Here is a 112,944-nt window from a genome sequence, read left to right as displayed (position 1 = left end):
ACGTTCTCCAGCGAGCTCTGGATGCGCAGCGCACCCAGCGTGGTCGCGGCGACCACCGGTAGCGCGAGCAGCGACACCAGACGAGTGCTGATGCGCCAGTTGCGCATGGCTATTCGGGAGCCGTGTTTGGGGCCTGAGCGCACACCGCTCTCCGGCGTGGCGCTGCTCTCCGCGCCCGCGGTTCCGGCGTCTGCGGTGTCATCCCGGCGGGCGGGGCCGGTGTCGGCCCCACCGCGCTGCTCCGGGTCGCCTGCAGCGCCGCCATCCCTCTTGAAACGTCCCTGCACTAGCGTCGCAACCTCTGGACCAGGCGTCCCCCGCGCGGGCGGCAGGACGGTGTCGAGTTTGTGGAGTCCCGCCCCCCGGCAGGTACCCGTTAGCCGCCGCCGCCCGGCGGTCGCACGCTCCCCCCTGCGCGCCGGCATCTGTTGATACGGCGGTCCGGGGAATTCCAGCACAGTGCCGGACCTCCAACAAGGCCCGTCGGATATCGAGTGGAATACGTGACTCAGCGCACCGGGCGTGTCACGCGGTGTCCGGCCGCATTCGGGCGGGGGTGGTCAATTCGGGCGCCTTCAGGGGCTCATGGGGCTCTGCCTGCGCCTGTCGGCTGCCGGCCGCCGGGTGCAAATGGTGTGGATCATCCGGGATGTCGGGATCGCAGGCATCGGTCGGCCGCCCGATTCGCCCTTCTTGTCGTCCAGTTGGTGAGCAAAATCACAGGGGAGCGCCCGTGTCGCTCACCCGGAAAGGGGAATGCCCGCCAGATAGATTGACGTTTGACACGACGGTGTACTACGTCAACCCGCGCCCGGCAGGGTGCCCTGACTCCACGAGGTTCTGACCGCCCCATGAAGACGACCATGATCATGCGACCCATAGCCAATCCGCGCCGCACCACCCTCGCGCACCTCACCGACGCCGAGGACACGCGGGCCGCGGAGGTCGCACCGGCCGTCGAGGGCGAGGCCCCCGCCGTCATCCTGCCGCGGCAGACCGCCAACCCGCGCCGCACCATCCTGAACGACCTGAAGGAACAGCCCACGGACTGAGGCCCCGGCTCGCCGGACGGGAGAGGGCGGCACCCCCGGGATAACCTGGGGCGTCAGTCTCCGGCCAGTGAGGTGAGCTGCTTCCCGTGCGCATCGCCAGGTTCTCCATCGACGGCAATGTCGCCTTCGGCGTCGTCGAGGGCGACGAGTCCGTCCCGGACGGACTCGTCCTCGACATCATCAAGGGCATCCCGTTCGCCGAGTACGAGCGCTCCGGCACGAAGGTGCCGCTGAGCAAGGTGCGGCTGCTGCCGCCCGTGCTGCCCAGCAAGGTCGTCGGCATCGGCCGCAACTACGCCGAGCACGCCGCCGAGCTGGGCAACGAGGTCCCGGAGGTGCCGGTCGCCTTCTTCAAGCCGTCCACCTCGGTGATCGGCCCCGGCGACCCGATCGCCTACCCCTCCTTCTCGCACGAGGTGCACCACGAGGCCGAGCTCGCCGTGGTGATCGGCCGGCTGTGCCGCGAGGTCCCCCGCGAACGGGTCCAGGACGTGATCCTCGGCTACACCTGCGCCAACGACGTCACCGCCCGCGACGCCCAGAAGGCCGAGAAGCAGTGGGCCCGCGCCAAGGGCTTCGACTCCTCGTGCCCCATCGGCCCCTGGATCGAGACCGGTCTGGACCTCGCGGCCGCCGGCGACCTGGCGGTGACCGCGACCGTCAACGGCGAGCTGCGCCAGGCCGGACGGACCAGCCAGATGATCCGCTCCATCGAGGACCTGATCGTCCACATCTCCGAGGCGATGACCCTGCTCCCCGGCGACGTCATCCTCACCGGCACCCCGGCCGGCGTCGGACCGCTCCATGTCGGCGACGAGGTCGCCGTCACCATCGAAGGCATCGGCACTCTCACCAACAAGGTGATCAAGCGTGACTAGCGCAGCACCCGTACGCGTACGTTTCTGCCCGTCGCCGACCGGCAACCCCCACGTGGGCCTGGTCCGCACCGCCCTGTTCAACTGGGCGTTCGCCCGCCACCACCAGGGCACCCTCGTCTTCCGTATCGAGGACACCGACGCCGCCCGCGACTCCGAGGAGTCGTACCAGCAGCTGCTGGAGGCCATGCGCTGGCTCGGCTTCGACTGGGACGAGGGCCCCGAGGTCGGCGGCCCGCACGCGCCGTACCGCCAGTCACAGCGCATGGACGTCTACAAGGACGTCGCCGCCAGGCTGCTGGAGTCCGGCCACGCCTACAAGTGCTACTGCACCACCGAGGAGCTCGACGAGCGCCGCGACGCCGCCCGCGCCGCCGGCCGCCCCTCCGGCTACGACGGCCACTGCCGCGCCCTGTCCGCCGAGCAGGTCGAGGCGTACGAGCGCGAGGGCCGCGAGCCGATCGTCCGCTTCCGCATGCCCGACGAGCCGATCACCTTCACCGACCTGGTGCGCGGCGAGCTGACCTTCACCCCGGACAACGTGCCCGACTACGGCATCGTCCGGGCCAACGGGGCTCCGCTCTACACCCTGGTCAACCCGGTCGACGACGCGCTCATGGAGATCACCCACGTGCTGCGCGGCGAGGACCTGCTGTCCTCCACCCCGCGGCAGATCGCCCTCTACAAGGCGCTGGCCGAACTCGGCGTCGGCAACGGCACGACCCCGCACTTCGGCCACCTGCCGTACGTCATGGGCGAGGGCAACAAGAAGCTCTCCAAGCGCGACCCGCAGTCCTCCCTCAACCTGTACCGGGAGCGCGGCTTCCTCCCCGAGGGCCTGCTGAACTACCTGTCGCTGCTCGGCTGGTCGCTCTCCGCCGACCGCGACGTCTTCTCCGTCGAGGAGATGGTGGCCGCCTTCGACATCGACGCCGTCAACGCCAACCCGGCGCGCTTCGACCTGAAGAAGGCCGAGGCGATCAACGCCGACCACATCCGCCTGCTGGACGTGAAGACGTTCGCCGAGGCCTGCGGTCCGTGGCTGAAGGCCCCGCACGCCCCCTGGGCGCCCGAGGCGTTCGACCAGGCGGCCTTCGAGGCGATCGCACCGCACGCCCAGACGCGGCTGACCGTGCTCTCCGAGATCACCGAGAACGTCGACTTCCTCTTCCTCGACGCCCCGGTGACGGACGAGGCGTCCTGGGACAAGGCGATGAAGGACCCCGCGGCCGCCGCCGCGCTCCTCACCACCGCCCGGGAGAACCTCGCCGCCGCCGACTGGAACGCCGAGGCCCTCAAGGCCGCCGTCCTGGCCGCCGGTGAGACCCACGGGCTCAAGCTCGGCAAGGCCCAGGCGCCGGTCCGGGTCGCCGTCACCGGCCGTACCGTCGGCCTGCCGCTCTTCGAGTCCCTCGAAGTGCTCGGCCGCGACCGGACCCTGGCCCGTGTCGACGCCGCGCTGACGAAGCTCGCCGGCTGACGAAGGCACGCGCGACCGCCCCGGGTTCCCCGCGGACCCGGGGCGGCGCGCTTCCGGGAGCACCGATGCGACGCAGGCCCAAGCCCCCGCCCTCCCCGCTGCCCCAGCGCCACGGGGTCGACGCGGTGCGCCTGCGGCTGCCGGCGGAGGGGCCCTGGACGTCGGTCCGTGATCACCTGGTGGAACGGCTGACGGCCGTGCCGGCGGAGCATGTCGAGGCGATGCTGACGGCCGGGGAGGTCCACGGCACCGACGGGCCCCTGCCCCCGGACGCGCCGTACCGGCCGGGCGCCTTCCTCTGGTTCCACCGGGACTTCGCGCCGGAGGTCCCCGTGCCCTTCGCCGTCGAGGTGCTGCACCGGGACGACGCGCTGCTGGTCGTGGACAAGCCGCACTTCCTCGCCACCACCCCGCGCGGCAGCCACGTCACCGAGACCGCCCTCACCCGCCTGCGCCGCGACCTCGGACTGCCCGCGCTCAGCCCGGCCCACCGCCTCGACCGGCTGACGGCCGGAGTGGTGATGTTCGTGATCCGCCCCGAACTTCGCGGCGCCTATCAGACCGTCTTCCGTGACCGCCGGATGCGCAAGGAGTACGAGGCCCTGGCGGGGTACGACCCGGGGCTGGAGCTGCCGCGCACCGTGGAGAGCCGGATGGAGAAGGAGCGCGGCGTCATCGCCGCGCGGGAGGTCCCCGGGCCGCCCAACGCCCGCAGCCGTGTGGAACTCCTGGCCCGCGACGGCGCCCTGGCCCGCTACCGGCTGCACCCCGAGACCGGCCGCACCCACCAGTTGCGCGTCCACATGAACAGCCTCGGCCTGCCCATCCTCGGCGACCCCGTCTACCCCGACGTCCTTCCCGAGCCCGCCCCCGGCGACTTCGGCCGGCCCCTCCAGCTGCTCGCCCGGCTGCTGGAGTTCGACGACCCGGTGACCGGCGAGCACCGCCGCTTCGTCAGCCGCCGGACGCTGCGCCTCCCCCCGGAACCCGCGTAGAAGCGCACGGATAGAGTCCTGGCATGCCGATCCGCGCCGTGCTGTGGGACATCGACGACACGATCTTCGACTACTCGGCGGCCGAGCGCGCCGGCGTGCTCGGCCATCTGCGCGGCGAGGGCCTGCTCTCCGCCTTCGAGGACGAGGACCGGGCCGCCGCCCGCTGGCGCGAGGTGATGGACCTGCACTACGGGCGCTTCCTCGCGGGCGAGATCACCTGGGCGGAGCAGCGCAGGGAGCGGGTCCGCGCCTTCGTGGGCCCGGCTGTGACGGACGAGGCGGCCGACGCGTGGTTCGCGGCCTACTACGTCCACTTCGAGGCCGCCTGGGCCGCCTTCCCCGACGTCCTCCCCGCCCTCGACGCGCTCACGCCCGGCTACCGTCACGGGCTGCTCTCCAACTCCGCCACCGCCCACCAGGAACGCAAGCTCGCCCGGCTGGGCCTGCGGGACCGCTTCGAGTTCCTGCTCTGTTCACAGGAACTGGGGTACGCAAAGCCCGCGCCGGAGGCCTTCCTCGCCGCGTGCGAGGCGCTGGGTCTGCCACCGGCCGAGGTGGCGTACGTGGGGGACAAGGCGGACACCGACGCGCGCGGGGCGAACGCCGCAGGTCTTCACGGTGTGTGGCTGGACCGAACGGGTACCGTCACCGCCTCCGACCTGCGGCGGATCACCGGACTGGCACAGCTGCCGGCCCTCCTGGCGGCGGATACCCGTTTTGGAGCCCCGTCTTCGATCGGGTAATGTTCTTCCTGCGCCGCCGGGCGGGCCGAAAAGCCGGTCCGGAGCGCACGCCGGACAACACCCCCTGCGGGGGGTTGTTTTTTGGTGGGGTATGGTGTAATTGGCAGCACGACTGATTCTGGTTCAGTTAGTCTAGGTTCGAGTCCTGGTACCCCAGCGCAGTTCTTCTGTAGAGCCCCCGTTGTGTAGCGGCCTAGCACGCTGCCCTCTCAAGGCAGTAGCGCCGGTTCGAATCCGGTCGGGGGTACTGATCTCTCTCGCAGGGATCGCTAGGGCCCCCGTTGTGTAGCGGCCTAGCACGCCGCCCTCTCAAGGCGGTAGCGCCGGTTCGAATCCGGTCGGGGGTACTTGACACACCATGGGGTATGGTGTAATTGGCAGCACGAGTGATTCTGGTTCATTTAGTCTAGGTTCGAGTCCTGGTACCCCAGCGTAGTTCTCTGACTTGCCCCCGTTGTGTAGCGGCCTAGCACGCCGCCCTCTCAAGGCGGTAGCGCCGGTTCGAATCCGGTCGGGGGTACATCGGGAAGAGGCCCCCCGCTTCGGCGGGGGGCCTCTTTCGTTCTTCCCGCAGGCTCCGCGTGCGGGCACTGGGTGCTGTGCCGGGTCACTCAACTCCGAAGCGCCGCAAGGACTCTTCGGCCTCGGCGAGCCGGCGAAGGCTCAGCAGCACGGGCTCGTAGAGCACGGTCAGCGTCACGGCAGCGGCGGCCTGTTCGAGCGGGGTGTCGTAGAGCTCGACCAGATCCAGGTCGTGGACGGCCTGTTGGGCGGCGAGGCGGGCGTAGGGCTCCAAGTGCCGTGCCTCGCTGGGGTATCCGAGCCGGGTGAGCGCGGCGACCGCCGCGACGAGCATCCGGTACGCGGGGGAGGGACCGTGCCGCTCGCCTCCGTGGCTCCAGCCGAGTCCGGACATCAAGTGGTCCACTTCCCGGCGGGCGGTGGCGGTCGCCGGGTCGTCCTCGTCGGGCTCCGGGCCGTGCGGCAGCGCGTACGTGGCGGCGCCCAGCCGCATGTGCTGGTTGAGTGATTCGTCCTCCACCGCGGCGAGCACCTCGCGGGCGGTGGCCACGGGCACCTTGCCGACCTGGATCAGGGCCCGCACGAAGCAGAGCCGGCGCAGATGCTCCTCGCCGTACTCGGCCTGGGTGGCCGTCACACGGCGGCCCGGTGGCAGCAGCCCCTCGCGCAGGTAGTACTTGATCGTCGGCGTCGGCACACCGCTGCGATCACTCAGTTCCGCCAGTCGCATTTGCTCTTGCGCCCTCCGTTGGATAGTGGCACTATCTAAGCATGGATAGTGCCACTATCCAACGGTTACCGCGTCGCGCGAGGACCGCGGGGCGAGGTGGAGGCCGTCACGGGTGAAGGGGGAGCCATGTCCGCACAGCTGATTCCGGGTCGCAACACCGCAGCCGCCGAGGGCGAGATCGTCGTCTTCCACATCGGGATGCGGATCAACCGCTGGTGGGCACTGCGCGACTGGCTGCCGGCTTTCATGGCGATGCCGCGCATGCTGCGCGAGCTGTCGCAGGACAAGAGCAGCGGGTTCCTCGGCTACCGCCTGCTGCTGAGCTCGCCCCGGCTCTTCTACGTCGTGCAGTACTGGTCGACGAAGGAGCAGCTCATCGCCTACGCCTCCCAGCAGGACAAGCAGCACCGGCCCGCCTGGGCGGCGTTCAACCGCCACGCGCGGGCCGGCAAGGGGCGGGTGGGCATATGGCACGAGACGTACGTCGTGCCGGCGGGTTCCTATGAATCGGTGTACGTCGACATGCCCGCCTTCGGGCTCGGTGCCGCGACCGGGGTGGTCCCGGTGGGCCGTCGCGGCGAGACGGCGGCCGAGCGGCTGCGGATCGCCAAGGGATAGCGGCCGATCCGCGGCCGCCGCCACGGTTCAGCCGGTGCGGCGCAGCGCCTCGGACAGCCTGCCCGCGGCGTCGACGACCGCCTGCGCGTGCATACGGCCGGGGTGCCGGGTGAGTCGCTCGATGGGGCCGGAGACCGACACGGCCGCCACGACACGGTTCGACGGACCGCGCACCGGCGCTGAGACGGAGGCCACACCCGGTTCGCGCTCGCCGATCGACTGCGCCCAGCCCCTGCGGCGCACGCCGGACAGCGCGGTGGCGGTGAACCGGGCTCCCTGCAAGCCGCGGTGCAGGCGCTCCGGCTCCTCCCAGGCCATCAGGATCTGGGCGGCGGAGCCCGCCTTCATCGGCAGGGTCGAGCCGACGGGCACGGTGTCCCGGAGTCCGGACAGCCGCTCGGCGGCCGCGACGCAGATGCGCATGTCGCCCTGGCGCCGGTAGAGCTGAGCGCTCTCGCCGGTCACGTCCCGTAGGTGCGTGAGCACCGGCCCGGCGGTGGCCAGCAGGCGGTCCTCGCCTGCCGCGGCGGCGAGTTCGGAGAGCCGGGGGCCCAGGATGAAGCGTCCCTGCATGTCGCGGGCGACCATGCGGTGGTGTTCCAGGGCGACGGCGAGACGGTGCGCGGTGGGGCGGGCGAGACCCGTGGCGCCCACGAGTCCGGCCAGGGTGGCCGGACCGGACTCCAGCGCGCTGAGCACCAGAGCCGCCTTGTCGAGAACGCCGACGCCACTACTGTTGTCCATGCAACGATACTCCCGTCTCACTCTGTGAAACGCAAGTTCAATTTTCCCGTGGACGCGGCACGCTGGAATGCACAAGGCCGGAGCCCCATCCCTCACGAGGGGGTGGAGAGGCACGGCAACGACGAACAGGCCGGCAGAGCGGCCGGTCGGAGGGAATGCGATGGCCAGGACACTCGCGGAAAAGGTCTGGGAGGATCACGTCGTGCGGCGCGCCGAGGGCGAGCCCGACCTCCTCTTCATCGACCTGCATCTGCTCCACGAGGTCACAAGCCCGCAGGCTTTCGACGGTCTGCGGATGAACGGCCGCCCGGTGCGCCGGCTGGACCTCACCATCGCGACCGAGGACCACAACACCCCGACCCTCGACATCGACAAGCCGATCGCCGACCCGGTCTCGCGTACGCAGCTGGAGACGCTGCGCAAGAACTGCGCCGAGTTCGGGGTGCGGCTGCACCCGCTGGGCGACGTCGAGCAGGGCGTGGTGCACGTGGTCGGCCCGCAGCTGGGCCTGACCCAGCCGGGCATGACCGTGGTCTGCGGAGACAGCCACACCTCCACCCATGGCGCTTTCGGGGCGCTGGCGTTCGGCATCGGCACCAGCCAGGTCGAGCACGTGCTGGCCACGCAGACGCTGCCGCTGGCCCCGTTCAAGACCATGGCGATCACCGTGGAGGGCGAACTGCCCGAGGGCGTCACGGCCAAGGACCTGATCCTGGCGATCATCACCAAGATCGGTACGGGTGGCGGCCAGGGCTATGTCATCGAGTACCGCGGCTCGGCCATCGAGAAGCTCTCGATGGAGGCCCGGATGACCATCTGCAACATGTCGATCGAAGCGGGCGCCCGGGCCGGCATGATCGCGCCGGACCGGACCACCTTCGACTATCTGCAGGGCCGTGCGCACGCCCCGCAGGGCGAGGACTGGGACGCGGCGGTCGCCTACTGGGAGACGCTGAGGACCGACGAGGACGGCGTCTTCGACCACGAGGTCGTCATCGACGCCGCCTCGCTCTCCCCGTTCGTCACCTGGGGCACCAACCCCGGCCAGGGCGCCCCGCTGAGCGCCTCCGTACCGGACCCGGCGTCCTTCGCCGACCCCAGCGACCGACTGGCGGCCGAGAAGGCACTGGAGTACATGGGGCTGGAGGCCGGCACGCCGCTGCGGCAGGTCGAGGTCGACACGGTCTTCGTCGGCTCCTGCACCAACGGCCGCATCGAGGACCTGCGCTCGGCCGCGTCGGTCGTCAAGGGCCGCAAGGTGGCCGACGGTGTGCGCATGCTGGTCGTGCCCGGCTCGGTCCGGGTCGCGTTGCAGGCCGTCGAGGAGGGCCTGGACAAGGTCTTCAAGGAGGCCGGCGCCGAATGGCGGCACGCCGGTTGCTCGATGTGCCTGGGTATGAACCCCGACCAACTGGCCCCCGGCGAGCGCTCCGCGTCCACGTCCAACCGCAACTTCGAGGGACGGCAGGGCAAGGGCGGCCGCACCCACCTGGTCTCCCCCCAGGTCGCCGCCGCCACCGCGGTCAACGGTCACCTCTCGTCCCCCGCCGATCTGCCCGGCGTCGCCGTCCTGGAGGCCTGAGAACCATGGAAGCTTTCACCACGCACACCGGCCGGGCGGTCCCGCTGCGCCGCAGCAACACCGACACCGACCAGATCATCCCGGCCCACTGGCTGAAGAAGGTCACCCGCAACGGCTTCGAGGACGGCCTGTTCGAGGCCTGGCGCAAGGACCCCGAGTTCGTGCTCAACCGGCCCGAGCGCCGGGGTGCCAGCGTCCTGGTCGCCGGCCCCGACTTCGGCACCGGCTCCTCCCGCGAGCACGCCGTGTGGGCGCTGCAGAACTACGGCTTCAAGGCTGTGATCTCCTCCCGCTTCGCCGACATCTTCCGCGGCAACTCGCTGAAGAACGGCCTGCTCACCGTGATCCTTCCGCAGGAGACGGTCGAGCGGCTGTGGGAGCTCACCGAGGCCGACCCGACCGCCGAGATCACCGTGGACCTCCAGACCCGCGAGGTCCGCGCCGAGGGGATCACCGCGCCCTTCGAGTTGGACGACAACGCCCGCTGGCGGCTGCTGAACGGCCTGGACGACATCAGCCTCACCCTGCAGAACGAGCCGGACATCGCCGCCTACGAGGCCGGACGCCCGTCCTTCAAGCCGCGGACCCTGCAGGTCTGAGCCCTTTCGGGCCCCCATTCCGGCCCACCCGCAGCGCCCCCCGCCCTCACCGGGCGGGGGGCGCTGCGGCGTGTTCGGCTCCACACCTCGTGACAACTCACCGCAGATGACACAATCGGCACATGGAACACGATGGCCAACTCGAGCTGTACGCGTTCCTCGCTGCCAGGTTGAAGCAGGCCCACACCCGTGTGGCGGGTCTGCAAGTGCCGGAGGAAGTCCGGGTGCAGTTGACCCGGAAACTCCTCGTCATCACCGCCGCCTCGAAGCACGATCTCGCAGGTGCGGCAAGGCGTCTGGAGGATCTGATGAAGGACCTCGACGAAGGCCGATTCCCCGATCAAGAGCCTTCCTGAGCCCGGAGTTCGTTGCGGCACAAGGGTGATTCGCCCGTTTCGTATTTGATTTGCGGTATATATCCGCCTAGCGTGCGAAAAAGGCCCGAACTCATCGCCGGGCAAGTTTCCGAAGGGGAAGACGTGAACAAGGCGCAGCTCGTTGAAGCGATTGCCGACAAGCTCGGCGGCCGTCAGCAGGCCGCGGAGGCGGTCGACGCGGTCCTGGACGCCATCGTCCGCGCGACCGTCAACGGCGACCGGGTCTCGGTGACCGGCTTCGGTTCGTTCGAGAGGGTGGAGCGTCCCGCCCGCTACGCCCGCAACCCGCAGACCGGGGAGCGGGTCCGGGTCAAGAAGACCTCCGTGCCGCGCTTCCGTGCCGGCCAGGGCTTCAAGGACCTGGTGAGCGGGACGAAGAAGCTCCCCAAGGCCGGCGAGGTCTCCGTCAAGAAGGCGCCCAAGGGCAGCCTGACCGGCGGCGTCACCGCAAAGGCCACCACGAAGAAGGCCGCCGCCAAGAAGACCACGGCGAAGAAGGCGGTCACCACCAAGGCGGCCGCCAAGAAGACCACGGCGGCCAAGACCACCGCGAAGAAGACCACGGCCGCCAAGACGACGGCCAAGAAGACGGCGGCCAAGAAGACCACCGCCAAGAAGGCCACCGCCAAGAAGACGGCGCCGGCGAAGAAGGCCCCCGCCAAGTCGGCGGCCCGCAAGACGGCCACCAAGCGCGCCGCGAAGCGGTAGCCGTCACCGACCCGACACAGCGACGGGCCGGGCACCCCCTCGGGGGCGCCCGGCCCGCTGCGTTGTTCCGGTATCCCCTGCCTCCCGGCGCCTCAGGCCCCGGGGTCGGCGAAGGTCTGCAGCGTCACGAAGACCACCCGGCGCGCCTCGCCGCTGCCCTCCGTGCGGATGCGCACCCGCTGGCCGGGCCGCAGCAGCCGCAACCCCCCTGCGTCGAACGCCGCCGCGTCGAAGGGCAGCGGCGTCCCGTCGTCCAGCAGCACGCTGCCGGCGCGGGTCTCGGGGTCGTAGGTGTACGCGGTCGCCTGCATGAGGGGCAGCCTATCCGGCCGTCCGCAGGCGGGCCCTGGGCCGGCCCGACCGGTCTCTTCACCCTGGTCACCCTGGAATCAGCCCGGCGCGGCCACCGGCTGGGCCCGCAGCAGTTCCCGGGTGCGCGGTCCGACGCCCAGGACCAGAGCCGCCCGCAGGTCCTCGCCCGTATCCACGTCCTGGCGCACGGAGTCCACGCCCGGCAGCGCGATCTCATGTGCGCCGGACGCCCGGTGACGGGCCCGGGAGGCGCCGCCGAAGGCCGGATCGAGCGGCGTCCCGGCCGTGGCCGCGAGCAACGTGGTGCCGATTCCGGCCGCATCGGCCAGAAATGCCCGTCCAGGGCGCCCGGCGGCCGCGTCGAGCACCGCGGCCAGCTCCAAGGGCCGCAAGGCCGGGAGATCGGCGTTGAGGGCCGCCACGGCGGCTTCCGGGCGCAGCCGGCGGACCTGGTCGGTGCCGTACGCCAGCGCGGCGTTGAGTCCCGCCGCGGGGAAGTCCGCCACCACCCGGGCGCCGAGCGCCGACAGCGCGGTCCCGGCGAGGGGATCGTCCGTGACGACCGTCACGTCCAGCACGGCGGGGCAGGCCAGCCCCGCCGCGACGGTGTCCTGGGCGAAGGCCAGTGCCAGCCCGGGCCGCACGGGCCCGGCGGCCGTCGCGAGCCGGCTCTTGGCCGCGGCCAAGGGCTTCAGCGGAACGACGAGCGACCATTTCGACGAGTTCACTGCTACCGACACCGAACTATTGTGCTCGGGGTTTCCCAAGGCCACCGCCACCGTGGCTCCACCCTGGCGTTACGGTGGCTTACCGGCGACACTTGTGCGGCTGCACCGGCCGTACGACGGTGCGCCGTCCCACAGCACGGCCGCGATCCGGTGATCCCGGGTCGGCGGCGGAACGAGGAGGAGTTCTGGTGTCCCGCCGCAGAATCGGCTTCTGGTACCGGCTCGCAGCAGTCATCGCGAAACCGCCGCTCGTCGTCCTGTTCAAGCGGGACTGGCAGGGAATGGAGCACATTCCGGCCGTCGGCGGATTCATCACCGCGGTCAACCACAACTCGTACCTCGACCCGCTGTCGTACGCGCATTTCCAGTACAACACCGGGCGCGTCCCACGCTTCCTGGCGAAGGCGCCGCTGTTCAAGCCGGCGTTCGTCGGGGCGATCCTGCGCGGCACCGGCCAGATCCCCGTGTACCGGGAGAGCACCGACGCCGCCAACGCCTTCCGGTCCGCGGTGGACGCCATCAACTCCGGCGAGTGCGTCGCCTTCTACCCCGAGGGCACGCTGACCCGCGACCCCGAGATGTGGCCGATGGTCGGCAAGACCGGCGTCGCCCGCGTCGCGCTGATGACCAAGGCGCCCGTCATCCCGGTCGCGCAGTGGGGCGCCAACGAGGCCGTCCCGCCGTACGCCAAGGAGAACAAGGTCAGCCTCTTCCCGCGCAAGACGCTCAAGGTGCTCGCCGGCCCGCCGGTGGACCTGTCCGCGTTTTACGGGCAGGAGCTCACCGCCGAGGTGCTCAAGGAGGCCACGGACGTCATCATGGCCTCGATCAGCGACCTGCTCGGAGAACTGCGCGGCGCGACCCCGCCGGCCGAGCGCTTCGACCCGCGCAAGCAGAGGGGAACCAGCAAGTGACGACGCGCTGCGCGGTCTACGGCACCGGCTCCTGGGGCACCGCCTTCGCGATGGTGCTCGCCGACGCCGGGGCCCGGGTGACCATGTGGGGGCGCAGCCCCGAGGTGGTCCAGGCCGTCAACAGCACTCACGCCAACCCGGACTACCTCCCCGGGGTCGAGCTGCCGCCGTCGATCACGGCGACCACCGACCCCGCGGAGGCCGCCCAGGACGCGGAGTTCGTGATCCTCGCCGTACCGTCGCAGACGTTGCGCGGCAACCTGGCCGCGTGGCAGTCGCTGCTGCCGTCCGACTCGGTGCTGGTCAGCCTCATGAAAGGCGTCGAACTCGGCACCGCCAAGCGGATGAGCGAGGTCATCGCGGAGGTCGCCGAGGCCGGCCCGGAGCGCGTCGCCGTGCTGTCCGGTCCCAACCTGGCCAAGGAGATCGCCGCCCGGCAGCCCGCCGCGTCGGTCGTCGCCTGCCGCGACGAAGCCGTCGCCAGGCGGCTGCAGGCCGCCAGCCACACCGCGTACTTCCGCCCGTACACCAACACCGACGTGGTCGGCTGCGAACTGGGCGGCGCCGTCAAGAACGTCATCGGCCTGGCCGTCGGAATCGCCGACGGGATGGGGCTGGGGGACAACACCAAGGGCTCGCTGATCACCCGCGGCCTGGCGGAGACCACCCGGCTCGGCATCGCGCTCGGCGCCGACCCGCTGACGTTCTCGGGTCTGGCGGGCCTGGGGGACCTGGTCGCCACCTGCTCCTCCCCGCTGTCCCGCAACCACACCTTCGGCTTCAACCTCGGCAAGGGCATGACGCTGGAGGAGACCATCTCGGTCACCCGGCGCACCGCCGAGGGCGTCAAGTCCTGTGAGTCGGTGCTCGACCTGGCCCGCCGGCACGGTGTCGACATGCCCATCACCGAGACCGTGGTCGACATCGTCCACAACGGCAAGCAGCCGGTCGTCGCGGTCAAGGAGCTGATGTCGCGTTCCGCCAAGTCGGAACGCTGACGTCCGGAACGGTAAGGTCAACGCGACATGAGCATTCAGCCTTCTTCACGCAAGCCACGCGTCGCGGTCGTCTTCGGTGGACGCAGCTCCGAGCACGCCATCTCGGTCGTCACCGCGGGCGCCGTGCTGAGCGCCATCGACCGCGACAAGTACGACGTGCTGCCGATCGGCATCACCACCGACGGACGTTGGGCGCTGACCGCCGACGACCCGTCGCGGATGGCGATCGCCGAACGCACGCTGCCGAGCGTCGCGCAGCTCGCCGAGTCCGGGGAGGGCTCGGTGGTCCTGCCGGTCGACCCGGCCAACCGCGAGGTCGTCTACAGCGAACCCGGTTCGGTGCCCAAGGCACTCGGCGACGTCGACGTCGTCTTCCCCATGCTGCACGGCCCGTACGGCGAGGACGGCACCCTCCAGGGGCTGCTGGAACTGTCCGGCGTGCCCTACGTCGGCTCGGGCGTGCTGGCCTCGGCCGTCGGCATGGACAAGGAGTACATGAAGCGCGTCTTCACCTCCTTCGGCCTGCCGGTCGGTCCCTACGTCGTGATCCGGCCGCGCGAGTGGGAGAACGATCCCGCGGCCGCCCGCCGCAAGGTCGTGGAGTTCGCCGCCGACCACGGGTGGCCGGTCTTCGTGAAGCCGGCCCGCGCCGGCTCCTCCATGGGCATCAGCAAGGTCGACGACCTCGCGGGCTTGGACGAGGCGATCGAGGAGGCCCGCCGCCACGACCCCAAGGTGCTCGTGGAGTCGCTGCTGCGGGGCCGTGAGATCGAATGCGGAGTCCTGGAGTTCGAGGACGGCCCGCGCGCCTCGGTCCCGGCCGAGATCCCGCCGGTCACCTCGCACGACTTCTACGACTTCGAGGCGAAGTACATCGACTCCGCCGAGGGTCTGGTGCCCGCGCCGCTCACCGCCGAGCAGACCGCCGAGGTCCAGCGGCTCGCCGTGGCCGCGTTCGAGGCGGCGTCGTGCGAGGGCCTGGTCCGCGCGGACTTCTTCCTGCTGGACAGCGGCGAGTTCGTGATCAACGAGATCAACACCATGCCGGGCTTCACGCCGATCTCCATGTACCCGCGCATGTGGCGGGAGAGCGGGGTCGCCTACCAGGAGCTCGTGGACCTGCTCATCCAGGCGGCCCTGCGCCGCCCCACCGGACTGCGCTGACCCGGGACCCCGGGACCCCGGGACCCCGGGACCCCGGGACCTCGGGGCTCCGGGACCTCAGAGTTCTGAGGGGATGGCCTTCTTGACGGCGTTCCCGAGGTCGGCCAGCGGGTTGACCTCGGGGGCGTACTTCGCGGGCACGCTCACCTCGACGAACGTGGCGCGCCCGGTGGTCGTGAAGCGGTAGCCGTCGCCGGTCTGCTCCATGAGCCAGCTGACGCCGTTGACGTCCACGGCGTCCGCGGTCGGGTTGTACGTCGTGCTGCCCGGCGTGAGTGTCGCGGGCCGGGGCACACCGCAGCGCAGTACCACCGTAGGATCCCCCCAACCGGCGGTGAGCGTGGAGACGGGCGACAACGACCGTACGGACAGCCCGTCCACCCGGTCCGGCAGCGCGTCGTGGAGGCGGTCGCACAGCGCGGCGGCCTTGGCGGAGGGCGACGGGACGGCGACCCCGCTCGCCGGCGCTCCGTCGGCCGACACGTAGACCGCCGCCGCGGAAAGGCACGCGACGGCGGACACGGAGACAAGCGCGACCCGGCGGCGGTACATCACCCGCCGAGCCTACAGGGGGGTTAGAGGTGGACGACCGGGCAGGTCAGCGTGCGGGTGATGCCTTCCACCTGCTGCACTCTCGCCACCACGAGACGACCGAGGTCGTCGACCGTCTCCGCCTGGGCACGCACGATCACGTCGTACGGCCCGGTGACGTCCTCGGCCTGGATCACCCCGGAAATCTTGGAGATCACCTCCGCTACTGCCGAGGCCTTCCCGACCTCGGTCTGGATCAGAATGTACGCCTGTACCACGGAACCTCCAGGGCGGCTACGAGGATCATGTGGGAGGGAACGTCACGGTACCGCGTCGCCGCACGCCGCGGGGAGACCCGCGCGGTACCGGACGCCCGAAAGCCGCCACGGAAGCGATGACGGAACAGAATCAGGACCGACCGGCCAGGTGAAGGGGACAGTGGGATGAAGGGCACCGTGGGCGAACTGGGGGAGTTCGGGCTCATCAGGGAGTTGACCTCGCGGCTCACCTCCAGCCCCGCCGTACGGCTCGGACCGGGTGACGACGCCGCCGTCGTCTCCGCGCCGGACCGGCGCGTCGTGGCCACCACCGACGCGCTCCTGGAGGGGCGGCACTTCCGCCGCGACTGGTCCACCGCCTACGACGTGGGCCGCAAGGCCGCCGCCCAGAACCTCGCGGACATCGCCGCGATGGGCGCGGTGCCGACCGCCGTGCTGCTCGCCCTCGTCGTCCCTGCCGATCTGCCGGTCACCTGGCCGCTGGAGCTGATGGACGGCATCCGCGACGAGTGCCAGGTGGCGGGTGCGGCCGTGGTCGGCGGCGACGTCGTGCGCGGCGACACGATCATGGTCTCCATCACCGCGCTGGGCGACCTGCGCAGCCGTGAACCCGTCACCCGGTCCGGGGCCAGGCCCGGTGACATCGTGGCCGTCACGGGCTGGCTCGGCTGGTCCGCGGCCGGACTCGCCGTGCTCGCCCGCGGCTTCCGTTCCCCACGCGCCTTCGTCGAGGCCCACCGCAGGCCCGAACCGCCGTACCAGGCGGGGCCTGCCGCTTCCGAACTCGGGGCGACCGCGATGACCGACGTAAGCGACGGACTCATCGCCGACCTCGGGCACATCGCGGCGGCGAGCGGCGTGACCATCGACCTGACGTCCGCCGACGTCGACGTCCCGGCGCAGATGGCCGACATCGGGCAGGCCGTCGGCGTCGACCCGCTGCACTGGGTGCTCACCGGCGGCGAGGACCACGCCCTTGTCGCCGCCTTCCCGCCGGACACCAAGCTGCCCGCCCGCTGGCGGGTGATCGGCCGCGTGGTGAAGGCCACCACCTCTCCGCAGGTCACCGTCGACGGCGCGCCCTGGGAGTCGGCGGGCGGCTGGGACCACTTCGGCGACGAGTGAGGGCGGCGGCTAGATTCGCCGTATGACGATCCCACCGCGTGTGCTCACCGTCGCCGGCTCCGACTCCGGCGGCGGCGCGGGCATCCAGGCCGACCTCAAGACGATGCTGGCCCTCGGGACGCACGGCATGAGCGTGATCACGGCCGTGACGGCGCAGAACTCGCTCGGTGTGCAGGGTGCCTGGGAACTTCCGGTGGACGCGGTGCGCGCCCAGTTCCACAGCGTCGTCGACGACATCGGCGTGCAGGCCGTCAAGACCGGCATGCTCTCCTCACCGGCCCTCGTCACGGCCGTCGCCGAACTGCTCGCCACGCTCGGCGTTCCGGTGGTCGTCGACCCGGTCGGCGTCTCCAAGCACGGCGATCCGCTGCTGGCCGCCGACGCCGTCGAGGTCGTCCGCACCCGGCTGCTGCCCCTGGCCACCGTCGCCACCCCGAACCTGGACGAGGTGCGGCAACTCACCGGCGTGGTGGTCGACGGCGAAGCAGGGCTGCGCGAGGCCGCCGCGGCGATCCTCGCCCTCGGCCCGCGCTGGGCGCTGATCAAGGGCGGCCACCTGGACGGCGATGCCGTGGACGTGCTGACCGACGGCTCCGAAGAGCACTGGCTGCGCGCCCCCCGCCATGACAACCGTCACACCCACGGCACCGGATGCACCCTGGCCGCCGCCGTGGCCTCCTACCTCGCCCGCGGACTGGACGTCCCGGACGCGGTCGGCGCCGCCAAGGAGTACGTCACCGGCGCCATCGCCGCCGGCTTCCCCCTGGGCGCGGGCATCGGGCCGGTCGACCACGCGTGGCGGCAGCGCGGCTGAACCGCCCCGCGGGAACCGGGGACACAGCAGAAAGCCGGTCCACCCTGAGGTGGACCGGCTTCGAGTAGCCGCAAGGCTGCGCTACGACGTCGAATGCGTCAGCGCGCGACCTTGCCGGCCTTGATGCACGAGGTGCAGACGTTGAGGCGCTTCGGCGTCCGCCCGACCACAGCACGCACCGTCTGGATGTTGGGGTTCCAACGACGGCGAGTACGGCGGTGCGAGTGCGAAATGTTGTTGCCGAAGCCCGGCCCCTTGCCGCAGACGTCGCAGTTGGCAGCCACGGGTCACTCCAAAGACTTCAGATGCACTAACGGATAGATCCCACCGGTGTCGGACGTCCGTTCAAAAACATTTGAAGGAAAACCGGTGGTACCGAGGGACGGCCCGGGACAGCCCCGGGCAACCGGAGCAGCATACTACGTCCGCTCCTGTCCCTCGAAACTACCATGGTCAGCGGGACGGCCCGGTCCCCGCCGGGTCCCGCGCCTCAGTACGCTGCGTGCGGAACCCTGCCTTCTCCCCAGGTCCCTGGCCGCCCCCCCCCGCAGGAGGAACACGTGCCGCCGACGCTCGACGCCCCCGCGGTGCGCGCATGGTGCCGGCTCGCCCTCCAGGCTCTCGGCCGGGCGCGCGAGGAGATCGACGCGATCAACGTCTATCCCGTCGCCGACGGGGACACGGGCACCAACATGTACCTCACCGTCGAATCCGCCGCCCAGGCCGTCGACGCGGTCTTCGACGGGCACGCCGCCTCCGGCACCGAGCCCGACCTCTCCTCGTGCCTGCACTCCATGGCACACGGCGCCCTCATCGGGGCCCGCGGCAACTCCGGCACGATCCTCGCCCAACTGCTGCGCGGCATGACCGAAGTACTCGCCTCCGGCTCCGGGGACCTGCGGCCCGCGCTGCGCCGCGCCGCGGAATCCGCGTACCAGGCGGTCGCCCACCCCGTCGAGGGCACCATGCTCACCGTGGCGGCCGCCGCGGCCGAGGCCGCCGCCGCCACGGCGGACGCGGCCGCTGACGCCTGGGCGGTGGCCCGGGCCGCGTACGAGGGCGCGCGCCGCGCGCTGGCGGCGACCCCGGCGCAGTTGGACGTCCTCGGGAACGCCGGCGTGGTCGACGCCGGCGGCCGGGGGCTGGTGGCCGTGCTGGGCGCCCTCGCAGACGCGGTCTCAGGACAGGCCCCCATGGGCCCGCTCGTCGACGCCCTGCCCAAGGGACCCGCCCTTCCCTTCGGCTGCGCGCCCGGCGGCGACGGGGACGACCCCCATGTCGTGCCCGGCGGACCCGGCTTCGAGGTGGTCTACCTCCTGGACGCACCCGACACGGCCGTCGGCGGTCTGCGCCGCAGACTCGACGGACTCGGCGACTCCCTGGTCGTCGTCGGCGGCGACGGCCTGTGGAACGTCCACGTGCACGTCGACGACGTCGGCGCCGCCATCGAGGCCGGGATCGAGGCCGGACGGCCGCACCGCATCAAGGTCACCCACTTCGGCGACCAGGCCCGCGGCCACGAGCGCGGCCGCCGCGGGCAGCGCGGCGAGCCCGCGCTGCGCGCCGTCGTCGCCGTCGTACGCGGCGACGGCCTCGCCGCGCTGTGCGCCGAGGCGGGGGCGGTGGTCATCGCCGTCCGGCCCGGGGAGCCGCCCGCCAGCGGCGAGATCGCGGAGGCCATCCGCCGCGCGTACGCCCGCGAGGTCGTGCTCCTCCCCAACGACGTCGAACTGCGGGACGCCGCGGGTGCCGCGGCGGAACAGGCCCGTACCGAGGGGGTCCGGGTCGCCCTCATCCCCACGCGGTCGGCGGTCCAGGGCATCGCCGCCCTCGCCGTCCACGAGCCCACCCGGCGGTTCGACGAGGACGTCGTCGCGATGACCTCGGCGGCGGGCGCCACGCGTTACGCCGAACTCGCCGTCGCGGAGACGCAGTCCTGGACCATGGCGGGCGTCTGCCAGGCCGGCGACGTCCTCGGGCTCATCGACGGCGACGTCGCCATCATCGGCGGCAACCTCGTGGAGACCGGGATCACGGTGCTCGACCGGATGCTGGCGGCGGGTGGGGAGATGGTCACCCTGGTGCTCGGAGCCGGCGCGCCGGCCGATCTGGCGGGGCGGCTCGAGGCCCATGTCCGGGAGGGGCACCTGGCGGTGGACACGGTGGTGTACGCGGGGGGGCAGGAGCGGTGCCCGCTCCTCATCGGGGTCGAGTAACCCCCACCGGCTGTCAGGCGCAGAGCCGACCCGGAGGAGCATGACGGCGGGATGTCCGCGGCGTGCGCAAAGATGGGTCCGATGTCTGCTGCCCTTGACGAACCCCTCGCGAAATCCGTCGGCGGCCGCACCGCAAAGGTGTTCGCCGACCACCTCGACCTGCACACGGTCGGGGACCTGCTGCATCACTACCCGCGCCGCTACGCCGAGCGCGGTGAGCTGACGCGCCTGTCGGACCTGCCGCTCGACGAGCACGTGACGGTCGTCGCGCGCGTGGCGAAGGCGACGAAGAAGACCTACGGCCCGGGGAAGGCACGCCTGGAGGTGGTCGTCACCGACGGCGGCGGCTCGTTGACGCTGGTGTTCTTCGGCCGGGGGGTGTTCAAGCCGGAGCAGGATCTCGTGCCGGGCCGGCGCGGCATGTTCGCGGGCAAGGTGTCGGTGTTCAACCGGACGCTGCAGCTGGCGCACCCGGAGTACCAGTTGCTGGACGCCGAGGACGGCGAGGCGGCCGTGGACGCCTTCGCGGGCCGGCTGATGCCGATCTATCCGGCGTGCAAGCAGGTCAATTCGTGGACGATCGCGAAGACCGTGGACACGGTGCTGACCTCGCTGGGGGCGACGCGGTGGGCCGGGACGGGGGAGCCGCTGCCGGGCGCGTTGCGCGAGGCGCGGGGGCTGGTCGCGTTGCCGGAGGCGTTGGAGAAGATCCACCGGCCGCGGACGAAGGCGGACATCGCCGTCGCCAAGGACCGCCTGAAGTGGGACGAGGCGTTCGTGCTGCAGGTGGCTCTCGCGCGGCGCCGGGCCGCGGAGTCGGCGTTGCCGGCCGTGCCGCGGGTGCCGGCGGAGGACGGGCTGCTGAAGGCGTTCGACGCGCGGCTGCCGTTCACGCTCACCGAGGGCCAGGAGGCCGTGTCGGCGGAGATCTTCGCGGACCTGGCGACGGATCATCCGATGCACCGCCTGCTCCAGGGCGAGGTCGGTTCGGGCAAGACGATGGTGGCGTTGCGCGCGATGCTCGGGGTCGTCGACGCGGGTGGCCAGGCCGCGATGCTGGCGCCGACGGAGGTGCTGGCGCAACAGCACCACCGGTCGATCACGGAGATGATGGGCGACCTCGCCGAGGCCGGTCTGCTGGGCGGTTCCGAGCTGGGCACGAAGGTGGTGCTGCTGACCGGTTCCATGGGGGCCGCCGCGCGCCGCCAGGCGCTGCTGGACCTGGTGACGGGAGAGGCCGGCGTCGTCGTGGGGACCCACGCGCTGATCGAGGACAAGGTGCAGTTCCACGACCTGGGCCTGGTCGTGGTGGACGAGCAGCACCGTTTCGGGGTCGAGCAGCGCGACGCGCTGCGGGGCAAGGCCAAGCAGCCGCCGCACCTGCTGGTGATGACGGCGACGCCGATCCCGCGCACGGTCGCGATGACGGTCTTCGGCGACCTGGAGACCTCCGTGCTGGACCAGTTGCCGGCCGGACGTTCGCCGATCGCGACGCATGTCGTGCCGGCCAAGGACAAACCGCACTTCCTGTCGCGCGCCTGGGAGCGGGTGCGCGAGGAGGTGGAGAACGGTCACCAGGCGTACGTGGTGTGCCCGCGCATCGGTGACGAGGAGCCCGATCCCAAGAAGAAGTCCGCGGAGGACGAGGCGGAGCGGCGGCCGCCGCTGGCGGTGCTGGAGATCGCCGAGCAGCTTCTGAAGGGTCCGCTCGCGGGCCTGCGGGTCGAGGTGCTGCACGGCAGGATGCATCCGGACGCCAAGGACGACGTGATGCGCCGCTTCTCCGCCGGCGAGGTGGACGTGCTCGTCGCGACCACCGTCATCGAGGTCGGCGTCAACGTCCCCAACGCGACCGGCATGGTGATCATGGATGCCGACCGCTTCGGCGTCTCGCAGCTGCACCAGTTGCGCGGCCGGGTCGGCCGCGGCTCCGCGCCGGGGCTGTGCCTCCTGGTGAGCGAGATGCCGGAGGCGAGTCCGGCCCGGGCCCGGCTGGACGCCGTGGCCGGGACGCTGGACGGCTTCGAGCTGTCCCGGATCGACCTGGAGCAGCGCCGGGAGGGCGACGTGCTCGGGCAGGCGCAGTCCGGGACCCGGTCCTCGCTGCGGATGCTCACCGTCATCGACGACGAGGACGTGATCGAGGCCGCCCGCGAGGAGGCCGTCGCGCTGGTCGCCGAGGACCCCGAACTGACCGGGCAGCCCGATCTGCGCAGCGCGCTGGAGAGCCTGGTCGACGCGGACCGGGAGCAGTACCTCGACAAGGGCTGACGACCCGTCAGTGTCAGACCCCCCTGGGAGAATGGACACAGTCCGCGCCGATCCGCTCGGGAATAGGCGTAGTTGGACCCTTGGGGGCTGAATTCATGTCGTTCCGTCATCTCAACGAACTGCCGCTCGGTGAGAAGGTCTTCCGGATCGAGCTCTCCAGCGACGACGACAGCACCGTGACCCTGTCCCTGGCCGGCTGGTCGGAGGACGATCCGGACACCCTCCTCGCCTCCGGCACGCTCGCCCTGCCGCTGGCCGACGTCCCGTCCCTGCGTATGGCCCTCAACCGCGCGCTGCGCGCGCTCGCCCTCGTGGCCGACGTGGCCGAGCCCATCCCGGACCGAGACGTGCTGCGGGAGCTGTTCCCTGGGCACGGCGCGCCCTGGGTGCCGCAGCACGAGGAGGAACTGGTCCGCCGGTTCCACGACGGCGACTCCGTCGCCCGGATAGCCGCCCGCTTCGGCCGCACTCCCGACTCCCTGCGGACGAAGCTGCGCGAACTCGGCCACGACCCGCGCCGCCCCGAGTACTGCCCGCCCGACGGCTGCCTGTCCTGGTCGCGCTACGCCTCGCCGGCGCTGGTGGGTTCGCCCTCGCCGGACGCCGGGGGCGAGCAGCGCCGGGACTGACCTACGTATCGTGGGGGAGCGGTGCCCAAGGGTGCCGCTCCGCCCGCCCACGAGACGAATGAGCCGCAGATGACTCGCGTGATCGCCGGAGCCGCCGGTGGCCGCCGCCTGGCCGTACCGCCGGGCAACGGCACCCGCCCCACCTCTGACCGGGCCAAGGAGGGGCTGTTCTCCACCTGGGAGTCGCTGCGCGGCACCCTGACGGGCGCGCGGGTGATCGACCTCTTCGGCGGTTCGGGCGCCGTCGGCCTGGAGGCGCTGTCCCGCGGGGCCGAACATGTGCTGCTCGTCGAGGCCGATCCGCGGGCCGCCCGCGTCATCCGGGACAACGTGCGCACCCTCGGAATGCCCGGGGCCGAGGTGCGGGCCGGCAAGGCCGAGAAGGTGATCGCCGGGCCGGCCCCGCAGGATCCGTACGACGTGGTCTTCCTGGACCCGCCGTACGCCGTCACCGACGACGAGCTGCGAGAGATTCTGCTCACACTCCGTACGCAGGGGTGGCTCGAAGCCGACGCGGTCGCCACCGTGGAACGAAGCACCCGAGGCGGGGAATTCCGCTGGCCCGAGGGCTTCGAAGGGCTGCGGGCCCGCCGCTACGGCGAAGGGACGCTTTGGTACGGTCGCGCCGCCGACGTCACTGAGGCGTCATGAACCCACCGCAGAGCCCGCAGAGCGAGGAGTCACCGTTGCGCCGCGCCGTCTGTCCGGGATCCTTCGATCCCGTCACCAATGGACACCTCGACATCATCGCCCGTGCCTCCCGTCTCTATGACGAGGTCTATGTGGCCGTGATGATCAACAAGTCCAAGAAGGGGCTGTTCTCGATCGAGGAGCGCATCGCCCTCATCGAGGAGGTCGCCGCCGACTACGGGAACATCCGTGTGGAGGCCTTCCACGGACTGCTGGTCGACTTCTGCAAGCAGCGCGACATCCCGGCCATCGTCAAGGGCCTGCGCGCGGTCAGCGACTTCGACTACGAGCTGCAGATGGCCCAGATGAACAACGGGCTGTCCGGTGTGGAGACGCTCTTCGTGCCCACCAACCCCACCTACAGCTTCCTGTCCTCCAGTCTCGTCAAGGAGGTGGCGCAATGGGGCGGTGACGTCGCCCACTTGCTGCCCCCCGTCGTGCTGGAGGCCCTCAAGAAGAAGCTCGCGCAGCAGTAGAGTCTGTGACGTGGACGTCCAGATGAAGCTCGATGAGATCGTGGCCGCCGTCGAGGCCGCCCGGTCCATGCCGATGTCGGCCTCCTGCGTGGTCAACCGTGCCGAGCTGCTCGCCATGCTCGAAGACGTGCGGGCCGCGCTGCCGGACTCGCTCTCCCAGGCCCAGCAGCTGCTGGGCGGCCGGGAGCAGATGGTCGAGGAGGCCCGCGCGGAGGCCGGCCGGATCCTCCAGGCCGCGCACGCCGAGCGCGGTTCGCTGATCTCCGACACCGAGATCGCCCGGCGGTCCCAGCAGGAGGCCGAGCGCATCGTCACCGAGGCGCAGCGCGAGGCCGCCGAGATCCGGGCCGAGGCCGACGACTACGTGGACAGCAAGCTGGCCAACTTCGAGGTCGTCCTCACCAAGACCATCGGCTCGGTCGACCGCGGCCGCGAGAAGCTGCTCGGCCACGGCCACGGCCCCGCGCTGGACGAGAACGGCTACCCGTACGAGGACGACGACGCGCCCGAGCGCAGCGCCGACCCCGAGACGCTGCGCCGCCGCGCCGACGACTACGTGGACGCCAAGCTGGGCGCCTTCGAGGCGGTGCTGAGCAAGACCCTGGACGCGGTCGGCCGCGGCCGTCTGAAGCTCACCGGCCACCGCCCGATCGACGAGCTGGGCGCCCACCTGGCGTCCCACGACGCCGGCGACTCCGAGGGCCACGACCCCGGCCAGTCGGACGCCGACTACCTGGCGGGCCTGGCCGCCCCCGCGGTACCCGGGGAGTACCAGTACGACGCGAACACGGGTCAGCAGCCCGCCTACGGCTACCAGCAGCCCGACCCGTACCAGCAGCAACAGCAACAGCAGCAGCCGGACCCGTACCAGCAGCAGGCCCAGTACGCCGACCCCTACGCGGCCCAGCCGCAGCAGCAGGCGTACTACGACCCGAACTACGGCTGGCAGCAGCCGCAGCAGCCCCAGGGCGGCTACGAGCAGCAGCAGTACATCCCGCAGCAACAGCACCAGCAGCCCCAGGGCGCGGCGCTGGACGAGACCAGCTTCTTCGACACCAGCATGATCGACCTGAACCGCCTGCGGGAGCTGGAGCAGGAGCGCGGTTTGGGCTGAGCCCGGGGGACCGGTATCCTGATCCCTCAGCCGTGTGATCCCCGGCGCTTTGGCGTGCCCGCCCGTCTCCCGGACGAACGGGCACCGAACCGATGAAAGCAGGAGCTCTGAACACCCGCCTCGACCACCGCAACCCGCTCGTGTTCGACACGCACGAGCTGGGCCGTTGTCCTGGTGCGATGAAGAAGGTCTCCCGCACGGTTCCGGCGCCGAAGGATCTCGGCATCGAGGTCATCGGCGTCCGCGAGGGCGCGGAGATCACGCTGGACCTCCGCCTGGAGTCGGTGATGGAGGGGGTGCTCGTCACGGGCACCGCCCACGCACCGCTCTCGGGGGAGTGCGTAAGGTGTCTGGAGCCGGTCGAGCGCGAGCTCGACACGGAATTCCAGGAGCTGTACTCCTACCCCGACGCCGACACCCGGACCGGTGGGCACCACGGTGCCGCCGACGCCGGTGACGACGCGGAGGAGGAGGACACTCACCTCCTCGAGGGCGACCTGTTCGACCTCGAGCCCGTGCTGCGGGACGCGGTGGTTCTCGAACTGCCGCTGCAGCCGGTGTGCCAGGACGACTGTCCCGGTCTGTGCTCCGAGTGCGGGGCACGGCTGGCGGACGACCCGGACCACCGTCACGAGGCCACCGACATCCGTTGGGCGGCCCTGCAGAACATTCAGCTGAGCGGTGCCGACGAGGGCGCCGACGAGAACCAGGAGAAGTAGCCGTGGCTGTTCCGAAGCGGAAGATGTCGCGCAGCAACACGCGCCACCGCCGTTCGCAGTGGAAGGCTGCGCCCGTGAGCCTGGTGGCGTGCGAGCGCTGCCACGAGCCGAAGCAGCAGCACATCGCGTGCCCGAGCTGCGGCACTTACAACCGTCGTCAGGTCCTCGAGGTCTGATCGGCGGGTGAGGGGCCTCATGTCGGACGGAACAACGTCGACAGACGCCGGTATGGCAGCCTCGTCCCCCGCGGTTCTGGAAGGGCGGCTCGGGTACACACTCGAACCCGCCCTTCTGGTACGTGCGCTGACCCACCGCTCGTACGCGTACGAGAACGGCGGTCTGCCCACCAACGAGCGGCTGGAGTTCCTCGGGGACTCCGTGCTCGGCCTGGTGGTCACCGACACCCTCTACCGCGGCCACCCGGATCTCCCGGAGGGCACGCTCGCGAAACTGCGGGCCGCGGTGGTCAACTCACGCGCGCTGGCCGACGTCGGCCGCGGCCTGGACCTGGGCAGCTTCGTCCGCCTGGGCCGGGGCGAGGAGGGCACGGGCGGCAGGGACAAGGCGTCGATTCTGGCGGACACGCTGGAAGCGGTGATCGGGGCGGTCTATCTGGACCAGGGTCTGGATGCCGCATCCGAGCTGGTCCACCGGCTCTTCGATCCACTGATCGAGAAGTCGTCCAACCTCGGTGCGGGCCTGGACTGGAAGACCAGCCTCCAGGAACTGACCGCGGGCGAGGGCCTCGGCGTCCCGGAGTACGTGGTCACCGAGACCGGACCCGACCACGAGAAGACCTTCACGGCTGCCGCCCGCGTCGGTGGTGTCGAGCACGGCACCGGCACCGGCCGCAGCAAGAAGGAAGCCGAGCAGCAGGCCGCCGAGGCCGCATGGCGTGCCATTCGCGCCAAGCGGGACGCCAACAAACCGGCCGCTTCCTCAACCCGGTCGCGCCCGCCCGCCCCGCCCCAGGCCGCCGGGGGGGGCCCTTCCGGTTCTTCCGGACGGGAGAACCGGACCCCGCTGAGAGGAGCCCACGCTGTGCCCGAGCTGCCCGAGGTCGAGGTGGTGCGGCGCGGTCTGGAGCGCTGGGTCAGCGGCCGCACCGTCGCCGACGCGGAGGTTCTGCACCCCCGCGCCGTCCGCCGCCACCTCGCCGGAGCCGAGGACTTCGCGGCCCGGCTGAAGGGCATGACACTCGGCCCGGCGCGGCGCCGCGGCAAGTACCTCTGGGTGCCGTTCCAGGACTCCTCGCTCACGCTCCTCGGCCACCTCGGCATGAGCGGGCAGCTGCTCGTCCAGCCGCAGGACGCGCCGGCCGAGACGCATCTGCGCATCCGCGTGGGCTTCGACGACACGCTCGGCACCGAACTGCGCTTCGTCGACCAGCGCACCTTCGGCGGCCTGTCACTCCACGAGGCGGTCCCCGGCGATCCGGAGGGGATCCCCGTGCCCCTGTCGCACATCGCCAGGGACCCGCTCGACGCCGCCTTCGACGACGCCGCCTTCCACACGGCGCTGCGCCGGCGCCGCACCACGATCAAACGCGCGCTGCTGGACCAGTCCCTGGTCAGCGGCGTCGGCAACATCTACGCCGACGAGGCGCTCTGGCGCACCAAACTGCACTACGAGCGCCCCACCGCCACTCTCACCCGGCCGCTGACCGACGAGCTGCTCACCCACATCCGCGAGGTGATGAGCGACGCCCTCGCGGCCGGCGGCACGAGTTTCGACAGCCTGTACGTCAATGTCAACGGCGAGTCCGGCTACTTCGACCGCTCCCTGGACGCGTACGGCCGCGAGGACGAGCCCTGCCGCCGCTGCGGCACACCGATCCGCCGCCGGCCGTGGATGAACCGATCGAGCTACTTCTGCCCCCGCTGCCAGCGCCCGCCGCGCCCCGTGCCCGCCCGCTCGTCGTAGCCGCGCCGCGCCACGCACTGAACCCCTGGTTCGCGCTTCCCGGGCGCAGCGCGAACGCCGCGCGTCCCGGACGCCTGACGGCGAGCGGCGCGGTGCTCAGTGGCCCCAGTTCCGAAGACTGAGGCTGCGGAACTGCCTCACCTGGGCGGACGCTGACCTGCAGCAGCGCGGTCTCGTCACCGCCGTTCCCCGTGGGTCCCCGTTCGGGGCCGCCTCACGCGGCACGGCTGTGGCACGCTCGATCCCCTCAATGCGGCAAGGCGCCGTGGCACTGTCACCACCCCATGCCCTTGGCGGCTTCCTCCTGCGTGCAGGGGTTGTCTGTGGCCCGTACTAGCGTGCCCGCAGAGTCCCGTCGATGTCTGTACGCCATGAGGAGCCACGATGCCCGGCGATACACCCGAGTTGCCCGCGAAGGATCTGCGTAGCCTGATACCGGAGTACGCGGAGCTTGCCAGGGAGACCGTTCTCCTCAACCCCGAGCCCGGCGACCCAGGCGTGCGGGAGAGTTCGCTGGGAGGCGAGTTGCTGTGGCCCGCGGACGAGCCGTGGCCGTACTGCGCACAGGAAGGTCACTGGACGTCCGGGTCCGGTTGGGGCAACAACCCTACCGACCCAGGCGCCGTGCCGATGGTGCCGATCCTCCAGCTGTTCGCCCGTGATGTCCCGGGATTGGAGTTCCCGGAGGGGAAGGATCTGCTCCAGCTGGTGTGGTGCGCGCTCATACACGAGCGGGATCCCGGGCCGGTGATGCCGCAGCTGTACTGGCGCAACGAGGCGGAGGTCGTGGCCGGAGGGCTGCTGTCCGAGCCCCCCGAGGTGAGCGAGGGGGAGTACGACGAGGACAACATGCCGGAACCGTCCACGCTGTCCCCGATGGTCGCGGAGGACTTTCCGAGGTGGCTTGATCTGCCCAAGGACATGGAGGAGACCTGGGAACGTCGTCTCCGGTTGTCGACGGGCGACGCCGAGTGGCCACCCGACTCCAACCTCATCGGAACGAAGGTCGGTGGCTGGCCCGCCTGGACGCAGCCTGCCGACTGGCCGGACTGCGAGAGCGGACACCGCATGGAGCACCTTCTGACCATCACCGACGACATACAGTTGGGCGACTGCGGCGGCGTCTACTTCTTCCATTGCCGCCAGTGCCCCGGTCTCCCCTGGGACTGGCGCTTCGACTGCCACTGACAGCTGAGGTCGGTGGAGCGGTTTGGCCGGTGGCCTGCCCGGGCTGGGGTCGAGCATGATTCGGGGGCCGAAAGCTTGCTGGCCACTCGGGCAGGCTCGTCCCCTGCCCGCAACGGGTCCGAGTGGCCCCCTGGTCTTGCCGATCGTGTCCGGGCGCGTCATGACGCCGGCGTTGGCGAAGCGGCCTTCCTCGGGGTACTCGACCTCGGTCCCGCCGGTGACGTCGAGCGGTTCGTAGGAGATGGACGACTGGATGGGCGACGGCCGCTGTCGATCGCGTATTCGGCTTCACGTCTGGGACCGACGACGGCCCGGTGACGGCCCAAGCCGTCTGACAGGTCTGTGACCTGCGGCTTTCTCAGTAGCCGAAGTCCTGGGTCCACCAGGGGCCGCCGTCGCCGAAGACCGCGCCGACGCCGAGGGTCTTGAAGTCGCAGTTGAGGATGTTGGCGCGGTGGCCGTCGCTGTTCATCCAGGCGGTCATGACCTCCTCAGCGGTGGCCTGGCCGCGGGCTATGTTCTCGCCGCCGAGGTCCTTCACGCCGGCCTGCGCGGCGCGGTCCCAGGGGTCGTCGCCGTCGGGGTCGGTGTGGTCGAAGAAGGCGCGGGCCGCCATGTCGGCGCTGAAGTCCGAGGCGAGCGCGTCGAGCTGCTCGTCGTCGGTGACCGGCTGGCAGCCCGCGGTGGCGCGCTGCTGGTTGACCAGGGCGAGGACGGCGGCCTCTGCTGCGCTCTCGGAGCCGGTCTCGGCGGCCGGGGGAGTGGCCGCCGGGGTGGTCGGCGCCACCGATGCGGGGGCCGAGGTCTGCGGGGCCGCGGGGGCGGTGGTGGTGGCCGTGCGGCTGGGCGTGGGGGCGGACGGCGTGGGCGACGCGCTGGTCGGGGGGGCGGACGGCGCCGTCGTTCTCGGCGGGGTCGCGCGGGCGTCGCCGCGGCTGGCCGGCTCGGAGGGACGGTCCGCGGGGATGGTGCCCACGTCCTGCGGGCTGCTGCTGTTCGGCACCCCGGCGGCCTGGATCTGACCGGGCCCGTTGTCGTGGTACGAGATCCCGCCCGAGCCGTCGGGCGACGGCAGCAGGCCGCTGGAGACGCCGATCGCGCCCACGGCGAGCGCCGCGGAGGAGGCCAGCAGGCCGGTGCGTACGGGGTTGCTCTTGCGTCGCCGTGCGTTGCTGCGGTGGCCGCGGGGGCGCGGCGCCTCTGCGACTGGCGCCGGCTCAAAGGCATTACGGCTGTGGCGGCCCATCCGGTGCAGTCCTTCACGTCGACGACGGCGTTCACCCGTTCGGGTGAGTCCTGTTGCGGCGTGACTGTACCGAAACATTGGCGGGGCAGGTGTGAACCCTGTGCAACTGGCGGGTTAGCGTGCTTCCGTGAACGAGACTGTCCGCCTCACCGCATGGGTCCGCGGCCGTGTTCACCAGGTCGGTTTCCGCTGGTGGACGCGGGCCAGCGCGCTGGAGATCGGCAACCTGGCCGGCTATGTGAGCAATCTCTCGGACGGCAGGGTCCAGGTCGTGGCCGAGGGGGACCGTATGCTGTGCGACCGATTGCTGCACTCGCTGCGCGAAGGCGACACGCCCGGACGCGTCGACGGCGTCACCGAGATCTGGGGAGAGCCGCGCGGCGGCTACGAGGGTTTCGCGATCCGCTGAGAACCCCCCGGTCCACGCGGCGCCCATCCCCGTCCGTCCTCGCAGGTGGGACGGATTCCAAAGATCAATGGCAATCGCACTTGGCAAGAGCGTCAAGGAGGTTGCCATTTCCCACAGTGCGTGGAAGGCTGCCGACATCGAGGATTCGGTGATCTTCCGGGAGCATTGTCCGGACCATTCCTCCACCCCACGCGGGACGCCTCCGGTGCCGGTACGCACCGTGAATTCTTAGGCGCACCCGACGGCCGGGCTGTGATCGTGTTGACCGTCAAACTATTTGGTGAGACGCTGGAAGCCCCGCGCACCGGGGCTGTATGCATGGCGAAGGGCAGTCTCGGCGCACACGGCGCGGGTGTCTCCAAACCCCTCACTCACGACCCACACCGCTCAACGGTCGGTCACTCAGCGTGGAGGACCATCCATCATGGCAAAGGCGCTTCTCGGTTACGTCGGCGGACCCGACCCGCGACTTCTCTCCGAGATGCGAAGGCTGCAGCAGCGCGTCCAGGACCTGGAAACCGAGCTTGTACGGATTCAGGCCGAGAACGACGCGCTTGCCAACGCTTCGCGCGAGCTCGTCGACGTACCTCACCCGGAGCCTGTTCTCGCTTGATCCGGCCTTTCGGCCGCTCAGTGGAAACGACCCCGATTGGGAATGTGCAAGGGACGCCCCGGCGTCCCTTCGTCGTTTTGCCGCCCCCTCACCCTCCATGATCTCCGCCCTCACGTTCCATGTGCCCCCGGCATTCCTCGGCGAAACCGGGACCGGGAGGTAGAGTCCCACGGCGTGCACCTCAAGAGCCTGACCCTGCGCGGGTTCAAGTCATTCGCCTCGGCGACGACCCTGCGGTTCGAACCCGGAATCACCTGTGTCGTCGGACCGAACGGTTCCGGCAAGTCCAATGTCGTGGACGCACTGTCCTGGGTCATGGGCGAACAGGGCGCGAAGTCACTGCGCGGCGGCAAGATGGAAGACGTGATCTTCGCCGGCACGACCGGCCGTCCGCCGCTCGGCCGTGCCGAGGTGTCGCTGACCATCGACAACAGCGACGGCGCCCTGCCGATCGACTACGCCGAGGTCACCATCACGCGGATCATGTTCCGCAACGGTGGCAGCGAATACCAGATCAACGGCGACACGTGCCGGCTGCTCGACATCCAGGAACTCCTCTCGGATTCCGGTATCGGCCGCGAAATGCACGTCATCGTCGGCCAGGGGCAGCTGGATTCGGTGCTGCACGCCGATCCGATGGGGCGCCGCGCCTTCATCGAGGAGGCCGCCGGAGTTCTGAAGCACCGTAAGCGCAAGGAAAAGGCGCTGCGCAAGCTGGACTCGATGCAGGCCAACCTCGCCCGGGTGCAGGACCTCACCGGGGAACTGCGCCGTCAGTTGAAGCCGCTGGGCCGGCAGGCCCAGGTGGCCCGGCGGGCCGCGGTCATCCAGGCCGACCTGCGTGACGCGCGTCTGCGCCTGCTCGCCGACGACCTCGTCACCCTCCGGGAGGCGCTGCGCACCGAGGTCGCCGACGAAGCGGCCCTCAAGGAGCGGCGCGACACCGTCGAGACGGAACTGGCCGCCGCGATCCAGCGGGAGACCCGGCTGGAGGAGCAGGTGCGGGCACTGGCCCCGCGCCTCGCCGACGCCCAGGCCACCTGGTACGGGCTGTCGCAGCTCGCCGAGCGGGTGCGCGGCACCATCGGTCTGGCCGAGCAACGGGTGCGCCACGCCACGGCGCAGCAGCCCGAGGAGCGGCGCGGCCGCGACCCGGAGGACATGGAACGCGAGGCCGCCCGCATCCGCGAGCAGGAGGCCGAACTCACCGAGGCCCTGGAGGCCGCGCAGCGCGCCCTGGACGACACCGTCCACCACCGGGCCGAACTCGAACGCCGCCTCGCCGAGGAGGACAAGGCCCTCAAGGCGGCCGCCCGGGCGATCGCCGACCGCCGCGAGGGACTGGCCCGGCTGCAGGGCCAGGTCAACGCCGCCCGCTCCAGGGCCGGCTCGGCCGAGGCCGAGATCGGGCGGCTGGCCGCCGCCCGCGACGAGGCCCGTGAGCGCGCGGAGTCCGCGCAGGAGGAGTACGAGGAACTCCGCGCCCGGGTCGAGGACCTGGACGCCGACGACACGGAACTGGACGAACGCCTGGACGCCGCGAAGGCCGAGCAGGCCGCCGCCGACGAGGCACACTCCGCCGCCCGCGAGGCCGCGACCGCCGCGGAACGTCAGCGGGCGGCCCTGGCGGCCCGTCATGACGCCCTGGCCATGGGGCTGCGGCGCAAGGACGGCACCGGCGCGCTGCTGGCCGCCGGCGACCGCCTGGCCGGCCTGCTCGGTCCCGCCGCCGAACTGCTCACTGTCGCCCCCGGGCACGAGGTCCCGGTCGCCGCCGCGCTGGGCGCCGCCGCGGACGCCGTCGCCGTCTCAGGCCCCTCGTCCGCCGCGGAGGCGCTGCGCCTGCTGCGCAAGGACGACGCCGGACGGGCGGCGCTGCTCGTGGCGGGCGACGCCGGGCCCGCGGCGGGCGCTCCCGACCTTCCCGCGGGGAGCCGTTCGGCGGCCTCGCTGGTCGCGGGGCCCGACTCGCTGCTGCCCGCCGTGCGGCGCCTGCTGCGGGACTACGTCGTCGTGGACACCCTCGCCGACGCCGAGACCCTGGTGTCCGGCCACCCCGCGCTGATCGCCGTCACCGGCGAAGGCGACGTCCTGGGCGCCCACTTCGCGCACGGCGGCTCGGCCGGCGCGCCGAGTCTGCTGGAGGTCCAGGCCGCCGTGGACGAGGCGGCGGCGGAGCTGGAGTCGCTCGCCGTGCGCTGCGCGGAACTCGCCGAGGCGCAGGGCCTGGCGAAGGAGCGCAGAAGCGCTGCCGCCCGTCTGGTCGACGAACTCACCCAGCGGCGCCGCGCGGCCGAGAAGGAGAAGTCCGCCGTCGCCCAGCAGTTGGGCCGGCTCGGCGGGCAGGCCCGGGCCGCGGCCGGGGAGGCGGAGCGTTCGGCCGCCGCGGTGGGACGCGCCGAGGAGTCGATGGCCGCCGCCATAGAGGAGTTCGAGGAGCTGTCGTTCCGTCTCAGCGAGGCGGAGGCCGCGCCCGCAGAGGAGGAGCCCGACACCTCGGTGCGCGACCGGCTCGCCGCCGACGGCGCCAACGCCCGGCAGACGGAGATGGAGGCGCGGCTCCAGGTCCGCACGCACGAGGAGCGCGTCAAGGGCCTCGCCGGCCGCGCCGACGGCCTGGACCGGGCCGCCCGCGCCGAGCGGGAGGCACGGGCGCGCGCGGAACGGCGGAAGGCGCGGCTGGCGTACGAGGCGCAGGTCGCGTCCGCGGTGCTGAAGGGCGCACACGGCCTGCTCGCGTACGTACAGGTCTCGCTCGCCCGCGCCGAGGCGGAGCGGGCGGCGGCCGAGCGGGCCAAGGCGGAGCGCGAGGCGGAGCTGGACACCGAACGCCGCACGGGGCGGGAGCTGAAGTCGGAGCTGGACCGGCTGACCGACTCCGTGCACAAGGGCGAGGTGCTGGGCGCCGAGAAGCGGATGCGCATCGAGCAGATGGAGGCCAAGGCGCTGGAGGAGCACGGCGTCGAGCCGGCCGGGCTGATCGCCGAGTACGGCCCCGACCAGCTCGTGCCGCCGTCGCCGCCCGCCGAGGGCGAGGTGCTGCCGGAGGACCCGGAGCATCCGCGCAACATGCCCCGCGCCTACCACCGAGGCGAGCAGGAGAAGCGCCTGAAGGCGGCGGAGCGCTCGTACCAGCAGCTGGGCAAGGTCAACCCGCTGGCGCTGGAGGAGTTCGCGGCGCTGGAGGAGCGGCACAAGTTCCTGTCCGAGCAGCTGGAGGACCTCCGCAAGACCCGCGCGGACCTGCTGCAGGTCGTCAAGGAGGTCGACGAGCGCGTCGAGCAGGTCTTCACCTCCGCCTACAACGACACGGCGCGCGAGTTCGAGGGCGTCTTCTCCCGGCTCTTCCCGGGCGGCGACGGCCGGCTGATCCTCACCGATCCGGAGAACATGCTGACCACGGGCGTGGATGTGGAGGCGCGGCCGCCGGGCAAGAAGGTCAAGCGCCTGTCGCTGCTGTCCGGTGGCGAGCGCTCGCTGACCGCTGTGGCGCTCCTGGTGTCGATCTTCAAGGCGCGGCCCAGCCCGTTCTACGTGATGGACGAGGTCGAGGCGGCCCTGGACGACACCAACCTCCAGCGGCTGATCCGCATCATGCGGGAGCTCCAGGAGAGCTCGCAGCTGATCGTGATCACACACCAGAAGCGCACCATGGAGGTGGCGGACGCGCTGTACGGCGTCTCCATGCAGGGCGACGGCGTCTCGAAGGTGATCAGCCAGCGCCTGAAGGCGTGAGGCCGTTTGGGTTCAACCTATGAATAATCGCAGGGCGCAGGAAGCTGTGGCCTTCCATTGTGCGGCAAAAATGTGTGTTTTGACTTTGAAGCTTGAATGATTAGGGTCGGCGATGTCGTCTTAGCGTTCGAGTGATGGTGACTCTGGGGGAGTCCCGGCACTCGTAGCTCATGCCCCCCACCTGTGGGCTCAACGCAGAGTCCGGGAGATTCACCAGTGACCACCACCACACACAAGGCCGGAGCGGCAGGCCATGCCGACCTCGGCCATGTCGTCTTCATCACCGCGGCCGCCGCGATGGGCGGCTTCCTCTTCGGTTACGACAGCTCCGTCATCAACGGCGCCGTCGAGGGCATCCGCGGGAAGTACGACATCGGCTCCGCCGCACTCGCCCAGGTCGTCGCGATCGCGCTGATCGGCTGCGCCATCGGCGCCGCCACCGCGGGCCGGATCGCCGACCGCATCGGCCGCATCCGCGTGATGCGGATCGCCGCGGCGCTCTTCACCGTCAGTGCCATCGGCTCCGCGCTGCCCTTCGCCCTGTGGGACCTGGCGGTCTGGCGGATCATCGGCGGCTTCGCCATCGGCATGGCCTCGGTCATCGGCCCCGCCTACATCGCGGAGGTCGCCCCCGCCGCCTACCGCGGCCGGCTCGGCTCGTTCCAGCAGGCCGCGATCGTCATCGGCATCGCGATCTCCCAGCTCGTCAACTGGGGCATCCTGCAGGCCGCCGACGGCGACCAGCGCGGCCACGTGCTGGGTGTCGAGGCCTGGCAGCTCATGCTCGGCGTCATGGTCGTGCCCGCCGTCCTGTACGGCGTGCTGTCCTTCGCGATCCCCGAGTCGCCCCGCTTCCTGATCTCCGCCGGCCGTCTCACGGACGCCAAGGAGGTGCTGCGCGACGTCGAGGGCGAGGGTGTCGACGCCGACGCCCGCGTCGCCGAGATCCGCTCCCACATGAGCAGCGAGCACCGGTCCACGTTCAAGGACCTGCTGGGCGGCCGCTTCGGCTTCGCCCCGATCGTGTGGATCGGCATCGGGCTGTCGGTGTTCCAGCAGCTCGTCGGCATCAACGTGATCTTCTACTACTCCGCCACCCTGTGGCAGTCCGTCGGCATCGACCCGAGCAGCTCGTTCCTGTACTCGTTCACCACGTCGATCATCAACATCATCGGCACCGTGATCGCGATGGTCTTCGTCGACCGGATCGGCCGCAAGCCGCTGGCGCTCATCGGCTCGGCGGGCATGGCGGTCTCCCTGGGCCTGGTGGCCTGGGCCTTCTCCCACAAGACCGGCAGCGGCGGCCACATCACCCTGCCGGGTGCCGAGGGCGCGGTGGCGCTGGTCGGCGCGCATGCCTTCGTGCTGTTCTTCGCCCTGTCGTGGGGCGTCGTGGTCTGGGTCTTCCTCGGCGAGATGTTCCCGAACCGCATCAGGGCCGCGGCCCTCGGAGTCGCCGCGTCGGCGCAGTGGATCGCCAACTGGGTGATCACCGCCAGCTTCCCGAGCCTGTCCGACTGGAACCTGTCGCTGACGTACGTGATCTACACGGCCTTCGCGCTCCTGTCGATCCCCTTCGTGCTCAAGTTCGTGCCCGAGACGAAGGGCAAGACCCTGGAGGAGATGGGGTAGTCCCCACAGCCCCCGCTGCCCTCGCTCCCGCGATGGCGCCGCCCCCCGGTCCGCTCCGGACCGGGGGCGGCGGCATAGGTTCACTGACAGGACGTCAGGTGAGCGGACTTGGGAACCCGCGCCCGGGTGGCTCCCTGGGGAGGCCGTCGCGTGACCGATACTGGACGGGTTATGGAAACCGTCATTCTTGCCGTAGTCATCGCCCTGGTCGTGATCCTCGCGGCCGGCGGGCTGGTGGTGGGCAGCCGCCGCAGGAAGCAGCTGCCCCCCACACCGCCCACCGAGACCCCGACGATCACCGCGCCTCCCGCCGAACCTCATGTCGGCGACGAGGCCGAGGAACCGCGGGACGAACCCCGCCGGACCATCGAAGAGGTCGAGCTCCCCGACGCGGACGAGCCCGCGGGCCCTGGCGTCCTCGTCGAGGAGCGCCCCGCCGCCGTCGAGATCGAGCTGCCCGAGCCGACCGCGGGCCGTCTGGTGCGTCTGCGCTCCCGGCTCTCCCGCTCGCAGAACGCGCTCGGCAAGGGGCTGCTCACGCTGCTCTCCCGTGAGCACCTGGACGAGGACACCTGGGAGGAGGTCGAGGACACCCTGCTCACCGCGGACGTCGGTGTCGCCCCCACCCAGGAGCTGGTCGAGCGGCTGCGCACCAGGGTGAAGGTGATCGGCACCCGGACCCCCGCCGAGCTGCGCGCCCTGCTGCGCGAGGAGTTGCTGCACCTCGTCGGCACGGACTTCGACCGCACCCTGCACACCGAGGGCAAGCCCAACGCGGACGGGGCGGACATGCCGGCCGTGCTGATGGTCGTCGGTGTCAACGGCACCGGCAAGACCACCACCACCGGCAAGCTCGCCCGGGTGCTGGTCGCCGACGGCCGCAGCGTCGTCCTCGGCGCCGCCGACACCTTCCGTGCCGCCGCCGCCGACCAGCTGCAGACCTGGGGCGAGCGGGTCGGCGCCCGCACGGTGCGCGGGCCCGAGGCGGGCGACCCCGCGTCGGTCGCCTTCGACGCGGTCAAGGAGGGCATCGCCGAGAGCGCGGACGTCGTGCTCATCGACACCGCCGGCCGCCTGCACACCAAGACCGGCCTCATGGACGAGCTGGGCAAGGTCAAGCGCGTCGTGGAGAAGCACGGCCCGGTGGACGAGGTACTCCTCGTGCTCGACGCGACCACCGGCCAGAACGGCCTGGTGCAGGCCCGCGTCTTCGCCGAGGTCGTCGACATCACCGGCATCGTGCTGACCAAGCTCGACGGCACCGCCAAGGGCGGCATCGTCGTGGCGGTCCAGCGTGAGCTGGGCGTGCCCGTCAAACTCATCGGCCTGGGCGAGGGCGCCGACGACCTGGCCCCCTTCGAGCCCGAGGCGTTCGTGGACGCGCTGATCGGTTCCTAGTCCCGGCACCCACAGGTGCATGAGTAAGGGGCGCACTCCTTGGAGTGCGCCCCTTACTCATGCCGTGCCGGTGACCGGCTCAGGCGTATGCGCGGTCGCGGTGGCAGACGTACGCCAGGGTGCCGAGCAGCAGACGCGCCTCCGGGGGCTGCTGGGCGGCGTCCAGCGCCGGCGGGCGCAGCCACCGGACGGGGCCCAGGCCGCCGAGGTCGGACGGGGGCGCGGTGATGTCGTCGCCGAGCCCGAGGCAGCGCAGGTCGAGGTCCGCGTCGTCCCAGCCCATGCGGTAGAGCAGGTGCGGCAGCTCCGCGGCGGCGCCCGGCGCGACGAAGAACTGCGCCCGGCCGTCCGGGGTGGCGACGACCGGTCCCAGGCGCAGTCCCATGCGCTCCAGGCGCACCAGGGCGCGTACGCCGGATCGTTCCGCCACTTCGATCACGTCGAAGGTGCGTCCCACGGGCAGCATGAGCGCCGCGCCCGGCACCCGCTCCCACGCGGCCACGGCCTCCTCCAGCGTCGCGCCGGCCGGCACCTCGCCGGCGAAGTCCAGCCGGTGCGCCCCCGGGGCCTTGCAGCCCGGGTCCCCGCAGGAGCACTGCCCGCCCCCGCGTGTGGCGCGCGCACCCGGCGCCACCGCCCAGCCGCACAACCCCGTGTACTCCGCCACGGTGGTGCACGCCGAGGCGTGTGTGCGGCGGCGCGCGCCGGAGCGGATGTGTCGCATCTCCCGCATGCTGCCGATCGTGAAGCCCATGACACCCCCAACGGGTCGCAGTTGCCGATGGTTACGCCCGTGCCTGATCGGCATGTGTCAAGTGAAGCGCGCCGGGTGCACATGTAGTTCATTCGAAGGGGTGGCGAATGGTGGCGTTTCCGCAAGGGGGTCGCCGGATGGGTGATCGTAGGATTACTTTCGGTTGGGAAGCCCCGGGGAGTGTGCGGGCCGGCGGGTATGCCGGAGGCAAGGCTCGTAGCACACTGAGTACTTGGGCGCCGAGCCAGGCAACAGGCCCACACCCCCTGCGGTGTCGGGCGACGGAATGGGGGCATGACGGTGGGCGGCACACAGGACAAGCAGCCCAACGCGCAGTTGACCTCATGGTTTGTGCGCAGCGGCTGGTCCAAGGGCGAACTCGCGCGTCAGGTGAACCGCAGGGCGCGGCAGATGGGCGCCCTGCACGTCAGCACGGACACCTCCCGGGTGCGCCGCTGGCTTGACGGCGAGCAGCCGCGTGAGCCCATTCCGCGCATCCTCTCGGAGCTGTTCTCCGAACGCTTCGGCTGCGTCGTCCCGGTGGAGGACCTGGGACTGCGCCCCGCCCACCAGCCGCCCGCCGCCACCGGGGTCGACCTGCCGTGGGCAGGCCCGCAGACCGTCCAGCTGATCAACGAGTTCTCGCGCAGCGACCTCATGCTGGGCCGCCGCGGATTCCTCGGCACCTCCCTGATGCTCTCCGCCGGCCCGTCCCTCGTGGAACCGATGCAGCGCTGGCTGGTCCCCGTCCCGGCGGCCGGCGGCACGGACCCCCGCACGCCCCCGCCCCGTGAGTCCGGCGACCGCCGGCCGAAGCTCTCCGGCCCCGAGCTGGAGCTGCTGGAAGCCACGACCGTGATGTTCCGCCAGTGGGACAACCAGTGCGGTGGCGGCCTGCGCCGCAAGGCCGTCGTCGGCCAGCTGCACGAGGTCACCGACCTGCTCCAGGAGCCGCACCCGCAGCCCGTCGCGCGCAGGCTCTACCGCGTCACCGCGGAACTGGCCGCGCTCGCCGGCTGGATGTCCTACGACGTCGGCCTGCACCCCACCGCCCAGAAGTACCTGGTCCTCGCACTGCACGCCGCCAAGGAGGCCGACGACCAGCCGCTGGGCGCGTTCATCCTGTCCAGCATGAGCCGTCAGATGATCCACCTGGACCGGCCCGACGACGCACTGGAACTCATCCATCTGGCGCAGTACGGCAGCCGCGGCACCGCGACCGCCACCACCCAGGCGATGCTGCACGCGGTGGAGGCCCGCGCCTACGCCACCATGGGCCAGGTCAACAAGTGCCACCGGGCCGTGCGCATGGCCGAGGACGCCTTCTCCGACTCCTGCGTCTCCGAGGACCCCGACTGGATCAGCTTCTTCAACGAGGCCGAACTCAACGCCGAGAACGCCCACTCCTACCGCGACCTGGCCTATGTGGCCGGCCGCAGCCCCGCGTACGCCTCGCTGGCGCGCCCGGTGATGCAGAAGGCCGTCGACCTGTTCGCCGGTGACAGCGTCCACCAGCGCGCCTACGCCCTCAACCTGATCGGCATGGCCACCGTGCACCTGCTGGAGAAGGAACCCGAGCAGGCGGCGCGCCTCACCGGGCAGGCCATCGACGTCGCCCGGCACGTGCGCTCCGAACGGGTCAACAACCGCATCCGGAAGACCGCCGACTCCGCCCTGCGCCACTACAGCCATGTGGCCGAGGTCGCCCAGCTCACCGAACGGCTCGCCGCCGCCCTCCCCGAGGCCGCGGAAACGGCCTGATCCAGCCAGCACCCCAGCACTCCGGCCGCGGCCGGCCATCCCGACAGCCCGACTCGGCTCCCCCATGCCAGGTCAACCGGGTGGCCGTCCGCGGCCGGTCCCGTATACAGCGTGTCGGCCCCGCTCATGGTCACGGAGTAGTCACGGCGGCTTACGCTGGGGCCACGGTTCATCGTGACGTAACACGTCCGACTTCTTCGTCACGGTCTCGAAACACCGGGTGGCGCCCACGGAAACCCGCCTGGGACAACCTCATGGCGAAAACCGGCCCACAGAGCCCACTTCCCGCACGGGCCGTCCGGATGACGAGGAGACGCCGATGGCAGCAGGCATTTTGACGCTTGCCGCAGATACGCCCAAGTTGGACAGCGGTAGCACGGCGTTCATGCTGCTGAGCGCCGCACTCGTGCTCGTGATGACCCCCGGCCTCGCCTTCTTCTACGGCGGCATGGTGCGGGTCAAGAGCGTGCTGAACATGCTGATGATGAGCTTCATCGCCATCGGCATCGTCACGGTGCTCTGGACGCTCTACGGCTTCACTCTCGCCTTCGACTCCGGCAACGCCTTCGTCGGTGGCCTCGACTGGGCCGGCATGCGCAACATCGGGATCTCCCAGCTCTGGGACGGCTACACCATCCCGATCTACGTCTTCGCCGTCTTCCAGCTGATGTTCGCGATCATCACCCCCGCCCTGATCAGCGGCGCGCTCGCGGACCGGGTGAAGTTCGTCGCCTGGTCGCTGTTCGTCGCGCTGTGGGTCACGATCGTGTACTTCCCGGTCGCCCACATGGTCTGGGCGTCCGACGGCTTCCTCTTCACCCGCGGCGTGATCGACTTCGCCGGTGGTACCGCGGTGCACATCAACGCCGGTGCGGCGGCGCTCGGCGTGATCCTGGTCATCCGCAAGCGCGTGGGCTTCAAGAAGGACCCGTTCCGGCCGCACAACCTGCCGCTGGTCATGCTCGGCGCCGGTCTGCTGTGGTTCGGCTGGTTCGGCTTCAACGCCGGCTCCTGGCTCGCCTCGGACGGCGTCGCCGCCGTGGCCTTCACCAACACGCAGGTCGCCACCGCCGCCGCCATGCTGGGCTGGCTCGCCTACGAGCGGATCAAGCACGGCTCCTTCACCACCCTGGGCGCGGCCTCCGGCGCGGTCTCCGGCCTGGTCGCCATCACCCCGGCCTGTGGCTCGGTCAGCCCGCTCGGCGCCATCGCGGTCGGTGTCATCGCGGGTGTGGCCTGTGCCGCCGCGGTCGGACTGAAGTACAAGTTCGGCTTCGACGACTCCCTCGACGTGGTCGGCGTCCACATGGTCGGCGGCATCGTCGGCTCCCTGCTCATCGGCTTCTTCGCCACCGGCGGCGTCGGCCAGACCGCCAAGGGCGTCTTCTACGACGGCGGCTTCGACCAGCTGTGGAAGCAGTTCCTCGGCGTCGGCGTGGTCCTCTTCTACTCCCTGATCGCGTCGGCGATCCTTGCCAAGCTGATCGATCTGGTGATCGGATTCACGGTGAGCGAGGACACCGAGGTCGCCGGCATCGACCAGGCCGAGCACGCGGAGACCGGCTACGACTTCGCGGGCGTGGCCGGTGCGGTCCGGTCCGCGATCTCCTCCCTGGACAGCAGCAGTGGCAAGGGCACCGAGGTGGCCGACACCCCGTCGAAGAAGGTGGACGCGTGAAGCTCATCACCGCAGTCGTCAAGCCGCACCGGCTGGACGAGATCAAGGAGGCACTGCAGGCTTTCGGCGTGCAGGGTCTGACGGTCACCGAGGCCAGCGGCTACGGCCGCCAGCGGGGCCACACCGAGGTCTACCGCGGTGCCGAGTACACCGTCGACCTCGTCCCGAAGATCCGGATCGAGGTGCTCGTCGAGGACAGTGACGCCGACGAGCTGATCGACGTCATCGTCAAGGCGGCCCGCACCGGCAAGATCGGTGACGGCAAGGTCTGGAGCCTGCCGGTCGACACGGCGGTCCGGGTCCGCACCGGCGAGCGCGGGCCGGACGCACTCTGATTCAGCGCGGGGCGCGGCCGGATTCCGGCCGCGCCCCTTTCGCACGGCGACGGGAGACAGTGTGACGGAGAGCGTCGAGGCCAAGGCCGGCGACAACACCCCGGAGGGCTATGCCGCCGCCCGGCTGGCGCTGCTGACCGACGACGGTCCCTCCGGGCCGTCGCGTCGCAAGGCGCTGGCCGACATCACCGACCGGTGGCTGGCGGCGCTCGCCCACAGCGCGGCCGCGCGCTCCGGGGCCGGCACCTGGGCCCTGGTCGCCGTCGGCGGCTACGGCCGGGCCGAGCTCTCCCCCCGCAGCGACCTCGACCTGCTGCTCCTGCACGACGGCTCCGGCAAGGCCGCCACCGTGGCGTCCCTCGCGGACGGCGTCTGGTACCCCGTGTGGGACCTGGGCGTCGCGCTCGACCACTCCGTCCGCACCCCCGCCGAGGCCCGCAAGACCGCCGCCGAGGATCTCAAGGTCCAGCTCGGCCTCCTCGACGCCCGTCACATCGCGGGCGACGCCGCCCTCACCGCGTCCCTGCGCACCGCCGTGCTCGCCGACTGGCGCAATCAGGCCCCCAAGCGGCTGCCCGCGCTCCACGAACTCTGCCTGGAGCGCGCCGAACGCCAGGGCGAGCTGTCCTACCTCCTCGAACCCGACCTCAAGGAGGCCCGCGGCGGTCTGCGCGACGCCACCGCGCTGCGTGCCGTGGCCGCCTCCTGGCTCGCCGACGCACCCCGCGAGGGCTTGGAGGACGCGCGCACCCGCCTGCTGGACGCCCGCGACGCCCTCCACCTCGTCACCGGCCGCGCCACCGACCGCCTCGCCCTGCAGGAGCAGGACCAGGTCGCCGCGGCGCTCGGCCTCCTCGACGCGGACAGCCTGCTCCGCCAGGTGTACGAGTCGGCCCGCACCGTCTCCTACGCCTTCGACGTCACCTGGCGCGAGGTCGGCCGGGTGCTGCGCTCCCGGCAGATGCGGCCCCGCAGGCGCGGCCTGCTCGGCCTCGGCCGCCCCGAGCAGAGCGGGGCCGGTGCCGAGCGCACCCCGCTCGCCGACGGCGTCGTGGAACACGAGGGCGAGGCCGTCCTCGCCCGTACGGTCCGGCCGGAGCGCGACCCGGCGCTGCCGCTGCGCGCCGCCGCGGCAGCCGCGCAGAACGGTCTGCCGCTGTCCCTGCACGCGGTCCGCAGGCTCGGCGTCGCCCAGGCGGTCCGCCCGCTGCCCGTGCCGTGGCCCGCCGAAGCCCGCGAGCAGCTGGTGACCCTGTTGGGGGCGGGGGAGTCCACCGTCCCGGTGTGGGAGGCGCTGGAGGCCGAGGGCATGATCACCCGGCTGATCCCGGACTGGGAGCGGGTCCGCTGCCGTCCGCAGCGCAACGCCGTACACGTCTGGACCGTCGACCGGCACCTCATCGAGTGCGCGGTGCGCGCCTCCCGGCTGACCCGCCGGGTCGGCCGCCCCGACCTGCTGCTCATCGCGGCCCTGCTGCACGACATCGGCAAGGGCTGGCCCGGCGACCACTCCCAGGCGGGCGAGGTCATCGCGCGCGACGTCGCGGCCCGCTTCGGCTTCGGCCGCACCGACGTCGAGACGCTGGCCCTGCTGGTCCGCCACCATCTGCTGCTGATCGACACCGCGACCCGCCGCGACCTGGACGACCCCGTCACCGTCCAGGGCGTCGCCGAGGCCGTGCGCGACACCGAGACCCTGGAACTGCTGCACGCGCTCACCGAGGCGGACGCGCTGGCCACCGGCCCGGCGGCCTGGAGCGCCTGGCGGGCCTCCCTGGTCGCCGACCTGGTCAAGCGGGTGGCCGCCGTACTGGCGAGCGGCGAGGTGCCCGAGCCCGCGGCTCCCGAGACCACCGCCGAGGAGGAGCGCCTGGCGGTCGAGGCCGCGCGTACCCGCGGCCCGGTGATCGCGCTGCACGCCCACGCCGAGCCCGGCCCGCAGGACGCCGACCGGGCCTCTGCGGACGACGAGCCGGAGCCGGTCGGCGTCGAGCTGCTGCTCGCCGTTCCGGACCGCCCCGGGCTGCTGGCCGCCGCCGCCGGCGTCCTCGCCCTGCACCGGCTCACCGTCCGGGCCGCCGACCTGCGCGCGGTCGACCCCATCGGCGACGGCCCGGTCACCCTGCTGCGCTGGCGGGTGGCCGCCGAGTACGGCTCCCTGCCCGAGGCGGCCCGGCTGCGCAACGACTTCGCCCGCGCCTTCGGGGGCTCGCTGGACATCGGGACCCGGCTCGCCGAGCGCGAGTCGGCGTATCCCCGGCGGCGCGGCGTGACCCCGCCCCCGCCACGGGTCACCGTCGCCCCCGGCACCTCCAAGGCGGCGACCGTCATCGAGGTCCGCGCCCACGACGCCCCGGGCCTGCTGCACCGGATCGGCGCCGCCCTGGAGAAGGCGGGCGTCAATGTGCGCTCCGCCCGGATCAGCACGCTCGGCTCCAACGCGGTGGACGCGTTCTACGTCACCGACGGCAACGGCGATCCGCTTCCCGACGTACGCGCGGCCGAGATCGCCGACCAGGTGGAGCGGGCTCTGCGCTGACGCCATGGAGACCTTTCACGGGCCGGGCGGATACCCTGGAGGGCGACCTACCTCCCGCCCCCGACCTGAGGATCCGCGACCGACGTGTTCGACACCCTTTCCGACCGCCTCGCAGCGACATTCAAGAACCTCCGGGGCAAGGGCCGCCTCTCCGAGGCCGACATCGACGCCACGGCGCGCGAGATCCGCATCGCGCTGCTGGAGGCGGACGTCGCCCTGCCGGTGGTCCGCGCGTTCATCAAGCAGGTCAAGGAGAGGGCCGCCGGCGCCGAGGTCTCACAGGCGCTGAACCCGGCCCAGCAGGTCATCAAGATCGTCAACGAGGAGCTGGTCGGCATCCTCGGTGGCGAGACCCGCCGCCTGCGTTTCGCCAAGCAGCCGCCGACCGTGATCATGCTCGCGGGTCTGCAGGGCGCCGGCAAGACCACGCTGGCCGGAAAGCTCGGCCGCTGGCTGAAGACCCAGGGCCACGCCCCGCTGCTCGTCGCGGCCGACCTCCAGCGTCCCAACGCCGTCAACCAGCTCCAGGTCGTCGGTGAGCGGGCCGGGGTCGCCGTCTTCGCCCCGGAGCCGGGCAACGGCGTGGGCGACCCGGTGCAGGTGGCCAAGGACTCCATCGAGCACGCCCGGGGCAAGCAGTACGACGTCGTCGTCGTCGACACCGCCGGCCGCCTCGGCATCGACGCCGAGATGATGCAGCAGGCCGCGGACATCCGCGACGCCGTGCAGCCCGACGAGATCCTCTTCGTCGTCGACGCGATGATCGGCCAGGACGCGGTCAACACCGCCGAGGCCTTCCGCGACGGCGTCGGCTTCGACGGCGTGGTGCTGTCCAAGCTCGACGGCGACGCGCGCGGTGGTGCCGCACTGTCGGTCGCGCACGTCACCGGCCGCCAGATCATGTTCGCCTCCAACGGCGAGCAGCTGGACGACTTCGACGCCTTCCACCCCGACCGGATGGCCTCGCGCATCCTCGGCATGGGTGACGTCCTCAGCCTGATCGAGAAGGCCGAGCAGACCTTCAGCCAGGCCGAGGCCCAGAAGATGGCCGAGAAGCTGGCCAAGGGTCCCAAGGAGTTCACCCTCGACGACTTCCTCCAGCAGATGGAGCAGGTCCGCAAGATGGGCTCGATCTCCAAGCTGCTCGGCATGCTCCCGGGCATGGCGCAGATCAAGGACCAGATCAACAACCTCGACGAGCGCGACGTGGACCGCACCGCCGCGATCATCAAGTCGATGACCCCGGGCGAGCGCCAGGACCCGATGATCATCAACGGCTCCCGCAGGGCCCGCATCGCCCGCGGTTCCGGCGTCGAGGTCAGCGCCGTGAAGGGCCTGGTCGAGCGGTTCTTCGAGGCCCGCAAGATGATGTCCCGGATGGCCCAGGGCGGTATCCCCGGGATGCCCGGCATGCCGGGCCTCGGCGGCGGCCGTCAGAAGAAGCAGCAGAAGAAGGCCAAGGGCAAGCGCCAGAGCGGCAACCCGCTGAAGCGCGCCGAGGAGGCCAAGGCCGAGGCCGCCCGCCGCGAGCAGCAGGCGGGCAGCGCCTTCGGTGCCCCGCAGGACCAGGGCAACCAGTTCGAACTGCCCGACGAGTTCAAGAAGTTCATGGGCTGAGTCCCGCACCCGTGCCGTGCCGGAGGCGCTCCCGCGTGACGGGGGCGCCTTCGTCGCACGGGCATGATGGACGCATGCGCGTTCACATCCGCCCACCGGAATCCGTCGACGCCCCCGCCTACCGTGAGGCGGTCCTCCGCTCGGCCGAGCATGTGGGCCGGTGGAATCCCGTCGAACCGGACGGGCTGTCCGACCTGCTGCGCCGCCAGGGGCCGGCGCTGCGGACCTTCCTGATCGTCGACGTGGAGACCGGTCTGATCGCCGGCAAGTGCAACGTGGCCAACATCTCCATGGGCCGCTTCCGCAACGCCTCGCTCGGCTACGACAGCTACGTGCCCTTCGTCGGCACGGGCCGGATGACCGAGGGCCTGCGCCTGGTGGTGGACCGCTGCTTCACCGCGGAGCCGCGCGGGCTGGGCCTGCACCGGCTGGAGATCAACGTCCAGCCGGAGAACGAGCGCTCGGTCGCGATGGCCAAGCGGCTCGGCTTCCGCCACGAGGGCTTCTCGCCCCGGATGCTCTACCTGAACGACGCCTGGCGGGACCACGAGCGCTTCGCGCTCACCGCCGAGGAGTGGCCCGGGGCCTGAGGGGGCGCGGTCGGGCGGCTGTCCGTATTGTGCCAATATGGCCAATTCGGTACCGCCCCGGAAAAACCCGGGCGACCCGTGGCGGGCGGAGGGAGCCCCGTCGTCGCCGCCCGCCCGGCGACGGCGCAGGATGGGCGGCTGGGGCGGGATGATCCTGGCCGCGGTCGCCGTGTTCCTGATCACCGACCTGGTGCTGTCGCTGGTCTCGGGTTCGCGCCCGACCACGATCTCGTACTCCGAGTTCGGCCGGCAGCTCGCCGCGAACAACATCTCGAAGATCTACTCCAAGGGCGACGCCATCGAGGGTCAGCTCAGAAAGGCCTCACCCGCGCCCAAGAGCTCGGGGGACAAGACGTACACCCAGTTCAAGACCCAGCGCCCGGTCTTCGCCAAGGACGACCTGTGGGGCACGCTGACGAAGAACGAGGTCACCGTCACCGCGGAGCCCGTCGTCCAGCAGCGCGGCATCCTGTACAACATCGCGCTGTCGCTGGCACCGGTGCTGCTGCTGGTCCTGCTGTGGCTCTTCGTCGCACGCCGCATGAGCCGGCTGACCGGCGGGGGAGGTCTCGGCGGGCTCGGCGGCTTCGGCCGCAAGACGCCCGTCCCGATCCGGCCCGAGGAGGGCCGGCGCACCACCTTCGAGGACGTCGCCGGCATCGACGAGGTCGAGGCCGAGCTCAACGAGGTCGTGGACTTCCTCAAACGGCCCGACGCCTACCGGGCGCTCGGTGCCCGCATGCCGCGCGGCGTCCTGCTCGCGGGACCGCCCGGCACCGGCAAGACGCTCCTGGCGCGGGCCGTCGCGGGCGAGGCCGACGTGCCGTTCTTCTCGGCCTCGGCGTCGGAGTTCATCGAGATGATCGTGGGCGTGGGCGCCGGCCGGGTGCGCGAGCTGTTCGCCGAGGCGCGCAAGGTCGCCCCCGCGATCATCTTCATCGACGAGATCGACACCATCGGCCGTGCCCGCGGCGCCGCCGGCGGACTCGGCGGCCACGACGAGCGCGAGCAGACGCTGAACCAGATCCTCACCGAGATGGACGGCTTCTCCGGCTCGGAAGGCGTCGTCGTCATCGCCGCGACCAACCGCCCCGACGTCCTCGACCCCGCCCTCACCCGGCCCGGCCGCTTCGACCGCACCGTGCACGTCAGCCCGCCCGACCGCACCGGCCGGGAGGCGATCCTCCGCATCCACCTGCGCGACGTCCCGCTCCAGGACGACATCGACCTCATGCGGATCGCCCGCGCGACCCCCGGCATGACGGGCGCGGAACTCGCCAACCTCGCCAACGAGGCCGCCCTGCTCGCGGTCAAGCGCGGCAAGAAGGCTGTCGGGCAGAGCGAGCTGTCCGACGCCCTGGAGAAGGTGCAGCTCGGCGCCGCGCGGCCGCTCGTGCTCTCCCCCGAGGAGCGCCGCCGCACGGCGTACCACGAGTCCGGCCACGCGCTGCTCGGCATGCTGCAGCCGGGCGCCGACCCGGTACGCAAGATCACCATCGTGCCGCGCGGCCGCGCCCTGGGCGTCACCCTGTCCACGCCGGACTCCGACCGCTACGCCTACAGCGAGGAGTACCTGCGGGGCCGCATCATCGGCGCCCTCGGCGGCATGGCCGCCGAGCACGTCGTCTTCGGGGTGATCACCACCGGTGCCGAGAACGACCTGGAGCAGGTCACCAACCTCGTGCGCGGCATGGTCGGCCGCTGGGGGATGAGCGACCGGGTCGGGCCGCTGTCCGCGATCCCGGCCGACGCCCAGCAGCCGTACGGGCTGTCCGCCGCCCCGGCCACCCTCGACGTGGTCGACGCGGAGATGCGCCGCATCGTCGACGAGTGCTACGGCACCGCCTGCCGCCTCCTGGACCAGCACCGCGAGCAACTGGACTCGCTGGCCGAACGCCTCCTGGAGTCGGAGACGCTGGAGGAGGGCGAGGCCTACGCGGCCGCCGGCATCCCCCGGCTGGAGAAGCCGTCCGGGAATTTCGCCTAGGGCCCGGACTGGCGGTGCGCGGCCCGGGCGCCCTGGGGGCGGGGTCTCTCGGGCAAGCCGTGTGGCGAGCGAGCCGAAGGGGCGCGCGGCTGTCGAAAGGGAGAACACGCGCAGGTCACGAGGAACGAGAGACCGAGCATGATCGACCGTCGACAGCCGCTGCAGGCGCCCCGGAGGTGAACCGAGCCCGAAGTGGGTCAGACCCGCGCCACCAGGTAGCGGAAGACGTTCTCCATCCGCACGGTGCCGTCCGCGCGCCGGTACGGGTGCAGTGCCTCCCGCAGTTCCTTGCGGACCTGGTCCACGTCCGTCGCGGCGGTCGCCGCGTCGAAGAGCCCGGTGGAGACCAGGCCGCGGACCGCGCTGTCCATGTCGGGGTAGCCGAAGGGGCAGGACACCCGGCCCGAGCCGTCCGGGCGGAGCCCCGCCCCGCGGGCCATGTCCTCCAGATCGTCCCGGCCGCTGAGACGGGTCTCGACGGCGGCGCCGCGCGGCTCGGCCAGGCGTGCGGCGACCCGCAGCACCCGTCCCGTCGCGCACCGCTCGGGCGGCCCCCAGCCGGCCAGGACGACCGGGCTGCCGCGCTCGGCGAGACCGGCCGCCGCGCGCAGCGCCGGCACCAGGGCCGACGGCAGCGCTGCCGGGTCGAACGCGGTGATCACCGTGAACGGCGACGCGCCGGGCGCGGCCGCCGCCTCGGGTCCGCCGGGCACGAGCCGGGTGCGGCCGCGGGAGGGCGCCGGGATGCCCCATTGCGGGGCGGGCAGCAGCCGTTGCCGGGCGAGCGCCATCCGGTGGTCGTCGGGGTCGCAGCCGGTGACGGTGGCCCCCCGGGCGGCCGCCATGAGCAGCGCGAGCCCCGAACCGCAGCCGACGCCCAGCAGGCGCGTGGCGGTGCCGACGCCCAGGCGCTCGTACACGGCTTCGTAGAGCGGGACGAGCATCCGCTCCTGGATCTCGGCCCAGTCCCGCGCCCTGCCGTCGGCCCGGTGGATGCGTGGGTGTGCGAGCGTAGGTGTCATAGATCGCCCCTTCAGCCGCGTCGCGGTCTCGCTGAAAGCTTTCCTCGTCCGCTCCCCCGTTACGCCGCGCAAGTTCACGGTTACGCGGTGCACGCCCCCTAGGGCAGCCAACTCCCCTTCCGGGCCGTAGTCCAGAGGTTTGAAGGCGGGAATTGAGCCGATCCCGCGACCGGGGGCGCGCCCGGTCGATTCACGTCCGGAAGCGGCGGACCCGTACCATCTGCGGCATGGCAAAGGCTCCCGTACTCACCCCCCAGGCGGACGACTACCCGCGCTGGTACCAGGACCTGATCAACAAGGCCGAACTGGCCGACAACGGCCCGGTGCGCGGCACCATGGTCATCCGTCCGTACGGGTACTCGCTGTGGGAGCGGATGCAGCAGGAGATGGACGCGCGGATCAAGGAGGCGGGCGCGCAGAACGCGTACTTCCCGCTCTTCATCCCGCAGTCCTACCTGACCCGGGAGGCCGAGCACGTCGAGGGCTTCGCCCCGGAGCTTGCCGTGGTCACGCACGGCGGCGGCAAGGAGCTGGAGGAGCCGGTCGTCGTCCGGCCGACCTCCGAGACGATCATCAACGAGTACTTCTCCAAGTGGGTGCAGAGCTACCGCGACCTGCCCCTGCTCATCAACCAGTGGGCGAACGTGGTCCGTTGGGAGATGCGCTCGCGGCTCTTCCTGCGCACGAGCGAATTCCTCTGGCAGGAGGGCCACACCGCGCACGCCACCTTCGAGGACGCGCGCGACTATGCCGCGATGATCCACCGCGACGTGTACGGCGACTTCATGACCGGCATCCTCGGCATCGACGTCCTGCTGGGCCGCAAGACCGCCCGCGAGCGTTTCGCCGGCGCCATCAACACCCTCACCCTCGAAGGCATGATGGGCGACGGCAAGGCGCTCCAGCTGGGCACCAGCCACGAGCTGGGCACCAACTTCGCCAAGGCCTTCAACACCTCCTACCTGTCCAAGGAAGGGCAGCAGGAGCTGGTCTGGCAGACCTCCTGGGGCACGTCGACCCGCATGGTCGGCGGCCTGATCATGTCCCACGGCGACGACAACGGACTGCGCGTGCCGCCGCGGCTGGCGCCCGTGCAGGCCGTCGTGCTGGCGATCAAGGGCGACGACGAGGTCGTGGCCAAGGTCCGCGAGATCGGCGACCGGCTCAAGGCCGCCGGCATCCGCGTGCAGGTGGACGTGCGCACCGACACCCCCTTCGGCCGCCGCGCCGTGGACTGGGAGCTCAAGGGCGTGCCCGTCCGCGTCGAGGTCGGCCCGCGCGATCTGGAGAACGGCACCGCGATGCTGGCCCGCCGCATCCCCGGCGGCAAGGAGCCGGTGGCCATCGACGAGCTGGCCGCGCTGATCCCCAAGGCGCTGGAGGAGGACCAGGCCACGCTGCTGCGCCAGTCCCGCGAGCGCCGCGAGTCGCGCACCGTGGACGTCGCGACCATCGCCGAGGCCGCCGAGGCCGCGGCCACCGGCTGGGCCCGCATTCCGTGGGCCGACCTGGGCCCGGAGGGCGAGGCCAAGCTCGCCGAGCAGGGCGTGTCCGTGCGCTGCCTGCTCACCGAGGACGGGGCGGTGCCGGAAACGGACGACGCGCCGGGTACCGTGGCGGTCGTCGCACGGGCATACTGACCGTCAGGTGACTGAAAAGCGACGTACGTAATCGGCAGTACGTCCATGCTTGAGGCGGGTGCGTGACTTCTCCGCTGTTCTCCGCACCCGCCCTCAGCCGTACTCATCATCCTGAACTGACTAGTACGTGCAAAATATTTGGGATGGCCCGGTATCGGAACACCGGGCGCCCCCGGCTCGTTGTCACGACGTGAGCACGACACCACCAGTCCTCGCCGCCGAGCTGGCAGTCGCATGGGCCGACATTCAACGGCACCACCCCGAGCTGCCCGATCTGGCCGCCCCCGAGTCCCTGATCGGAGAGTCCTCGTCCGCATGCGGCACGGAGCTCTCCTTCGAGCGCCTGCTGCACGAGGCCGTCCACGGAGTCGCCGCCGCGCGCGGCGTCCGGGACACCTCGCGGGCCGGCCGCTACCACAACCGTCGGTTCCTGGCCATCGCCGATGAACTCGGCCTGGACCACTCGGAGGAGCCGCATCCCAGCAGCGGCTTCTCCCTCGTCCAGATGCGTCCCGACACCAAGAAGCGCTACCGGGCCACGATCGACCGGCTGCAGCGCGCCCTCAGAGCGCACACCGCGGCGACCACCACCGACACCGCCCGCAGCTTCCGCGGGCCCGCCGCCCGGCACGGGTCCTCGGGCGGCGGCGTTCGGGTGAAGGCGGTCTGCGACTGCGGGCGCAATGTCCGGGTCGTGCCGTCCGTGCTCGCGCAGGCGCCGATCGTCTGCGGCGCGTGCGGGACACCGTTCCGCATCCCGGAGACCGCGGCGGTCGCCTGAGGCGGCGGATGCGCGAAGCGCCGCCGGGGCCGCTCCCGGCGTGCGGCGGCATGCCCGCCGTATGGCACAATGGTCAGCTGAGCACTCGGCAGCCGTGCAGGACCCCTCTCTCCTTCGGCTGACGCGTCCGTCGGGCATCCGCCTCCACAACCCCACGTGGAGGTCCGGTGTGCCCAACCCACGTCAACACCAGGAGAACCCACTCCCGTGGCAGTCAAGATCAAGCTGAAGCGTCTGGGCAAGATCCGTTCGCCTCACTACCGCATCGTCGTCGCCGACTCCCGGACCCGCCGTGACGGCCGGGCCATCGAGGAGATCGGCCTGTACCACCCGGTTCAGAACCCGTCGCGCATCGAGGTCGACGCGGAGCGCGCGGCGTACTGGCTGGGTGTCGGCGCGCAGCCGACCGAGCCCGTGCTCGCGATCCTGAAGAAGACCGGCGACTGGCAGAAGTACAAGGGCGAGCCGGCTCCGGCCCCGCTCCTGGTCGCCGAGCCCAAGGCCGACCACCGCTCCCTCTTCGAGGCCGCGGCCAAGGACGCCGGGGACGAGCCCAAGGGTGAGGCCATCACCCAGAAGGCCAAGAAGTCCGACAAGAAGGACGAGGCCGCCGAGGCGGCCGAGTCGACCGAGGCCTGATCGTGCTCGAGGAGGCCCTCGAACACCTGGTCAAGGGCATCGTCGACAATCCCGATGACGTGCAGGTCGCCGAGCGCACCCTGCGTCGCGGGAAGGTCCTGGAGGTCCGGGTGCACCCCGATGACCTCGGCAAGGTGATCGGCCGCAACGGCCGTACCGCCCGTGCCCTGCGCACCGTCGTGGGCGCGATCGGCGGACGTGGTGTCCGCGTCGACCTCGTCGACGTCGACCAGGTTCGCTGAGACAGCAAGCACCGGCACGGGCCGGGGGAGGCGTCACCGCCGCCCCCGGCCCGAGCCGTATCCGACACGCAACGCACAGGAGCGCGAACAAGTGCAGCTGGTAGTGGGACGCATCGGCCGCGCCCATGGCATCAAGGGCGAGGTCTCGGTGGAGGTGCGCACCGACGAGCCGGAGCTGCGACTCGCTCCGGGCGCCGTGCTGGCCACGGACCCGGCCGCGGTCGGACCGCTCACGATCGAGACCGGCCGCGTGCACAGCGGCCGGCTGATGCTGCGCTTCGCGGGCGTCAAGGACCGCACCGGCGCCGAGGCGCTGCGCAACGTCCTGCTGATCGCCGAGATCGACCCGGACGAGCGTCCGGAGGATCCCGAGGAGTTCTACGACCACCAGCTGATGGACCTCGACGTGGTCACCGTCGACGGGACCGAGGTCGGCCGCATCACCGAGATCTCGCACCTGCCCCACCACGACCTGCTCGTCGTGGAACGGCCGGACGGCAGCGAGGTCCTGGTGCCCTTCGTCGCCGAGATCGTGCCCGAGATCGACCTGGAGCTGCAGCGGGCGGTCATCGACCCGCCGCCGGGCCTGCTCGACGAGGCCGAGGCCGAGACCGCCGGCAGCGGCGGCAAGGGCGACGGCGAGGGCGGGGCGGTGCCGGCGTAATGCGCATCGACGTCGTCACGATCTTCCCGGAGTACCTGGAGCCGCTGAACGTCTCCCTGGTCGGCAAGGCCAGGACGCGCGGCCGGCTGGACGTGCGCGTCCACGACCTGCGCGAGTACACCCACGACCGGCACAACACGGTCGACGACAGCCCGTACGGCGGCGGCCCGGGCATGGTCATGAAGCCCGAGCCGTGGGGCGAGGCGCTGGACGCCGTCCTGGCGTCGGGCGAGGGCACGCCGGTGCTCGTCGTGCCGACCCCCAGCGGCCGCCCCTTCACCCAGGAACTCGCGGTCGAGCTGTCGGAGAAGCCCTGGCTGGTCTTCACCCCGGCCCGCTACGAAGGCATCGACCGGCGCGTCATCGACGAGTACGGCGACCGGCTCGACGTGCGCGAGGTCTCCATCGGCGACTACGTGCTGGCCGGCGGTGAGGCCCCGGTGCTCGTCATGGTCGAGGCGATCGCCAGGCTGCTGCCGGGCGTGCTGGGCAACGCCGAGTCCCACCGCGACGACTCCTTCGCCCCCGGCGCGATGGCCGACCTGCTGGAAGGCCCCGTCTACACCAAGCCGCCGGTCTGGCGGGACCGCGGTGTGCCGGACCTGCTGCTCAGCGGCCACCACGGCAAGGTCGCCCGCTGGCGCCGCGACGAGGCCTTCCGGCGCACCTCGGCGCACCGTCCCGATCTGATCGAGCGCTGCGACCCGGCGACGCTGGACAAGCACGACCGGGCGATCCTCGCGGCCCTCGGTTGGGCGCCGCGCGAGGACGGCCGATTTTGGCGAGCCCCCGAGGCCGTGGAAGAATAGGCGGCTGCCGCTCCGTCCGCCGCGCGCCCCTGCCACAGGGGGACACGACGCCCGTCCGACGCAGCGGTACTCGTATCACCATCACTATGTCCGCCGATGACCTGTGGCATGGGCGAAGAAAGCAGACAGACATGTCCCACGTGCTCGACACCGTCGACGCCGCGTCGCTGCGCAGCGACATCCCGGGCTTCCGTCCGGGCGACACCGTCAACGTCCACGTCCGCGTGATCGAGGGCAACCGCTCCCGTATCCAGCAGTTCAAGGGCGTTGTCATCCGCCGTCAGGGTTCCGGCGTCCGTGAGACCTTCACGGTCCGCAAGGTCTCCTTCAGCGTCGGCGTCGAGCGTACCTTCCCGGTGCACAGCCCGATCTTCGAGAAGATCGAGCTCGTGACCCGCGGCGACGTCCGTCGCGCGAAGCTGTACTACCTCCGTGAGCTGCGCGGCAAGGCCGCGAAGATCAAGGAGAAGCGCGACAACTGAGTCCGCCCGGGCATATGCGGGGCCCTATAGGCTCTGCGCTCGATGGACACCGAGGTACCTCTTCCGGAGCGCGACCGCGCCGATGCCGCCCCAGGGCGGGATGAGCGGTCGCGCTTCGGCGTACGTACACAGCGGTATGCGCTCCTCGTCGTGGCCTGCGCCGCAGTGATCGCCACGGTCAACACCTTCGTGGCGCAGCCCTTCGAGATTCCCAGCGGGTCGATGGAGAACACCCTGCGATCCGGGGACCGGGTGCTGGTCAACAAACTGGCGTACCGTTTCGGCAGCGTCCCGGCCCGGGGCGATGTCGTGGTCTTCGACGGCGAGGGATCGTTCGTGCAGGAGTCCGGCCGGACCGACTACATCAAACGGGTGATCGGCGTCGGCGGGGACCGGGTGACCTGCTGCGACCGACGGGGCAGGATCACCGTCAACGGGCGTCCCCTGGACGAGACCTATCTTTATCCCGGCGACACGCCGTCACGGGTAGCGTTCGACATCGAGGTTCCTGAGGGGAGGCTGTGGGTGATGGGCGACCACCGTGCCGACAGCCGGGATTCCCGCGACCACCTGGGAGACCCCGGAGGGGGCACGGTTCCGGTGGACAAGGTGATCGGCAGGGCCGAGGCCACCATATGGCCGCTGGGCCGGCGCCGGTCGCTGGACGGCGCCCATGGGTAGCCGGGGGCGGTCCGGAGACGGACAGCCCGTCCGCGCGGCGTACCTGGGCGACGAGACGGGGACCGCGGGACCGCGCAGAAGCGGTGGCCGTGCCGACCGCCGCAGACTGGCCCGCAAGGTCAAGCGCAAACGCCGGCGCTCCGCGGCACGGGAGATACCGCTGCTCATCGGCGTCGCCCTGCTGATCGCACTGGTCCTGAAGACCTTCCTGCTGCAGGCGTTCGTGATCCCGTCCGGCTCCATGGAGCAGACGATCCGCATCGGCGACCGGGTGGTCGTCGACAAGTTCACCCCCTGGTTCGGCGCCGAGCCGCACCGCGGGGATGTGGTCGTCTTCAAGGACCCCGGCAACTGGCTGGAGGGCGAGCAGGCCCAGAGCGGCCAGGACCCCGTGGGGGTCAAGCAGATCAAGGAGTTCTTCACCTTCATCGGCCTGCTGCCGTCCGCGGACGAGCAGGACCTGATCAAGCGGGTCGTCGCGGTCGGCGGCGACACGGTGAAGTGCTGCGACAAGGACGGCCGGGTCACGGTCAACGGCACCCCGCTCGACGAGCCGTACATCTATCCGGGCAATCCGCCCTCCGACATTAAATTCACGGTCAAGGTTCCGCCGGGCCGGCTGTTCGTCATGGGTGACCACCGCTCCAACTCCGCGGACTCCCGCTTCCACTTGAAGGACCCCGGTGACGGCACCGTGCCCCAGAGCCTGGTCGTCGGCCGTGCCTTCGCCGTGGCCTGGCCGCTGGGCCACTGGGCCGGGCTGAAGGAGCCGACGACCTTCTCGACCGTCGCCGCACCGGTTCCGTCGGGCGCGTCTGCCGCCACGGAGAGCAATAGGGTGGCAACATCCAACAATCGGCAAGGAATGGTTGCGCTCCCGCCTCCTGCGGAACTCCCGCTCGTTATGGGAGTCGTGGGCCTGCGCCGCATCTGGCGCGGGCGGCAGCGTGGAGTGAGGAGTGGATGTGGGGGACCTGGTGGTCGGCGCACGGTCCGGACGCGAAGAGCCGGAGGATCGGGGGCCCGCGGCGGGCTCGACCGGCGAGGGCGCGGTGAAGCCCGGCGATGGCGTGCGCGCGGACTCCGGCTCGGACATCTCCTCCGAAGAGGCGGATGACACGACGGACGGCGACGGCGGCACGTCGCAGAAGCAGCGCTCGTTCTGGAAGGAACTGCCGCTGCTCATCGCGATCGCCCTGGTGCTCGCGCTGCTGATCAAGACGTTTCTGGTGCAGGCGTTCTCCATCCCGTCCGCATCGATGGAGAACACGCTCCAGGAGGGTGACCGGGTCCTCGTCGACAAACTGACGCCCTGGTTCGGCTCGGAGCCCGAGCGCGGCGAGGTCGTCGTCTTCCACGACCCGGGCGGCTGGCTCGGCGAGACCGCGCCGATCGACACCAACCCGGTCACCTCGGCGATCCAGAAGGTCCTCAGCTTCGTCGGCCTCATGCCCTCGGCCGAGGAGAAGGACCTGATCAAGCGGGTCATCGCGGTGGGCGGCGACACCGTGGAGTGCCAGGGCACCGGCCCGGTCAAGGTGAACGGCAAGGCGCTGAACGAGCCGTACATCTACCCGGGGAACACCCCCTGCGGCGACCGCCCCTTCGGTCCGATCCGGGTCCCCAAGGACCGGATCTGGGTGATGGGCGACCACCGTCAGGACTCCCTGGACTCGCGATACCACCAGGACCTGCCGGGCAACGGCACGGTCTCCATCGACGAGGTCGTCGGCCGCGCGTTCGTGGTGGCCTGGCCGATCGGCCGCTGGTCGACCCTGCCGATCCCCAGCACCTTCGACCAGCCGGGCATCAGCGCGGCCGCCGCCGCGGGGCTGCCTGCCGCGGCGGGTGTCGCGGGCGCGGTGCCGCTGGTGCTGCTCCGGCGGCGCCGGCTGGTCAACCAGGCGAAGTGACGGGGCTGCCCCCGATCCGTACCGCCGGGTAGGGTGCCGTCGCATGAGCACAGGCACACGCACGGGCACGCGTACGAAGACGGGCGGCACGCGCGGGACGGGCGGTAAGGGCGGCGGACGGGCCGGAGGGATACTCTCCGGGCTGGCCGTCGCCCTCGGCTCCGTCCTCTTCCTCGGCGGCTTCGTCTGGGGTGCGATCCTCTACCAGCCGTACACCGTTCCGACCGGTTCGATGACCCCGACCGTGGATGCCGGGGACCGGATCCTCGCCCAGCGCATCGACGGCTCCGAGGTACGCCGCGGCGACATCGTGGTCTTCAACGACTCGCTGTGGGGCGATGTCCCCATGGTCAAGCGGGTCGTGGCGGTCGGCGGTGACAAGGTCGCCTGCTGCGACAAGCAGGGGCGGCTGACGGTCGACGGGAAGCCGGTCGACGAGCCGTACCTGCTCGACCCCAAGGCGCCTGCCTCACCGACCGGCTTCTCGGCCACCGTGCCCAAGGGCAACCTCTTCATGATGGGCGACAACCGCGCCACGTCCGAGGACTCCCGCGTCCGGCTCACCGACTCCGACGACGGCTCCGTGCCGCGCAGCGCGGTGAGCGCACGCGCCGATGCCATCGCCTGGCCCGGTGGCCGTGCGGGCATGCTGCAGCGCACCGCGGCCTTCACGGGCCTGCCCGGAGGCGGGCCGTCCACTCCCGGGCCGCTGAAGGCCGTCGTGACGGCCGTGGTGGGCGGTGCCGTGCTCATCTTCTGCGGTGCCGCTTACGGGCCACTGGCGAATCTCGCGGGCCGCCGGCGGACGGCGCGCTGACGATGGCGCGGCGGCGCGCGGCGCGGGTCATCCTGCTCGATCCCTCCGACCGGATCCTGCTGCTGCACGGCTATGAGCCGGACGACCCGTCGGTGACCTGGTGGTTCACCCCGGGCGGCGGGGTCGAGAGGGACGAGGGCCTGGAGGACGCGGCGCGGCGCGAGCTCGCCGAGGAGACCGGGATCACGGACGTGAAGTTCGGGCCGGTGCTCTGGGAACGCTCGTGCGCGTTCGACTTCGACGGGCGGCGCTGGGAGCAGGACGAGTGGTATTTCCTGGCCCGCACCGACGACACCCGATTCCATACCGCCGGATTGACGGAATTGGAGCAGCGCAGCGTCACAGGGCTGCGATGGTGGACCTGTGAGGAACTTCTCGGCGCGCGTGAGACGGTGTATCCGACCAGACTCGCCGGACTGCTGCGCGCGCTGCTGGACGAAGGGCCCCCACCGTCCCCGATCCACCTGGGGACGGAGCGTGACTGACGCACAATGGGGGGACGTACGGCTGAAGGGGAACATGCCATGAGTGCCGAGGACCTCGAGAAGTACGAGACCGAGATGGAGCTCAAGCTCTACCGGGAGTACCGGGATGTCGTCGGCCTGTTCAAGTACGTGATCGAGACCGAGCGTCGCTTCTACCTCACCAACGACTACGAGATGCAGGTGCACTCGGTGCAGGGGGAGGTCTTCTTCGAAGTGTCGATGGCCGATGCGTGGGTGTGGGACATGTATCGCCCGGCGCGTTTCGTGAAGCAGGTGCGGGTGCTCACGTTCAAGGACGTGAACATCGAGGAGCTCAACAAGGCTGACCTGGACCTTCCGTCGGACGACTCCGGCTTCAACGGCTGAGCGGGCCGGGCCCGGCCCGGAGCCGGGCGGGACCCGCTCGGCCGTGCGGCGGTCCGGCCGCCGCGGTCCCTGCCCTGCGGGAGGTTATCCACAGGGTTCGGGCAAGATCATCTTTTGGGCACCACCTCCGTCACAGTGAGTGACGGAGGTGGTGTCACATGAACGCCCGAGGGGCATTCGGACGATACGGCGAGGAACTGGCGGCGCGGTCCCTGGCGGCTGCCGGGATGACCGTGCTGGAGCGGAACTGGCGCTGCCCGCACCGCGAGCGCCACGGCGAGATCGACATCGTGGCGGCGGACGGCGACGCCGTGGTCGTGTGCGAGGTCAAAGCGCGGACGGAGGGCGGCCGCGAGCATCCGATGGCCGCGGTCACCGCGCGCAAGGCCGAACGGCTGCGGCGGCTCGCCGAGTGCTGGCTGGCCGACCACGGCGGCCCACCGCCGCCCGGCGGGGTGCGCATCGACGTGGTCGGCGTGACCCTGCCGGAACGGGGCGCCGCCAGGGTCGAGCACGTGCGGGGGGCCGCCTGATGGGATTCGCCCGTACGTGTTCGGTGGCGCTGCTCGGAGTGGAGGGTGTCGTCGTCGAGGTCCAGGCCGACCTCGAACCCGGCGTCGCGGCGTTCACGCTGGTGGGGCTGCCCGACAAGAGCCTGAGTGAGAGTCGCGACCGGGTCCGTGCCGCGCTCGTCAACAGCGGGGAGACCTGGCCGCAGAAGAAGCTGACCGTCGGCCTGAGCCCCGCGTCCGTCCCCAAGGGGGGCAGCGGCTTCGATCTGGCCGTCGCGTGCGCCGTACTCGCCGCCAATGAGCGCGTCGCCCCGAAGGACATCGCCGATCTCATGATGATCGGCGAGCTGGGTCTCGACGGCCGCGTCCGTCCCGTGCGCGGGGTGCTCCCGGCCGTCCTGGCCGCCGTCGAAGCCGGTTACCGGCACGTGGTGGTGCCCGAGCGGACGGTGGCCGAGGCCTCGCTCGTGCCGGGCGTCTCCGTGCTCGGCGTGCGCAGCCTGCGGCAGCTGATCGCGCTCCTCAACGACGAGTTGGCACCCGAGGAGCCCGAGGAGCCCGGCGAGGGACGCCCCGACCCCATGCTGGCCGGGCTCGCCCTGCCCGGCGCGGGACACGGCACGGGGCTTTGCGACTCCGGGACGCCCGACCTCGCCGATGTCGCGGGGCAGGGGGTGGCCCGCACGGCCCTGGAAGTGGCGGCGGCGGGCGGCCACCACCTCTATCTCAAGGGCCCGCCCGGTGCCGGCAAGACCATGCTCGCGGAACGCCTGCCCGGCCTGCTCCCGCCGTTGACGCGGCAGGAGTCCGTCGAGGTCTCGGCCGTCCACTCGGTCGCCGGCATCCTGCCCGCGGGCAAGCCCCTGGTCGACGAGCCGCCCTACTGCGCCCCGCACCACTCGGCGACGATGCAGTCCCTCGTCGGCGGCGGAAACGCCCTGCCGCGCCCCGGCGCCGTCTCGCTGGCCCACAAGGGCGTGCTCTTCCTGGACGAGGCACCCGAGTTCAGTGGTCAGGCGCTCGACGCACTGCGTCAGCCCCTGGAAGCCGGGCACATCGTCATCGCGCGGGCGGCCGGCGTCGTACGCCTTCCCGCGCGATTTCTGCTCGTCCTGGCAGCCAACCCCTGCCCTTGCGGTCGCTACGGCACGCCTGGCGGCATGTGCGACTGCACGCCGAGCATGGTCCGCCGCTACCAGGGGCGGCTGTCCGGGCCCCTGCTGGACCGGATCGACCTGCGCGTGGAGGTCGAGGCGGTCAGCCGCTCCGAGCTGATGGGCAATGCCACCGGGGCCGAGAGCACGCACACGGTCGCGGAGCGGGTGCGTGAGGCAAGGGAGCGGGCGGCCGCGCGGTACGCGGGCACTCCATGGCGGATCAACAGCGAGGTCCCCGGCCATGAACTGCGGACCCGCTGGGCCGTCGCCCCGGGCGCCCTGCGCGCCGCCGAGCGGGACATGGAGCGAGGACTGCTCACCGCCCGCGGCCTCGACCGTGTGCTGCGGGTGGCCTGGAGCGTCGCCGACCTGGCCGGCCGCGACCGGCCCGACGGCGTCGACATGGAACGGGCCCTGGAGCTGCGCACCGGCGTCCGCCGCGGCCTCGCGGCCGCGGGGACGGCTGCGGCTACGGCGACTGCGACGGGGGGCCCATGATGGCCGACACGCTCTTCGACACCGATGACACCCTCGACGAGTCCGGCCCCGGGGGCGAACCGCCCCCGACCGACGAGGAACGCCTTGCCCGGGCGGCGCTCACACGTGTCGCCGACCCCGGAGACGAGACGGCCGGGCGCTGGCTGCGCGAGCTGGGTCCCGTCGAGACGCTCAGGGCACTCGCGGCGGGTGACGCGTTGCCCGGGGCGAGCGAGCGGCGGCGGGCCGGCTACACCCTGCGGGCGGCTCGCATCGACCCGGCGCGGGACCTGGCCGCGGTGCGGGCCATGGGCGGGCGGTTCCTGTGCCCGGGGGACACGGACTGGCCGAGTCAGCTGGACGATCTCGGTGACGAGCGGCCGTTCGGGCTGTGGACGCGTGGGCGGCCCTCCCTGCGGATGTGGGCGCTGCGCTCGGTCGCCGTCGTCGGCGCCCGTGCGTGCACCGAGTACGGCTCCCACATGGCGTCCACCCTCGGCGCGGACCTCGCCGAGTCGGGCTGGGTGGTCGTGTCCGGCGCCGCGTACGGCATCGACGGTGCGGCGCACCGCGGGGCGCTGTCCGTCAGCGGCGCGACCGTCGGCGTCGTCGCCTGCGGGGTGGACGTGCCCTATCCGCCCGGACATGCAGAGTTGATCGGACGCATCGCCGAACAAGGTCTGCTCGTCAGTGAATTGCCTCCCGCCTCGCATCCGACGCGGTCGCGGTTCGTGCTACGCAATCGCGTGATCGCGGCGTTGACCCGGGGCACGGTCGTGGTCGAGGCCCAGTACCGCAGCGGCTCGCTGATCACCGCCCGCCGCTCCCGTGAGCTGGGGCGCTTCGTCATGGGCGTGCCCGGTCCCTGCACGTCGGCGCTGTCTCAGGGGGTGCACGAACTGCTGCGCGCGGACGGCGTGCTGGTGACCGGCGCGGCCGAGGTGGCCGATCTCGTCGGCCGGATCGGTCAGGACCTCGCGCCCGAGCACCGTGGGCCTCTCCTGCCGCACGATTTGCTGCCGGCCGAGACCGCGCGGGTCCTGGAGGCACTGCCTGGCGGCCGGGCCGGCGCCGAGTGCGCGACGATCGCGGTGGCCGCCGCGAGCACCCCCGACGACACTCTCGGCCGGCTCCTGGAGCTGCACGTTCTCGGCTTTGTGGAACGTGACGGCGCGCGCTGGAAGTTGGCGGAAAACCATCTGAAGGAGGGGATCGCGCCGACACGCTCTGCCGGTGAACACACCATCAGGTGACAGGACGGTTCTTGACCTGGGACCTCCGGGATGGCGAGGTTATGGGGACGCCCTATCGTCGCCGTCTGCGACATCGTCGTCACGCTACGCTCAACGAGGTCCCAGTCCCGTCCGCCCGGCAGGTCACAGCAGAACGGCTCAAATCCACGCATGCACCCGCACACCCCCGGGTCAGACCGCGCGACGGCGGCGACCACCGTCACCGGTTCCCCCCGGCCTCCCGCCCCCACCACGCTCGACGCGCTGTGGCGGACCTACAAGTCCACGGGGGACACACGCCTGCGTGAGCAGTTGATCCTGCACTACTCGCCGCTGGTGAAGTACGTGGCCGGGCGCGTCAGCGTGGGTCTGCCCGCCAATGTCGAGCAGGCGGACTTCGTCTCCTCCGGGGTCTTCGGGCTCATCGACGCCATCGAGAAGTTCGACCCGGAGCGCGCGATCAAGTTCGAGACCTACGCGATCACCCGCATCCGCGGCGCCATGATCGACGAACTGCGCGCCCTGGACTGGATCCCCCGCTCGGTGCGCCAGAAGGCCCGCGCCGTCGAGCGCGCCTATGCCACGCTGGAGGCCTCGCTACGGCGCACTCCCAGCGAGCCCGAGGTCGCCGCGGAGATGGGCATCGCCCTGGAGGACCTGCACGCGGTCTTCAGCCAGCTCTCGCTCGCCAATGTCGTCGCCCTGGAGGATCTGCTGCACGGCGGCGTCGAGGGCGGCGACCGGCTGAGCCTCGTCGACACCCTGGAGGACACCGGCGCCGACAACCCCGTCGAGGTCGCCGAGGACCGTGAGCTGCGCCGGCTGCTGGCCCGGGCGATCAACACCCTCCCCGAGCGCGAGAAGACCGTGGTCACCCTCTACTACTACGAGGGGCTCACGCTCGCCGAGATCGGGCAGGTGCTCGGGGTGACCGAGAGCAGGGTCAGCCAGATCCACACCAAGTCCGTGCTCCAATTGCGCGCGAAACTGGCCGACGTCGGCCGATGACGTGCGTTGCCGACGGGAGGGCCCGGCCTCCGCGTGGCTTCCGTACAGTGGGGGCGTGCCCAAGATTCGAGCGGCCTCGGTGGCCGAGCACAGGTCGATGCAGCGCGACGCCCTGCTGGACGCCGCGCGAACCCTGCTCTCCGAGGGCGGTACGGAAGCGCTGACCTTCCCCGCCCTGGCCGAGCGCACAGGACTCGCCAGGTCCTCGGTCTACGAGTACTTCCGCTCGCGTGCGGCCGTCGTCGAGGAACTGTGCGCGGTGGACTTCCCCGTCTGGGCGGCGGAGGTCGAGGCGGCGATGGCGGCGGCCGGCAGCCCCGAGGGCAAGATCGAGGCCTACGTCCGCAGCCAGCTGGCACTCGTGGGGGACCGCAGGCACCGCGCCGTGGTCGCCATTTCCGCCGGTGAACTCGACGCGGGCGCCCGCGAGCGGATCCGTGCCGCGCACGGCGGCCTGATCGCCATGGTCGTCGACGCCCTGGGCACGCTCGGGCACCGTGAACCCCGGCTCATCGCCATGCTGCTGCAGGGTGTCGTGGACGCCGCCGTACGCCGCATCGAACTGGGCGCGGCCGAGGAGCCCGACGCCATCGCGGACGCGGCCGTCACCACGGCCCTGCGCGGGGTGCTCGGCTGAGAGCGGGCGCCGTCCCCTCCGTTCTCTCCGTGCCCTCGATTCCTTCAGTTCTGTCCGTCCCGTCGGGCAGCGGTACCCCGAACACCGGCAGCAGCCGCGACGGCCCGCCGCGCAGCATCGCGTCCGGCAGCAGTGACAGCGGATCCAGATAGACCTTCCCTCGCAGCAACCCCCAGTGCAGGCAGCCGCCCGGGCAGTGCCACGGCCCTTCCGCGAGAACCCCGACCACCTGGCCGGCGCGGACCTCCTCGCCCACCGTGACCGTCGCCCGAACCGGCTGGTACGTGATCCGCAGACCCTGCGCGAGTCCGATCACCACCACCCCGCGCCCGGCGACCGACCCGGCGTACGCCACGCGTCCGGGCGCCGCCGCGCGCACCGGTGCGCCGGGGCCCGCCCGCAGATCCACCCCCCGGTGTCCCGCGCCCCAGCGCACGAGCGGAGGTTCGAAGCCCCGTTCCACCACCGGACGGCGCGCCCCGTCGGCCGCCGCCACCGGCCAGGCACGGCCGGTCGCGCCGCCGCCTTGGTCATCCCGGCGTGCGACCGCGTCCGCGGGCCCCGAGAGCCCAACCAGCCACGTCGCCACCGCGAGGTACACCGTCACCACGAACACCGTCGATCTCGTCATGCCCCAACGGTGACGGAACCCGCCGCAAAGAGATGATCATGGTCGCGGCCTGTGGACAACCGCCCCGCGCCCCCACCCCGCAGGCACGATGTCGCCTGCCGCTCCGGCGGTCCCGTACACTTTCCATGGCGATCCGGGTCACCGGGTCGACTTCGCACGCCCCGCCACCGTCTTCCTCGTGAGCGGTGGACGCGCTCCTCGGTCCCTTGTGGCATGGCGCGTTCGGGGCGTCAGGCGCGGCCGCCGTCCGGTGGCCGCTCAGAACCGAGTACATCTAGGAGTACGGCCATGGCCGTCGTCACGATGCGGGAGCTGCTGGAGAGCGGCGTCCACTTCGGGCACCAGACCCGCCGCTGGAACCCGAAGATGAAGCGTTTCATCTTCACCGAGCGCAACGGCATCTACATCATCGACCTGCTCCAGTCGCTGTCGTACATCGACCGCGCCTACGAGTTCGTCAAGGAGACCGTCGCCCACGGCGGCTCCATCATGTTCGTTGGCACCAAGAAGCAGGCGCAGGAGGCCATCGCCGAGCAGGCCTCCCGCGTCGGCATGCCCTACGTCAACCAGCGCTGGCTGGGCGGCATGCTCACCAACTTCTCGACGGTCTACAAGCGCCTGCAGCGCCTGAAGGAGCTCGAGGAGATCGACTTCGAGGACGTGGCCGCCTCCGGCCTCACCAAGAAGGAGCTCCTGGTCCTCTCCCGTGAGAAGGAGAAGCTGGAGAAGACCCTCGGCGGTATCCGCGAGATGCAGAAGGTGCCCAGCGCCGTCTGGATCGTGGACACCAAGAAGGAGCACATTGCCGTCGGTGAGGCGCGCAAGCTCCGCATCCCGGTCGTCGCGATCCTCGACACCAACTGCGACCCCGACGAGGTCGACTACAAGATCCCGGGCAACGACGACGCGATCCGCTCCGTCACCCTGCTCACCCGTGTGATCGCCGACGCCGTCGCCGAGGGCCTCATCGCCCGCTCCGGCGCCGGTGCCGCCACCGGTGACAAGGCCGAGGGCGAGCCGCTCGCCGCCTGGGAGCGCGAGCTCCTCGAGGGCGACAAGGCCAAGGCCGACGAGTCCGCCGCCGAGCCGGCCGCCGCTGAGGCCGCCCCGGCCGAGGCCGCCACCGAGGCGCCCGCTGCTGAGGCGCCGGCCGCCGAGGCGCCGGCTGCTGAGGCCGCTCCGGCCGAGGCCGCTGCCGAGACCGCCGAGGCGCCGGCCGCCGACGCCGAGCAGGCCTGAGCCTCGCCCGCCTTCCGATGCGTGTGAGGACGGCGGGGGCTCCGGCCCCCGCCGTCCGTCCGTAGAACCGCCGGACTCACCGGATTCACCGACTTTCGAGAAGAGACTGACAGACATGGCGAACTTCACCGCCGCCGACGTCAAGAAGCTCCGCGAGCTCACCGCCGCGGGCATGATGGACTGCAAGAAGGCGCTCGAGGAGGCCGAGGGCGACCTGGACAAGGCCGTCGAGATCCTCCGGGTCAAGGGCCAGAAGGGTGTCACCAAGCGCGAGGGCCGCTCGGCCTCCAACGGCGCCGTGGTCTCCCTGATCGCCGGTGACAACAGCGAGGGTGTCCTCGTCGAGCTCAAGTGCGAGACCGACTTCGTCGCCAAGGGCGACAAGTTCGTGGCCACCGCCGACGCCATCGCCGCCCACGTCGCCGCCACCAAGCCGGCCGACCTGGAGAGCCTGCTCTCCTCCGAGATCAAGGACGGCCAGTCCGTCCAGGCCTTCGTCGACGAGGCGAACGCCACCCTCGGCGAGAAGATCGTCCTGGACCGCTTCGCGCAGTTCACCGACGGTTTCGTCGCCTCCTACCTGCACCGCACCAGCCCGGACCTGCCCCCGCAGGTCGGCGTCCTGGTCGAGCTGGACAAGGAGAACGCCGAGGTCGCCAAGGACGTCGCGCAGCACATCGCCGCCTTCGCCCCGACCTTCCTCTCCCGCGAGGACGTGCCGGCCGAGACCGTCGAGAACGAGCGTCGCGTCGCCGAGGCCACCGCCCGCGAGGAGGGCAAGCCCGAGGCCGCCCTGTCGAAGATCGTCGAGGGTCGCGTCAACGGCTACTTCAAGGAGAACGTCGTTCTCGAGCAGGCCTTCGCCAAGGACAACAAGAAGTCCGTCCAGAAGGTCCTCGACGAGGCCGGCGTCACGCTGAAGCGCTTCGCCCGCTTCCGCGTCGGCGTCTGAGCGTTCGAACCGCGCAAGCGATTGACCGACGACCCCGCTAGGGTCGTACGCAGCCTGCCGTTCACCGGCGGCCGGCCGCAGTTGTGACGAGGAGGCCATTGCTTCAGGGAACGATCACGAACCCTCGGCAATGGCCTTCTTCGTACGTGCACGAGGAGATCTCCATGGATCAGGGCGCCGACAAGGCCCACAAGACCAACGGCGACGGCTCCACCGCCCGCCGGTATCTGCTCAAGCTCTCCGGCGAGGCCTTCGCCGGCGGCGGGGGACTGGGTGTCGACCCCGACGTCGTGCACAAGATGGCCCGTGAGATCGCGGCGGTCGTCCGCGAGGGCTACGAGATCGCCGTCGTCATCGGCGGCGGCAACTTCTTCCGCGGCGCCGAACTCCAGCAGCGCGGGATGGACCGGGCGCGCTCCGACTACATGGGCATGCTCGGCACCGTCATGAACTGCCTCGCCCTCCAGGACTTTTTGGAGAAGGAGGGCATTCAGTCCCGCGTGCAGACCGCGATCACCATGGGCCAGGTCGCCGAGCCCTACATCCCGCTGCGGGCCGTGCGCCACCTGGAGAAGGGCCGTGTGGTCATCTTCGGCGCCGGTATGGGCATGCCCTACTTCTCCACCGACACCACCGCCGCGCAGCGCGCCCTGGAGATCGACGCCCAGGCGCTGCTGATGGGCAAGAACGGCGTCGACGGGGTCTACGACTCCGACCCCCGCAAGAACCCCGACGCCGTCATGTTCGACGCCCTGGAGTACGCCGACGTCATCGCCCGCGACCTGCGCGTCGCGGATCTGACGGCGATCACGCTCTGCCAGGACAACAGGCTTCCGATCCTCGTCTTCGAGCTCCTCGCGGAGGGCAACATCGCGCGGGCCGTGAAGGGTGAGAAGATCGGCACGCTCGTCAACGACACGGGCGCCCGCTGACGGACGACGCCGGCCGCATCCCGGCCGGCGATCCGCCCGGAACGGGGATGGACAACAGGCTGCCGGTCGGACACCGTGCAGGGAAGACGCGCGCAGGGGCCCCGACTAGATGGCTCCGCCTTCTGAAGACCAGGAGCACATGGTGATTGAAGAGACCCTCCTCGAGGCCGAGGAGAAGATGGAGAAGGCCGTCGTGGTCGCCAAGGAGGACTTCGCCGCGATCCGTACCGGCCGTGCCCACCCGGCGATGTTCAACAAGATCGTGGCGGACTACTACGGTGCCGCGACCCCGATCAACCAGCTGGCCTCCTTCGCGGTGCCCGAGGCGCGGATGGCCGTGATCACCCCCTTCGACAACTCGGCGCTGCGCAACATCGAGCAGGCCATCCGGGACTCCGACCTCGGTGTCAACCCGACCAACGACGGCCGGATCATCCGGGTGGTCTTCCCGCAGCTGACCGAGGAACGCCGCAAGGAGTACATCAAGGTCGCCCGCGGCAAGGCGGAGGACGCGCGGATCTCCGTCCGCAGCGTGCGCCGCAAGGCCAAGGAAACCCTCGACAAGCTCGTCAAGGACGGCGAGACCGGCGAGGACGAGGTGCGCCGGGCGGAGAAGGAGCTCGACGACACCACGCACAAGTACGTGGCGCAGATCGACGAGCTGCTCAAGCACAAGGAATCCGAGCTGCTCGAGGTCTGAGCCTCGCCGTCTGATTCCGGCCCCCGGGCCGGAACCGGCCGCACCGGGCCCGCGGGCCCGGGCGCCGCACCCCGGCCCCATGTGCCGACCCTGCTCCTCCTCCCACTCACCCCACCTCCGACCGACCCGGACCGGACGAAAACGCGAGGCGAATCTCCGTGAACGACTCTTCCTGGGGGGCTTCGCCACGCGCCGGCTCCTGGGGAGGCGAGGATGAAGGGGCCCCTCGTATGAGCGGCCCCTTGTTCCGCGACGATGCCCCCGAACCGGCGGATCACTCCGCGCGGCCCGACCGCTCCGCGCCGCAGCCGGCGGCCCCGGGCGGTCCCGCGAAGAAGAGCGCCGGGCGCAACCTGCGTGCCGCGATAGGGGTCGGCGTCGGCCTCGGCGTCGTCATCCTCGCCTCGCTCTTCATCGTCAAGGCGGTCTTCGTCGCCGTCGTCGCGGCGGCGGTCGTGGTGGGGCTGTGGGAGCTGACCTCCCGGCTCGCGGAGCGCAAGGGGATCAAGGCCCCGCTGATCCCGCTCGCCGTGGGCGGCGCCGCCATGGTCGTCGCCGGCTACGCGCGCGGCGCGGAGGGCGCGTGGGTGGCGATGGCCCTCACGGCGCTGGCCGTCCTGGTCTGGCGGATGACCGAGCCCCCGGAGAACTACCTCCGCGACGTCACGGCCGGCGTCTTCGCCGCGTTCTACGTGCCGTTCCTTGCCACCTTCGTGGTGATGATGCTCGCCGCGCACGACGGCCCGTGGCGGGTCTTCGTCTTCCTGCTGCTGACGGTCGTCAGCGACACCGGCGCGTACGCGGTGGGCTGGCGCTTCGGCACGCACAAGCTGGCCCCGCGCATCAGCCCCGGCAAGACCCGGGAGGGCCTGGTCGGGGCCGTCACCTTCGCGATGGCCGCCGGCGCGCTGTCCATGGAGTACCTGATCGACGGGGGCCACTGGTGGCAGGGTCTGCTGCTGGGTCTCGCCGTCGCGGCCAGCGCCACCCTCGGCGACCTCGGCGAGTCGATGATCAAGCGTGATCTCGGCATCAAGGACATGGGCAGGCTGCTGCCGGGCCACGGCGGCATCATGGACCGCCTGGACTCCCTCCTGCCGACCGCCCCGGTGGTGTGGCTGCTGCTGGTGGCCTTCGTCGGCTCCGGCTGACGCGCCGCTCCGCGCGGATGCGATCAACGGCGTCCTGGGGTGGACTTGATCAATCCCCCTGGACGTCGAGCCGTTGGAGCGAGCATGGCCGCGAAGCCCCTGGTACCGCCCTTCACGCGTGAGACCGCCATCGCGAAGGTCCGCATGGCCGAGGACTCCTGGAACTCGCGCGACCCCGCGAAGGTGGCGCTCGGGTATTCGCCGGACAGCCGCTGGCGCAATCGTGCGGAGTTCGTCAACGGGCGGGACGAGATCGTCGCGTTCCTCACCCGGAAGTGGAACCGGGAGCTGGACTACCGCCTGATCAAGGAATTGTGGGCCTTCGACGGCAACCGCATCGCCGTCCGCTTCGCCTACGAGTCCCACGACGACTCCGGCAACTGGTACCGCTCCTACGGCAACGAGAACTGGGAGTTCGACGACCAGGGGCTGAACCGCGTCCGCCACGCGTGCATCAACGATCTGCGCATCGAGGAGTCGGACCGGGCCTACCACTGGCCGCCCGGACGCCGCCCCGACGATCACCCCAGCCTGTCCGACCTGGGGTTCTGAGCCTCGCGGGATTCCGGCGACGCGGAAGCGTCTTGTCCGTGGCATGTCCGGCGCCGGTACCCGTGCCCTACCATCGGGCGGTGATCGATCCGGAGGGGCGGCAGGGCGGCACCGTGGAGACGTTCGACCTGGAATACCGCATGCGCAGGAAGGTCCCGCGGCGGTGGCTGGTGACGGTGTCCCTCGCGTTCCTGCCCCTGGTCATCGACTTGACGAGACCATCGGCCACCAGATGGCCGTGGTATCTGACGGTTTCCCTCGTCGCCTTCGTCCTTCTCGTGCTGATCCGCACAGTGCTCTACTTCGCACGGGGGTACACCAGGGTCGGTCATGGCGGGATCGCCACCCGCGGGGCGCTTCGGGACCGTCTCCACGCCTGGAGCGACCTCCACGACATCCGCGTCGAGGAGAACGAGAACGCCGGCCGGCGTTCGGCGCCCAAGTGGTGGATGTACGTGTACCGCACGGACGGCCGGCGCTTCGCCCTGCCGCATGTCACCGACTGGCAGGTGGACGACGCCGCGGGCGAGTTGGCCGCTATCCGTGCCCTGGGCGAGGGTTATCGCGGCATCCCCTGGACGGCCGACCCGCGGGTGGAGGCCCGCATCGGGCACCGGGCCGCGCGGCGCAAGGCGTGGGAGCGGGGCGTGGTGGCCGGTCTGATCGCCTTCGGCTGCGTGTGCTCCTTCGTCGTCGTGCGGCTGGTCGCCGGCGCGCGGCCGTCGCTGTGGCTCCTTGCGTGGGTCCCCCTGGGAACGCTGGCCGTCGTCACGGCACTGCTGCACTGGGCCTGCCGTCGGCGGGAGGCGCGGAGCGTCTGAGGCTGTCGTTCCCGAACGAGCCGCCGCAGTGGACCCGCGCTGGCCTGGTGTTCCCTGTGCGGCTAATATCGAACATATGTACGAACTGCCATCGGATCTGGAACGTCTGCGGGTGATCCGTCTGTACCTCCAGATACAGATCGACGCCGTGGACGCCAGGATCCGGAAGGCGGAGGCCGGCATCCGGCCCCAACGGCGTCCCGCGGCCGCCCGGGCCTGGCGCCTGCAGAGTGTTCCCGACCCCCAGGGCGGCCCCGGCCGTGGCGTAGTCCACCGTGACGACTGCCGCGTTCCCGGCGGCGGCCGGCTCAGCGCCAAGGAATTCGAGATCGCCCTCGGCATGCCCGACGTGTCCGCGTGCGCGATCTGCCGGCCGGACCGCCATGCCGCCAGGTCCTGACGGGGCATTACGCGGCCGGTACCTCCCGGGCCCGGCGCTCCGACGCGACGGCCGCGGCGCCGGCGCATACGACCGCGCCCAGGGCGAAGGCCGCGGCGGCCGGGTTGACGTAGTCCGGTACGGACGCGGCCGTGTAACTGCCGCCGTCCTTCGTTTCGCAGACGAAGCCGAGCGGCACGTATTCCACGCGGTAGTCCACGACGTGCAGCGCCCGCTCCCACGGGCCGGGTGATCTGCAGGGGCGCAGCGGTGCCGAATCGGTGCCGCCGTCCTCCGCCTCGATGACGGCTCCCGCGACGTGCAGCAGGCCCCAGGTGTACATAGCGACCGCGCAGGCGCCCAGCAGCGCCGCGCCGCACCGGAGCCGCACCTCGCGTCCGGCGCCGCGCACCCCGGACCGGCCGAGGGTGCCGAGTCCGTAGCCGGCCAGGGCGAGGACGGAGACGAGCCCGGCCGGGACGAGGAGTAGGGAGACCATCGGGCGAGTCCATCAGCGCGTGATCCGGACGGCTGTGACGGAGCCCACAGTTCCGGCAACAGGACTGTCACGGTGTGCGCGGTCGTGAACGAACGCCCCGTGAGGCTCGGTTGGACGGCACCCATGGACGCGGGGATCGCGGGCCGTTCCGTCAGGCGCGACGGGTCGCCATCTTGCGCAGGCCGTAGACAGCGGCGCCGGCGGCGATCACCGCGGCGCCCGACAGGACCGAGGCCAGGGGGAGCGTGAAGGCCAGGACGAGGCAGCCGGCCGTTCCCGCGATCGGCACGACGCGGACGGGGCGGCCCTCGGCAGGGGTGAGGGTCCAGGCGGAGGCGTTGGCGATGGCGTAGTAGGCCAGCACGCCGAAGGAGGAGAAGCCGATCGCGCCGCGCACGTCCGTGGTGGCTGCCAGGACGGCGACCACCGCGCCGACGGCCAACTCGGCGCGGTGCGGGACCTGGAAGCGGGGGTGGACGGCGGCGAGGGCGTGCGGGAGGTGCCGGTCGCGGGCCATCGCCAAAGTGGTGCGCGAGACGCCCAGGATCAGGGCGAGCAGCGATCCGAGCGCGGCCACCGCCGCGCCGGCCCGTACGACGGGCGCCAGGGCGGGCACTCCGGCAACCCGTACGGCGTCGACCAGAGGAGCGGTGGTGCGGGCGAGGCCGTCGGGGCCCAGGACGAGCAGGACGGAGACGGCGACAGCGGTGTAGACGACCAGGGTGATGCCGAGCGCCAGCGGGATCGCGCGCGGGATGGTCCGCCGCGGGTCGCGGACCTCCTCGCCGAGGGTGGCGATGCGTGCGTATCCGGCGAAGGCGAAGAACAGCAGCCCGGCCGCTTGGAGGACTCCGCCCAAGGAGGCGTCGGCGCCGACGTCGAGGCGGGCCGCGTCCGTGGTGCCCGAGGCGAGGCAGGCGGTGACCACCGCGGCGAGCACCGCCAGGACCACGGCGACGACCGCCCTGGTCAGCAGGGCGGACTTCTGCACCCCGGCGTAGTTCACCGCGGTGAGCGCGACCACCGCGGCGACTGCCACCGCGTGCGCTTGGCCCGGCCAGACGTAGGAGCCCACGGTCAGGGCCATCGCCGCGCAGGAGGCGGTCTTGCCGACGACGAAGCCCCAGCCGGCCAGGTAGCCCCAGAAGTCCCCGAGCCGCTCGCGTCCGTACACATAGGTGCCGCCCGACTGCGGATAGCGGGCCGCCAGCCTGGCCGAGGAGGTCGCGTTGCAGTACGCCACCACCGCCGCGAGGCCGAGGCCGAGCAGCAGCCCGGACCCGGCCACGGACGCGGCCGGGGCGAGAGCCGCGAAGATCCCGGCGCCGATCATCGATCCCAGCCCGATCATCACGGCGTCGGTCACGCCCAGGCGTCGCTTCAGCTCCGCGGTGCCGGAGGTGGCCGACGTGCTCAACGCTCACTCCTCACTGCACCGGCTCCGAGGCCGGGCAGAAGTGGATGGTCATACCGTCGCACGATATCGGCACCGGGTGGACGGCCGACCACGAGCGCCCAGCGGCCCGCTCCCGGAGAAGCGGCCCCGGGCCCGGCGCACGCATGGGGTGTTCCAGGCGGTCCGGGTTCGCGGACGGCGGGCCCGACGGGCCGGCAGGCTCGCCTGGATGACGAAGAACAGAAGCCGGCCTCGGCTAGACGGGCAGCACGTCGAGCGAGGGTTCGTCGTAGGCCGCCGCACAACCTCCTACGTTCGCCCAGGCTCCGATGGAGCAGATCATCAAGCACACCGGAGCCACGCCGGGTTTCTTCCAGGAATCTCGACGCTTGAGCTCTTGCCCGGCATCGTGGCGCCAGCGGGCTCGACGCGCGGCGGCGTGCGGGATGCGACGCATGTCGTTATCGCGCTGGCGCGGGGTGCGACAGTCGTCGGTATCGGCAGGCCATACGCATACGCCCTGTCCTATGGCGGCGCCGAAAGTCTGACCCACTTCTTAGTCGTTTCTCTTGTACTTGGCGATCTGTGGATTCAAGGACATCGCCGGACTCAGGGACGCCGACTGCGAACGGGTCACGGATCCGCCACGCCGTCAGTAGCAGTTACAGGAGGACGCATAGTAGAGAAATACGGCCGTAACGGCGAAGCTCACCAAAGCTGCGGCGGCCAAGCGGCCACGCCGTCCTGACCTGGCCGGCCGGAACATCTCCCAGGCGCCGTAGCCCAGGAAGGCCAGGACGGTCACGCCCAGGCCCCCGGCGAGCAGAGGGCTGCGACCCCAACCCCAGACAAATGCGCCTGCTATGCCCGCAAGCAGAACACAAGCGGCTATCGAGAGCAGAACCTCCAGTACGGCCTCGCCGAAGAACTCTCCCACGGCTCTGCCGACCTTGCGGGCCGCGCCACCACGCCTCATCTGGTCAGCCAATTCCGCTCCCAACGCGCATGATCTCAATGACGGGCACTGACCTTATGTGAGGCGGTGCCGAGCGGTGGGTGCATCTCATGCCCGCGGCAGGAAAGGTGCCCCGTCACATATTGGCGGCAACAAGGTCGTCACAACGAGGAGTTGGAGGTGGCGGGCAACTCGGGGGACGCCGGCCGTGGTGGCCGGCTTGCTGGCGACGGCGTGTTTCGCCGCCGCCGGCGTTCGGGGACCGCGATGTGGTGCCTGAGGAAACCTCACGTGATCCCTTGCCGGTGCGGCCGGGGTCGACGGCACGTGGGTGCTGCACGCTCCGGACGCCAAGCTGCTCGGCCAGGGGCGCGTCGTGGTGCGCCGGAGCGGCGGAGCCGGCGGCTGGCTCTGCCCGCTGAGTTTGCTCTGACCTCGCCCCGCCCAGGCGTTGCGCACGGCTGGCAGCATGGCGCTCTTCAAGCGGGAGGACGACGGCCGGCGGGTCTGCCGGTCGCTGTGGAAGTGCAGCAACCGGCACGTCTGGTGGAAGTGGGCAGACCGGCCGGACGGGCCATGGGAGGTCTGCCCGTGGCCGAAGCTGTTCCGCTGACATCCAACGCTGACATCAACGGCCACGAACGGTCCCGGATCAGTTCGGCTGCTGGGGAACCCGACTCCGCCAGCGACCACGTAGTTCCCGCAGGTGCCCCCGGACCCCGATCGAACTTGTAAAGCGGAGGGTTACCTGCTGGTGGCCAGGCGGAGGGGGGAGCGCTGGCCGTAGGGGTAGAACCACGGGCTGCAGTCACCTTCTTACAGGTGGGAGATCGCGACGAGCGCGTCGGCGGCGTTCTTGCAGTGCGGGTGGCATGCCGCGAAGGACGCGATGCGGGGTCGTTGGGCGACCAGCCAGTCGGCGACGGTTCGCGGTTCGCCGTCGTACCACCACTGGAACTCGAAGTCCTCCCACAGGAGGTCCGTCCCCCAGCCGACAGCCAGTCGGACGAGACCGGCGTCCGCGGCGGGGCCGGAGAGCCCGGCGAGGTGGTCCAGCCACGGCTCCAGGCCACCCGTGGCGTTGGCGAGGCCTTCGACCAGGTCGCGGATGTCCGAGGGGGAGCGGCCGTCTGTGAGCGCGAGGGTGAGCAGCGCCCGGAACGCTTGCTCGACCGCGGCGCGCTCGGCGACCGGCCAGTCGACCAGTCGGGCCCCGTACCGGGCGAGACGGGCCAGTTCGCCGGACGGGTCCGTACCGCCTTCACGGCCCCAGTGACGCAAGATGCGCGGCATGAGGCGGCGCCACAGGATCGGGTACTGGTCCGCGTCCCAGTGATCGACGACCTCGCGCACCACATATTGGAGGACATCATCCGGCACGGCGGATGGATCACCGCCGAGGAGGCGGAAGTCCGATTCCGAGGCGCAATAAGTGCACCCCGCCACCGGTCGGTCGAATCCGGGAGGGGAAGCGAAGATCCGGTCCACCTTTGCGAGCGCGAGCCGCCACATCGAGTACGGGTCGGGGTCGGACTGATCGAGCATGAAGGCTACCTACCGGGGACTCCGCACCGTGGGTCGGGCGAAGAGCGCGACGTTACACCGGATCGTGTCCGGCGTGTACCCGCTTCTTGACGCAGACGGTGCCAAGATCCGCAAGGTCGGGGCGGCTTCCGTTCCCGAAACCGTGCATCGGCTGCTGGGCCGTCCCTGGGTCGTGAAAGGTTGCCCAAGGTCGACAGGGGACGCCCGAGGGTGACGGTTCCCTCACCCATGTGACCTGGGCGAGCCCAGTTGATCTGCGACACTGGATGAACCATGCCTGCACCCGGAGAACTCACTTTCGTCGCGCCGCGCGCCGCCAAGAAGCCGCCGCGGCACCTTGCCGACCTCACGCCCGACGAGCGGCGGGAGGTGGTCGCGGAGCTGGGGGAGAAGCCGTTCCGGGCCAAGCAGCTGTCGCAGCACTACTTCGCGCGGTACACCGACGACCCGGCCACGTGGACGGACATCCCGGCGGCGGCGCGCGGGAAGCTGGCGGAAGGGCTGCTGCCGGACCTGATGTCGGTCGTGCGGCACAGCAGCACGGACAACGACACGACGCGCAAGACGCTGTGGCGGCTGTTCGACGGGACGCTGGTCGAGTCGGTGCTCATGCGCTACCCGGACCGCGTGACGATGTGCATCAGCTCGCAGGCGGGCTGCGGCATGAACTGCCCGTTCTGCGCGACCGGGCAGGCCGGGCTGGACCGGAACCTGTCCACCGGCGAGATCGTGCACCAGATCGTGGCGGGCATGCGGGCGCTGCGCGACGGGGAGATCCCGGGCGGTCCCGCGCGGCTGTCGAACATCGTCTTCATGGGCATGGGCGAGCCGCTGGCGAACTACAAGCGGGTGGTGGGCGCCATCCGCCGGCTGACCGACCCCGAGCCGGACGGGCTGGGGCTGTCGCAGCGGGGCATCACCGTCTCGACGGTCGGCCTGGTGCCGGCGATGCTGCGCTTCGCGGACGAGGGCTTCAAGTGCCGTCTCGCGGTCTCGCTGCACGCGCCCGACGACGAACTGCGCGACACCCTGGTGCCGGTCAACACCCGCTGGAAGGTGCGCGAGGTGCTGGACGCCGCGTGGCACTACGCGGACGTTTCCGGGCGCCGCGTGTCGATCGAGTACGCGCTCATCAGGGACATCAACGACCAGGCGTGGCGCGCGGATCTGCTGGGCCGCTTGCTCAAGGGCAAGCGCGTGCACGTCAATCTCATCCCGCTCAACCCCACGCCGGGCTCGAAGTGGACCGCGTCGCGGCCCGAGGACGAGCGGGCGTTCGTCGCGGCGCTGGAGGCGCACGGCGTGCCGGTGACGGTGCGGGACACCCGGGGCCAGGAGATCGACGGGGCCTGCGGGCAGCTGGCGGCTTCCGAGCGCTGAGCGGCACTTGCTAGTGTGATGGTCGTTTGCGGCTCTTTGCCGTGAACGATCGACAAAAGAACATCCGACAGGGGAGCGCACACAGCGCTGAGAGTGCGGCACGGCCGCAGACCCTCGAACCTGATCCGGGTCATACCGGCGTAGGGAGTCACTTGATGAGCACCATCCGTCGGCGTGCCGCCGGCACCGCCCTCGTCGTCGCGCTCGGCGCGGCGTCCCTCGCGGCCTGTGGCGGAAGCGACGATTCCGCCGACGGCGGGAGCGGCGGCAAGGGCAGCGGTTCCAAGACCGTCACCCTCGTCAGCCACGATTCCTTCGCCGCCTCGAAGGCCGTCCTCAAGGACTTCACGCAGCAGACCGGCTACACGGTGAAGGTCCTGCGCGGCGGCGACGCGGGCGCGGCGGTCAACCAGGCCGTGCTCTCCAAGGGCAACCCGCAGGGCGACGTCTTCTTCGGCGTCGACAACACCCTGCTCTCCCGCGCCCTGGACAACGGTCTGTTCGCACCGTACGAGGCGAAGGACCTGGACAAGGTCCCCGCCGCCCTCCAGCTCGACGCCGCCGAGCACCGCGTCACGCCCATCGACTTCGGCGACGTCTGCGTCAACTACGACCGCGCCTGGTTCGCGGAGCACAAGCTGCCCGTCCCGCAGACCTTCGACGACCTGGTCAAGCCGGAGTACAAGGACCTGCTGGTCACGGAGAACGCCGCGACCTCCTCCCCGGGCCTGGCCTTCCTGCTGGCGACCACCGCGAAGTACGGCGACGGGGGCTGGCAGGACTACTGGACGAAGCTGAGGGCCAACGGCGTCCAGGTCGTCGACGGCTGGGAGCAGGCCTACTACGACAACTTCTCGGGCGCGGGCGGCGGCAAGGGCGACAAGCCGCTGGTCGTGTCGTACGCCTCCAGCCCGCCCGCCGAGGTGCTCGCGCTGAAGAAGCAGCCCGAGCAGGGCCCGACCGGCGTGGCGACGGCCACCTGCTTCCGGCAGATCGAGTTCGCCGGACTGCTGGACGGCGCGAAGAACACCGAGGGCGGCAAGGCGCTCATCGACTTCCTGCTGAGCCGCACCTTCCAGGAGGACATGCCGCTCAACATGTTCGTGAACCCCGTCAGGGACGACGCGAAGCTGCCCGAGGTCTTCACCAAGTACGCGCCCGTGATCAGCGGTTCCGCCACCGTCGAGCCGAAGAAGATCGCCGCGAACCGTGAGCAGTGGGTCAAGACGTGGTCCTCGCTCGTGCTGAAGTAACCGGAGCGGCCCGGCGGAGGACGGCCGCCCTGCGGCCGCACGCCGTGCGGCTCGGCCTGTTGGCCGTGCCGGCCGTCTTCTTCGCGGTGTTCTTCGGCTACCCGGTCGCCGCCATCGTCACCCGCGGGCTCCGCGAGGGCGGGCGGTGGCGGCTGGGCCGGTTCGCGGACGTGCTGGGCGACCCCGACATCCTGCATGTGCTGTGGTTCACCTGCTGGCAGGCGGCCGCCTCGACCGCGCTCACCCTGGCGATCGCCCTGCCGGGGGCCTATGTGTTCGCGCGCTTCGACTTCCCCGGGCGGCATCTGCTGCGGGCGGTCGTGACCGTGCCCTTCGTGCTGCCGACGGTGGTCGTCGGCTCGGCGTTCCTCGCGCTGCTGGGGCGGGGCGGGCTGCTGGACGAGCTGTGGGGGGTGCGCCTGGACACCACGGTGTGGGCGATCCTGCTGGCGCACGTCTTCTTCAACTACGCCGTGGTCGTACGGACCGTGGGCGGCCTGTGGTCGCAGCTCGACCCGCGGCAGGAGGAGGCCGCGCGGGTCCTGGGCGCCGGGCGGTTCGCCGCCTGGCGGCGCGTGACGCTGCCCGCGCTCGGGCCCGCCGTGGCCGCGGCCGCCGTCATGGTGTTCCTCTTCACCTTCACGTCCTTCGGGGTCGTGCAGATCCTCGGCGGGCCCACCTTCTCCACCCTGGAGGTGGAGATCTACCGCGAGACCGCCCAGTTGCTGGACCTGCCGACGGCCGCCGTGCTGACGATCGTCCAGTTCGCCGCCGTCGCCGGCATCCTGGCCGTGCACGCCCGGACCGTACGGCGGCGCGAGAGCGCGCTGCGGCTGGTCGACCCGGCGGGAACGGCGCGCCGGCCGCGCGGCGCGGGCGAGTGGGGGCTGCTGGCCGGGACGCTCGGGGTGGCCGCGCTGCTGATCCTGGTGCCGCTCGGCGTGCTGGTCGAACGGTCGCTGGACGGGCCCGAGGGCTACGGCCTGGACTTCTACCGCGCGCTCGGCTCGGCGGGCGCGGGCGGCGGCACCTTCGTGGTGGCGCCGGTGAGCGCGGTGTGGAACTCGCTGGAGTACGCGGCCGCGGCCACCGCGATCGCCCTGGTCGTCGGCGGACTGGCGGCCGCCGCCCTCACCCGGCGCGCCGGGCGGTTCGTCCGCGGCTTCGACGCGCTGCTGATGCTGCCGCTCGGCACCTCCGCCGTCACCATCGGCTTCGGTTTCCTCATCACCCTCGACGAACCGCCGCTGGATCTGCGGTCCTCGTGGATCCTCGTGCCGCTCGCCCAGGCGCTGGTCGGCGTGCCCTTCGTGGTGCGCACCATGCTGCCCGTGCTGCGCGCCGTGGACGAGCGGCTGCGCGAGGCGGCCGCGGTGCTCGGGGCGTCGCCGCTGCGCGCCTGGCGCGAGGTGGACCTGCCGCTGGTGCGGCGGGCCCTGCTGGTGGCGGCGGGCTTCGCCTTCGCCGTCTCCCTGGGCGAGTTCGGGGCGACGGTCTTCATCGCACGGCCCGACAACCCCACGCTGCCGGTCGCGGTCGCGCGCCTGCTGGGGCGGGCCGGCGAACTCAACTACGGGCAGGCGATGGCGCTGAGCACCGTGCTGATGCTGGTGTGCGCGGGCGCGCTGCTGGCGCTGGAACGCCTGCGTATCCATGGCGTCCACGGCACCGACGGTTCGGGGGAGTTCTGATGGCCCTGCTGCGACTGGACGGCGCCACCGTGTGCTTCGGCGGACGGGCCGCCCTCGATGCCGTGGATTTGGAGGTCGCCGAGCACGAGACGGTGTGCGTGCTCGGGCCCAGCGGTGGCGGAAAGTCCACGATGCTGCGGGCCGTGGCCGGACTGCATCCGCTCGACGCAGGGCGCGTGCTGCTCGGCGACCGGGACCAGGCGGCCGTGCCGGTACACCGGCGCGGGGTGGGCCTGATGTTCCAGGACCACCAGCTCTTCCCGCAGCACGACGTCGCGGGCAACGTCGGCTTCGGTCTGCGCATGCGCGGGACGCCGCGGGGTGAACGCGACCGCGTGGTGGGGGAGTTGCTGGAGCTCGTCGGACTTCCCGGCGCGCAGCGGCGCGCCGTGGCGTCCCTGTCGGGCGGTGAGCAGCAGCGGGTCGCACTGGCCCGCGCGCTCGCGCCCGAGCCGCGGCTGCTCATGCTGGACGAGCCGCTCGGGCAGCTCGACCGCGGACTGCGCGAACGCCTCGTGGTCGAACTGCGCGAGCTGTTCCGCCGGTTGGGCACGACCGTGCTGGCCGTCACGCACGACCAGGGCGAGGCCTTCGCGCTCGCCGACCGGGTCGTCGTCATGCGCGACGGGCGCGTGGAACAGGCCGGCACCCCGCTGGAGGTGTGGCGGCGGCCCGCGTCGGAGTTCGTGGCCCGCTTCCTCGGGTTCGGCAACGTACCGGCCGTGACCGTCACCGGCGACGCCGCCGACACTCCCTGGGGCAAGATCCCCGTACCGCCCGGATCACCGCAGGGGCCCGGGAGGCTCCTGGTGCGCCCCGCCGGGGTGCGCCTCGTGCCTACCGAGGAGGGGCTGCCCTGTGCGGTCGTCGCCCGCACCTTCCGCGGCGACCAGGTCACACTGCTGCTGGAGCCCGCCGGCGGGCCGCGGCTGGAGGCCTCGTGCGCCCTGCGCGACGCGCCCGCCGAGGGGGAGACGGTCGGTGTCGCCTTCGCCGCCGACGAGGTCGTGGTGCTCGGGGCCTGAGGCCCGGTGCCCCGGTGGCGGTCACCGGGCCCAGGTGGGGACCCAGATCCCGGTGGTGCCGTGACCGGTCCGCGTGGCGCGCAGATGGTCGCGCAGCGCGGCCAGGGCCGGGTGCGGGTTGTCGGTGTGCCAGAGGAGCGAGTGCGGGTACACCGGCGTCGGGTCGCGCAGGGGGACACGGCGCAGGTCGTGGTGGGCGGGCCAGACGACACGGGTGCCCTCGCCGACGAGGGTCGCCAGCACGGCGGAGTCGGCGATGGTGTCCAGCAGCGGTTCGGTCCCGAAGTCCGGCCCGGTCGCATCGATGGTGAGCCCGAACGCGGCGGCGAGGTCGGCGTAGTACGCGGCCCACTCGGTGCCGGCGACGAGCCCCGGCATCCAGATGCGGTGCCCGGCGAGCCGGTCCGGCGCGACCGTGCGGGCCGCCGCGAACACATGGCCGGGTCCGGTCAGCAACTGCACGGGTTCGTCGTGCACCCGCATCGCCCGAACGCCCTCGGGGAGGTCCCGCGCAGGCGCCGTCAGGGCCCGGAAGGACGCGTCGATCGTGCCGGAACGGACGGCCGCGAGGGCCGCGTCGGCGTCGAACAGGGTCACGACGTCGAGTTCGGTCCCCGGATGCGCGCGGTGGAAGTCGCGCAGCAGCCCGGCGGGGGCGAGCCTGCGCCCGATGACGTCCACCCGCAGGGCGCGCCTGCCGGGCCGGACGGAGGCGGCCGCCCGCTCCGCGGTCCGCAGGAGCTCTCGCGCGTGCGGCGCGAACGCCTGCCCGTCGATGGTGAGCCGGGCCCCGCGCGGGGTGCGGGTGAACAGCCGCACCCCGAGCTCCTTCTCCAGCCCGGCGACGCGCTTGGAAACGGCCTGCTGCGTGATCGACAGGCCGGCCGCGGCCTCCCGGAACTGCCCCGTGTCCGCGACCGCGACGAAGGTGCGTACGGCGTCGAGATCCACGGCGGCAAGCCTATGCCGACAACCCGTGGTTGTGGCAGACGGGCGTCAGGGTTGTTTGATCAGGCGTTCCCCACTCGCTTGGATGGCACCCGGTCCACGCGCGGTTGTGGCGGAGCGGGACGGCGATGGAGCGGCGGGAGGGGACGGGTGACACACGTGCAGGACGGCAAGGACGGCAAGGACGGCAAGTCCGGGCGGTCGCTGGGACGGCGCTTCGGGTGGCTGTGGACCGCGAACGCCGTCAGCGCCTTGGGCACGCGGCTCGCGTTCGACGCGTTCCCCCTGATCGCGATCCTCGTGCTGCACGCCGGGCCGACCCGGGTGGCGGTGCTGGCCGCCGCGGGACCGGCGGTCGGGGCGATGGCCGCGGTGCCGCTGGGCCCGTGGGCGGAGTTCCGCCGCAAGCGGCCGGTGATGATCGCGACGGACCTGGTCCGCTGCGCCGTGCTGCTGAGCGTGCCGGCGGCGTACGCGCTCGGTGTGCTCGGCTTCGCCCAGCTGCTGGCCGTGTCGGTGGTGGTCGCGTCGGCCGACATCGCCTTCAACGCGGCCGCGGGCGCTTACCTGAAGTCGCTCGTGGGCGGACCGGACCTGCTCGTCGCCAACGCCCGCTTCGAGGCCACGACCTGGACGACCACCATGCTCGGGCCACCGCTCGGCGGGGCCGCGATCGGGCTGTTCGGCCCGGTGACGACCGTGGTCGCCGACGCCGTCAGCTACCTGCTCTCGGCGCTGGGCATCCGCGCGATCGGCGGCGGCGAACCACGCCCCGTACGGACCGGCGCGCCGACGCGACCGCGGGCCGGCGACCTGCTGGACGGGTGGCGGTACATCCTGGCCGACCCGGCGCTGCGCCCGCTGTTCCTCAACACGGTCGCCGTCAACGCGTTGATCATGGCGACGGCGCCGCTGCTCGCCGTGCTCATGCTCGGCCGCCTCGGGTTCGCGCCCTGGCAGTACGGCCTCGCGTTCGCGCTGCCGTGCGCGGGCGGGCTGATCGGGTCGCGGCTCGCCCGCCGGCTCGTCGAGCGCTTCGGCCGGCACAAGGTGCTGATCGTCTCCGGGGCACTGCGGGCGTGCTGCCTGCCCGGCTTGGTGCTGGTCCGGCCCGGGACGACGGGCCTGGTGCTCGTCATGGTCGTCGAACTCGGGATCATCACCTGCATGGGTGTGTTCAGCCCGGTCTTCGCCACCAGCCGGCTCGACCGGATCCCGGGCGACCGGGTCGTCCGCGTCCTTGCCGCCTGGTCGGTCACGGGCAAGGCCGCCATCGCGGTCACGACCGGTCTGTGGGGCGCGCTGGCCGCCGTGACGGGACCGCGCGCCGCGATCGGGGCGGCCGGAGTGCTGGTCCTGGCGACCCCGCTGCTGCTCCCCAGGCGGGAGGAGAAGCCGGAAACGGACGCGGTGCCGGCGCGCGCGGCGGGCGGCTGAGCACCCCTCCGTCCTACCGGGCCGCGTCCGCCGACAGCCGGCCAGCGCCCTCGGCGCGTCCTCGATGGAGTCGACCAGCGCGATGCGCGGCGCCATGCTGCGGCCCTCGGCGAGGGACTGCAGGAGGGGCCAGGCAGGGAGGCGGGTCGTCCAGTGCTCCTCGTCGACCAGCACCATGGGACGCGGGGCGCCGTTCGACTCGTAGTAGTTGGGCGTGGTGTTGTCGAAGATCTCCTGCACGGTGCCGGCCGCGCCCGGGAGGAAGACCACACCGGCGTTGCAGCGTGCCAGCAGGCCGTCCTCGCGGGTGGCGTTGGCGAAGTACTTGGCGATGTGCGCGGCGAAGGCGTTCGGCGGCTCGTGGCCGTAGAACCAGGTCGGCACGCCGACGGAGGCGCCGCCGCCGGGGTGGCGGTCGCGCACGGCGAAGACCGCGCGGGCCCAGTCGGTGATGGAGGGCCGGAAGGAGGGGACCTGAGCGAGGGTGTCCAGCGCGTCCTTGAGCATCGCGTCGTCGAAGGGCGCCGCGTAGGCGCCGAGGTTGGCCGCCTCCATGGCGCCGGGGCCGCCGCCGGTCGCCACCGTCAGTCCCTCACGGGCCAGCGCCCTGCCGAGGCGGGCCGCGCCCGCGTAGGCCTCGGTCCCGCGGGCCATGGCGTGGCCGCCCATCACGCCGACGACGCGGGCCCCGGCGAGGAGTTCGTCGAAGGCGTCGGAGACCGCGTCGTCGTGGATGCTGCGGAGCATCGACGCGAAGATGTCGCCCGTGTCGCGGGTGCGCAGGAACCACTGGTACGCGTGCGCGTCGGGCGTCGCGTCGTACCCGTCGGCGCCTGCCAGGCCCTCGTACAGCGCGTCCGGGGTGTAGAGCGAGCCCCGGTACGGGTCGAAGGGCAGCTCCGGCACGGGCGGGAAGACCAGGGCGCCCGTCGAGCGGACGTGGGCGGCGGCCTCCGGCTCCATCGGGCAGCCGAGGAACACGGCCTCGGCGGTGTCCGCGGAGCGCAGGGCGGAGGTACGGGTGGTCAGATCGACGGACTGCACGCGGTATCCGCGCAGGGAGCCCGACGCGACGACGCGGTCGAACTCGTCCAGGGTCTCGATCTCGGTGTCACGGGGCGGCTGTTGCACGCCCGCCACGATAGCGAGCGCCCGCGCCCGGGCCGGCCGGGGGGGCGCCCGGTTCGAGGAGGGGAATCGGGCGCCCCGGTCCACTGTGGGCCCGGACGGTGCCGGGCCCGGGGCCCTACGGCAGCGGGAGGGTGCCGAGGTGGGAGACGAGCCAGATGACCGGTGCCACGAGGACCAGCGCGGTGGCGGTGCGCAGGGTCGCGGCGGAACGCAGGAGGGAGGCGGGGGCGCCGAGGCGGGTGAGGGCCGCCGTCGAGGGGCGCCGGGCGCGCTTGGCGTCGACCGCCGCGGTGAGCGCGGTGGCTGTGGCCGCGACCGCGACGAGCGTGGCGCCGAGGACCGTCAGCGGCCCGAGGGGCTGGGCGCCCGCGTCGAGCCGGGCGGTCGTGGCGAGCCCGGCGGCGCACACGGCGCACAGGACACCGAGGGGTCGGCCGATGCGCGGGGCCTCCTCCTGGAGGGCGCGCCCGGCGAGCAGGCGCAGCGCGGTCGGCCGGCAGGAGGCCAGGAGCCGGCCGCACTCGTGGAGCAGACCCGGCATGGCGAGGACCAGGCCGATGGCGATGAGGATCCAGCCGCCCGCCACTGCCGGGGCGATCCCGCCGAGCCCGCCGGGCAGCGGGAAGAGGGTGCCGGGCGCGGCCCGGCGCGCGTCGTGGGCGGCGGTGATCTCGATGGCGAGACCGATCGTGGTGAGCGCCGCGCCCCAGGGCAGCCCGGTGGGCGGCATACGGACGGCCGCCTCGTCGGTGGCCGGCGTGCGCGGCGCCCGCAGGCAGTGCGCGGTCGCCACGGCCGAGACCACCGGCACCAGGGCGAGCAGTGTCAACGCGCCGACCACCGGCAGCGGGCGGTCCTCGCCGAGCGGTCCGGCGGCCGCGCCGCTCAGCGGCGAGCCGGGAAGGTCGCCGCGCAGGTGGAGGAAGACCAGCAGCGCGAGGACGACGCCGAGCCCGGTGCTGAGCGCGGTGGTCGCCGCGCCCAGGAGAGGCAGTCCGTGCCGCCCGAGCCCGGCCGCCGACAGACCCGCGTGCAGGCGCCCGCTGGGTTCGGTCCGTGCGACGAACACCGACAGGTGGACGGTGGCGGCGAACGGAACGGCGCACCACGCGAGCCGGATCAGGCCGCGGCTGGTGTCCCCGGTGTGGGTGAGGGCGTGGCCCAGGGTGGCGAGCAGCAGAAAGCCGGTGCCCGCGGCCGCGGCCACGACCAGCAGCCGGCGTGCGAGGACGGCCGGCCGCGAGCCGAGCGCTACACGGAGGCTGAGCACGAGTCGGCGCCCTCCCGGTCCTGCTGCGGCATGCCCGCGACGGGGCGTCCGTCGATGAGGGTGATGACGCGGTCGGCGAGCGAGACCACCTCGGGTTCGTTGGACGCCAGGACGACCGTGATGCCGTGCGAGCGCGCGGCGCTGGTCAGCATGCGCAGCACCTGGGAGCGGTCGGCGCGGTGCAGCGGGGCGGTCGGCTCGTCCGCGAACACCACGGCCGGCCGGTTGACCAGGGCCCTGGCGATCGCGACGCGCTGGCGTTCGGCCTGCAGCAACTGGCCGGGGCGCTTGCGGGCGGCGCCGCCGATGTCGAGGCGGTCCAGCCAGTCCTGGGCGGCGGCGCGCGCGGTCCGGTAGGGGATGCCGGCCAGCAGCAGCGGCAGCGCGGCGTTCTCACGGACCGTCAGTTCGGGCAGCAGTTGCGGCGTGCTCTCGACCCAGCCGAAGCGTTCGCGGCGCAGCCGTTCGCGTGCGGCACTGCCCAGGGTGTGCACGGGTGCGCTGTTGAACCACACCTCGCCCTGCTCCGGCAGCAGTTCGCCGGACAGGCAGCGCAGCAGGGTCGTCTTCCCGGCACCGTGCGGGCCGAGGATGCCGAGGATCTCGCCTTCCCGTACGCCCAGGGACACACCGAGCAGGGCGGGTGAGCGGTCGTGCGTGTGGCGCAGGCCGCGGGCCCACAGCACGTCGTTGTCGGGTGGGTTCACGTTGGCCTCTAACGAACGCGGGGAGTCCGGGTCACTGCGGCACGCTACGCGCCCGGTGCCCCCGCCCCGCGCTTCCCGCGGGGCGTTCCCGCACGCGGCCACCCGTGCGGCCTAGCCGTATTGACCTGGCGGCCTCCGCGGCGAGTGAGCCGAAGGGGCGCGGCCGGTGTCGAAAGGGAGAGCACGCGGAGGTCCCGAGAAAACGAGGGACCGAGCATGGTCGACCTCCCCCAGCCTGGCGGCTGGGGGTGCCCCCGACACCGGCTGGAGCGCCCCGGAGGCGAACCGAGCCTCCAAATCAGAGCTTGGTCCAGGCCTCCGTGAGGACGGTGCGCAGGATGCCCTCGATCTCGTCGAACGTCGACTGATCGGCGATCAGCGGCGGGGCGAGCTGCACGACCGGGTCGCCGCGGTCGTCCGCGCGGCAGTAGAGGCCGTTCTCGAAGAGCGCCTTGCTGAGGAAGCCGTACAGGACGCGCTCGGTCTCCTCGTCGGTGAACGTCTCCTTGGTGACCTTGTCCTTGACGAGCTCGATGCCGTAGAAGAAGCCGTTGCCGCGGACGTCGCCGACGATCGGCAGGTCGTGCAGCTTCTCCAGGGTGGCGCGGAAGGCACCCTCGTTGTCGAGCACGTGCTGGTTGAGCTGCTCGCGCTCGAAGATGTCGAAGTTGGCGAGGGCGACCGCGGACGAGACCGGGTGGCCGCCGAAGGTGTAGCCGTGCAGGAAGGTGTTGTTGCCCTTGTAGAAGGGCTCGGCGATGCGGTCGGAGATGACGCACGCGCCGATGGGGGAGTAGCCCGACGTCATGCCCTTTGCGCAGGTGATCATGTCCGGGACGTAGCCGAACTTGTCGCACGCGAACATGGTGCCGAGCCGGCCGAAGGCGCAGATGACCTCGTCGGAGACGAGCAGCACGTCGTACTGGTCGCAGATCTCGCGGACCCGCTGGAAGTAGCCGGGCGGCGGCGGGAAGCAGCCGCCGGCGTTCTGCACGGGCTCCAGGAAGACGGCCGCGACGGTGTCGGGGCCCTCGAAGAGGATCTGCTGCTCGATCTGGTCGGCGGCCCAGCGGCCGAAGGCCTCGGGGTCGTCGCCGAAGATCGGGGCGCGGTAGATGTTGGTGTTGGGCACCTTGAACGCGCCGGGGACCAGCGGCTCGAAGGGGGCCTTCAGACCCGGCAGGCCCGTGATGGACAGGGCGCCCTGTGGGGTGCCGTGGTAGGCGACGGCGCGGGAGATGACCTTGTACTTGGTCGGCTTGCCCTTGAGCTTGAAGTACTGCTTGGCGAGCTTCCAGGCGGTCTCGACCGCCTCACCGCCGCCGGTGGTGAAGAAGACCTTGTTCAGGTCGCCGGGGGCGTAGTTCGCCAGCCGCTCGGCGAGTTCCACGGCCTTCGGGTGGGCGTAGCTCCACACCGGGAAGAAGGCCAGCTCCTGGGCCTGCTTGTAGGCGGTTTCGGCGAGTTCGACGCGGCCGTGACCGGCGTTGACCACGAACAGGCCCGCGAGCCCGTCGAGGTAGCGCTTGCCTTTGTCGTCGTAGATGTACGTGCCCTCGCCGCGCACTATGGTCGGCACAGGGGCGTTCTCGTACGACGACATGCGGGTGAAGTGCATCCACAAGTGGTCGTATGCGGTCTTTGTATGGTCCGCGCTCATGACTATCTGGTTCCCCAGGTGTAGGTCTGCTTCCGGAGCTTGAGGTAGACGAAGCTCTCGGTGGATCGCACGCCGGGCAGGGTGCGGATCCGCTTGTTGATCGTCTCCAGGAGTTGGTCGTCGTTCTCGCAGACGATCTCGATCAGCAGATCGAAGGAGCCCGCGGTCACGACGACGTACTCGACCTCCGCCATCGCGGCGAGCGCGTCGGCGACGGGATCGATGTCGCCGTCGACGTTGATGCCGACCATCGCCTGCCGCTGGAATCCCACGGTGAGCGGGTCGGTGACGGCGACGATCTGCATGACGCCCTGGTCGAGCAGCTTCTGGACACGCTGTCGCACGGCCGCCTCGGACAGGCCCACGGCCTTGCCGATGGCGGCGTACGGACGCCTGCCGTCCTCCTGGAGCTGTTCGATGATCGCCTTGGAGACGGAGTCGATCACAAGGGAGCCGTTGGCGCCCCTGGAATCCGGAGTACGAGTGGCCACGCACCACACCATGCATGAGAGGTCAGCAGTGACGCAACCCTCGCTCAATGAAATCCGCAGTTTTGGGATCTCAAACTCGCGGAATCCATTGTCGCGGAGTTTCGGCTATGTCGAATACGGCAGTGGTGTGGGTACTCTGGGGGCGTCTCACACATCGGACAGGACAGGGAGAGGTGCAGTGAGCGAGCTCCGTATCTTGCGCAACTACATCGACGGAGAATTCCGCGACGCCGCCGACGGGCGCACCACGGAGGTGGTCAACCCGGTCACCGGCGAGACCTACGCGACCGCCCCGCTGTCCGCCGCCGCCGACGTCGACGCCGCCATGGCGGCGGCCGCCGCCGCCTTCCCGGTGTGGCGCGACAAGACGCCCTCCGAACGCCAGAAGGCCCTGCTGAAGATCGCCGACGCCATCGAGGCGCGCGCGGACGAGCTGGTGGCCGTCGAGAGCGAGAACACCGGCAAGCCGATCGGGCTGACCGCGAGCGAGGAAATCCCGCCGATGGTCGACCAGATCCGCTTCTTCGCGGGTGCCGCCCGCATGCTGGAGGGCCGCTCGGCCGGCGAGTACATGGAGGGCATGACCTCCATCGTCCGCCGTGAGCCGGTCGGCGTCTGCGCCCAGGTGGCGCCCTGGAACTACCCGATGATGATGGCCGTCTGGAAGTTCGCGCCGGCGATCGCCGCGGGCAACACCGTCGTGCTGAAGCCCTCGGACACCACTCCCGCCTCCACCGTGCTGATCGCCGAGATCATCGGCGGCGTCCTCGCCGAACTGGACCTGCCCAAGGGCATCTTCAACGTCGTCTGCGGCGACCGCGACACCGGCCGGCTGATGGTCGAGCACGCCACCCCCGCAATGGCCTCGATCACCGGTTCCGTGCGGGCGGGCATGCAGGTCGCGGCCAGCGCCGCCAAGGACGTCAAGCGGGTCCACCTGGAGCTGGGCGGCAAGGCCCCGGTCGTGGTCTTCCAGGACACCGACATCGCCAAGGCCGTCGAGGACATCGCCGTCGCCGGCTACTTCAACGCCGGCCAGGACTGCACCGCCGCCACCCGCGTCCTGGTGCACGAGTCCATCCACGACGAGTTCGTCGCCCAGCTCGCCAAGGCCGCCGCCGACACCAAGACCGGCGCCCCGGACGACGAGGACGTGCTGTACGGCCCGCTCAACAACGCCAACCAGCTCGCCCAGGTCACCGGCTTCATCGAGCGCCTGCCCGCGCACGCCAAGGTCGAGACCGGCGGCCACCGGGTCGGCGAGAAGGGCTACTTCTACGCCCCGACCGTCGTGTCCGGCCTCAAGCAGGACGACGAGATCATCCAGAACGAGGTCTTCGGCCCCGTCATCACCGTCCAGTCCTTCGCCGACGAGGACCAGGCCGTCTCGTGGGCCAACGGCGTCGAGTACGCCCTGGCCTCCTCGGTGTGGACCAAGGACCACGCGCGCGCGATGCGCATGTCCAAGCGCCTCGACTTCGGCTGCGTGTGGATCAACACCCACATCCCGCTGGTCGCCGAGATGCCGCACGGCGGCTTCAAGAAGTCCGGCTACGGCAAGGACCTCTCCGGCTACGGCTTCGAGGACTACACCCGCGTCAAGCACGTCATGACCTCGCTGGACGGCTGACACCCCCGGCTCCCGGCTCCCGCGCGCACCGCGTCGGCCCCGGACACCCCTCGTGTCCGGGGCCGTGGCATGTCCGCGTACGCTCCGGATCATGGAGGAACGAAGAGCGCTCGAACAGCGCATTCGCGTGTGGCTGATCGTCTTTGTGGTGTGCCTGGTGCTGAGCGGGGTGACCGCGTTCCCGCTCGTCCACGAGGTGCGGTGGGTGGACGGATGGGGTCTGCCCGGTTTCGTCGGCGACTGGATCTCCCGCGTGCGGGAGGGGGCGGACGCCACCGACGCCAAGTACCCGTTCCTGTTCTACGGGACGGACTGGCTGGCCTTCGCCCACCTGGTGATCGCCGTCGCCTTCTACGGTGTCTGGCGCGACGCGGTGCGCAACATCTGGATCGTGGAGTGGGCCATGATCGCGTGCGTCGGGATCATCCCGCTCGCGGCGATCTGCATCCCGATCCGGGGCCTGCCGCTGTGGTGGATGCCGGTCGACATGGCGTTCGGCGTCTTCGGCATCGTCCCGCTGCTGATCCTGCGCCGCATGATCAAGCGGCTGGAGGCGATGTCCCCGGCCGCCGCCGCATCGCCTGAGCCGGTGTCAGGCGCGGGCGCCCCGGCCTGAGGCCGCGCCTCACACCGGCCCGGTCCCCCTCCCGTCCGCCGTCACCGCCGGACGGGAGGGACCGGCCGGGCGCCCAGCTCGCCGAGCAGCACCTCGATGCGGTTGGAGGTGATGGCGTCCACGCCGAGCCGCTCCAGCCGGCGCATCGTACGGCGCAGATCCGCCGTCCACGCGCCCACCAGCAGGCCCTCGCCGTGCGCCCACGCCACCAGGGGGACGCGCACCAGCCCGAAGCGCAGATTGATCCAGCGCGGCCGCAACTCCGTGAGCAGCAGCGGGGGCACCGGCGCGGAGGTCTTCCAGGTCAGCGCGATCTCCGCGGCCGGGTCGTGGTCCCGGACCGCGAGCATCACCGCGGCCTCGCCGCAGTAGTACGTCCGGTCCTCCGCGCCCGCGTCCCGCACCGCGGCCAGGACCGCGGGCGCCGACTCGGGCACCGTCATGTCGACCAGCGCCCGGCAGCCCTCGACGGCGCCCAGCGCCTCGTACAGCGTGGGGACCCCCGGCGGCAGGGCGGCCGCCGGCAGTTCGGCGAGGGCGGCGTCCACCCCCCACAGGCGCGAGAGGGTGGGATCGTGCAGAAGCACCGGCACGCCGTCGCGGGTCACCCGTACGTCCATCTCCACCGCGTCCGCCCCGCTGCGCACCGCGCTGCGCAGCGAGGGCAGGGTGTTCTCGCGGTGGCGGTAGGGGTCGCCGCGATGGGCGACGGCTACCGCTGCCATCCGGCCAGGTGCGTGTCGATCTCGGCGGACAGCCGCGCCTTGCCGTCGGCGTCGAGGAAGGAGGCCTCGACGGCGTTCCTGGCGAGCGCGGCCACGCCCGCCTCGTCCAGCTCCAGCAGACGGGCGGCGACCGCGTACTCGGAGTTGAGGTCGGTGCCGAACATCGGCGGGTCGTCGCTGTTGATCGTGACCAGCACGCCCGCGGCGGCCATCTGCTTGATGGGGTGCTCGTCCAGGGTGGCCACCGCGCGGGTGGCGATGTTGGAGGTCGGGCAGACCTCCAGCGGGATGCGGTGCTCGGCCAAGTGGTCCAGCAGCCGCGGGTCCTGGGTGGCGCTGGTGCCGTGGCCGATGCGCTCGGCGCCCAGCTCGTTCAGCGCGTCCCAGATCGTCTGCGGGCCGGTCGTCTCACCGGCGTGCGGCACGCTGTGCAGGCCCGCCGCGCGGGCACGGTCGAAGTACGGCTTGAACTGCGGGCGCGGCACGCCGATCTCCGGGCCGCCCAGGCCGAAGCTCACCAGGCCCTCCGGCCGCAGTTCGGTGGCGATCCGCGCGGTCTCCTCCGCCGAGGCCAGGCCGGCCTCGCCGGGGATGTCGAAGCACCAGCGCAGCACGATGCCGAGCTCCTTCTCGGCCGCCGTGCGCGCGTCCTCGATCGCCTCCACGAACGCCCGGTCGGGGATGCCGCGCCGCACCGAGCTGTACGGGGTCACGGTCAGCTCGGCGTAGCGGATGTTCTGCCGCACCATGTCCCGGGCGACCTCGTAGGTCAGCAGGCGTACGTCCTCCGCGTCGCGGATCAGGTCGACGACGGACAGATAGACCTCGATGAAGTGGGCGAAGTCCCGGAAGCTGAAGTATTCGGCGAGTGCGGCGGGGTCGGAGGGCACCTTGGAATCCGGGTGCCGCGCGGCCAGCTCGGCGACGATGCGGGGCGAGGCGGAACCCACGTGGTGGACGTGGAGTTCGGCCTTCGGCAGCCCCGCGATGAAGGCGTCGAGGGCGGGCACGGTGTCGGACATGCGGTGATCCTCCTGAGGGCTCGGCGGCAACCGCCATCGTAGACGCGAAAATGTTGCGGTCCGCAGTCTTCCCAGGCCATAGCATTGCCCGACGTAGCCAGGAGGAAGACCAGCGATGTCCGACGACCGCGAGACCCCGGCGTCCCACGACGCCTCCCCCGCACAGCCCCCCGCCCCGCCGCCGGACGACACCCCCGACGACCGCACCCGCGCCTTCCGCCGTCTCCCGGCCGATGCGGATGCCGCGCCGGGCGCGGACGACGCGGCGGAGGCCGGCCCCGCGGTCGCCGAATCGGTCGAGGACTCGGCGCCGGAAGACGCCGTGCCGGAACAGGACGTCCGTACGCGGGAGTTCGGCGCGGTGAAGCCCGACGCGCCGGTGGCGCCCGTGCCGCCGCAGGCACCGGAGCCGGTGGCACCGGCCGGGCCGGTCGAGGATGCCGCCGCGCCCATGGAGGCGCAGACGCTTCCGGCGGCGGAGGACGTCCGTACGCGGGAGTCCGGCGCGGTGGAGCCCGAGGCCGCGCCGGTGGACGGTGGCGCGGCCGGCGCGGCCGTGGCACGGGATCCGTGGGCGCCGCCGGTGGCCGCGGGCGGCTACGGGGCCGCGCCGCAGCAGGGGAATCCGTGGGCACCGCCGCAGCCGAGTCAGTGGGGATATCCCGCGGCCGCCGTGCCGGCGCAGGCGCAGGCCCCGGCGGCGGGTGACCCGTGGGCGCCGCCGCCGATACCGCAGGCGCCCGGCGTGGAGATGACCAAGCGGCCGGTGCCCTCCGACGCACCGGCGCCGCAGGCACCGGCAACGGCACAGACGCAGATGCCGGCACAGCCGTACCCGTACGGCCAGTGGGGCACCGTGCCGCCGCAGGTGCAGCAGTATCCGGGGTATCCCGGACACCCGGGCCCCGCAGGTCACCCCGGCTACCCCGGCTACCCCGACTACTCCGGCTACCCGGGATATCCGGGGTACCCCGGTTACCCGGGTTACCCCGGGGGCCCGTACGGGGCCTGGGGGCAGCCCTCGCCGCGCAACGGGTTCGGCGTCACCGCGATGGTGCTCGGCATCCTCGGCGTGATTCTCGGCATCGCGTGCTTCGGGGCGTTCCTCGGCCTCCCGCTGGGACTGGCCGGCATCGCCTTCGGCATCGTCGGCCTGCGCATCGTCAAGCGCGGCGAGGCGACCAACCGCGGCCAGGCGCTCACCGGTCTGATCCTCGGCATCGTGGCCGCGCTCGTCTCCGGCGCGATGATCGCGCTGGTGGTCGGCGGGATCAACGGCGGCTGGTTCGACCCGGCGGGTGGCGACGACGTCATCGGCGCGGACGACGGCGATTACGGGACGCCGATGGCCGCCGGCAGTCCCGTGACGTACGACGACGGAGTGGTGGTGACGGTCTCCGCCGCGCGGGAGGCCCACGACGTGCCGCCCGGACTGTTCCCCGACGGCACCCCGGTGACGTTCACCGTGACCGTGGAGAACACCGGCGACGAGACCGCCGACATGTCCGACTCCGAGGCCAACGCCTATGCCGACGAGGAGGACGAGGACACCCTCCGGGACATCTCGCGGGGCGGCGGGCTGCCCGGCGAGCTGCACTCCGGTGTGACGGTGAAGTCCGACGTCACCGTGATCGTGCCGGACAGCGACCGGGACGGCAGGTTCCAGGTCGAGATCGCCCCGGGCTTCGACTACGACTACACCTACTGGGAGCTGCCGGTCCCGTGACCTACCGCCGCACCGCCTCCAGTGCGAGCAGCGCCACGTGCAGCGACAGGCAGGACTCCACCTGGTTCAGGTCGACGCCGAGGACGCTCTCGACGCGGTGCAGCCGGTCGTAGAAGGAGGGACGTGACAGGTGCGCGGCGTCCGCCGCCGCGGACTTGTTGCGGCCGCTGTCCAGGTAGGCGGTGAGGATGCGCACCAGGTCCGTGCCGTGCTCGGCGTCGTGCGCCAGCAACGGGCCGAGTTCGCGCTCGACGTACGTCTGGAGGCGGGCGTCGTCCCGCAGCAGGTGCAGCAGCCCGCGCAGCCGCACGTCCGGCAGCCGGTAATACGCCCGCCCGCCGCCTGCCGCCCCCCTGGTGTCGGAGGGCTGCGCCCTGCCCCCCTCCTTCCGTCCGCCGTGCAGCGCGGCGTCCGCGACCTGGGCGGCCTCCAGCAGGGTCCGGCGGGCGTCGCGCAGCGACCCGACGGAGGAGCCGGCGGCCATGACGAAGGCGGGGCCGCCGTCCGGGGCGGTCTCGGTGAGCCGGGTGAGCGCGGCGGCGAAGCCCTCCAGCGCGGTGTGCTCGTCGTCGGCGGGGCCCAGGGAGACCAGGACGCCGACCGCGCCGTCGTCGAGGGTGCCGGTGAGCGCGGTGAGCCCCCGGTCCCGCACCGCCTGGGCGGCGGTCTCGGTGAAGTCCCGCAGCCGGGCCTGTGCCTCCAGGGCCGCGGCGACGCCCGCGCCGCGCAGCCGCAGCATGACGCCGACGAGCCGGCGCCCTTCCAGGGGCACGCCGATCGCCCGGGCGCGCAGGCCGACGTCGGAGACGGTGAGGGCGTGGGTGAGGATCCCGGACAGCAGGGTCCGGTGGGTCTGCCGTTCCAGCGACTCGCGGTCGCGTTCCAGCAGGCGGTTCAGGGCCAGGGTGGCGGCGCCGCGTTCCAGGAGCACGGTGTGGGGGTGCGGGCGTTCGTCCGCCGCGGGCGCGGAGTCCGGCGCCGGCTCCCCGACGACGACCAGCCGCCCCCAGTCGCGGCCCCGGGCCCCGACGCCGGTGACCAGCCAGCCCGTGCGGCGGTCGTGGCCGGTGCGGCCGGCCGGGGCGACGCCGCGGCTGCGGCGTTCCCAGCCGTCGAGCAGCGCCTGCGGGTCGTGCCCGGCCGGGTCGAAGGCGAGCACCTGGTGGGAGAGGTTCTCCAGGACGACGGGCGCGCCCGCGATGCGTGCGACCTCGCGGACGATCTCGTCGGCCTCGGCGCCTTCCACGGACAGCTCGTTGAACGTCTGGTGCACGGCCTCGGAGGCCCGCAACTCGCTGAGCTGGGCGTCCACGACGTGCGCGTGCACGGCCTCGGTGACGGCGACGAAACGCACCTCGTTGCGGAGCGCGACGAGCGTCAGCCCGCGCCGCTCGGCGGCCCGCACCAGGGGCCGCGGCAGGGTGTCGGCGTACCGGCGGCCGAGTTCGACGACCAGGCCGGCGGCGCCGACGTCGGCGAGGTCGTCGATGTAGCGGGCCAGCGGCTCCTTGTCCTCGGGGAGCATGACGCCGGTGGTCAGCACCAGTTCGCCGCCGTGCAGCATGCCGGCGATGTCCGCGAGTTCGCTGACGTGCACCCAGCGCACCGGCCGGTGGAGTCCGCCGGCGCCCGCGACGACCTGCGGCGAACCACGCCGGAGCGCGTCCAGCTGCAGGACCTCGGCGACGGTGGGGAACACGGTGCGACCTCCAGGGGGGACACGGGACACGACGGACGGGGGGTGCGGTCCGGGCGGCCCTGCCACCGTAGCCCGCAGGCTGTAAAGGTGGCCGTCCCATGGCAGGCGATGTGTCGGTTGCCGGGCGCGGGCGGCTTTCGGCATCGTGCACCGCAGCGATCGATGCCGTCGCCGGTCAAGACAGATTTCGTCGCGTAACCAAAAGGCAACAACGGAATCACTTGTTGGGGCGAGCCTACTCTGTCAGGATCGTCCACCAATCCAGGCTTTGGCCACGCAGCCCGAGCGGATCCGAGGAGAAGACGATGGCCCTCAGTGCGCACGGCGCGTTCGATGTGCAGGAACGGTTCGCCGAGGGGGCCCAGTACGTCGCCGGAGGACTCCGCCCCGGCACTTCGGGCCAGGACCACACGGTGGTCGACCCTGCCACCGGCGAGGCCGTGCACCGGTATGTGACGGCCGGCACCGCCGACGTGGACGCGGCCGTCGCCGCCGCGAAGGCCGCGCTGCCCGGCTGGGCCGGCGCCACCCCCGGCGCTCGCTCCGACGCCATGCACCGCTTCGCGGCCGTGCTGACCGAACGGGCGGCGGAGTTCGCCTGGGCCGAGTCGCTCCAGTGCGGCAAGCCGCTGCGGCTGACCACCGAGTTCGACGTCCCCGGCACGATCGACAACACCGCCTTCTTCGCCGGGGCCGCCCGCCACCTGGAGGGCAGGGCCGCGGGCGAGTACTCCGGTGACCACACGTCCTATGTGCGCCGCGAGCCGGTCGGCGTCGTCGGCTCCATCGCGCCCTGGAACTACCCGCTGCAGATGGCCGCATGGAAGGTCCTGCCGGCCATCGCCGCGGGCAACACCATCGTGCTCAAGCCCGCCGAGCTGACGCCGCTGACCTCGCTGATGTTCGCCCAGGCGGCCGGCGAGGCCGGCATCCCGGACGGCGTGGTCAACATCGTCACCGGCGCCGGCCGGCCCGCCGGGGAACACCTGGTGGGCCACCCCGACGTCGCGATGACCTCCTTCACCGGCTCCACCGCGGTCGGCAGGCGCGTCGCCGAGATCGCCACCGCCACCGTCAAGCGCCTCCACCTGGAACTCGGAGGCAAGGCGCCGTTCGTGGTCTTCGACGACGCCGACCTGGAGGCCGCCGTGCACGGAGCGGTCGCCGGCGCGCTGATCAACACCGGCCAGGACTGCACGGCGGCGACCCGCGCCTATGTGCAGCGCCCGCTGTACGAGGCCTTCGTCGCCGGGGTCGCCGACCTCTTCGCCGGCATCCGCGTGGGCGACCCCTTCGACGCCAAGACCGACCTCGGTCCGCTGATCTCGCACGCCCAGCGCGACCGTGTCGCGGGCTTCGTGGACCGTGCCCGCTCCTACGCCACCGTCGTCACCGGCGGCGAGGCCCCCGCGGCGCCGGGCGCCTTCTACCGGCCCACGCTGGTCACCGGGGCCGCCCAGGACAGCGAGATCGTCCAGTCCGAGATCTTCGGTCCGGTACTGGTCGTGCTGCCGTTCGACAGCGATGATGAGGGTCTGGATCTGGCCAACGACACGCCGTACGGACTGGCGGCGTCCGCGTGGACCCGCGACGTCTTCCGGGCCGGCCGCGCCACCCGTGAGATCCAGGCGGGATGCGTCTGGGTGAACGACCACATCCCGATCATCAGTGAGATGCCGCACGGCGGCGCCAAGGCCTCCGGCTACGGCAAGGACATGTCCGCGTACTCCTTCGAGGAGTACACCCAGGTCAAGCATGTGATGTACGACAACACCGCGGTCGCCCGCAAGGAGTGGCACCGTACCGTTTTCGGTGACCGCTGACCCGGCCGCCGCCCCCCGGACCGCCCCCCACCGGCCCGTACGCCCGTCCGTCCCACGCAATACCGCTTCTGGAGGCAGCACCGCCATGGAGATGTTCGAGGGCCTGTCCGAGCCCGTACGCAACGCGTGGGAACGCAGCCTGACCAGCGGGAGGGCCTCCCTCAGCCGGCGCCGGGTGCTCGGTGCCGGTCTCGGCGTCGCGGGCGCCGGGGCGCTGTCCGCGTGCGGCATCCCGGCCGCCACCAACAACCAGGGCGGCGTCAGGAGCGACGACCTGTCCGACAAGGACAAGTCGCTGGTCTTCTCCAACTGGCAGCTCTACATCGACATGAGCGACGACGAGAAGCACATGCCGACCCTGGAGGCCTTCGAGAAGAAGACCGGGATCAAGGTCAAGTACACCGACGACATCACCGACAACGTCGAGTTCTTCGCCAAGATCAAGCCGCAGCTCGCGGCCGGCCAGTCCACCGGCCGCGACCTGGTCGTCCTCACCGACTGGATGGCCGCCCGGATGATCCGCCTGGGCTGGGCGCAGCCGCTGGACCCCACCTACCTGCCGAACGCCTACACCAATCTGGAGCAGCGCTTCCGCAACCCCGACTGGGACCCCGGGCGCGCCCACTCCTACCCCTGGCAGGGCATCGCCACGGTCATCGCGTACAACGAGAAGGCCACCAAGGGGAAGAAGGTCGGCAGCATCTCCCAGCTGCTGGACGACCCCGACCTCAAGGGCCGGGTCGCGATGCTCAGCGAGATGCGCGACACCATAGGCATGACGCTGCTCGACCTCGGCAAGAAGCCCGAGTCGTTCACCGCCGACGACTTCGACGCCGCCGTGGCCCGCATCCAGAAGGCCGTGGACGGCAAGCAGATCCGCCAGTTCACCGGCAACGAGTACACCGACGGCCTCGCCTCGGGGAACATCGCCGCATGCGTTGCCTGGGCCGGTGACCTGGTCCAGCTGCAGGCCGACAACCCCGAGATCAAGTTCGTGATCCCGCCCGCCGGCTACATCTACTCCACCGACAACATGCTGGTCCCGGCGGGCTCGAAGCACCGTAAGAACGCCGAGCGGCTCATGGACTGGTACTACCAGCCCGCGATCGCCGCCGAACTCGCGGCATGGGTCAACTACATCACGCCCTGCACAGGGGTGTACGAGGAGCTTCTCAAGATCGACAAGGACGTGGCCAACAACGCCCTGATCATCCCGAACGCGGAGATGAAGGCCAAGGCCCACCCCTTCCGGTCGCTCTCCGCCACGGAGGAGACCACCTTCGAGGGCAAGTTCGCCAAGCTCATCGGCGCCTGACCGGCCACCGCAGTTAGGGATCTGACGACATGACCCAGCAGACCGCACCGCTCACCGACGGGCCGGCCGGCACCGGCAGCTCCGCCGGCGGGGCCGTCACACTGACCGGCCTCGGCAAGACCTACGGCGACTTCACCGCCGTCCACCCGCTCGACCTGACCATCCCCGAAGGCTCCTTCTTCGCCCTCCTCGGCGCCTCCGGCTGCGGCAAGACCACCACCTTGCGCATGGTCGCCGGACTGGAGGACCCGACCTCCGGCACCGTCCGCATCGGCGACCAGGACGTCACCGGACTGCCGCCCTACAAGCGCCCGGTCAACACCGTCTTCCAGAACTACGCGCTCTTCCCGCACCTGGACATCTTCGAGAACGTCGCCTTCGGACTGCGCCGGCGCGGCATCAAGTCCGTCAAGGGCCAGGTCGAGGAGATGCTCGACCTGGTCGAGCTCGGCCACCTCGCCCGCCGCAAGCCGCACCAGCTCTCCGGCGGCCAGCAGCAGCGCGTCGCCGTCGCCCGCGCCCTGATCAACCGCCCCAAGGTGCTGCTGCTCGACGAGCCGCTGGGCGCCCTGGACCTGAAGCTGCGCCGCCAGATGCAGCTGGAGCTCAAGCGCATCCAGACCGAGGTCGGCATCACCTTCGTGCACGTCACGCACGACCAGGAAGAGGCCATGACCATGGCCGACACCATCGCGGTGATGAACGCCGGCCGCATCGAGCAACTCGGCGCCCCCACCGACCTGTACGAGAACCCGCGCACGACCTTCGTCGCCAACTTCCTCGGCCAGTCCAACCTGATCGAGGCCCAGGTCTCCGGCACCAGCGGCGACGACCTGCTGCTCAGCGTCGGCGACCGGCGGCTGGTCATGCCCGCCGCGCGCTGCGCCGCCAAGAGCGCGCGGTCCGGCGACAAGATCCTCGCCGGCGTGCGGCCCGAGAAGATCACCATCGTCCACGCCGACGACGCCGGCGACCTCCCCGACGGCCGCAACACGATGACCGGCCGGATCGTGGACGCCAGCTTCATCGGGGTCTCCACCCAGTACGTCGTCAACAGCCCCTGGTGCCCCGAACTCGCCGTCTTCGCGCAGAACGTGGAGCGCGACAGCCGACTGGTGCCCGGCGCGGACGTCGTCCTGCACTGGAGCCCGGCCCACACCTTCGGCCTCGACGCCGCCCAGGACATCGAGGCGGGGGAGGTCAGCGCGTAATGGCCGCCCTCTCCCCGGCGCCCGCGGGCGCGCCCGCGCAGAGTCCGCCGGTGCCGCCCGGCGCGGCCGCCAGACGCCGCAAACTCGTGCCGTACTGGCTGCTGCTGCCCGGCATCCTGTGGCTGCTGGTCTTCTTCGTCGCCCCGATGGTCTACCAGGCCTCGACCTCCGTGCAGACCGGCTCGCTGGAGACCGGCTACCGGGTCACCTGGCACTTCGCGACCTACTGGGACGCGTTCAAGGAATACGACGTCTTCTACCTGCGGTCGCTGATCTACGCGGGCATCGCCACCGTGCTGTGCCTGGCGATCGGCTACCCGCTCGCCTACACCATCGCCTTCAAGGCCGGCCGCTGGCGCAACGTCCTCCTGGTCATGGTCATCGCGCCCTTCTTCACCAGCTTCCTGATCCGCACCCTGGCCTGGAAGACGATCCTGGCCGACGACGGCGTCGTGGTATCGGCCCTGGACAAGCTGCACATCCTCAACGTCACCGCCGCGCTCGGCCTCACCGCCGACGACCGTGTGCTGGCCACGCCGCTGGCCGTGGTGTGCGGTCTGACGTACAACTTCCTGCCCTTCATGATCCTGCCGCTGTACACGTCGCTGGAGCGCATCGACCCGCGGCTGCACGAGGCGGCCGGCGACCTGTACGCCCGCCCGTTCACCACCTTCCGCAAGGTGACGTTCCCGATCTCGCTGCCCGGCGTCGTGGCCGGCACGCTGCTCACCTTCATCCCGGCCTCCGGCGACTACATCAACGCCGAACTGCTGGGCAGCCCGAGCGAGCAGATGATCGGCAACGTCATCCAGTCGAAGTTCCTGACGGTGCTCGACTACCCGACCGCCGCCGCGCTGTCGTTCATGCTCATGGCCGTGATCCTGGTGATCGTCTCGGTGTACATCCGCAAGGCGGGAACGGAGGAGCTGGTCTGATGCCCGTTCTCAACTGGGTCCGCCGTCACCTGGTCGTCTTCGCCGGCGTCGCCGCGCTGGCGTACATGATCCTCCCCAACGTCGTCGTCCTGATCTTCTCCTTCAACCAGCCCAAGGGCCGCTTCAACTACTCCTGGAACCACTTCTCGCTCGACGCCTGGCAGAACCCCTGCGGCGTCGGCGACATGTGCGACTCGGTGTCGCTGTCCCTGGAGATCGCCGTCCTCGCCACGATCGGCGCCACCGTCCTCGGCACCATGGTCGCCTTCGCACTCGCCCGCCACCGCTTCCGCGGCCGCGGACCGGTCACCGGGCTGATCTGGCTGCCGATGGCGATGCCCGAGATCGTCATGGGCGCCTCGCTCGGCACCCTCTTCCTCAACATGCGCATCCAGTTCGGCTTCTGGACCATCCTCATCGCGCACATCATGTTCTGCCTGAGCTTCGTGGTGACGGCGGTCAAGGCGCGCGTGATGAGCATGGACCCCCGGCTGGAGCAGGCCGCCCAGGACCTGTACGCCACACCGTGGTCCACGTTCTGGCGGATCACCTTCCCGATCGCCGCTCCCGGCATCGCGGCCGGCGCCCTGCTGAGCTTCGCGATCTCCATCGACGACTTCATCATCACGCAGTTCAACGCGGGACCCACGACGGTCACCTTCCCGATGTTCGTCTGGGGCGCCGCCCAGAAGGGGCTGCCCGTCCAGGTCAACGTCATCGGCACGCTGATGTTCGTGGTGGCCGTGCTCTGCGTCGTCGTCGGACAGCTGCTCGGCCGCCGCAGGAAAGCCCATACGTAGACCGGCCATGACACATGCCGGTCCCGACCCCGCATCCCCAAAGGTGTGAGAACCCATGGATCCAGCCCGTTCGCTCGCCGACGCGCAGCCGACACCGTACTGGCTGGAGGATCCCGGCAGGCCGCGGGCCGGATCCGCGCTCGTCGGGGACGAACACTGCGACCTGCTGGTGGTCGGCGGCGGCTACACAGGGCTGTGGACGGCGCTGCTGGCCAAGGAACGCGATCCGAAGCGCGACGTCGTCCTCGTCGAGGGCAAGGAGGTGGGCTGGGCGGCGTCCGGCCGCAACGGCGGCTTCTGCGCCGCCAGCCTCACCCACGGCCTGGCCAACGGACTCGCCCGCTGGCCGGGCGAGTTCGCCGCCCTGGACGAGCTCGGCAACCGCAACCTCGACGGCATCGAGGAGGCGGTCGCCCGCTACTCCATCGACTGCGACTTCGAGCGCACCGGCGAGATCGACGTCGCCACCGAGCCCTACCAGTTCGACGCCCTGCGCGCCGCCGCCGAGGACGCCGCCCGGCACGGCGTCGAACTGGAGGTGCTCGACCGCGACCAGGTGCGCGCCGAGGTCGACTCGCCCACCTTCGTCGGCGGCCTGTGGGACCGCACCGGCGTCGCCATGCTCCACCCGGCCAAGCTGGCCTGGGGACTCAAGCGCGCCTGCGAGGAGCTGGGCGTGCGCGTCTACGAGCACACCCGCGCCACCGAGCTCGCCCGCAACGGCTCCGGCATGGCCGTCCGCACCCCGTACGGACGGATCTTCGCCCGGCATGTCGCGCTCGGCACCAACGTCTTCCCGTCGCTGGTCAAGCGCGTACGCCGCTATCTCGTCCCGGTCTACGACTACGCGCTGATGACCGAGCCGCTGACGGCCGGGCAGCTCGGCGCGATCGGCTGGAAGCGGCGCCAGGGCCTCGGCGACGGCGCCAACCAGTTCCACTACTTCCGGCTGACGGCGGACCACCGCATCCTGTGGGGCGGCTACGACGCCATCTACCCCTACGGTGGGCGCCTGGACGCCGCGCGCGACGAGCGCCCGGAGACCTACCTGAAGCTCGCCGGGCACTTCTTCCGCTGCTTCCCCCAGCTGGAGGGCGTCCGCTTCACGCACGCCTGGGGCGGCGCGATCGACACCTGCTCGCGCTTCTCCGCCTTCTTCGGCACGGCCCACGACGGACGGGTCTCGTACGCCGCCGGCTACACCGGCCTCGGCGTCGGCGCGACCCGCTTCGGCGCCGACGTGATGCTCGACCTGCTGGCCGGGGAGTCCACCGAGCGCACGGCGCTGGAGATGGTGCGCAGCAAGCCGATGCCCTTCCCACCGGAGCCGCTGGCCTGGGCCGGTATCGGGCTGACCAAGTGGTCGCTGGGCCGCGCCGACCGCAACGCGGGCCGCCGCAACCTGTGGCTGAAGACGATGGACCGGCTCGGGCTCGGCTTCGACAGCTGAGGCGCCGGGTGGCGCAAACCGGCCCTTCCCGGGGCCTTCCGGCGGCCTGTGACGGTAATCACCGGCGAAAGATCGTGAAAACTCGCGTAATGATCGGCCCTCGCGGCCCTCTCACCGTGTGACAGATATGAACGCACACACACGGAACGGAGGAACCGGCATGGTGGGCACCGGCGCGCGCGGCGCGGTCGAATGGCTGGTTTCCGTGGCACCCGACCCCGAGACCACCCGGTGGGAATGGGAGCGCAACCCCCTCGGGGTGACGCTCCTGCCCGCCGGGCGGCTCTGGGACGTCCTCATCCTCACCGGGGAGCTGGGCTACCCCACCCTCGACGTGCTGACCCGGCTCGTCGACCGGCCCGGCCCCGTCCTGGCCGACTTCGGCGACTCGCGCATGGGCTTCCTCGTGCCGCCCGGCACCGCGGCCCGCTGGATCGGCACCGGGGTGCGCACCGCGGGCAACGGCACATGGATCGTCGTGCCCTACCCCGGCCGCGCCACCGGCGGCGTGCGCTGGCTCGTCCCGCCGGACGGCACCGGCCACCTCACCGACCCCGGCGTCCTCGAACTCGCCATGCACGAGGCCGCCGCCCACCTCGCGGTGCGCCGTCCCCGCGACACGGAAGAGTGAGGCGGGGGGACGCGGGCCCGGGTGCGCGACACTGGTTCCATGATCCCGACGGAACGCGACCGGGCCACGACCCGTTCCGCATACCCGACGGCGGCGGCCTGACGTGGGACTCGCGCCCGGCCACGCCGCGTTCGTCGAGACCGTGCTGCCCGTCTGCGAGCTGCACGGTCTCGCCCTCGCCGGCGGTCACGCGGTCCACGCCCACGGGCTGCGCGGCGCCCCCTCGCGCCACCTGGACCTGGTGACCTTCAGCTCCACCTCCGTCGGGCGGATCGCGGCGGCGCTGGAGACCGCGTGCACCGCCGCCGGCTACGAGGTCGCCGACCTCCCCCGCACCCCGCTGTCCGCGCAGTTCACCGCCGCACTCCCCGGCGCGCTCGCCTACACCGTCCACATCGCCAAGGAGCCGCTGTCGCACCCGCCGGTCCTGATCGGCCTGGGCCTGTCCCGGCCGGTGCCGGTCGTCGCGCTGGAGGACTGCGCCGCGCTGAAGGTGGCCGCGCTCGTCGACCGCGCCCTGCCCGGGGACCTCGTCGACGTCCGGGCCACGGCCGCCTGGTTCGCCCCGGGCGAGTTGCTGGCCATGGCCGCGCGCCGCGACGAGGACTTCGAGCCCGGCGCGCTCGCCGACCGCCTGGACAAACTGGTCGGGGCCGACGACCGCGCCTACGCGAGCCGCGGCCTGGAAGCCGGCGAGGTCGCGGAACTCAAGCGCTGGGCCTTCGCGTGGGCCCAGGACATCCGGCTCGACCTCATGGAGGGCATGGAGCACCCCGACGATCTGTACGACATGTAAAGCGGGCGCCCGGTTCGCCGACACCTTGGTGCTTGAGGCGCCCTCCCGCACTGGCGAGACTGGCGGGAGAAGACGAGCGGGACCAGAGGGAGAACAGCCGTGACCGACAAGCACATCACGCACTGGATCGCCGGACAGGCGTGGACCGGTGCCGCGGGGCGCCACGGCGACGTGTACGACCCGGCGACCGGCGCCGTCACTGGCCGGGTGGACTTCGCGTCGATCGCCGAGGTCGACCAGGCCGTGGGTGCGGCCGCCGCCGCGTTCAAGGAGTGGCGCAACGCCTCCGTCGCCAAGCGCGCCTCGGTGCTCTTCGCCTTCCGGGAGCTGCTGAACGCCCAGCGCGACGAGCTGGCCGCGATCATCGTCTCCGAGCACGGCAAGGTGCACTCCGACGCGCTCGGTGAGATCGCCCGCGGCATCGAGGTCGTCGAGTACGCCTGCGGCATCCCGCAGTTGATCAAGGGCGGCTTCACCGAGCAGGCCTCGACCGGCATCGACGTCTACTCGATCCGCCAGCCGCTCGGCCCCGTCGCGATCATCTCGCCGTTCAACTTCCCGGCCATGGTGCCGATGTGGTTCTTCCCGATCGCCATCGCCGCGGGCAACACGGTCGTCGTCAAGCCCTCCGAGAAGGACCCGTCCGCCGCCAACTTCCTCGCGGAGCTGTGGAAGCGGGCCGGGCTGCCCGACGGCGTCTTCAACGTCGTGCACGGTGACAAGGTCGCCGTCGACCGCCTCCTGGAGCACCCGGACATCAAGTCCGTCTCCTTCGTCGGCTCCACGCCCATCGCCCGCTACGTCTACGAGACCGGCACCCGCTACGGCAAGCGCGTCCAGGCCCTCGGCGGCGCCAAGAACCACATGCTGGTGCTGCCCGACGCCGACCTGGACCTGGCCGCCGACGCCGCCGTCAACGCCGGCTTCGGCGCGGCCGGTGAGCGCTGCATGGCCGTCTCCGTCCTGGTGGCGGTCGACCCGATCGGCGACGAGCTGGTCGGCAAGATCAAGGAGCGGATGGCCACGCTCACCGTGGGCCCCGGCTGCAACGCCACGTCCGAGATGGGCCCCCTGGTCACCGGCGCCCACCGCGACAAGGTGACGTCCTACCTCGACGCGGGCCTCGCCGACGGCGCGACCCTCGCGGTGGACGGCCGCACGCACGCGGTCACCGGCGACGACACCGAGAACGGCTTCTGGCTCGGCCCGACCCTCTTCGACGACGTCAAGCCCGGCATGTCCGTCTACAACGACGAGATCTTCGGCCCGGTCCTGTCCGTGGTCCGCGTGGGCTCGTACGACGAGGGCCTGGAGCTGATCAACTCCAACCCGTACGGCAACGGCACGGCCATCTTCACCAACGACGGCGGCGCCGCCCGCCGCTTCCAGCACGACGTCGAGGTCGGCATGGTCGGCATCAACGTGCCGATCCCGGTGCCGGTGGCCTACTACTCCTTCGGCGGCTGGAAGGCCTCGCTCTTCGGCGACACCCACGCCTACGGCCCGGACGGCGTCCACTTCTTCACCCGCGGCAAGGCCGTCACGCAGCGGTGGCTCGACCCGAGCCACGGCGGCATCAACCTCGGTTTCCCGACCAACAACTGACCGCGAGGGCGGCGCCCGCCAGCAGGGCGCCGCACAGCAGCCAGCTCCCCACGACGTCCAGCGGCCAGTGGTAGCCGCAGCGGACCAGACAGACCCCCACCGCGACGTTCAGCAGCACGGCGGCCGCCCCCAGCAGCCGCCGTGCTGCCGCGCGTACCAGGAAGTGCGCCAGCAGCAGCGCCGCGCCCCCGTACGCGACGGCGGCGGTGGCGGCGTGGCCGGAGGGGTAGAGCCCCGGGTAGCCCGGGGAGAGGGTGAGCGAGCCGGGACCGGCGCGGCCGATCAGCGGCTTGAACAGGCTCACCAGCGCGGGCACCGCGGCCATCGCCAGGGCGTACGCGAGCGCCGGCAGCCACCAGCGGGACAGCCCGGTCCGCCGCAGCCGCCACATGGTATAGACCATTGCAGTCATCAGCACCGGCACGGCGATCGGCGCGTTGCCCAGGTCGGCGAGGAACTGCACGAAGAAGGAGCGCCCGGCCGGGCGTACGGAGGGACCCGCGATCGCGGAGCGCACCGGCCCGTCCAACGCCAGCAGGCGCCCGCGAACCGCCTCCTGCCAGGTCAGCAGTCCGAAGAGCGCCATGCATACGACGATCAGCAGAGAAGTTGGCCGCCCCGGAACAGGGGGGAGAGTTCCGGGGCGGCCAGAACGATCGCCGTGCCGCCCGCCCCGGGGGGTTTGGGGCAAGCGGCCGACCGATCGGCGAGGATTGCCGGAGCCTGCGGCTTCGGCGGTGTGCGCGAGGGCACTGCTGTGCCGGTGATGGGGATTCACCGGCAAAGTGTCGCCCGCGGACTTCCGCAGACGGGATGTTTCTTCCATCTGCGGAAACCGTACGTCACCGGAGCGGCGTCAGACAGGGGTTGCACCCTCCCGCCATCAGGCCCGCACACCTTCTTCACCGTGTGTGCCGGGAGTTCTACGGAACCGGGGAAACGCCTGGTCACAGGCGGGTGAACGCGCTCTCGATGATGTCCAGGCCCTCGTTCAGCAGGTCCTCGCCGATCACCAGCGGGGGCAGGAAGCGCAGCACGTTGCCGTAGGTGCCACAGGTCAGGACCACCAGGCCCTCCGCGTGGCAGGCCTTGGCCAGGGCGGCGGTCGCGGCGGCGTTCGGGTTCTTGGTCCCGGGCTCGACCAGCTCCACCGCGATCATGGCGCCGCGGCCGCGGACCTCCCCGATGACGTCGAACTTCTCCTGCATGCCGCGCAGCCGTCCCAGCATGATCTCGCCGATGCGCCGGGCCCTGGTGTTGAGGTCCAGTTCCTTCATCGTCTCGATGGCGCCGAGCGCGGCGGCGCAGGCCACCGGGTTGCCGCCGTAGGTGCCGCCGAGGCCGCCCGAGTGCGCGGCGTCCATGATCTCCGCGCGGCCCGTCACGGCGGCCAGCGGCAGACCGCCGGCGATGCCCTTGGCGGTGGTGATCAGGTCCGGGACGATGCCCTCGTCCTCGCACGCGAACCACTGGCCGGTGCGGCAGAAGCCGGTCTGGATCTCGTCCGCGACGAAGACGATGCCGTTCTCGCGCGCGAATTCCACGATCTTCGGCAGGAAGCCCTTGGCCGGCTCGATGAAGCCGCCCTCGCCCTGGATCGGCTCGATCACGATCGCGGCCACGTTCTCCGGGCCGACCTGCTTGGTGATCATGTCGATCACCTGGGCCGCCGCCTCCTCCGCGCAGTTCTCCGCGCCGGTCAGCCAGCGGAACGGGTAGGCCAGCGGCACCCGGTAGACCTCGGGCGCGAAGGGGCCGAACGAGTGCTTGTACGGCATGTTCTTCGCCGTCAGCGCCATCGTCAGGTTGGTACGGCCGTGATAGCCGTGATCGAAGACGACGACGGCCTGGCGCTTGGTGTACGCGCGGGCGATCTTCACCGCGTTCTCGACGGCCTCGGCACCGGAGTTGAACAGCGCGGTGCGCTTGTCGTGGTCGCCCGGGGTCAGCTCGTTGAGGGCCTCGGCGACCTCCACGTAGCCCTCGTACGGCGTCACCATGAAACAGGTGTGGGTGAAGTCGGCGAGCTGCGCCGAGGCGCGGCGCACGACCGCCTCCGCGCTGTTGCCGACCGAGGTCACCGCGATACCGGAACCGAAGTCGATCAGCGAGTTGCCGTCCACGTCCTCCAGCACGGCGCCGCCGGCCCGGGTGACGAAGACGGGCAGGGTCACACCGACGCCGTTCGCGACCGCAGCAGCCTTGCGCGCCAGCAGCTCCTGCGACTTGGGGCCGGGGATCGGGGTGACGAGGCGGCGCTCCTGGGCCAGATCGGTCATGGCGGGCGTACTCCTTCGAACCGTTGTCTTTCCCGCAGGCTAAGCCCGTACGGCGGTACCCCGCACACTCCGCGGGGGCGCACTGTACGAGGACTCTTCGACGTGACGGACATGAGCGTGCCAAGATCCTTCGGACCCGGGTGGCCGCTCGACTACATTGAGTGCGGACCTGCGAGGGGTGGCACACGCGATGGACATCGACGGTACGCACGGGAGGCCTGCGGCGCCTCCGCCCGGCGGTACGGGCCCGGGCACACCGCCCGTTCCGGGCGCCCGGCCGGTGCCGGGCGTCCCACCCGTTCCCGCGGGACCGCCCCCGGTCCCCGGCGCGCGGCCCGGCCCCGGCGACCCCGGCGGCCGTACCCCGGCCACCGACGGCACCGAGCCCACACGCAAGGGGCGCACCGGCCCGCCGCCCGCCGCCGCCCCCGGCGCCCGCCCGGTCTCCGGCACTTGGCCCGCGCCCCCGGACGCCACCCCGCCCGCCGGCCCGGACGGCGCCGGTTTCGTCGCCTGGCTGCGCGCACCGCGGCCCGACGCCGAGCCTGGGGTATGGCGGTACGCGTACCGCGCGCGTCCGCAGTCCGCCAGAGGCGCGGACGGGGATCGGTCCCCGTACGTGGGGGCCTTGGTGACGCTCCTGGCCTGCCTGCTCGCCTGGTCCCTTTTCCGGAACGGCTACATCCCCTACTGGCGCGTCCCGCTCGAGCTGGTGACGCCTCACAGTTGGTGGGTGTCGCGCCAAGATGATCAATTGCCGATGTCGGCGGTCATCGCCCTCGATGTCTACGACGTGATTTTCCTGACGGCCGTGGTGGTCTGGTTCGCCCGGCTCGGGGACTGGCGTGGCGCGTTCGAACGCGGCGTCGCCGGCCGCGGCGCCCTGGCCCGGGTCGGCGCGGCGAGCCTGTGCATGGGCGTCGTCGCGTTGCTGATTCACGGCGGCTTCCTGCCTGTCTACGACCTGGCCTTCCACCTGACCTACGCCAACCTCGACCCCGGTCTTGACCATGTGGCCAAGCGCGACATCACCGACTTCGTGTACGTCCTGATCTACGTGCTGCTGTTCCTGGCCTTCGCACCGCTGGGCGGTTGGTTCCGGCTGTTCCGCGCACACCAGGCCCGCGAGGAGGATCCCGCCGCCTCCACGCGGCCCGCCGACCCCCGTCAGGACCCGGCGGAATTCCCCGCCCTGCGCGAAGGCGGCGCCGCCGACGCCGCGGACCGGCTCGCCGAGGACGCGCGCGCCGGGCGCATGAACGACGTCGACTTCGCGCGGCTGGCCCGCGCCTGGCAGTCGGTGCGGTCCGAGCCCGGCCGGCTCCCCGCCTTCACCGACACCGTCCTCCGTTACGGCCCCGCCGCCTGCGCCCACCCCAGCGGTGCCCGCGACCTGCCGGTGCGCGCCGCCCGGCACGACCTGTTCGCCGGACAGGTCCGCATCGGCACGGCGTCCGAGGACGAGCGCAACCCCCGCACCCACCGCGGCTCCGGCTTCGCCCTCGACACCTCCGTGCTCGGCACCTCCCTGCTCGCCGTGGGACCGCCCGGCTCCGGAAAGACCGTGCGCATCGTGCGGCCGGTCCTGGAGTTCATGTGCCTCCAGGCCCTCGCGGGGCGGGCGGCCGTCGTCGCCGTCGGCACGGACGGGGCGCGGCTCGCCCCGGACGAGTCCTTCGACGTCGTCGTCAAGATCGGCCGCCCCGACTCCGCGTACGACCTCGACCTGTACGGCGGTGCCGGCGACCCCGACGAGGCCGCCGGCTTCCTCGCCGAAGCCCTGGTCGGCGACCTCGCCGCCGCCCTCCCCGGCGGCGACAGCCGGCGCGCCGCCACGGCCCTGGCCCAGCTGCTCGGGCCCTTCCACGCCGCCCACGGCCGCTTCCCCTCCGTCCCCGAACTGCGCGAACTCCTCGACGGCACGCCCGCGGCACTGGCCGCGCTGCGCGCCGCGCTCCAGGACCGCGGCCCCATCGCCCAGGCCCAACTGCGCGAACTCGACGCCCGCGAACGCCAGTCCGCCCGCCCCGGCGACGCCGGGCCGCTGCTCGCCGACCGCATCGCACTCCTCGACCGCCCCGCGTTCGCCGGCTTCTTCGACACCACCGGCGGCAGCCACCCCTTCTCCCTGCGCGGCCTGGAACACCCCCTGCGGGTCCGCATCGACCTCCCGGAACGCGGCCACGCCGAGGTCTCCCGGATCCTCGCGCGGCTCGTCCTCGCCCAGTTCGCGGAGTGCGCCGTCGCCCGGCAGGACCGTTCCCTCTTCGCCTGCCTCGTCCTCGACGACGCCTCCCACACCGTCACCGCCGAGTCGGTACGCGGCCTCCAGCGCATGCGCTCGGCCAACGCCGGGGCCGTCCTCACGCTCCGCACCCTCGACGACGTCCCCGAACCCCTGCGCGCCGCCCTCCTCGGCGCGGTCGGCTGCCGCGCCGCGCTCTCCGGGGTCACCGCCTGGGACGGGGCCCGCTTCGCGGAGGTCTGGGGCAAGGAATGGGTCGACGTCCAGGACGTCACCAACCGCCAGATCATCGCGGACGAACCCCTCACGCGTGTGCTGCACACCGTGCGGCGGCTCGTCACGGGCAAGGCGGTGACCGCGGAGTCCATCACGGTCCGCAAGGTCGAACGCGAGCGGTGGTCGGCGTCCGACCTCGCCCACGTCGTCCCTGCGGGGCATGCGGTGTTGTCGTTGACGGCGGTCGACGGTGAGCACGCGTCCCCCGTCCTCGTCGACCTCCGGTCCGGGTAGGTTTTTTCCCCGCCCGCCCTCCCTCCCCCAGCCTTCGGCCGGGGGTGCCCCCAGCCCTGTGAAGTCCGGGCGGCCCGACGCGCGTTTCGGTGGGTGCCGGGGTCGGGGCCTCTGGGGCTGGCCATTCTGGACAGCACATTTACGTGCGTTTCCAGCACCCTCCATTGATCACTCCGGGTGCCGCACACAAATATGCTCCACAGTCCAG

General features: G+C 71.6%; 107 protein-coding genes, 5 tRNA genes, 2 pseudogenes and 1 riboswitch (1 of these 115 only partly in view). Of the genes and pseudogenes, 88 read left to right on the top strand and 26 right to left on the bottom strand.

What is annotated here, in order from left to right; all coding sequences use genetic code 11:
• Window positions 1-287, bottom strand: the 5' end (the start) of a protein-coding gene (locus tag ACFWVC_RS19095; protein WP_384286793.1) for a nitrate- and nitrite sensing domain-containing protein. It extends 3,226 nt beyond the left edge of the window; the window shows 287 of its 3,513 coding nt (coding positions 1-287); the start codon lies at window positions 285-287; its stop codon lies beyond the left edge, outside the window.
• A 564-nt stretch (window positions 288-851) separates the two neighbouring features.
• Here ACFWVC_RS19095 and ACFWVC_RS19090 point away from each other — a divergent pair.
• The 10 genes from ACFWVC_RS19090 to ACFWVC_RS19045 all read left to right on the top strand — a co-directional run bounded on the left by ACFWVC_RS19090 (window position 852) and on the right by ACFWVC_RS19045 (window position 5,665).
• Window positions 852-1,052 carry a hypothetical protein gene (locus ACFWVC_RS19090; RefSeq protein WP_384286789.1) on the top strand — a complete coding sequence of 67 codons (201 nt, stop codon included), beginning with the start codon at window positions 852-854 and terminating at the stop codon, window positions 1,050-1,052.
• 86 nt (window positions 1,053-1,138) lie between these two features.
• The gene (locus ACFWVC_RS19085; protein WP_384286786.1) at window positions 1,139-1,930 is read left to right on the top strand and encodes a fumarylacetoacetate hydrolase family protein; all 792 of its coding nucleotides are present in this window, start codon (window positions 1,139-1,141) and stop codon (window positions 1,928-1,930) included.
• Entirely contained in the window at window positions 1,923-3,407 is a 1,485-nt protein-coding gene (gltX, locus tag ACFWVC_RS19080) for a glutamate--tRNA ligase (protein WP_384286782.1), read from the top strand. Before ACFWVC_RS19085 ends, gltX begins: the two co-directional genes overlap by 8 nt.
• 65 nt (window positions 3,408-3,472) lie before the next feature.
• A complete protein-coding gene (locus ACFWVC_RS19075) occupies window positions 3,473-4,402 on the top strand; it encodes a pseudouridine synthase (RefSeq protein WP_384286779.1) in 930 nt (309 codons plus the stop codon).
• 23 nt (window positions 4,403-4,425) lie between these two features.
• Complete coding sequence (locus tag ACFWVC_RS19070) at window positions 4,426-5,145, top strand: HAD family hydrolase (protein WP_384286776.1); 720 nt, start codon at window positions 4,426-4,428, stop codon at window positions 5,143-5,145.
• A gap of 85 nt (window positions 5,146-5,230) precedes the next feature.
• Window positions 5,231-5,302 (top strand) — tRNA-Gln (locus ACFWVC_RS19065).
• A gap of 17 nt (window positions 5,303-5,319) precedes the next feature.
• Window positions 5,320-5,392, top strand: a tRNA-Glu gene (locus tag ACFWVC_RS19060).
• Between the two features lie 27 nt (window positions 5,393-5,419).
• Window positions 5,420-5,492 (top strand) — tRNA-Glu (locus ACFWVC_RS19055).
• A 12-nt stretch (window positions 5,493-5,504) separates the two neighbouring features.
• Window positions 5,505-5,576: transfer RNA gene (locus ACFWVC_RS19050), tRNA-Gln, on the top strand.
• A 16-nt stretch (window positions 5,577-5,592) separates the two neighbouring features.
• Window positions 5,593-5,665: transfer RNA gene (locus tag ACFWVC_RS19045), tRNA-Glu, on the top strand.
• 87 nt (window positions 5,666-5,752) lie between these two features.
• Here the strand turns inward: ACFWVC_RS19045 and ACFWVC_RS19040 are convergent.
• Complete coding sequence (locus ACFWVC_RS19040) at window positions 5,753-6,397, bottom strand: MerR family transcriptional regulator (protein ID WP_384286771.1); 645 nt, start codon at window positions 6,395-6,397, stop codon at window positions 5,753-5,755.
• Between the two features lie 126 nt (window positions 6,398-6,523).
• Between ACFWVC_RS19040 and ACFWVC_RS19035 the strand changes: the two genes are divergently transcribed.
• On the top strand, window positions 6,524-7,015 hold the full coding sequence (locus ACFWVC_RS19035) for a DUF4188 domain-containing protein (protein WP_384286768.1): 492 nt from the start codon (window positions 6,524-6,526) through the stop codon (window positions 7,013-7,015).
• Between the two features lie 27 nt (window positions 7,016-7,042).
• Here the strand turns inward: ACFWVC_RS19035 and ndgR are convergent, their stop codons facing one another.
• Entirely contained in the window at window positions 7,043-7,759 is a 717-nt protein-coding gene (ndgR, locus tag ACFWVC_RS19030; RefSeq protein ID WP_384286763.1) for an IclR family transcriptional regulator NdgR, read from the bottom strand.
• A gap of 160 nt (window positions 7,760-7,919) precedes the next feature.
• On the opposite strand from ndgR, the gene leuC reads away from it, so the two are divergent.
• The 4 genes from leuC (at window position 7,920) to ACFWVC_RS19010 (ending at window position 11,025) form a co-directional block, all read left to right on the top strand.
• On the top strand, window positions 7,920-9,341 hold the full coding sequence (leuC, locus tag ACFWVC_RS19025) for a 3-isopropylmalate dehydratase large subunit (protein ID WP_384286758.1): 1,422 nt from the start codon (window positions 7,920-7,922) through the stop codon (window positions 9,339-9,341).
• Between the two features lie 5 nt (window positions 9,342-9,346).
• Window positions 9,347-9,940, top strand: coding sequence for a 3-isopropylmalate dehydratase small subunit (gene leuD, locus ACFWVC_RS19020; RefSeq protein ID WP_384286756.1), 594 nt, complete (start codon window positions 9,347-9,349; stop codon window positions 9,938-9,940).
• Between the two features lie 122 nt (window positions 9,941-10,062).
• On the top strand, window positions 10,063-10,296 hold the full coding sequence (locus ACFWVC_RS19015; protein ID WP_319659763.1) for a hypothetical protein: 234 nt from the start codon (window positions 10,063-10,065) through the stop codon (window positions 10,294-10,296).
• Between the two features lie 123 nt (window positions 10,297-10,419).
• Window positions 10,420-11,025: an HU family DNA-binding protein gene (locus ACFWVC_RS19010; protein WP_384286750.1), complete on the top strand. Its 606-nt coding sequence runs from the start codon at window positions 10,420-10,422 to the stop codon at window positions 11,023-11,025.
• A gap of 92 nt (window positions 11,026-11,117) precedes the next feature.
• On the opposite strand, the gene ACFWVC_RS19005 is transcribed toward ACFWVC_RS19010, so the two are convergent.
• Both ACFWVC_RS19005 and cofC read right to left on the bottom strand, forming a co-directional pair.
• The gene (locus ACFWVC_RS19005; protein WP_319659761.1) at window positions 11,118-11,336 is read right to left on the bottom strand and encodes a hypothetical protein; all 219 of its coding nucleotides are present in this window, start codon (window positions 11,334-11,336) and stop codon (window positions 11,118-11,120) included.
• 78 nt (window positions 11,337-11,414) lie between these two features.
• On the bottom strand, window positions 11,415-12,077 hold the full coding sequence (gene cofC / locus ACFWVC_RS19000) for a 2-phospho-L-lactate guanylyltransferase (RefSeq protein WP_384286743.1): 663 nt from the start codon (window positions 12,075-12,077) through the stop codon (window positions 11,415-11,417).
• A gap of 176 nt (window positions 12,078-12,253) precedes the next feature.
• On the opposite strand from cofC, the gene ACFWVC_RS18995 reads away from it, so the two are divergent.
• From ACFWVC_RS18995 to ACFWVC_RS18985, 3 genes are read left to right on the top strand one after another with little or no spacing between them, the layout of a single operon-like run.
• Window positions 12,254-12,979, top strand: coding sequence for a lysophospholipid acyltransferase family protein (locus ACFWVC_RS18995; RefSeq protein ID WP_384286741.1), 726 nt, complete (start codon window positions 12,254-12,256; stop codon window positions 12,977-12,979).
• A complete protein-coding gene (locus ACFWVC_RS18990) occupies window positions 12,976-13,977 on the top strand; it encodes an NAD(P)H-dependent glycerol-3-phosphate dehydrogenase (RefSeq protein ID WP_384286739.1) in 1,002 nt (333 codons plus the stop codon). Before ACFWVC_RS18995 ends, ACFWVC_RS18990 begins: the two co-directional genes overlap by 4 nt.
• A gap of 27 nt (window positions 13,978-14,004) precedes the next feature.
• Window positions 14,005-15,141 carry a D-alanine--D-alanine ligase family protein gene (locus ACFWVC_RS18985; protein WP_384286735.1) on the top strand — a complete coding sequence of 379 codons (1,137 nt, stop codon included), beginning with the start codon at window positions 14,005-14,007 and terminating at the stop codon, window positions 15,139-15,141.
• A gap of 57 nt (window positions 15,142-15,198) precedes the next feature.
• On the opposite strand, the gene ACFWVC_RS18980 is transcribed toward ACFWVC_RS18985, so the two are convergent.
• The gene (locus tag ACFWVC_RS18980) at window positions 15,199-15,693 is read right to left on the bottom strand and encodes a DUF3515 domain-containing protein (RefSeq protein WP_384286818.1); all 495 of its coding nucleotides are present in this window, start codon (window positions 15,691-15,693) and stop codon (window positions 15,199-15,201) included.
• Between the two features lie 23 nt (window positions 15,694-15,716).
• Window positions 15,717-15,950 (bottom strand): Lrp/AsnC ligand binding domain-containing protein, encoded by a 234-nt coding sequence (locus ACFWVC_RS18975; protein WP_319659755.1) that lies wholly within the window; start codon window positions 15,948-15,950, stop codon window positions 15,717-15,719.
• 165 nt (window positions 15,951-16,115) lie between these two features.
• Between ACFWVC_RS18975 and ACFWVC_RS18970 the strand changes: the two genes are divergently transcribed.
• Window positions 16,116-17,075 carry a thiamine-phosphate kinase gene (locus ACFWVC_RS18970; RefSeq protein ID WP_384286732.1) on the top strand — a complete coding sequence of 320 codons (960 nt, stop codon included), beginning with the start codon at window positions 16,116-16,118 and terminating at the stop codon, window positions 17,073-17,075.
• Between the two features lie 22 nt (window positions 17,076-17,097).
• A complete protein-coding gene (gene thiD, locus ACFWVC_RS18965; RefSeq protein ID WP_384286729.1) occupies window positions 17,098-17,889 on the top strand; it encodes a bifunctional hydroxymethylpyrimidine kinase/phosphomethylpyrimidine kinase in 792 nt (263 codons plus the stop codon).
• A gap of 98 nt (window positions 17,890-17,987) precedes the next feature.
• On the opposite strand, the gene rpmB is transcribed toward thiD, so the two are convergent.
• Complete coding sequence (rpmB, locus tag ACFWVC_RS18960) at window positions 17,988-18,173, bottom strand: 50S ribosomal protein L28 (protein WP_014628431.1); 186 nt, start codon at window positions 18,171-18,173, stop codon at window positions 17,988-17,990.
• A 276-nt stretch (window positions 18,174-18,449) separates the two neighbouring features.
• Between rpmB and ACFWVC_RS18955 the strand changes: the two genes are divergently transcribed.
• From ACFWVC_RS18955 to ACFWVC_RS18905, 11 genes and pseudogenes are all read left to right on the top strand, one after another.
• Window positions 18,450-20,105 carry a DAK2 domain-containing protein gene (locus ACFWVC_RS18955; protein ID WP_384286726.1) on the top strand — a complete coding sequence of 552 codons (1,656 nt, stop codon included), beginning with the start codon at window positions 18,450-18,452 and terminating at the stop codon, window positions 20,103-20,105.
• 72 nt (window positions 20,106-20,177) lie between these two features.
• Complete coding sequence (gene recG / locus ACFWVC_RS18950; RefSeq protein WP_384286724.1) at window positions 20,178-22,376, top strand: ATP-dependent DNA helicase RecG; 2,199 nt, start codon at window positions 20,178-20,180, stop codon at window positions 22,374-22,376.
• A 95-nt stretch (window positions 22,377-22,471) separates the two neighbouring features.
• Window positions 22,472-23,005, top strand: a complete 534-nt coding sequence (locus tag ACFWVC_RS18945) for a hypothetical protein (protein ID WP_384286722.1) — start codon at window positions 22,472-22,474, stop codon at window positions 23,003-23,005.
• A 69-nt stretch (window positions 23,006-23,074) separates the two neighbouring features.
• Window positions 23,075-23,656 carry a 16S rRNA (guanine(966)-N(2))-methyltransferase RsmD gene (rsmD, locus tag ACFWVC_RS18940; protein WP_384286720.1) on the top strand — a complete coding sequence of 194 codons (582 nt, stop codon included), beginning with the start codon at window positions 23,075-23,077 and terminating at the stop codon, window positions 23,654-23,656.
• A gap of 35 nt (window positions 23,657-23,691) precedes the next feature.
• Window positions 23,692-24,171, top strand: a complete 480-nt coding sequence (gene coaD, locus ACFWVC_RS18935; RefSeq protein WP_384286816.1) for a pantetheine-phosphate adenylyltransferase — start codon at window positions 23,692-23,694, stop codon at window positions 24,169-24,171.
• A gap of 10 nt (window positions 24,172-24,181) precedes the next feature.
• Window positions 24,182-25,285 (top strand): ATP synthase F0 subunit B, encoded by a 1,104-nt coding sequence (locus ACFWVC_RS18930; RefSeq protein WP_384286718.1) that lies wholly within the window; start codon window positions 24,182-24,184, stop codon window positions 25,283-25,285.
• Window positions 25,286-25,377: 92 nt separating this feature from the next.
• Window positions 25,378-26,004, top strand: coding sequence for a YceD family protein (locus ACFWVC_RS18925; RefSeq protein WP_384286715.1), 627 nt, complete (start codon window positions 25,378-25,380; stop codon window positions 26,002-26,004).
• Between the two features lie 2 nt (window positions 26,005-26,006).
• Window positions 26,007-26,180, top strand: coding sequence for a 50S ribosomal protein L32 (rpmF, locus tag ACFWVC_RS18920; RefSeq protein WP_026251550.1), 174 nt, complete (start codon window positions 26,007-26,009; stop codon window positions 26,178-26,180).
• Between the two features lie 19 nt (window positions 26,181-26,199).
• Window positions 26,200-26,892 (top strand): annotated as a pseudogene (rnc, locus tag ACFWVC_RS18915) (ribonuclease III); the annotation flags it as partial.
• 153 nt (window positions 26,893-27,045) lie between these two features.
• Window positions 27,046-27,927, top strand: coding sequence for a bifunctional DNA-formamidopyrimidine glycosylase/DNA-(apurinic or apyrimidinic site) lyase (gene mutM, locus ACFWVC_RS18910; protein ID WP_384286814.1), 882 nt, complete (start codon window positions 27,046-27,048; stop codon window positions 27,925-27,927).
• Between the two features lie 384 nt (window positions 27,928-28,311).
• Window positions 28,312-29,115 carry a DUF1963 domain-containing protein gene (locus ACFWVC_RS18905; RefSeq protein WP_384286712.1) on the top strand — a complete coding sequence of 268 codons (804 nt, stop codon included), beginning with the start codon at window positions 28,312-28,314 and terminating at the stop codon, window positions 29,113-29,115.
• Between the two features lie 358 nt (window positions 29,116-29,473).
• Here the strand turns inward: ACFWVC_RS18905 and ACFWVC_RS18900 are convergent, their stop codons facing one another.
• Window positions 29,474-30,361, bottom strand: coding sequence for a CAP domain-containing protein (locus tag ACFWVC_RS18900; protein ID WP_384286711.1), 888 nt, complete (start codon window positions 30,359-30,361; stop codon window positions 29,474-29,476).
• Between the two features lie 127 nt (window positions 30,362-30,488).
• On the opposite strand from ACFWVC_RS18900, the gene ACFWVC_RS18895 reads away from it, so the two are divergent.
• The 5 genes from ACFWVC_RS18895 (at window position 30,489) to ftsY (ending at window position 38,148) form a co-directional block, all read left to right on the top strand.
• Window positions 30,489-30,770: an acylphosphatase gene (locus tag ACFWVC_RS18895; RefSeq protein ID WP_360911152.1), complete on the top strand. Its 282-nt coding sequence runs from the start codon at window positions 30,489-30,491 to the stop codon at window positions 30,768-30,770.
• 424 nt (window positions 30,771-31,194) lie between these two features.
• A complete protein-coding gene (locus tag ACFWVC_RS18890) occupies window positions 31,195-31,383 on the top strand; it encodes a hypothetical protein (RefSeq protein WP_319659739.1) in 189 nt (62 codons plus the stop codon).
• 174 nt (window positions 31,384-31,557) lie between these two features.
• The gene (gene smc, locus ACFWVC_RS18885; protein ID WP_384286709.1) at window positions 31,558-35,118 is read left to right on the top strand and encodes a chromosome segregation protein SMC; all 3,561 of its coding nucleotides are present in this window, start codon (window positions 31,558-31,560) and stop codon (window positions 35,116-35,118) included.
• A 216-nt stretch (window positions 35,119-35,334) separates the two neighbouring features.
• Window positions 35,335-36,750: a sugar porter family MFS transporter gene (locus tag ACFWVC_RS18880; RefSeq protein WP_384286707.1), complete on the top strand. Its 1,416-nt coding sequence runs from the start codon at window positions 35,335-35,337 to the stop codon at window positions 36,748-36,750.
• A gap of 171 nt (window positions 36,751-36,921) precedes the next feature.
• Window positions 36,922-38,148 carry a signal recognition particle-docking protein FtsY gene (gene ftsY, locus ACFWVC_RS18875; protein ID WP_384286705.1) on the top strand — a complete coding sequence of 409 codons (1,227 nt, stop codon included), beginning with the start codon at window positions 36,922-36,924 and terminating at the stop codon, window positions 38,146-38,148.
• Between the two features lie 79 nt (window positions 38,149-38,227).
• Here the strand turns inward: ftsY and ACFWVC_RS18870 are convergent, their stop codons facing one another.
• A complete protein-coding gene (locus tag ACFWVC_RS18870; protein ID WP_319659735.1) occupies window positions 38,228-38,902 on the bottom strand; it encodes a bifunctional DNA primase/polymerase in 675 nt (224 codons plus the stop codon).
• A gap of 294 nt (window positions 38,903-39,196) precedes the next feature.
• Here ACFWVC_RS18870 and ACFWVC_RS18865 point away from each other — a divergent pair, with 294 nt between their 5' ends.
• The 7 genes from ACFWVC_RS18865 (at window position 39,197) to ftsH (ending at window position 49,409) form a co-directional block, all read left to right on the top strand.
• Window positions 39,197-40,663 (top strand): hypothetical protein, encoded by a 1,467-nt coding sequence (locus tag ACFWVC_RS18865; RefSeq protein WP_384286703.1) that lies wholly within the window; start codon window positions 39,197-39,199, stop codon window positions 40,661-40,663.
• 319 nt (window positions 40,664-40,982) lie between these two features.
• Window positions 40,983-42,341: an ammonium transporter gene (locus tag ACFWVC_RS18860; protein WP_384286701.1), complete on the top strand. Its 1,359-nt coding sequence runs from the start codon at window positions 40,983-40,985 to the stop codon at window positions 42,339-42,341.
• The gene (locus tag ACFWVC_RS18855) at window positions 42,338-42,676 is read left to right on the top strand and encodes a P-II family nitrogen regulator (RefSeq protein ID WP_384286698.1); all 339 of its coding nucleotides are present in this window, start codon (window positions 42,338-42,340) and stop codon (window positions 42,674-42,676) included. The genes ACFWVC_RS18860 and ACFWVC_RS18855 overlap by 4 nt, the downstream gene beginning before the upstream one ends.
• 61 nt (window positions 42,677-42,737) lie before the next feature.
• The gene (locus tag ACFWVC_RS18850; protein WP_384286694.1) at window positions 42,738-45,215 is read left to right on the top strand and encodes a [protein-PII] uridylyltransferase; all 2,478 of its coding nucleotides are present in this window, start codon (window positions 42,738-42,740) and stop codon (window positions 45,213-45,215) included.
• Between the two features lie 84 nt (window positions 45,216-45,299).
• Window positions 45,300-46,832, top strand: a complete 1,533-nt coding sequence (gene ffh / locus ACFWVC_RS18845) for a signal recognition particle protein (RefSeq protein WP_384286692.1) — start codon at window positions 45,300-45,302, stop codon at window positions 46,830-46,832.
• A 74-nt stretch (window positions 46,833-46,906) separates the two neighbouring features.
• Complete coding sequence (locus tag ACFWVC_RS18840; protein ID WP_384286686.1) at window positions 46,907-47,422, top strand: GNAT family N-acetyltransferase; 516 nt, start codon at window positions 46,907-46,909, stop codon at window positions 47,420-47,422.
• Between the two features lie 37 nt (window positions 47,423-47,459).
• Window positions 47,460-49,409: an ATP-dependent zinc metalloprotease FtsH gene (gene ftsH / locus ACFWVC_RS18835; RefSeq protein ID WP_384286683.1), complete on the top strand. Its 1,950-nt coding sequence runs from the start codon at window positions 47,460-47,462 to the stop codon at window positions 49,407-49,409.
• A 197-nt stretch (window positions 49,410-49,606) separates the two neighbouring features.
• On the opposite strand, the gene ACFWVC_RS18830 is transcribed toward ftsH, so the two are convergent.
• Complete coding sequence (locus tag ACFWVC_RS18830) at window positions 49,607-50,431, bottom strand: methyltransferase domain-containing protein (RefSeq protein ID WP_384286679.1); 825 nt, start codon at window positions 50,429-50,431, stop codon at window positions 49,607-49,609.
• Between the two features lie 227 nt (window positions 50,432-50,658).
• On the opposite strand from ACFWVC_RS18830, the gene proS reads away from it, so the two are divergent.
• From proS to ACFWVC_RS18740, 18 genes are all read left to right on the top strand, one after another.
• Window positions 50,659-52,071, top strand: coding sequence for a proline--tRNA ligase (proS, locus tag ACFWVC_RS18825; RefSeq protein ID WP_384286676.1), 1,413 nt, complete (start codon window positions 50,659-50,661; stop codon window positions 52,069-52,071).
• 190 nt (window positions 52,072-52,261) lie between these two features.
• Window positions 52,262-52,852 carry a hypothetical protein gene (locus ACFWVC_RS18820; protein ID WP_384286673.1) on the top strand — a complete coding sequence of 197 codons (591 nt, stop codon included), beginning with the start codon at window positions 52,262-52,264 and terminating at the stop codon, window positions 52,850-52,852.
• Window positions 52,853-53,059: 207 nt separating this feature from the next.
• Entirely contained in the window at window positions 53,060-53,491 is a 432-nt protein-coding gene (gene rpsP / locus ACFWVC_RS18815; protein WP_384286670.1) for a 30S ribosomal protein S16, read from the top strand.
• Between the two features lie 2 nt (window positions 53,492-53,493).
• Window positions 53,494-53,733: an RNA-binding protein gene (locus tag ACFWVC_RS18810; protein WP_319659722.1), complete on the top strand. Its 240-nt coding sequence runs from the start codon at window positions 53,494-53,496 to the stop codon at window positions 53,731-53,733.
• A 91-nt stretch (window positions 53,734-53,824) separates the two neighbouring features.
• Window positions 53,825-54,397, top strand: coding sequence for a ribosome maturation factor RimM (rimM, locus tag ACFWVC_RS18805; protein ID WP_384286666.1), 573 nt, complete (start codon window positions 53,825-53,827; stop codon window positions 54,395-54,397).
• Window positions 54,397-55,206, top strand: coding sequence for a tRNA (guanosine(37)-N1)-methyltransferase TrmD (trmD, locus tag ACFWVC_RS18800; RefSeq protein ID WP_384286664.1), 810 nt, complete (start codon window positions 54,397-54,399; stop codon window positions 55,204-55,206). The genes rimM and trmD overlap by 1 nt, the downstream gene beginning before the upstream one ends.
• Window positions 55,207-55,337: 131 nt before the next feature.
• Window positions 55,338-55,688 carry a 50S ribosomal protein L19 gene (gene rplS, locus ACFWVC_RS18795; protein WP_319659719.1) on the top strand — a complete coding sequence of 117 codons (351 nt, stop codon included), beginning with the start codon at window positions 55,338-55,340 and terminating at the stop codon, window positions 55,686-55,688.
• Window positions 55,689-55,730: 42 nt separating this feature from the next.
• Entirely contained in the window at window positions 55,731-56,369 is a 639-nt protein-coding gene (gene lepB / locus ACFWVC_RS18790; protein WP_384286658.1) for a signal peptidase I, read from the top strand.
• The gene (gene lepB / locus ACFWVC_RS18785) at window positions 56,362-57,486 is read left to right on the top strand and encodes a signal peptidase I (protein ID WP_384286655.1); all 1,125 of its coding nucleotides are present in this window, start codon (window positions 56,362-56,364) and stop codon (window positions 57,484-57,486) included. Before lepB (ACFWVC_RS18790) ends, lepB (ACFWVC_RS18785) begins: the two co-directional genes overlap by 8 nt.
• Window positions 57,464-58,282: a signal peptidase I gene (lepB, locus tag ACFWVC_RS18780; protein WP_384286811.1), complete on the top strand. Its 819-nt coding sequence runs from the start codon at window positions 57,464-57,466 to the stop codon at window positions 58,280-58,282. Before lepB (ACFWVC_RS18785) ends, lepB (ACFWVC_RS18780) begins: the two co-directional genes overlap by 23 nt.
• A gap of 43 nt (window positions 58,283-58,325) precedes the next feature.
• Entirely contained in the window at window positions 58,326-59,099 is a 774-nt protein-coding gene (lepB, locus tag ACFWVC_RS18775) for a signal peptidase I (RefSeq protein WP_384286652.1), read from the top strand.
• Between the two features lie 2 nt (window positions 59,100-59,101).
• Complete coding sequence (locus ACFWVC_RS18770) at window positions 59,102-59,584, top strand: NUDIX hydrolase (RefSeq protein WP_384286649.1); 483 nt, start codon at window positions 59,102-59,104, stop codon at window positions 59,582-59,584.
• Window positions 59,585-59,623: 39 nt separating this feature from the next.
• A complete protein-coding gene (locus tag ACFWVC_RS18765; RefSeq protein ID WP_018562949.1) occupies window positions 59,624-59,950 on the top strand; it encodes a DUF2469 domain-containing protein in 327 nt (108 codons plus the stop codon).
• 158 nt (window positions 59,951-60,108) lie between these two features.
• Complete coding sequence (locus ACFWVC_RS18760; RefSeq protein WP_384286646.1) at window positions 60,109-60,483, top strand: YraN family protein; 375 nt, start codon at window positions 60,109-60,111, stop codon at window positions 60,481-60,483.
• Window positions 60,483-62,117 (top strand): YifB family Mg chelatase-like AAA ATPase, encoded by a 1,635-nt coding sequence (locus tag ACFWVC_RS18755; protein WP_384286643.1) that lies wholly within the window; start codon window positions 60,483-60,485, stop codon window positions 62,115-62,117. Before ACFWVC_RS18760 ends, ACFWVC_RS18755 begins: the two co-directional genes overlap by 1 nt.
• Complete coding sequence (dprA, locus tag ACFWVC_RS18750; RefSeq protein WP_384286640.1) at window positions 62,114-63,349, top strand: DNA-processing protein DprA; 1,236 nt, start codon at window positions 62,114-62,116, stop codon at window positions 63,347-63,349. The genes ACFWVC_RS18755 and dprA overlap by 4 nt, the downstream gene beginning before the upstream one ends.
• 150 nt (window positions 63,350-63,499) lie before the next feature.
• A complete protein-coding gene (gene whiG / locus ACFWVC_RS18745) occupies window positions 63,500-64,336 on the top strand; it encodes an RNA polymerase sigma factor WhiG (protein WP_384286638.1) in 837 nt (278 codons plus the stop codon).
• A 79-nt stretch (window positions 64,337-64,415) separates the two neighbouring features.
• Entirely contained in the window at window positions 64,416-64,973 is a 558-nt protein-coding gene (locus ACFWVC_RS18740; protein ID WP_384286809.1) for a TetR/AcrR family transcriptional regulator, read from the top strand.
• Here the strand turns inward: ACFWVC_RS18740 and ACFWVC_RS18735 are convergent.
• Window positions 64,942-65,604: a murein hydrolase activator EnvC family protein gene (locus tag ACFWVC_RS18735; protein WP_384286635.1), complete on the bottom strand. Its 663-nt coding sequence runs from the start codon at window positions 65,602-65,604 to the stop codon at window positions 64,942-64,944. The two genes, ACFWVC_RS18740 and ACFWVC_RS18735, sit on opposite strands and share 32 nt — an antisense overlap.
• A 288-nt stretch (window positions 65,605-65,892) precedes the next feature.
• Between ACFWVC_RS18735 and rpsB the strand changes: the two genes are divergently transcribed.
• From rpsB to ACFWVC_RS18695, 8 genes are all read left to right on the top strand, one after another.
• On the top strand, window positions 65,893-66,843 hold the full coding sequence (rpsB, locus tag ACFWVC_RS18730) for a 30S ribosomal protein S2 (RefSeq protein WP_384286632.1): 951 nt from the start codon (window positions 65,893-65,895) through the stop codon (window positions 66,841-66,843).
• A 115-nt stretch (window positions 66,844-66,958) separates the two neighbouring features.
• A complete protein-coding gene (gene tsf, locus ACFWVC_RS18725) occupies window positions 66,959-67,795 on the top strand; it encodes a translation elongation factor Ts (protein ID WP_384286629.1) in 837 nt (278 codons plus the stop codon).
• A 164-nt stretch (window positions 67,796-67,959) separates the two neighbouring features.
• Window positions 67,960-68,727, top strand: a complete 768-nt coding sequence (gene pyrH / locus ACFWVC_RS18720) for a UMP kinase (RefSeq protein WP_384286627.1) — start codon at window positions 67,960-67,962, stop codon at window positions 68,725-68,727.
• A 142-nt stretch (window positions 68,728-68,869) separates the two neighbouring features.
• Window positions 68,870-69,427: a ribosome recycling factor gene (gene frr, locus ACFWVC_RS18715; RefSeq protein WP_319660044.1), complete on the top strand. Its 558-nt coding sequence runs from the start codon at window positions 68,870-68,872 to the stop codon at window positions 69,425-69,427.
• 230 nt (window positions 69,428-69,657) lie between these two features.
• A complete protein-coding gene (locus ACFWVC_RS18710) occupies window positions 69,658-70,578 on the top strand; it encodes a phosphatidate cytidylyltransferase (protein WP_384286625.1) in 921 nt (306 codons plus the stop codon).
• Between the two features lie 84 nt (window positions 70,579-70,662).
• Window positions 70,663-71,130 (top strand): DUF1348 family protein, encoded by a 468-nt coding sequence (locus ACFWVC_RS18705; protein ID WP_384286623.1) that lies wholly within the window; start codon window positions 70,663-70,665, stop codon window positions 71,128-71,130.
• Between the two features lie 80 nt (window positions 71,131-71,210).
• On the top strand, window positions 71,211-71,951 hold the full coding sequence (locus ACFWVC_RS18700; RefSeq protein WP_384286620.1) for a hypothetical protein: 741 nt from the start codon (window positions 71,211-71,213) through the stop codon (window positions 71,949-71,951).
• A gap of 76 nt (window positions 71,952-72,027) precedes the next feature.
• Window positions 72,028-72,351 (top strand): DUF6233 domain-containing protein, encoded by a 324-nt coding sequence (locus ACFWVC_RS18695; protein WP_384286617.1) that lies wholly within the window; start codon window positions 72,028-72,030, stop codon window positions 72,349-72,351.
• A gap of 7 nt (window positions 72,352-72,358) precedes the next feature.
• Here ACFWVC_RS18695 and ACFWVC_RS18690 read toward each other — a convergent pair whose 3' ends face one another.
• Both ACFWVC_RS18690 and ACFWVC_RS18685 read right to left on the bottom strand, forming a co-directional pair.
• The gene (locus tag ACFWVC_RS18690; protein ID WP_384286614.1) at window positions 72,359-72,829 is read right to left on the bottom strand and encodes a hypothetical protein; all 471 of its coding nucleotides are present in this window, start codon (window positions 72,827-72,829) and stop codon (window positions 72,359-72,361) included.
• A 151-nt stretch (window positions 72,830-72,980) separates the two neighbouring features.
• Window positions 72,981-74,246: an APC family permease gene (locus ACFWVC_RS18685; protein ID WP_384286612.1), complete on the bottom strand. Its 1,266-nt coding sequence runs from the start codon at window positions 74,244-74,246 to the stop codon at window positions 72,981-72,983.
• A gap of 208 nt (window positions 74,247-74,454) precedes the next feature.
• Here ACFWVC_RS18685 and ACFWVC_RS18680 point away from each other — a divergent pair, with 208 nt between their 5' ends.
• A complete protein-coding gene (locus tag ACFWVC_RS18680; RefSeq protein WP_384286610.1) occupies window positions 74,455-74,973 on the top strand; it encodes an alpha-hydroxy-acid oxidizing protein in 519 nt (172 codons plus the stop codon).
• 1,023 nt (window positions 74,974-75,996) lie between these two features.
• On the opposite strand, the gene ACFWVC_RS18675 is transcribed toward ACFWVC_RS18680, so the two are convergent.
• Complete coding sequence (locus ACFWVC_RS18675) at window positions 75,997-76,725, bottom strand: hypothetical protein (RefSeq protein WP_384286607.1); 729 nt, start codon at window positions 76,723-76,725, stop codon at window positions 75,997-75,999.
• A 273-nt stretch (window positions 76,726-76,998) separates the two neighbouring features.
• Between ACFWVC_RS18675 and rlmN the strand changes: the two genes are divergently transcribed.
• The 4 genes from rlmN (at window position 76,999) to ACFWVC_RS18655 (ending at window position 82,074) form a co-directional block, all read left to right on the top strand.
• Window positions 76,999-78,105: a 23S rRNA (adenine(2503)-C(2))-methyltransferase RlmN gene (rlmN, locus tag ACFWVC_RS18670; RefSeq protein WP_384286605.1), complete on the top strand. Its 1,107-nt coding sequence runs from the start codon at window positions 76,999-77,001 to the stop codon at window positions 78,103-78,105.
• A 59-nt stretch (window positions 78,106-78,164) separates the two neighbouring features.
• A riboswitch (TPP riboswitch) is annotated at window positions 78,165-78,269 on the top strand.
• Entirely contained in the window at window positions 78,261-79,358 is a 1,098-nt protein-coding gene (locus ACFWVC_RS18665; protein WP_384286603.1) for a thiamine ABC transporter substrate binding subunit, read from the top strand. Its footprint overlaps the riboswitch before it by 9 nt.
• 59 nt (window positions 79,359-79,417) lie before the next feature.
• On the top strand, window positions 79,418-81,049 hold the full coding sequence (locus tag ACFWVC_RS18660) for an ABC transporter permease (RefSeq protein WP_384286805.1): 1,632 nt from the start codon (window positions 79,418-79,420) through the stop codon (window positions 81,047-81,049).
• The gene (locus ACFWVC_RS18655) at window positions 81,049-82,074 is read left to right on the top strand and encodes an ABC transporter ATP-binding protein (RefSeq protein WP_384286601.1); all 1,026 of its coding nucleotides are present in this window, start codon (window positions 81,049-81,051) and stop codon (window positions 82,072-82,074) included. Before ACFWVC_RS18660 ends, ACFWVC_RS18655 begins: the two co-directional genes overlap by 1 nt.
• 21 nt (window positions 82,075-82,095) lie before the next feature.
• Here ACFWVC_RS18655 and ACFWVC_RS18650 read toward each other — a convergent pair whose 3' ends face one another.
• Window positions 82,096-83,025: a LysR family transcriptional regulator gene (locus ACFWVC_RS18650; protein ID WP_384286598.1), complete on the bottom strand. Its 930-nt coding sequence runs from the start codon at window positions 83,023-83,025 to the stop codon at window positions 82,096-82,098.
• A gap of 147 nt (window positions 83,026-83,172) precedes the next feature.
• Here ACFWVC_RS18650 and ACFWVC_RS18645 point away from each other — a divergent pair, with 147 nt between their 5' ends.
• Window positions 83,173-84,459 carry an MFS transporter gene (locus ACFWVC_RS18645; RefSeq protein ID WP_384286595.1) on the top strand — a complete coding sequence of 429 codons (1,287 nt, stop codon included), beginning with the start codon at window positions 83,173-83,175 and terminating at the stop codon, window positions 84,457-84,459.
• Between the two features lie 42 nt (window positions 84,460-84,501).
• On the opposite strand, the pseudogene ACFWVC_RS18640 reads toward ACFWVC_RS18645, so the two are convergent.
• The 5 genes and pseudogenes from ACFWVC_RS18640 to ACFWVC_RS18620 form a co-directional block, all read right to left on the bottom strand.
• A pseudogene (locus ACFWVC_RS18640) lies at window positions 84,502-85,599 on the bottom strand (LOG family protein); the annotation flags it as partial.
• A 106-nt stretch (window positions 85,600-85,705) separates the two neighbouring features.
• Entirely contained in the window at window positions 85,706-86,860 is a 1,155-nt protein-coding gene (locus tag ACFWVC_RS18635) for a hypothetical protein (RefSeq protein ID WP_384286593.1), read from the bottom strand.
• Window positions 86,842-87,567, bottom strand: coding sequence for an ABC transporter ATP-binding protein (locus ACFWVC_RS18630; RefSeq protein ID WP_384286591.1), 726 nt, complete (start codon window positions 87,565-87,567; stop codon window positions 86,842-86,844). Before ACFWVC_RS18630 ends, ACFWVC_RS18635 begins: the two co-directional genes overlap by 19 nt.
• Window positions 87,568-87,865: 298 nt before the next feature.
• Window positions 87,866-89,227: an aspartate aminotransferase family protein gene (locus ACFWVC_RS18625; RefSeq protein WP_384286589.1), complete on the bottom strand. Its 1,362-nt coding sequence runs from the start codon at window positions 89,225-89,227 to the stop codon at window positions 87,866-87,868.
• Between the two features lie 2 nt (window positions 89,228-89,229).
• Window positions 89,230-89,718, bottom strand: coding sequence for an Lrp/AsnC family transcriptional regulator (locus ACFWVC_RS18620; protein ID WP_384286587.1), 489 nt, complete (start codon window positions 89,716-89,718; stop codon window positions 89,230-89,232).
• Between the two features lie 178 nt (window positions 89,719-89,896).
• Between ACFWVC_RS18620 and ACFWVC_RS18615 the strand changes: the two genes are divergently transcribed.
• Complete coding sequence (locus ACFWVC_RS18615) at window positions 89,897-91,348, top strand: gamma-aminobutyraldehyde dehydrogenase (RefSeq protein WP_384286586.1); 1,452 nt, start codon at window positions 89,897-89,899, stop codon at window positions 91,346-91,348.
• Between the two features lie 91 nt (window positions 91,349-91,439).
• The gene (locus ACFWVC_RS18610; protein ID WP_384286584.1) at window positions 91,440-91,964 is read left to right on the top strand and encodes a hypothetical protein; all 525 of its coding nucleotides are present in this window, start codon (window positions 91,440-91,442) and stop codon (window positions 91,962-91,964) included.
• A gap of 41 nt (window positions 91,965-92,005) precedes the next feature.
• Here the strand turns inward: ACFWVC_RS18610 and ACFWVC_RS18605 are convergent, their stop codons facing one another.
• Together ACFWVC_RS18605 and ACFWVC_RS18600 are read right to left on the bottom strand one after the other, a co-directional pair.
• Window positions 92,006-92,689 (bottom strand): glycerophosphodiester phosphodiesterase, encoded by a 684-nt coding sequence (locus ACFWVC_RS18605; protein WP_384286582.1) that lies wholly within the window; start codon window positions 92,687-92,689, stop codon window positions 92,006-92,008.
• Window positions 92,677-93,711 (bottom strand): adenosine deaminase, encoded by a 1,035-nt coding sequence (locus ACFWVC_RS18600; protein ID WP_384286579.1) that lies wholly within the window; start codon window positions 93,709-93,711, stop codon window positions 92,677-92,679. Before ACFWVC_RS18600 ends, ACFWVC_RS18605 begins: the two co-directional genes overlap by 13 nt.
• Before the next feature lie 115 nt (window positions 93,712-93,826).
• On the opposite strand from ACFWVC_RS18600, the gene ACFWVC_RS18595 reads away from it, so the two are divergent.
• Window positions 93,827-95,437: a DUF4190 domain-containing protein gene (locus ACFWVC_RS18595; RefSeq protein ID WP_384286577.1), complete on the top strand. Its 1,611-nt coding sequence runs from the start codon at window positions 93,827-93,829 to the stop codon at window positions 95,435-95,437.
• A gap of 1 nt (window position 95,438) precedes the next feature.
• On the opposite strand, the gene ACFWVC_RS18590 is transcribed toward ACFWVC_RS18595, so the two are convergent.
• On the bottom strand, window positions 95,439-97,136 hold the full coding sequence (locus ACFWVC_RS18590) for a PucR family transcriptional regulator (RefSeq protein WP_384286575.1): 1,698 nt from the start codon (window positions 97,134-97,136) through the stop codon (window positions 95,439-95,441).
• Window positions 97,137-97,441: 305 nt separating this feature from the next.
• Here ACFWVC_RS18590 and ACFWVC_RS18585 point away from each other — a divergent pair, with 305 nt between their 5' ends.
• The 9 genes from ACFWVC_RS18585 to ACFWVC_RS18545 all read left to right on the top strand — a co-directional run bounded on the left by ACFWVC_RS18585 (window position 97,442) and on the right by ACFWVC_RS18545 (window position 107,702).
• Window positions 97,442-98,959: a gamma-aminobutyraldehyde dehydrogenase gene (locus tag ACFWVC_RS18585; protein WP_384286573.1), complete on the top strand. Its 1,518-nt coding sequence runs from the start codon at window positions 97,442-97,444 to the stop codon at window positions 98,957-98,959.
• An 85-nt stretch (window positions 98,960-99,044) separates the two neighbouring features.
• Window positions 99,045-100,274, top strand: coding sequence for a spermidine/putrescine ABC transporter substrate-binding protein (locus ACFWVC_RS18580; protein WP_384286570.1), 1,230 nt, complete (start codon window positions 99,045-99,047; stop codon window positions 100,272-100,274).
• Between the two features lie 29 nt (window positions 100,275-100,303).
• Window positions 100,304-101,485: an ABC transporter ATP-binding protein gene (locus tag ACFWVC_RS18575; RefSeq protein WP_384286568.1), complete on the top strand. Its 1,182-nt coding sequence runs from the start codon at window positions 100,304-100,306 to the stop codon at window positions 101,483-101,485.
• Entirely contained in the window at window positions 101,485-102,420 is a 936-nt protein-coding gene (locus ACFWVC_RS18570) for an ABC transporter permease (protein WP_384286565.1), read from the top strand. The genes ACFWVC_RS18575 and ACFWVC_RS18570 overlap by 1 nt, the downstream gene beginning before the upstream one ends.
• Window positions 102,420-103,220, top strand: coding sequence for an ABC transporter permease (locus tag ACFWVC_RS18565; RefSeq protein ID WP_384286563.1), 801 nt, complete (start codon window positions 102,420-102,422; stop codon window positions 103,218-103,220). The genes ACFWVC_RS18570 and ACFWVC_RS18565 overlap by 1 nt, the downstream gene beginning before the upstream one ends.
• 55 nt (window positions 103,221-103,275) lie before the next feature.
• Window positions 103,276-104,670, top strand: coding sequence for an NAD(P)/FAD-dependent oxidoreductase (locus tag ACFWVC_RS18560; RefSeq protein WP_384286559.1), 1,395 nt, complete (start codon window positions 103,276-103,278; stop codon window positions 104,668-104,670).
• A gap of 160 nt (window positions 104,671-104,830) precedes the next feature.
• Window positions 104,831-105,301: a hypothetical protein gene (locus ACFWVC_RS18555; RefSeq protein WP_384286554.1), complete on the top strand. Its 471-nt coding sequence runs from the start codon at window positions 104,831-104,833 to the stop codon at window positions 105,299-105,301.
• A gap of 103 nt (window positions 105,302-105,404) precedes the next feature.
• Window positions 105,405-106,097: a nucleotidyl transferase AbiEii/AbiGii toxin family protein gene (locus tag ACFWVC_RS18550; RefSeq protein ID WP_384286548.1), complete on the top strand. Its 693-nt coding sequence runs from the start codon at window positions 105,405-105,407 to the stop codon at window positions 106,095-106,097.
• A gap of 99 nt (window positions 106,098-106,196) precedes the next feature.
• Window positions 106,197-107,702, top strand: a complete 1,506-nt coding sequence (locus tag ACFWVC_RS18545) for a CoA-acylating methylmalonate-semialdehyde dehydrogenase (RefSeq protein ID WP_384286544.1) — start codon at window positions 106,197-106,199, stop codon at window positions 107,700-107,702.
• On the opposite strand, the gene ACFWVC_RS18540 is transcribed toward ACFWVC_RS18545, so the two are convergent.
• Both ACFWVC_RS18540 and gabT read right to left on the bottom strand, forming a co-directional pair.
• Window positions 107,674-108,288: a phosphatase PAP2 family protein gene (locus tag ACFWVC_RS18540; RefSeq protein WP_384286539.1), complete on the bottom strand. Its 615-nt coding sequence runs from the start codon at window positions 108,286-108,288 to the stop codon at window positions 107,674-107,676. The genes ACFWVC_RS18545 and ACFWVC_RS18540 overlap by 29 nt on opposite strands.
• A 361-nt stretch (window positions 108,289-108,649) precedes the next feature.
• Window positions 108,650-109,981, bottom strand: coding sequence for a 4-aminobutyrate--2-oxoglutarate transaminase (gene gabT, locus ACFWVC_RS18535; RefSeq protein ID WP_384286535.1), 1,332 nt, complete (start codon window positions 109,979-109,981; stop codon window positions 108,650-108,652).
• Window positions 109,982-110,171: 190 nt separating this feature from the next.
• Here gabT and ACFWVC_RS18530 point away from each other — a divergent pair, with 190 nt between their 5' ends.
• The gene (locus ACFWVC_RS18530) at window positions 110,172-112,736 is read left to right on the top strand and encodes an ATP-binding protein (RefSeq protein WP_384286530.1); all 2,565 of its coding nucleotides are present in this window, start codon (window positions 110,172-110,174) and stop codon (window positions 112,734-112,736) included.
• Window positions 112,737-112,944: the final 208 nt, after the last annotated feature.

The sequence above is a fragment of the Streptomyces sp. NPDC058691 genome (genome assembly GCF_042714775.1).
In the GTDB taxonomy this organism is placed as follows: Bacteria; Actinomycetota; Actinomycetes; order Streptomycetales; family Streptomycetaceae; genus Actinacidiphila.
This window is presented reverse-complemented; position numbering and strand designations above follow the sequence as displayed.

Bases quoted from the DNA above. Each gene is read 5' to 3' on its own strand.
- ACFWVC_RS19090 (WP_384286789.1), top strand. From the start codon at position 852: ATGAAGACGACCATGATCATGCGACCCATAGCCAATCCGCGCCGCACC.
- ACFWVC_RS19075 (WP_384286779.1), top strand. From the start codon at position 3,473: ATGCGACGCAGGCCCAAGCCCCCGCCCTCCCCGCTGCCCCAGCGCCAC.
- ACFWVC_RS19070 (WP_384286776.1), top strand. From the start codon at position 4,426: ATGCCGATCCGCGCCGTGCTGTGGGACATCGACGACACGATCTTCGAC.
- ACFWVC_RS19040 (WP_384286771.1), bottom strand. From the start codon at position 6,397: ATGCGACTGGCGGAACTGAGTGATCGCAGCGGTGTGCCGACGCCGACG.
- ACFWVC_RS19035 (WP_384286768.1), top strand. From the start codon at position 6,524: ATGTCCGCACAGCTGATTCCGGGTCGCAACACCGCAGCCGCCGAGGGC.
- ndgR (WP_384286763.1), bottom strand. From the start codon at position 7,759: ATGGACAACAGTAGTGGCGTCGGCGTTCTCGACAAGGCGGCTCTGGTG.
- leuC (WP_384286758.1), top strand. From the start codon at position 7,920: ATGGCCAGGACACTCGCGGAAAAGGTCTGGGAGGATCACGTCGTGCGG.
- leuD (WP_384286756.1), top strand. From the start codon at position 9,347: ATGGAAGCTTTCACCACGCACACCGGCCGGGCGGTCCCGCTGCGCCGC.
- ACFWVC_RS19015 (WP_319659763.1), top strand. From the start codon at position 10,063: ATGGAACACGATGGCCAACTCGAGCTGTACGCGTTCCTCGCTGCCAGG.
- ACFWVC_RS19005 (WP_319659761.1), bottom strand. From the start codon at position 11,336: ATGCAGGCGACCGCGTACACCTACGACCCCGAGACCCGCGCCGGCAGC.
- ACFWVC_RS18985 (WP_384286735.1), top strand. From the start codon at position 14,005: ATGAGCATTCAGCCTTCTTCACGCAAGCCACGCGTCGCGGTCGTCTTC.
- ACFWVC_RS18980 (WP_384286818.1), bottom strand. From the start codon at position 15,693: ATGTACCGCCGCCGGGTCGCGCTTGTCTCCGTGTCCGCCGTCGCGTGC.
- ACFWVC_RS18970 (WP_384286732.1), top strand. From the start codon at position 16,116: ATGAAGGGCACCGTGGGCGAACTGGGGGAGTTCGGGCTCATCAGGGAG.
- thiD (WP_384286729.1), top strand. From the start codon at position 17,098: ATGACGATCCCACCGCGTGTGCTCACCGTCGCCGGCTCCGACTCCGGC.
- recG (WP_384286724.1), top strand. From the start codon at position 20,178: ATGGGTCCGATGTCTGCTGCCCTTGACGAACCCCTCGCGAAATCCGTC.
- ACFWVC_RS18945 (WP_384286722.1), top strand. From the start codon at position 22,472: ATGTCGTTCCGTCATCTCAACGAACTGCCGCTCGGTGAGAAGGTCTTC.
- rsmD (WP_384286720.1), top strand. From the start codon at position 23,075: ATGACTCGCGTGATCGCCGGAGCCGCCGGTGGCCGCCGCCTGGCCGTA.
- ACFWVC_RS18925 (WP_384286715.1), top strand. From the start codon at position 25,378: ATGAAAGCAGGAGCTCTGAACACCCGCCTCGACCACCGCAACCCGCTC.
- ACFWVC_RS18905 (WP_384286712.1), top strand. From the start codon at position 28,312: ATGCCCGGCGATACACCCGAGTTGCCCGCGAAGGATCTGCGTAGCCTG.
- ACFWVC_RS18900 (WP_384286711.1), bottom strand. From the start codon at position 30,361: ATGGGCCGCCACAGCCGTAATGCCTTTGAGCCGGCGCCAGTCGCAGAG.
- ACFWVC_RS18890 (WP_319659739.1), top strand. From the start codon at position 31,195: ATGGCAAAGGCGCTTCTCGGTTACGTCGGCGGACCCGACCCGCGACTT.
- ftsY (WP_384286705.1), top strand. From the start codon at position 36,922: ATGGAAACCGTCATTCTTGCCGTAGTCATCGCCCTGGTCGTGATCCTC.
- ACFWVC_RS18870 (WP_319659735.1), bottom strand. From the start codon at position 38,902: ATGGGCTTCACGATCGGCAGCATGCGGGAGATGCGACACATCCGCTCC.
- ACFWVC_RS18865 (WP_384286703.1), top strand. From the start codon at position 39,197: ATGACGGTGGGCGGCACACAGGACAAGCAGCCCAACGCGCAGTTGACC.
- ACFWVC_RS18860 (WP_384286701.1), top strand. From the start codon at position 40,983: ATGGCAGCAGGCATTTTGACGCTTGCCGCAGATACGCCCAAGTTGGAC.
- ACFWVC_RS18840 (WP_384286686.1), top strand. From the start codon at position 46,907: ATGCGCGTTCACATCCGCCCACCGGAATCCGTCGACGCCCCCGCCTAC.
- ftsH (WP_384286683.1), top strand. From the start codon at position 47,460: ATGGCCAATTCGGTACCGCCCCGGAAAAACCCGGGCGACCCGTGGCGG.
- ACFWVC_RS18830 (WP_384286679.1), bottom strand. From the start codon at position 50,431: ATGACACCTACGCTCGCACACCCACGCATCCACCGGGCCGACGGCAGG.
- proS (WP_384286676.1), top strand. From the start codon at position 50,659: ATGGCAAAGGCTCCCGTACTCACCCCCCAGGCGGACGACTACCCGCGC.
- trmD (WP_384286664.1), top strand. From the start codon at position 54,397: ATGCGCATCGACGTCGTCACGATCTTCCCGGAGTACCTGGAGCCGCTG.
- rplS (WP_319659719.1), top strand. From the start codon at position 55,338: ATGTCCCACGTGCTCGACACCGTCGACGCCGCGTCGCTGCGCAGCGAC.
- lepB (WP_384286658.1), top strand. From the start codon at position 55,731: ATGGACACCGAGGTACCTCTTCCGGAGCGCGACCGCGCCGATGCCGCC.
- lepB (WP_384286655.1), top strand. From the start codon at position 56,362: ATGGGTAGCCGGGGGCGGTCCGGAGACGGACAGCCCGTCCGCGCGGCG.
- lepB (WP_384286652.1), top strand. From the start codon at position 58,326: ATGAGCACAGGCACACGCACGGGCACGCGTACGAAGACGGGCGGCACG.
- ACFWVC_RS18770 (WP_384286649.1), top strand. From the start codon at position 59,102: ATGGCGCGGCGGCGCGCGGCGCGGGTCATCCTGCTCGATCCCTCCGAC.
- ACFWVC_RS18765 (WP_018562949.1), top strand. From the start codon at position 59,624: ATGAGTGCCGAGGACCTCGAGAAGTACGAGACCGAGATGGAGCTCAAG.
- ACFWVC_RS18760 (WP_384286646.1), top strand. From the start codon at position 60,109: ATGAACGCCCGAGGGGCATTCGGACGATACGGCGAGGAACTGGCGGCG.
- ACFWVC_RS18755 (WP_384286643.1), top strand. From the start codon at position 60,483: ATGGGATTCGCCCGTACGTGTTCGGTGGCGCTGCTCGGAGTGGAGGGT.
- dprA (WP_384286640.1), top strand. From the start codon at position 62,114: ATGATGGCCGACACGCTCTTCGACACCGATGACACCCTCGACGAGTCC.
- whiG (WP_384286638.1), top strand. From the start codon at position 63,500: ATGCACCCGCACACCCCCGGGTCAGACCGCGCGACGGCGGCGACCACC.
- ACFWVC_RS18735 (WP_384286635.1), bottom strand. From the start codon at position 65,604: ATGACGAGATCGACGGTGTTCGTGGTGACGGTGTACCTCGCGGTGGCG.
- rpsB (WP_384286632.1), top strand. From the start codon at position 65,893: ATGGCCGTCGTCACGATGCGGGAGCTGCTGGAGAGCGGCGTCCACTTC.
- tsf (WP_384286629.1), top strand. From the start codon at position 66,959: ATGGCGAACTTCACCGCCGCCGACGTCAAGAAGCTCCGCGAGCTCACC.
- pyrH (WP_384286627.1), top strand. From the start codon at position 67,960: ATGGATCAGGGCGCCGACAAGGCCCACAAGACCAACGGCGACGGCTCC.
- ACFWVC_RS18710 (WP_384286625.1), top strand. From the start codon at position 69,658: ATGAGCGGCCCCTTGTTCCGCGACGATGCCCCCGAACCGGCGGATCAC.
- ACFWVC_RS18705 (WP_384286623.1), top strand. From the start codon at position 70,663: ATGGCCGCGAAGCCCCTGGTACCGCCCTTCACGCGTGAGACCGCCATC.
- ACFWVC_RS18695 (WP_384286617.1), top strand. From the start codon at position 72,028: ATGTACGAACTGCCATCGGATCTGGAACGTCTGCGGGTGATCCGTCTG.
- ACFWVC_RS18690 (WP_384286614.1), bottom strand. From the start codon at position 72,829: ATGGTCTCCCTACTCCTCGTCCCGGCCGGGCTCGTCTCCGTCCTCGCC.
- ACFWVC_RS18680 (WP_384286610.1), top strand. From the start codon at position 74,455: ATGACGAAGAACAGAAGCCGGCCTCGGCTAGACGGGCAGCACGTCGAG.
- ACFWVC_RS18675 (WP_384286607.1), bottom strand. From the start codon at position 76,725: ATGCTCGATCAGTCCGACCCCGACCCGTACTCGATGTGGCGGCTCGCG.
- rlmN (WP_384286605.1), top strand. From the start codon at position 76,999: ATGCCTGCACCCGGAGAACTCACTTTCGTCGCGCCGCGCGCCGCCAAG.
- ACFWVC_RS18665 (WP_384286603.1), top strand. From the start codon at position 78,261: ATGAGCACCATCCGTCGGCGTGCCGCCGGCACCGCCCTCGTCGTCGCG.
- ACFWVC_RS18655 (WP_384286601.1), top strand. From the start codon at position 81,049: ATGGCCCTGCTGCGACTGGACGGCGCCACCGTGTGCTTCGGCGGACGG.
- ACFWVC_RS18625 (WP_384286589.1), bottom strand. From the start codon at position 89,227: ATGAGCGCGGACCATACAAAGACCGCATACGACCACTTGTGGATGCAC.
- ACFWVC_RS18610 (WP_384286584.1), top strand. From the start codon at position 91,440: ATGGAGGAACGAAGAGCGCTCGAACAGCGCATTCGCGTGTGGCTGATC.
- ACFWVC_RS18605 (WP_384286582.1), bottom strand. From the start codon at position 92,689: ATGGCAGCGGTAGCCGTCGCCCATCGCGGCGACCCCTACCGCCACCGC.
- ACFWVC_RS18600 (WP_384286579.1), bottom strand. From the start codon at position 93,711: ATGTCCGACACCGTGCCCGCCCTCGACGCCTTCATCGCGGGGCTGCCG.
- ACFWVC_RS18595 (WP_384286577.1), top strand. From the start codon at position 93,827: ATGTCCGACGACCGCGAGACCCCGGCGTCCCACGACGCCTCCCCCGCA.
- ACFWVC_RS18585 (WP_384286573.1), top strand. From the start codon at position 97,442: ATGGCCCTCAGTGCGCACGGCGCGTTCGATGTGCAGGAACGGTTCGCC.
- ACFWVC_RS18580 (WP_384286570.1), top strand. From the start codon at position 99,045: ATGGAGATGTTCGAGGGCCTGTCCGAGCCCGTACGCAACGCGTGGGAA.
- ACFWVC_RS18575 (WP_384286568.1), top strand. From the start codon at position 100,304: ATGACCCAGCAGACCGCACCGCTCACCGACGGGCCGGCCGGCACCGGC.
- ACFWVC_RS18570 (WP_384286565.1), top strand. From the start codon at position 101,485: ATGGCCGCCCTCTCCCCGGCGCCCGCGGGCGCGCCCGCGCAGAGTCCG.
- ACFWVC_RS18565 (WP_384286563.1), top strand. From the start codon at position 102,420: ATGCCCGTTCTCAACTGGGTCCGCCGTCACCTGGTCGTCTTCGCCGGC.
- ACFWVC_RS18560 (WP_384286559.1), top strand. From the start codon at position 103,276: ATGGATCCAGCCCGTTCGCTCGCCGACGCGCAGCCGACACCGTACTGG.
- ACFWVC_RS18555 (WP_384286554.1), top strand. From the start codon at position 104,831: ATGGTGGGCACCGGCGCGCGCGGCGCGGTCGAATGGCTGGTTTCCGTG.
- ACFWVC_RS18540 (WP_384286539.1), bottom strand. From the start codon at position 108,288: ATGGCGCTCTTCGGACTGCTGACCTGGCAGGAGGCGGTTCGCGGGCGC.
- gabT (WP_384286535.1), bottom strand. From the start codon at position 109,981: ATGACCGATCTGGCCCAGGAGCGCCGCCTCGTCACCCCGATCCCCGGC.
- ACFWVC_RS18530 (WP_384286530.1), top strand. From the start codon at position 110,172: ATGGACATCGACGGTACGCACGGGAGGCCTGCGGCGCCTCCGCCCGGC.